The organism is Jiulongibacter sediminis (assembly GCF_001306455.1).
Lineage (GTDB): Bacteria > Bacteroidota > Bacteroidia > Cytophagales > Spirosomataceae > Jiulongibacter > Jiulongibacter sediminis.
Genome location: NZ_LGTQ01000010.1, coordinates 115344 through 230686, shown reverse-complemented (window position 1 = coordinate 230686; position 115343 = coordinate 115344). Strand labels below are relative to the sequence as shown.

Genomic DNA, 115343 nt, shown 5'->3' with positions numbered 1-115343 from the left:
TATTAATTGTTGGATTTTCTAAAGAACCGCTAATAAAGCTAACTAAGTTCTCATTTTCCTTGGTCATGCTTACATGAACAATCTGTTCCGCATTACAAGCAACTGCCAAATTCGGGTTGTGCGTAACAATAATTATTTGTCGCTTTTCTTTGGCTTTTTTAATAAATTGAACAAGTATTTTGAAAACACTTTGATTATCTAGGTTCTCTTCGGGTTGGTCAATAACCAAAGGGATATCATTTTGGTCTAACGTCAAATAGAAAATTAATAGTAAAGCACCTCTTTCTCCTGGTGAGAGTTCGTCTAAATTTTTATCTCCTAATTTCAGTTTATATTCAGGCTCTAAATAGTCTAAATTAAAAAGGTAAGTGTATAAGTCTAACACCGAGTAGCCTTTCTTTAATTGACTTTCTATTTCCCTTTTTGCTTCCTTCTGATCTTCCCTTTGGTCAGTTTGGAGATTTAGGATTATGTCATCCAAAAAGCCAAGTATTCCATCCAAAGAGTCTAATGCATTATTTTCAATTAAATGATTTAATTTTTCAATTCCTGTAGGGTTACCAATGAAACTTCCTTTGCTCCCCAAACTCACATGGTCGAAAAACTTCTCAACCAAACCAATAATCTTTAAATCAACATCTAATTCAATTTTATACTCTGAAAGGAGTGTTCCGTAATTCTGAATAAAGGCAGTTATAGGGTCAAATAATTTTCTATACAATAAAATTATTTCTTCCTTTTTCTTGAATAACTCAATAGTTAAAGCTTTTCGAATTTCTTTTGCTTTGTCCAAATCAATTATCAACTGCTTTTCAATGTATGATATTTGACTTTGTAATGCTGTAATTGACCCTTCTTTATCATCACTACCTATGATAGTTTGTCGCTTTTCTTCCCAAGCTTTCTTGGTATCTAAAAATTTTTGATATGCTCTTGATTGTTCATCAAGCTTTTCCTGAAGCTGTTGTAGCTCTATATTGAAAGCTTCCTTTTTATCTAAGAATCCTGTTTTTCCTTCATTTGTGATGGCTTGATTTAATGCAATAGATTGACCTTGCCTTGTTTTGAGCAAACTCTCAAGAGGCTCTTTATTTATGGTCAGTGAAATACTGTCCGTAAGAATTAATGAATGTTTATAAAATGTTGGTTGTATTTCAGACTTTAGATTGTCAAATTGTCTTTCAAATGAACCTATTGTTTGAATTACTTTTTCAATTTCTGCTATATCTATTTTTGTAGTTGCAAGAGATTTTTGAGTTTTATCAATTTCATTATTTAATGTAGGTAATTGTTCTCTTATCGCAGAGATGCGATTTGTTACTTCTTTATTTTTTTCAATCGCAGTTTCATCTGTTGGTGCTTCAATAGGTGTCGGCTTCGAAGCATCATGTGCCTTTAGCTCATTGTCTTTCTCCTTTATTCTTTCCTCAATGGCTTTTCGATAACTTTCAGAGTTCTTTTTCTCCAGTTCAATTATTCTTTTATTGACACTTTGGAGCTTCCCTTTGATTTCTTCAATATCATCATTAATAATTTCTGACTGGAACTCAATTAGTTCATCTAGATTATTTTTACCTAATTTATCTGAATCTGAAAGGTGAGAAAAAATCACATTTCTGAGTTCTCCTTCAAAATCCTTTAAATCTTCATTACAAAGCTTTTCTATAAAACTTTGCGGTAAATATTTTACTTTTTCAACACTAGTTTCTTCAGGATTATTACTTAATAGGTTAGAATCAACGGAGCCGTCAACCCATTTTAAATTACCTTTAAAACTTTCTGCCCTATTTGGTTTTGGTTTCCTGAATTTTTTCCTTTCCAAGAAAGAGAAATCGTCATAATTAGGTGTGTTGCCTAAAAGTCCTATTATATCAGCAATAGCACTCTTGCCTTGCCCTTTGTTTCCAATTATTGCTACCATTGATGGGTTTAGCTCCAATTGAAAATTCTCGAACCATTTTTCAGTTAACCCGGAATTTTCTACTTTTTCAATGGAAATTGAATCAATAAATTTTGTTGGAGTGTTTTTTCTCCTTTCTAATAATGGGGGAGTATCACCGATAAAAATTCTGCTTTTATCATTGGCAACTTGCTTTAATCCTTCAAAAGTTAAGTCTGCTTTTAGCCACGTAAATGAATTGCCAATTCGGTCTTTCTCTGTAGATTTTTCTGAAAAAGAATGAGCATCACTACAATCGAGCAAGTAATTTCTAACTCCTTGCTCGTTGAACTTTTCACAATGCTTTTCATAAATTGTTGGATTATCAAGGGATACAAATGTGAAAGATGCATTATTAATTATCGTCTTTTTTTCAGCAGCAGATCCATCCCATCTTAATGCCTCCCACTCCGTTTTACCTATAGCAGTTAAGCATTTGCCTTTAAAATATCCATTTACAATTGAATAGACTAAATCATAATCATAATTTAAATTATTGAACCCTACCTCTAAATCGGATTTGTTTATTTCTTTCTTTGCTGTTCTCTTTATATCATGCCCTAGTTTTTCTAAGTTGTTTTTTGAAGCAACACCAACAAAATCAACACCTTCAACATCAGGAGATATTTTTTTACTATGTTGAATTGCACTTAAAAATTGCTCTTCAATTTCTTCGGTTGTTAAGTTATTCGAAAAAATGATGTGTAAGTTAACTCGCTTCCATCCATCATCATTCGATAAGTTGCCAAATCTATTAACTCTTAACTCAATAACAGGCAGAATGAGTTCTATCTTGGGCAATCGACCTTTCTCTTTATATTCTTTTACCTTCTTATAACCATCAAGAAAAATATAGTCGTTTATTCCTAAAACCTTAAACTCTTCCGATAGTGATTCAAGGTCAGTTATATACTTTTCCCAAGCATCATCAGTATCACCTCCATAATGCTGAATTATCGATTTTGGTGTATGGACGTGTAAGTCCCATTTATTCCATTCGGATCCTCTTTTAAAATTAGTCATGAGTCCAGTACCGTTTTTTCAGTTTCAATGTCTTTTCTTGCAATGTTTATATATAGGCTTTGATGTTTGGCAAGTCGTTCTTTAGTAGGTTTGCCACTCTCCAAATCAAGCCTGCCTTCTCTTTAAAATTCTTTATTTATTGTCATTTATTTGTCAAAAACCAAGTATGCTTGGATGTGCGGTTGGCTTTTAGCATGTTGCCTAATGGCTCTGCGATATGGAGCGGATTTGGCGATAGCCAATCTGATCTCATATCGTTGGTTATGGCTATTTTATTCTTAATCAAAATATTCTTTCATTTCCTCAGCAATAATTTCCCAAGTATTTGATGGGTCGGGATTAAAATTTAATTCAAGTAAGTTTTTCTTTATATCTAATAAAGTTTGGCTTTTGTCTTCATCAAATACTTGATTTGAGACCCAAGAAGGGAAAGAGGCAAATGCCCTATTTAGAATTTGTTCAACTTTGTTTTTTATTCCTGGTGGTATTTCAAGTGTGCTTCTTATAATGTTATCTAATTGTGGTTCTGGATTTAATGAGTCAAATTTAAAAGTATCGCAAGAAAATTTTTTAAATCGCCATAACTCTCCAAAAAGAAAATTTTCTGATTCAATTTGTATTATTTCTTTCATGATCTTAAAGGCCCAATTTTGAAAAGCAGGATGTCTAATATCTTGTATTGTCCATTTCATAATAGGGTCTCCAAGATTAAAATCATCGTGCCCATCACCTTCATAAAATTCACCGGTAACACAGAAATTATACTTTGTTAAAATACTAGTAAATATTGGATGATGCCATTGATTAAGCGAATAAACTGAAACTGAATTTTCTTCGACATTAACTGTAATAGGGAAATAAGGAAGCTTTAGGTTTTTTAGCCAGTCAACTCCTTCACCTTCAAAAGAAAAAACAGGTGATGTATTTACTTTAACCTGAGCAATAAATGAATCTTCTGCGGAATATACCCGGCCATTTTTTCTTAATAATGTACCGATAAAGTCAATTCCATAATCTTCTTCTCTTGGAACATTTGCAACCGCACAAAATGGTCTAAATAATTGAATAGCTAAATCTTCACCAAGATTTCCCCTTCTAAAATTTGCTGCAATTCTTCCTCCTTTGTTGTTCATTATATTTTCTCTTAATTAGCCATAGGGAGCGGAGTAATGCATTCCCTTTTTTGTTGGTTTTGTGCAATTGTATTAATCCGCAATATAAAATCTATATAAGTATCTAATTATTAGAGATAAATCCAAGTGTAAGCATTTGTTGTCAGTTAGATTTAACACAAGGATTATCTAAAACTAAAGAATTTTCCACTATGAAGGGTTGTAGAAGGTATTGACTTATTAAGCGGTAGGTGTTTATGGCGATGGGCTTTTGGCTTTGAGTCACCAGCTTTATAGGAAGAAGTTTTTAAGCCGGATTCAGCAGTCTCTTTTAAAGTGAAAGGGTAGTAAAGAAGAAGGTCAATTAAACCTTCCCGTCCCCGTGTCTTTGTCACAGACCCCTCGGGCGGTTCTTAATGCTTAAAAAAAATACCCTACAAAGCCCCCTTCAAATCATCAAAAGAAATTCCGAAATGCGATTCGTTATACACGCTTTCACCGTTTTTGATTAAGAGTACCTGTGGGCTTTCGTGTTCTACGTTGAAGGTCATGGCTACGGCGTTAGAGAGGCCACGGTATCGCAATAAATCAAGATAGTAGAGTTTCAGGTCGCCCACTTCTTCGGGGTTCCAGTTTCGCTGCATACGGTTCATGGCCGTGCTGCTGATGGGGCAGGTGGTGCTGTGCTTAAAAATCAAAACCGGCTGGTTTTCAGATTCCTTCTTAATTTGATCCAATTGGTCTTCAGTAGTCAATTGATTCCAATCCATCTCTTCTTTGTCGTTTCTTGATTTCAGGAAGGAGAACATAAAGGTTGGTTTTAAAAGTTTCAGTTTTAGAAAACTATGTTATCAATTAAGCGAACACCATCCAGATAAGCTGCCGTACAAATGGCTGTTTTGCCTTCGGTATTCATCTTTTCAATGGGCTCCAGATCGTCAAAATCAGCGATTTCAAAGTACTCAAGTCTAAACTCAGGAATGTTTTTGAAGAAGAGGTCAATTTCCTTTTGCGTTTCCTCAGCCGTTTTTCCCTGAATCAATAAGTCTTTGGCTTTTTGCAAGGCGGCATGCAGTTGCGGAGCAATTTTGCGGGCCTCAGCACTCAGTCGGGTATTTCTGGAAGACATGGCCAGTCCGTCTTTTTCTCTCAGGGTAGGGCAGGGGATCAGCTCCAGGTCAAAACTCAGATCATTCACCATTCGGCGAAGCACCGCCACCTGCTGCAAGTCTTTTTGCCCAAAATAAGCTCTGTCAGGGTTCACGATATGAAACAGCTTGGAAACCACGATACCCACACCATTAAAGTGCCCGTCTCTGAATTTGCCCTCCATCACATGTTCCAGGTTACCAAAGTCAAAAGTGAGTTTAGGCAAAGTTGGGTACATTTCTTCAGCAGATGGAGCAAAGACAAAATCGCAGCCGACAGGTTCTAAAAGTTTGCAGTCGGCCTCCAGCGTTCTGGGGTATTTCTTCAGGTCATCCGGGTTATCAAACTGGGTAGGGTTCACAAAAATACTGCAAACCACCACCTCATTTTCAGCCCTGGCTCGATCTATCAAACTGATATGCCCGGGATGCAGAGCCCCCATGGTAGGCACAAAACCAAGGGATTGATCTTTCAGGCGATGAGCCTTTAATGCGGATTTCAGCCCGGCAATGGTATTGATGATCTTCATGCGGCCAAAGTTAGGGAATCAGAGGCATTCTAAAAGCCTTTGGGTACGACTGTTTGAGCATTGAAGAATTAGGTTTATTTTTGCCGCCAGAGGCCAATAAAATCACAGTTTAAATGCTTTTTACCAGTCCGGAGTTCTTTACCTTATTGGCCTGTACTTTTCTCCTGTACTATCTTGTTGGTAAGGCTCAGCTGCAGAAAATCATACTCGTCATTTCCAGCTTTACGTTTTATGCCTGGAATTTCCCAAAACTGCTGGCTCTGCTGTGTGTTTCTATTCTGATCAATATCCTGACGGTCAAAGCCATAAAGCAAAGCAAAGCAGGTCAGCGATACTGGTGGGCTACCTTGGGTGTGGTGATTAATCTGGGTATTCTGGCTTTTTTCAAATACAGTCCATTGCTTGGCAAAACGTTTTTTGAATCGGGTTCTTCCGTCGGGGAGTATCTGATGGGTATTCCACTGCCTATTGGTATTTCTTTTTTTACGTTTCAAGGGCTCAGTTTGGTGGTGGATACTTACCGGGCGAAAGACGGTGACGATAACTTGCCGGAGCATACCGGCTCTCTGGTGGAGTCTATTGCCCTATATATTGCCTTTTTTCCGCAGTTGATTGCCGGACCAATCGTCAAAGCCTACGAATTCCTCCCACAAATCGCCAAAAAGGCCTTTCGCGATATTGACTGGGAGTATTGCATTAAACAACTCATCGTCGGTTATTTTCTCAAAATGGTAATTGCTGATAATCTGAAAGATCATACCTTCTGGATGCAGTATCCGTATTTTATGGAGCTTTCGGGGCTGAATTTGATGGCTTTACTCTTTGGCTACAGCATGCAGATTTTCGCTGATTTTGCGGGGTATTCGTTGATTGCACTAGGACATGCAGGTCTGTTTGGCTACCGACTAAGAGACAATTTTATGTTTCCCTATATCTCGGCTTCGTTCTCAGAATTCTGGAGAAGATGGCATATTTCGCTGTCCACTTTCCTTCGCGAATACCTGTATATCCCGCTTGGAGGCAACAGAAAAGGAAAAGTGAGAACGTATGTCAATCTTATGCTGACCATGGTTTTGGGCGGCTTCTGGCACGGGGCGGCCTGGAGTTATGCGGTTTGGGGAGCGGCTCATGGCATTGCTTTGGCACTGGAGCGGTTTGTCAATGATGCTTTGCCTTTTCAATGGCCAAAGGGGTTTCGCTTCGTCAAAATCATTTTCATTTTTTCAGTGGTGACTTTGCTCTGGTTGCTGTTCAGACTTCCTGCTTTTTCAGAGGTTTTACTGTATCTGAGTCAGATCAAAAATGCACCATTTTTTAAAGGCGTGAACGATTTGAATACTGCTTTTTTCATCAGCATGTATGCCTTGCCGATTATGGCTTATCATGGCTGGTATTTGCTCAAAGAATCGGGCTCAAAGAATTGGGCAATAAAACTCGAGCCACTTTTATACGCCTGCCTATTGTTCATGATTTTGGTGAATAGCGGTTCATCAGGAAGCTTTATTTATTTTCAATTCTGATGCTGAAAAAGATATTTCTCTATACCGCCCTTTTGCTGATTGCCTACACGGTAGTCCTTCGTTTTTTGCCGTCGGATATCGATACAGACCAAAGTCAGTGGGGGACTAATGTGATTAAGGCCAGAGATTATATCCTGAGTGAGGAGGATTTCAAAAACGTAATTGTGGGTACTTCTTTGTCGACCAGGTTGGTTACAGATAGTCTGGGCGATGATTTTGTCAATTTGTCGTTTAGCGGTTCTACCATTTGGGATGGCATTGAGTTGATAGAAGCCAGGGAGCAAAAGCCCAAACGCGTTTTTATAGAAAGCACTTTCGTTTTCAAAAAGACGGATGGTTCGTTGACCGATTACGTCTCGAAGGGTTTCAGCTCAAAACTTAAATCTACTCTTCCGGTTTTCAGGGAGAAAAATCAACCCGTTGGTGTGATCAAAGGTTTAGTTACTAAAGCACTCAAAAGTGGTGGCCCTTTAGCTTCTTACGACAGCGTGGCTGTTGAGATTAATCCTGAAATTCTTGAAATTCAATCCGATTATTTTGTCGAAGAATATACCGATGAAAACTACGAATGGATTTTTACCAAAAAGCTCATCTGGCCACTTGAAAGACTTTTAGATCAGGGGATTGAAGTCGTTTTCTACGAAATGCCTTTGCATCCGTCTTTTTGTGAAAGTGAGGTGATTAAAGACGTCAGATGGCATATTGACGAGTTGACCAAACGAGAAGGCGTCAGCTTTCTGAAAGTGAATAATTGTGAAGCCTACCAAACAAATGATGGTATTCATTTGGTAAGCCACTCCGGTTTAAAATTTACCAATAAGCTGAAGTCTCAGCTTTAATTATTCCACCGTCACCGACTTCGCCAGGTTTCTAGGCTGATCCACATTCCGACCTCTCAATACGGCAATATGGTATGAAAGTAACTGCAAAGGAATAGATGCCAACAATGGCGTAATCATTTCATGAGAGGTTGGTATCTCAATCGCAAAGTCAACCATATTTTTTACCTCCGTATCACCATGATTGATGATGGCAATGACGCGTCCTTTTCTGGCTTTTACCTCCTGAATATTGGACACCACTTTTTCATACGAGCTGTCTTTGGTGGCAATGAAAACCACAGGCATATCCTCGTCAATTAAGGCGATCGGTCCATGTTTCATCTCAGCAGCCGGGTAACCCTCAGCATGGATATAGGAGATTTCTTTCAGTTTTAAAGCACCTTCCAGAGCTACAGGGAAGTTAATTCCTCGCCCCAGGAAAATGAAGTTTGAAGCAAAAGTAAAGAGCTTCGAGATGTCTTTGATATCAGCATCCAGTTTCAGGATTTCCTCTACTTTTTGAGGTACAGCCGCCATTTCAGAAAGCAGTCTTCTGTATTCCCCTTCGTCTATTGTTCCTTTGGCTTTTGCCGTGGCAATCGCAATCATCGCCAAAACAGTCACCTGAGCCGTAAAAGCTTTGGTACTGGCCACTCCAATTTCAGGTCCGGCGTGGGTATAAACCCCGGCGTCGGTTAATCTGGCGATAGAAGAACCAACGACATTGCAGATACCTAAAATTGTGGCTCCTTTTTGCTTTGCCAGTTCCAGAGCGGCAAGCGTATCCGCCGTTTCACCGGATTGCGAAATAGCAATGACAAAATCACCTTCTTTAATGATCGGGTTTCTATATCTGAATTCGGAGGCGTATTCTACTTCTACGTTGATACGAGCCAGTTCCTCAAAAAGGTATTCACCCACCAGTCCTGCATGCCAGCTCGTTCCGCAGGCCACGAAGACAATACGTTTAGCTTTGGCCAACTTCTCTAAATGATTGATCAAACCACCTAGTTGAATATGAGCGGTTTCGGCATTCAGGCGGCCACGCATACAGTCACCAATAGACTTTGGCTGTTCAAAGATTTCTTTGAGCATAAAATGCTCAAAACCACCTTTTTCAATACTTTCCAACTCCATCTCGACCGTCTGAATAAATGGACCTTTTTCCTGATTTTGGAGGTTTTTGATGGCCAGTTTTCCTTTGTTTACTGTGGCAATTTCAAAATCGTCAAGATAAACAACTTCTTTAGTGTACTCGATGATCGGTGTGGCGTCGGAAGCAAAGAAATATTCGTCTTCTCCGATACCAATCACTAACGGACTTCCTTTTCTGGCAGCCACCAGTTGATCTGGATTGTCTTTATCAATGACCACGATGGCATAGGCTCCTACCACTTCAAGAAGTGCCAGGCGAACAGCCTCTTCCAGATCGCAGTTTTTATGTTTTCTTACGTCTTCAATGAAGTTTATCAATACCTCAGTGTCAGTTTCACTTTCGAAGGTATAGCCTTTGTCAATAAGCGATTTTTTAATAGAAGCATAGTTCTCAATGATACCATTATGGATGATGGCGAGGTGCTCGCTTTGAGAATAATGTGGGTGAGCGTTTACGTCATTGGGCTCGCCATGTGTGGCCCAGCGGGTGTGACCAATACCAATTTTAGCTGTAAGAGGCTTACCCTGTAGTTCAAATTCAAGATCAGCAACTTTCCCTTTCTTTTTATAAACCTTAAGGCCGTTGCCATTAAGCAGGGCAATTCCGGCACTGTCATACCCACGATATTCCAGCCTTTTAAGGCCTTTGATAATTAAAGGAGCGGCTTCTCTATGCCCTACATAGGCTACGATTCCACACATGTTGCTGTTGGTTTAGAGTTCAAGTTCAGGCACAAAAATAAGGAACCAGTTCACCAAAAGGTCACCAATTCCTTACTTTTTAATCTTACTTTATTCTTCGGTTATTTTGAGTAATAAAGTTTCAGTTTAAAATCTCTTAGTATTATTCTATTAAGGGCAGAGCCAAAAACCAGACCGTTCGTGCCTGAAGAAGCTGGAATGGCGGCTGCAAGTACCAGACCGTTATCCCTGGCTTTCCCGGAAGCAATATCCTGTATGTAAGGCGTAATGTCAGCGTTAAAAACGTTGAGAGAATCATCATAAGTACTTAAAATACCTGAGGTGGCATTTAGTGAAGTACTTACATAACTGTAATTGCTGTTGTTACGGGCGACACTGCCATCTTCATTCAAAGTAATGAAGGTGATAAAAGGGGCAAGGCCAACCTCTTCACTAAATGTACTGGTGTCAGCCTTAAACTCAAGTTCAGCATAACCTATCTGCTTACTTTGAAGTTGACTTAACTCCGGGAAAGTAATTCTGCCCGCCAAGCCCGAAGCCGCCTGCACAAAAATATTACCTTCAGTTTCTGATGCTGATTTTGAGTCTCCGGCATTTAGAATGTCTGAAATTGCCGTGTTAGAACGGTCAAAATCCAAGTGATTAAATCGACCGGAAGTATAATCGAAGGTATAACCACGAACATCTTCTGAGCCTGATTCGTGATAAAAAAGAACCAAGCTGGAGTTTGTATTATTGGCATTAGCCTGAGAGCCGATATTAAAAGCTGAGACGGCCTCTGCATCATCACTAGCTACGAGAACAAAACCCGGAAACGCACTTTCAAATGTTTCGCGATCGGAAATGGCTCCATTTTTGGAAATATTGATCAGTTCCTGAGCAACTTCATCCGGTAAAATAATGTCAAGGAAAATGACCGTTCCGGTGTCGTTAACCATTGAGCTTCTGTCGATCTCCAAACTTACCAACGGGGTTGGGTCATAGCTCACTTCACTATCGTAATTGTAATTTTTGTTTTCCAGAGCACTATTCAGACGGTGTACATTGAGCGTCATCCTGGAAGTAGAGTCTCCGAAAAACAGCAAGCTTCTGTTTGCCAGTCGTAATGATAGCGAATCATAAACCATGTCAGAAGTAAATTCAAAGGCCGCTGTCTCCAAAGCTCCGGTAAAGGAATTGGTGGACTGAGGTAAAGTAGGCTGAAGGTAGGCAGAGGCTTGAATTCTTCCAAAATAAGGGTCGTCATATCCACCCACCAAAGCGGCCGTCTGGCCAGAAGTGATCAGTGAGTCCAGCTGGTAAGTTTCAATCTCAAGATTCAGGGTGTCTGTGAAATAAGCCTTGTCTCCATTGCCAATTCCGCTAAATCCGATCTCAGTGGGGTCCTCACAGGACAAAAAGAAAGCGGAAAGCAGTACAAAGACTGCATTCCGCATCAAGGTTGTTTTTTTGAACATATACTTATTCGGCCATTTCCGGTTGGTCAGCCAATTCTGTGTATAAATTATAAAATGTGTCAGTGATGTTCTCGTCTTCAATTTGAGCTTCAATTTTTCTTTCTGCTTCTTCTACAATTGATTCGATATCATCTCTAAGTTCTTCGTTTGCTTTTACTACCACATCGGCATACTCACAGCCAATTTTGATAAAGCCCTGGAAGTCTCTTGATCTCAAATTTGCCAGATTTTCATCAGAGATGTCCATCATTTTAGCTTTCGGGATCATATCCTCAGTGAACTTATGATCGAATACATTATTGTAAACGGTAAAGACTGACTTCGTATTTTTGAAGATCGGATCGTTTTTATAAGTTGTTTTCAGATAGAGAGGAACCAAAGAGGTCATCCAGTCGGTGCAATGAACCACATCTGGTGCCCAGCCCAGCTTTTTAACGGTCTCCAATGCTCCTTTACAGAAGAAGATAGCTCTCTCATCATTGTCGTCATAGAAAGTACCCTTCTTATCGGTGAAAACTGTTTTGCGTTGGAAATAGTCTTCGTTATCCAGGAAGTAAACCTGAAGCTTAGCTGCCGGAATAGAAGCGACTTTGATAATTAATGGTTTTTCTTCGTCTCCTACAGTGATATTGATTCCTGAAAGTCTTACAACTTCATGCAGTCTGTTCTTTCTTTCGTTGATAGTACCGAAGCGTGGCATCAGAATTCTGATCTCCATACCTCTCTCCTGCATGTTTTGTGGAAGTTTTCTGATTAAGCTTGCAATTTTTGATAATTCAAGAAACGGGTCGATCTCACTTGTTAAGTAAAGAATTCGAAGATTGCTCATATAGAATATTTTTCGTGAAAAAAGTGGAAGTGCTCCAATTCGAGGTGCAAAGATACTAAAAAAAAACCTATAAATAGCCAAGGAATTCTAAATACGTTTTGCAGGAACCCTAAATAAAACCTTGGTTTTTAGCTATTTGAGGCCTCTTTTAGATTCAGTTGTGTGTAGCCTTCCGGGCTTCGGGTCATTTCAAAGCCCAGAGATCTGATAGCCTCCTGTGTCTGTTCCCAAACCGATTTGTTCCCGGCAATAACGGAGTTAAAATATTCTGCAAGAGAGTGGCCTGTAACTTTCTCACAGACAGTGATATAGTCGTCGAGAGTATAGCCTATAAAAGGCTTGCCATACTGTAGCCATAAGATTTTCATGACGTCGTCAAGTCCTTTCTTTTGATCGGTTGCTTTTTGAATGATATCATGCAGGATTATGGCTGCCACGGCTCCTTTGTGGTATACTGACACTTTTCTTTCAGGAACTCCTTTTTTATAGCCATCAAGCCAGAGGTCAAAAGAGGACTGAAGTAAGGATTCGGTAGCCAGATCTGAAGTATCAAAGTGTCTTCTTAAGGTCGTTTCAAGCTCTTTTTGGAATTGCTCCAGAGTAAATACTCCCGAACGATAAAGCATCCAATCACCGTAGAAAGTAGTAATTCCTTCTGCAACAAAACAGGTTTCAAAGTAGTTTTCCTGAGAATAGTCATAAGGCAAAAGCTCTTTCGGTCGAATGCGTTTGACGTTCCAGGTATGGAAAAGCTCATGAGACGACAAACCCAGAAAGTCAATATAGAACTCATCGAATTCCTGCGAAACTGGTCCGAGGGTCATCATGGTGGAGTTCCGGTGCTCTACTCCGTGGTAGTTCGCCTCAGGCATCATCCAAAGCATAAAGTGGTATTCCTTTTCAGGGAATTCGCCAAAGACCTCAATTTGCTTTCGGGTGAATTTTTCAAAGTCACGGAGTACACGCGGCCAGTCGATCTCGGTCTTTCCTTTAACCCATATGTGAAAAGTAGAGCCCTCGGCCTCATAGGTTTTGTGCTGTATGCTATCTGAGATCATTAACGGGCTATCCACGAGGTCGTGATATGAATCTGCTACGAAATTGACCTTCGAGGCTTCTTTTGTATGAGACATTCCACAAGCCACCTGCTGATTGTTTTTGAAATCAACCTCAAGGCCACACTTTTCATTCTGCCGATCTTCAAGGTACATCAGGCAGTTGATGGGGTTAATGTATAGAAAAGTATCGTCTACATAACTACCACCTGCATTGCCGATATCGGCATTGAATTGATAAGTAATAGTAATGTCTCTTTGATTTTTAGTCTCAATCTCCCAGCTGTCTTTGGTGATTTTTTTGATTTTTAACTCTTTTTGATCAGTACCAAAGGCTTTGACATCTCTGATGTATTGAGCGAAATTCTGAATCTCATATCGGCCCGGACGCCATGAAGGAAGCTTTACCAGGAGTTTTTGGGAGTCAATTTTTGAGAATAAAGCCTTAATGTTCAGGTATTTTGAGTGGATGTTTTCTACGGATATTTTATAATTCATTGTCGGCTTCGTTTTTGATATAAAAAAGAAATGTCTATTTTTGCACTCCCAAATTTAAGAACAGGACAAATTTAAAGATATTACAGGATGAAACGTACATTCCAGCCATCAAACAGAAAGCGTAAAAATAAGCATGGTTTCCGCGAGCGTAACAGCACACCGGGAGGAAAAAGAGTTTTGAAGGCTCGTCGTGCAAGAGGTAGATGGAAACTGACCGTCTCTGACGAAAAGACGCACAAATAAAAATCTGTAAAGGTATTTTTATGGAGCCACCTGTTCTCAGGTGGCTTTTCTGTTATATTTACTTCTGTTATGTCCCAGACTTTCAAAAAATACGAAAGGCTTTGCCACAAAAAAGTCATCGAAAGTTTGTTTGACAGGGGCAACCCACTCAATAAAAGCTTCGCGGTTTATCCCATCCGTGTTATTTATCAAAAGACGGAGAAAGAGCAATTGGCACCTAAAGTTCTTTTCTCGGTTTCAAAAAGATCTTTCAAAAAAGCAGTTGACCGTAACCTTCTAAAAAGAAGACTGAGAGAGGCTTATCGCTTGCATAAATCGTTGGTTTCAAACCCTCAGCTGAATATTGTTTTTCTTTACACGCCCAGAGTAGAGACCAGTTATCAGGAAATTGAGAAAGCAATGGTTAGCATTTTGCAACGCATTCAGTAATTTGCGGTCGCTTCTGAACCATAATGGTTTAAAATTTGCGTTAGTACTGATAAAAGCTCCCTCACTGCAAGCAATGAAGAAAATCTATAAATACTTATTTGGCTTATTTCTGGTTTCTACGCTGGTGTTTACTGGTTTTAAATATGAAGATCGGTATTTCGAGATCGCCAAGAACCTTGACATTTTTGCGACACTTTTTAAGGAGTTAAACTCACTATATGTAGATGAGATTAACCCTACCAAGGCGATGAATACCAGTATTACAGCCATGCTGAAAGAGCTTGACCCGTATACCAATTTCTACCCTGAGGATATGATTGAGGACTACCGTACCATGAATGCCGGCAAATATAACGGTATCGGGGCGACGATAGAGTCACGTTTTGGCGAGCATACGGTAGTGATGGTTTATCAATACTCACCAGCCGATAAATCCGGGATGAAGATTGGTGATGTGGTAACACATATCAATGGCGTTAGTCTGGCAGGCAGAGACAGCGATGAGCTGGGGAGACTCCTGAAAGGTCAGACGGGCACAAGAGCTAAACTCACCGTAGAGCGTTTTGGTGAGAAAAAGCCTTTAGAAATCTCCGTAGAAAGGGATGTAGTGAAAACACCAAATGTACCTCATTATGGAATGATAGACGACGAAGTGGGTTATATTCAGTTGAAAGACTTTAGTGCTACCGCTGCTACGGAAATAAAAGCGGCCTTCGAAGAAATGGAAGGCGAGGGTATGAAAAAGCTCATTCTTGATTTGAGAGGTAACCCGGGTGGTTTGCTGAATCAGGCCATTGAGATTTGTAACTTCTTTATTCCCAAAGGGGAGCTGGTGGTGGAAACCAAAGGTAAAGTGGCCCAGTGGAATAAAAAATACCTGAGTTTGAGGAATCCGGTTGATCTCGAAATTCCAATTGTGGTGATGGTCAATAGTTCCAGTGCCTCTGCTTCAGAGATTGTAAGTGGCACGCTTCAGGACTATGACCGCGGTGTGATTGTTGGGCAAAAATCATTTGGTAAAGGTTTGGTGCAAAGTACAAGACCACTCACTTTCAATACGCAACTGAAAGTAACCACTGCGAAATATTATATTCCTTCAGGTCGCTGTATTCAGGCGATTGACTATAGCCACAGAAATCCTGATGGAAGTGTGGGTAAGGTGCCCGACTCTTTGAAGTCAACATTCTATACCAAAAATGGAAGAGCAGTTTACGATGGAGGCGGGGTAGATCCGGATATTTTTGTTGAGCCCAAAGAGCTTTCAGAATTGACAAATCAGTTGATTTCAGAAGGAGCTATTTTTGATTTTGCTACAAAGTATTATCACGAAAATAAGAACAATGTTCCCGAAGACGGCTTCATAGTGTCTGATCAGCTTTATCAGCAGTTTCTGGCTTTTACAGAGGCTCAGGGCTTCAATTATGTCAATGACGCCGAACAGGCTTTAAGTGATCTGGAGGGTATAGCCGAAACTGAAAAAGGTTACAATGAGTTCGGAACCGAACTCTCAACGCTTCGCCAAAAACTGAATAGCAAAAAGAAAGCTGACTTTCAGACTTTCAAAGAGGAGATCAAAGACGAGCTAGCTCTGGAGATTCTAAGTCGCTATCATTATGATAAGGTGATGAAGTTTGTCTCTTTTGAGAAGGATGCCGAAGTGCAGGAGTCGCTGAAGATTTTGAAAGATACCGATCGCTACCGATCTATTTTGAAGGGGAAATAATGGCCTTAATATTAAGTATAGAAACATCTGTCGAGGGCTGTTCCGTTGCTTTACATGTTGACGGAAAATTACTCAGCAATGTTGAGCTTTTCGCTGAAAGGTCTGCCGCAGAGGTGTTGACAACAGCTATTGGACAAAATCTTCAAATTGCCGGTAAGAGTTTTGATGATCTTGACGCCATAACGATCTGTAAAGGCCCTGGCTCTTACACAGGTTTAAGAATAGGAGTGAGTACCGCAAAAGGCTTATGCTTTGCTAAGGACCTTCCATTGGTTTCTGTCAACTCCTTGGATGTTATGATTGCTGAAATTCAGCCTTTTTATCCGGATTCTTCTCTAGTGCCTATGCTGGACGCCAGAAGAATGGAAGTTTACACCAAAGTAGTCAAAGGTAAATCTGAAGAAATGGGAACTTCAGCCGTTATCATTGAAGATGAAAGTTTTAAAGAGTCTTTAGAAAAAGGAGAAACGATCTTTTTCGGACCGGGAGCAGCTAAGTGCAAAGAGGTTTTTACGCATAAGAATGCTGTCTTTCCTGAAAAGGATATCAGCCCGAAGGCTTCTTCAATGGGTCAGCTGGCTTTAGAGAAATTTGAGGCTGGAGATTTTGAAAATGTAGCGGAGTTTGAGCCTTTCTATCTCAAAGAGTTTATGGGTACCAAGCCAACTAAAAACAAAAAAGTCGTGGCTTCCTGAGAAACCACGACCTGGTATTTAGAACTAAACAAATTAATCTTCTTCGGTTTCAGCCATTTCCACTTCCAACGGAGGTCTTGCATGGCTTTTCTCTGTAATTTTCTGCTTGTGCTTCTTCACTTGTCTGGTTAAAACAGCCACGGCAAGATCAGTTGCTTCTTCAAAAGAGTCTCCTTTCTCCTTCACAAAAATAGAAGAGCCGGGTACGTTAAGTTTAACTTCTACCAGCTTTTTCTGAATTTTTGATTTATCGCCTTTCTCAAGTCTGAGAAAAACTTCCCCATCAGTTATTCGGTCATAAAATTGATCAAGTTTATTGAGTTTTCTTTGAATAAAATCTACTAGTGATTCATCTGCATTAAAGTGTACTGCATTGACTGTAAGCTTCATATCTTATTGGATTTAAAGGTTGAAGAATATGACCAAAAATTGAGATAAAATCGGTGAAACCACCTCGTTTATCTTACATTTTGAAGCTACTGAATAAAGGGATACACTCAAAGAAATTCAAACAAAAAAATGTTAAGATTTTGCTTTTAATCCTGCTCGCCTGAGAAGTCTTTGAAAGTCTTATTGATATTGGCGTTTGTTGCAGTTTTTTTAGATTCCCAGGTGGCATCGAGCTCCAAAGCTACCAAACCTTTGAGGTTCATTGATTCCATAAAACTGTCCATTGATTTTTTGAAGTTGGGCTGTCTTCTTGCCGATTTCAGGGAGAAGTCTCTGGCGAAAATGTCACCTTTGGTCTGAATTTCGTTTTTCTTCTCAATTACATAATTTAACCGGTCTATCAAATCTTTCATTGACCGGCCAATTACTTCCGTGGCTTCCAGTGTACCTATCGTCAAAACTGTGGTGCCACCTACGGTAGAAATAGTTCTCTGTAAGTTCTCTTTGTCTTTCGTGAAAATGGAAGAAAGACCAGTGGTGGCACCCAGTGAGGCATTAATTACAGAGCGGTTTTTCTTGCCTTTTTTAGCTCTGTTATAGGCCTTTTTGAGTTCTTCTTCTTTCTCTTTGAGCTGTTCCATCAACTCCCAGGCACGGGCCATAGTGCCTCGATAGAGGGCAAAGTTTTTCTTATCAATCTCAATTTCATTGATAGCATTATTGACTCTGAAGTTCACCCTTTTTACGGCTCTCAATTGTGATTTGTCAATCACAAAAAAGTCAATGTAGAAAACCACAGAATCTGCCGGGTCCTGAACAAAAGTGTAATCCGGAGACCAGATGAACTCATATTGATTGGGCGTATTTTTGACGAGATCCTGCTTTCTGATATCCGGGTGATTACTTAAAAAGTCGAAAGTTTCAATGTCCTCATCACCATTAGGGTCAGAAAGATAAAAGCCAATGTTGATGGTTTCATTTTCTTTGAGTTCAATCAGGTCAACTTTAGGAACAACGGTGATGGCCGGTGGTAAATCGAGCTGAGTAGGGGATAGTTTGATTCTACCTCTTGTCTGACTTTTAAAAGGTTGATCTTCTACTGAAAAACTCACAAAGATGGGTTCTTCCTGTAGTTTTTTGAACTGAGTGAATGAGGGCGACCAAGTCACTTCTCCGCGGCTACTGATATTCATACCTTCCGGTAATTCTTCAATGGAAGGAATAAAGACAAGCGGGTCGTTATCCTCGTCAAAGACCGCATTAGATTCTATCTGGTAGGTATTATTCGTATTGTACTGAATATAAAACGGTTTTAATTCATTAACTACCGGTGGTCTGTTGGTGTGTTCCACAATCAAATCCATGGTACGTCTTACAAAGTCACCTGAGTCAGATTTGGCTTCTACCAATACCTGAAACATCTTCTTTCTTTCAATTCGGTCTACCAGATTATAGCCAGGCTCCCAGCTGAAATGACCGCTGGAGTCCATCTCCATCCCTATTTGTTTCCCTTGTGTGATAGAGAAATAGAAATCCCTGTCATCTTCAGGGCCACCAACAATGAGGTCAAACTCTTTCACAGAGCCCTCCTTGAGCTGATTCCAGTTCTGATCAATCGGGAAAATTATCTGATAGTAGTTTTGTGCATGCACAAAGGCCGGCAATGCAATCAGCAAAGCCACTGCTAATCTTTTCAAAAGCATTCTTATTTTTCTTTCTTAGGAATTACCACACACGGAAAACCGAAAAGGCAACGGTCTTTGATCATTTTGGCAACTTCAGGTGGCACATGCTCTTCCCAGCCTGCTTCTCCTTTTTTGATCAAATCCAGCATATTGTCTGTCTGCACGTCCAGGTTTTTCGGATTATAGTGGTAAATGTCCTCTATTTTATGATTGGCTATTAAATATCGGTACAGGTCAATCAGCTCCATAGAAGGATTAAACTTCATACAGGTCCAGATTGACTTGGTTTCGCGTCTTGTCGGGTAAACATAGAGCTTGACCTTACGGCTAAATAACTTTGCAAACGACTCCAGAATTCCTCCCGGTAGGTCTTTGTAGTTTTCTTCTTCAAAAATATACTCCAGATTTGGGTATCCGATAATGAGCCCAATTTTATGTGAAGTGATATTAGAAAGGTATGAAACAAGTTTATAGTACTCGTGATAATTGGAAATCATCACCGTTTCGCCCAGTGAGCAAAGAATATCAACACGATCCAGAAAATCTTTTTCGTCAATAATGTCACCTCCCTGATCTTCCTGCAGCGATTGAAGTGTGAGCTCACTGACCACCACCATGTTTTTCTCATTGACATCCGGCTCCCGCAAATACTGCTTGACGCCGTTTTTCAGCATGTCAAGGTGCACATTGATCAATGGCCGGAATCGTCCGCGAAGGACAACTATGTTTTTTTGATAAAGCGAATCAAATGGTTGAAGGTTTTGACCGTCAGGTCCGAAAAGGGCAACATCAGAGAAACCATGTTTCACGAGATGCAAACTCATCAAACGGCTATCCACTTCCTCAAAAACAGGTCCGTCAAAATGGATCATGTCAATCTGAATACGATCAGTTGTCAGATTATCCATTAGAGAAACCAATAGTGTTTCAGGGTTTTTGTAGTAGTTATAACAACCGTAAATGAGGTTAACGCCGATAATTCCTAAAGCCTGATGCTGAAGCAGAATATCATTATCATGCATGGTCAGGTGAATGATAATATTGTGTTCATCACCTCCGGGCTGAAGTTGAAAACGGCAGCCCATCCAGCCGTGAGGGCTATTATTTTTATGGTAATTCAGAGCTACCACCGTATTGGAGAATGAGAAAAAGCGACAGCTATCTCCTCTTTTTTCGGCAAGTCGTTCTTTCATCAGGCCATACTCATGATCAAGCATACTATGTAGCCTTTCCTGACTCACATAACGTTTTGAGCTGGTTTCGCCGTAAATGGCATCAGAGAAAGTCATGTCATAGGCAGACATGGTTTTGGCTACCGTATTGCTGGCTCCTCCGGCCTTAAAAAACTGTGCTGCTACTTCCTGGCCAGCACCAATTTCGGCAAATGAGCCGTAAATGCTTTTGTCCAGATTAATTCTAAGTGCCTTTTGTTTGGTGGAGAGGTCTTTTTCGTGAACTACTTCCATAAATGGTTTTGATCTTTGCTGATAACGAATCCGTTTGCTAAGTATTTGTTGATTTTGAGTGCTTAGCAAAATTACAAATTTTTGCACTTTTCAAAGCTAAATAACTCGTTTTGCTCGATTTTATTGCACTCAAGACTATAAACATGCACTTGAAATTGGAGCAATCGGATGTATTTCGCAAGAATTGGATTTCTATTATTGTATCTTTGATAGGCCTGGTGATTTCAGGAAGAAACATAACCCGAAATAGAAGGTATTTGAAATTATAATACTTTCAGTAAATTTTGAAAAGATGAAAAAAATAGTAATTACGATACTATCAATATGTATAGTTAATATTGTAAGTGCTCAGAACGTTTTCAAAGGTGATGTGAAACGAGAAAAGGGAGAGGCTAAACTCTTGAAAGAATTTAGGCCTGTATCCGGTCGTGAGATGAAGAAAGGATTTACAACAGTTAAGCCGGTTAGTGGGGCGGACTTACATGATCATCCTAAAGTTAACATCATCCGAGACCCGGAGACAAAAGAGATTATTTTCATTGAGAATCTCAAAAAGGAGGCTGAATCGAAAGGGCTGAGAAAGTCCGCAAAAGCACAGGCTTTTGATTTCATGACTTCGGTCAAAAATGACTTTGGTTTGAAAGAGATCGAGCGAGAGCTTGATTTCATAGATACACAATTTGATTCTAAGGGCCTCAGGCACACAAGAATTCAGCAAAAATTCAAGGGTGTTCCTGTTTATGGGGCAGAAATAGTGGTTCATGCCAATGATAACAAAGTACTCAGCATGAGTGGACGAATTGTGTCGACTCCGTCTGATTTGTCAATAAGGCCTTCATTCCCAAATAATACGGCAATAGAAAAGGCTTTGAATTATTTAGCAGATAAAACAATAGCGCTGCCTGTTCAAACTGAAGGAATTCAATTGGCAAGCGGTAAGCAAGTGGCGGAGTTGACCATTTATCGGAGAGATGGAAAGCCGGTTTTAGCGTACGAAATGACCATTAGACCGAATATTCTGGAAAGGTGGGTTATTTTCATGGATGCGAATTCGGGAGAAGTCATAGATGCTTATAATCACACCTGCACCTTTGATGGTATTTTTAAAACTTCTGCTAAAGATTTAAATGGTATTACTAGAGCTTTCAGAATTTATGAAACTCAAAACACCTACTTTTTGATTGACCCTACCAAGGAGATGTTCGATCAAAATAATTCGCAACTACCGAATAGCCCGATTGGTGCGATTTGGACAATTGACGCTAAGAATTCAAGTATTGCCGGCGAAATGCAATTGTCTCATGTCACTTCTGCAGATGGGCAAACCTGGAATGCCACAGCTGTTTCTGCCCATCATAATGCATCGGAATGCTATGAGTACTACCGAAACACTTTTGGCCGAAACTCGCTGAACAATAAAGGGGGGAATATCGTCTCGGTTATCAATATCACCGATGAAGACGGACAGGGAATGGATAATGCCTACTGGAATGGAGAATTCATGGGTTATGGGAATGGGAATCAGGGTTTTAAGCCGCTGGCCGGAGCTCTAGATGTGGCCGGTCATGAAATGACACATGGAGTAATTGAAAATACGGCTCGTCTGGAGTATAGAAATCAATCCGGGGCGTTAAATGAAAGCTTTGCTGATATTTTCGGTGCTATGATTGATCGCGATGACTGGACGCTTGGAGAAGATGTGGTAAGGGCGAGTGCCTTCCCATCCGGTGCTTTGCGAAGCCTGCAAAACCCAAATCAGGGTGGGCAGCGTGACCCGGGCTATCAACCCATGAATATGAGTCAATATGTTTACCTCAGGGATATTCCGAGTGAAGATAATGGAGGTGTACACATTAATTCCGGTATACCAAATCATGCCTACTACCTTTTTGCTACAGGTTCGGGTATGACTAAAAGTAAGGCAGAGAATATTTATTACCATGCTTTAAATAACTATTTGACCAGAACCTCACGCTTTGTGGACCTGCGTTTGGCCGTTATTCAGTCTGCTAAAGACTTATTTGGTGATGGTATTGAGGCCAATGCTGCCCGGGCTGCTTTCGATGCTGTGGGCATCGCTGATCCGGGTACCGGACAGCAAACACCAACTGAGGAGGAGCAGGAAATTGAAGTTAATCCCGGAGCTCAGTTTGTCATCGTTTATGAACCACCGACCGGTAATTTGTACCGCCTTGAACTTGGCGGGTCAGCTTTTGATCTGATCTCTGAGGGAATTGGTTGCAAAAAGAAACCTAGTGTAAATGACAAGGGTACTGAGGTGTATTTTGTAGGTGATGATGATATTATTTATGGAATTGATTTGACCGCTTCGCAGCCTTCTCCTATCAGAATTTCTGATGAGGCGGTTTGGGAAAATGTGGCGATTTCAAAAGATGGGAAATTGCTGGCGGCATTGACAACTTCTCAGGATGCCAAAATCTATGTTTTCAATTTTGAGACCAATCAGCAGGCTGCTTTTGATTTGTATAATCCTACTTATACTCAAGGTATTTCAACTGGTGAAGTACTTTTTGCAGATGCCTTTGAATGGGATTACAGCGGAGAATATTTGGTTTACGATGCTTTCAATCAGGTGAATAGCGTTTTTGGAAGTTATGATTACTGGGATGTCGGTGTTTTACACGCCTGGAACGTTGCCACCAATGACTTTGGCGATGGCCAGATTCAAAAAATCTTTACGGATTTGGAGGAAGGAGATAATATCGGAAACCCTGCCATTTCAAAGACGAACCCTAATGTACTGGCCTTCGATTATCTTGATGGAAATACCAATGAATTTTCAATTCTTGGGCTAAACCTCAATACCGGCGACCTAAATTTGATTACAGACAATAATACCATTGGTTTCCCTGACTATACCATTACTGATAGTCATTTGGCATATACCACTGAAACCAATGTAGGAGAGGTCGTGGCTGCAATTCCACTGAACTCCAACAGAATTTCAGCAGCCGGTCAGGCGGGAAGACTTTTTGAGGGTGGCGAGGATAAGTTCGCCGTTTTCTATGCTCAGGGAACCCGTGAACTTCCGACTAAAAAGGCTCAGGAAATCAGTTTTTCAGCCATTGCAGACCAAAATCCGGGAGCAAGTGTGAACCTTTCGGCCTCCGCAAGTTCTGGTTTGACGGTTCAATACACGGTGGTTTCAGGTGATGCCACTTTACAGGGTAGTACTCTGGTTTTAGGAAATACACCTGGTGTGGTAACTGTTCAGGCTTTTCAGGTGGGAAACAGCGAGTTTGTTTCAGGAAGTTCAGAGCAGTCTTTTTGTATTAATCCTTCTGCTCCGAGTGTAACTACAAATGGTGACGTGGTAAGTGCAGTTGGAGCTTCAATGTATCAATGGTTTGTAAATGGAAATGAGATTGGCGGTGTAACTTCTAACAGTCAAATTACGGCCAATAGAAATGGATCTTACCAGGCAAAAGCGGCGACACAAGACGGCTGTTTCAGTGGTTTCTCTAATAGTGTTCAAATTCAGAAGGTTTTGAGTTCACGAAACTCAAATGCTGCTGAAGTAGCTATCTTCCCCAACCCTTCTGAAGATTTGATTAGAATTTCCATCAAAAGTGGTTTCCGTTTTGAATCAGGCCAATTATTGAGTTTGAAAGGAGATGTTCTGAAAAATATTGATCATCCTTTGGTGCAAATTCAGGATTTGCCAAGTGGCTCATATTTGCTAAAAATCAAAACCGATAAAGGCGAAAGTACTCAGAAGTTTGTGAAGAAATAATCAGTTGAGTTCCATCACCAGTTTGTGGTGAGAGTCCTTAAAGCCTGTGGCAACGTAAAAGCTATGGGCTTTTTGGCGTTTTTTATTGGTTGATACCTCCATTTGATAGATGTAACGCTGGGTACATTGCTTTTTGAGTAGTTCAATAGTCTGCTGCCCATAGCCTTTACCACGGGCTTTTGAAACAATAAAAAACTCTTCCAGTTCTGCGATTCTGGACGCATGATGGAGCGAGTTTTTGAAATGCAGGCTACAGAATCCTATTGAAATTCCCCGGTACTGAATAAGAAAAATGGCCCAGTCAGGGGAACTTATGTTTTCTCTGAAAATCTGGTTAAAACGACCTTGTTTAAGCATTTCGTCTTCCAGAAGACATGTGTAGTCATAAATCAGCGATTCACTTTCAAAAGTAGCAGGCTGAAGGATGATTTGTTCAGAAGAGTTTGACGATACCATAAATGCCAATACCGATAATGCTTATTGAGCTTAAAATCAGGAGAATATCATATGCCAAGGTTGGCTTAAATTCAATGGATGTACGTCGGTATCTAAAATACAAGACAGCACCCACCACTAGGAAAAGAATTACAGAACCAACAATTCCACCGAGTAAAACCATAAATACGGGCTTCTCGATAAACAGGAAAAGTGAAACCCATATTAACGGAAGTACCCAGGAGAGTTTTTTTATGACTTTGATTCGCTCTGAAGTATTGAAAAAATCCACCAGGCCAAGTTGACCAAAAAGGTCAGCGAATTGACGAGTCCAGGCAGCCAGAGAAGCGAAAAGCGTTGAAAAGAGTACCACAAAAGCCCCTGCAAGAAAGAAGAGTCGGGCATTTGGACCCAGTGTTTCAGTGTAGATGGTTGACAATGCGTCTATCATACCATAGCCTTCAGGGATATTACCGCTTTTGTAAAGCACAGCAGCACCGAGCAGGTAAAAGGCAGCGGTTACCGTGGTGTAAATGACCATAGCGATGAGAGCATCAAGGTTCATGACTTTCAGCCATCCTTTCACACGCCGCTGCCACTCTGCGGACTGATCGGGCTTGCCACTGTAAGCCGCGTAACCTTTTTCAAGGCACCAATAGTTATAATGAATGATTTCATCACCGCCGACTCCGGTAATACCGAAGGCACCGAATGCAAAGGCCAGAGAGGCCTTGGGTAATTGAAAGGTGAGTCCACTTTTGATTTCAGTCCATTCCAGTGCATATGGAGTGAATTGTAAAAAGAACAAAGTGGTAAACGTGAACAGCGTGAAGAAGGCAATCATGAATATTGAGAACTTCTCAATAAACCGGTAATAACCCTGTGAAACCAAAAAAGCAACCAGCAAAGCCGAAAAGGCGGCCCAAATAGTAATAGGAAGAAATGGCAAAGCAATGTTCAGAATGATGGCCACTCCACCAATAATACCTCCCATTTGCAGCAGTTTGAGAACCATCATAAGGCTCATCGACCATACGGCCCAATTGGCTCTTTTTGTCCGGATGCCGGGGAGATCATTAAAAGCTTTCATGGCTGTTTCGCCGGTTAGTAGAGTGTGTTTCCCGAAGGCCAGCTGTACCATTACTTTAATCATACAGCCGATTATGATGAGCCAAAAAGTTATAAAGCCGGCCTTAGCTCCTAAGGTTGTTGTAGCTATGAGCTCACCCGAGCCAACAATCGCTGCAGATAGAATAAGACTTGGCCCCAGATGACGAAGTCGATCACTGAGGCTAAGAGGAGGTTCTTTAATACTTTCAGGGCTGGGGCGGTAGGGGTCCATTTCACATGTTTTCTACCAAATTAGATAAAAAATCAATCTGGTTCGCAATCTGCTCTTCTTCGGGTGTCTGTAATGCTCACAATTCTCCATCCTACAGAGTAATGAGCAAGTGTAAAAACATTTACGCCGCAATGTGAGAACTTTTCGTTCAGGTAAAATCGGTATGGAGTCCAGGCAATAGCCATTGGGCCGTCAATTTTAATGTCAAATGAAAGTAGCCTTTCGTCGTAAACTACGCTGTCAGGCTTACTACTGATCGATTTTATGAAATTATTCATTTCCTCTTCAACAAGCTTAGTTTTACCTGATTTGGAGTCGGTGTAGATGCTTTTTAATTCAACGTGATCAGAGAGGGTGTTGCTGATCATTGAGGTGTCTCCCAGTCTCATTCCCTCAAAAAACGTTTCAATTAATTCTTGAATTTCAACTTGTTGCTGAGCTGGTGCCGGTATGGAATTGAAAAAAGAGAGTCCGGTGAGCAGGATTATACCAAAGAGTTTCATTATCAAAAGGAATAGTGTTCTGCAATATATAGACTCTTTACAGCAGTAGATGTTGCAGAAAAGGGAGTTATGGTAAAATGAGATAAATTAGATTAGTTTTTAAAAATTGTACTTAATAAAGATTCTCTACTTTCTATATTAAGAGATTCGTCTTACATAAAAATCATGCCAAGATATGCGTAATTCTAATTTAAATGACGATTTAGGCCTTCTTAGGGCTGTTAAGGGGCTAATTAATATGCGGCTAAATCTGGATATTGTGGCACTGTATTTGTGGAATATTTAAAGAATCTTGATACTATACTACAATGAAAGTAAAAACCTTTATACCTGCTGAATACATACAGGATGTTATAGAAATGAGCAGAGACGTTTTCTCAGAAAAAGAGGAGCTGGAATTTCTGAAGTCTTGTTTGTTCTACCTTCAGGAGGGTTTTAATTCCCAACAAGCCATTGAAATGTCAATGGTTGATTACTTAGTGGATATGTAGGGTTTAAAGTAGAGATTTTCTTCTCAGAATATTCTCCATCAATTTCATATCATGCTCGCTGTTGAAAACATTTTTCGGAAAATGCAGGAATTGCCCACGAGCAATATGCAAAAGAAAATCATTGTTCTCCAGCTTTTCAGCAGACTGAATGGTATCCCATTTTATCACTCCGCCTTCACGCTTATTGACTTTGACTAAAATCTGGCGGCTGTCTATCTCGTATGCGAACTTGTCAAACATTTGAGCATTTTGCTCCATTTGCGTGGCCGCATAAAACTGAATGTACCAGAAAGCTATGTATAGCAAACCACCTACAAAACCCGTGATAAGTATCCACCAGTTTTTGTAAACACCTGTGTAATGAAGAATAGGACCCAGAATCATAACTGCAAGTGGAATTAATAACCAGTACCAACTTTTCTTAATCTGGCGTGTGAAAGCCATGTTGATATACTTTTTCTTATCCAGTGCAAATTTCTTGGTCTTGACAATCATCAATACTTGGTTTACTCGTTAAAACGGGTTGCAAAAATAGAAAAGGCCCGGAACAATACCGAGCCTTCATTTTGATTAATTTGAAAATCACTATTTCTCTCTGACCTGCATTGTTTCGATTTCAAAACGGTTGCCTGAAGTTTTACTAATCAGTAGGTAAATTGAAAACTCTGTATTACTACTTTGATATGAAGCCACTGAGTATTTGACATTTTTTGAGCTGTCTCCTTCAAATTCGTAACCGAAAAATACCGGTGGATATTTCTTAAAGAAATTAGCCATGATGAGCCCGGCGTGCTCTCCTGAGATGGCATTGAAGTTTACTTGTTCAGAATCTATTATGAGTTCCACCTTTTCTGCCATTAGTAGGCTAAGTTCAGCTGAATCTCCTTTTTTAAACGAATACTCAATAGTGCTTGCAACGCTGGCGTAATCGGTGGTGTAATCATTTGCCCTGAGGCCTGTCAAAAGCAAGAATACACTCAAGCAGAATGGTAAAAGGTATTTCATATATAATCTTAAAGGTTTTCCTGACTTGGTTCTTTCTACTTAATTTTACAGAAACTATGCCAAACCAATCACAATGGAAGTAAAAGAAGTAGAAGAGCTTTTAAATGCAGAGGAAACCGCTCAGAAGGTTAGAAGAATGGCTTATCAGATCTTTGAGAATAATTATAAAGAGAAAAATCTGATTGTTGCCGGTGTTAACGGTGAGGGCTATACTTTAGCTTCTGAGATCGTAGATAATTTAAGGCAGATTACAGACAAAGAAATCTACTTGGCGAAAATTGTTCTCGATAAACAGGCTGAGGTTCAGCCCGATATAAAAATAGAGTGTGATGTAGATACTTTCAAAAAGAAAACTGTGGTTCTGGTCGATGATGTGCTAAATACCGGCCGTACGCTGGCCTACAGTCTCCGCCCTTTCTTATCAATTTCCCTGAAGAGTCTTCAGGTGGCCGTGCTGGTGAATCGCGATTTTCTCCAATTTCCGATCAAGGCCGATTACGTAGGCTATGGACTGTCCACCACATTGAATGACCATGTCAAGGTCGTTTTGTCAGATGTTGAAAAGAAGGGAGTTTATTTATTCTGAGCGTGCACAAAATCAAAGGGTTCTTTCTTCTTATTCTGGTGATGGCCATTGGCCAAAGCCAGGGGCAAATGCCTACCGGTCTGGGTTTGCAGTTTCATTATAACTACGCCATTCAGGGAATGGGGGCTGGTCTGCGGTATGAAATTCCGCTGTCCTCGACAATGGCGGTGGTTCCGCAGGCCAAATATCAGCCGGCCGGGTTCAATTCCATTCACGAGGTTTATGCCGGTCTGGCTGTTCATTACAGTCCTCTTCAGTCCAACTCTGCCAAATTTTACCTGCTCGGTGCGGTAGATCTGAACCAATGGTTCAATTATTTCCCATCCTTAAATTCAAGAGCCAGCCGGTTTAATGTTCTGCCCAAACCCGGAGCCGGCCTTGAAATCGGATTCGGTTCTATGGCCTTGTTTAGTGAAGTCAAATACAATATACTCTGGAAAGAAAGTTACACCGACTTTGGGTTGAAATTCAGAGGGTATGTCTCACGAAAAAAGCGTAAAAATCCCCAGCTCCAATGCCCGAAAATCCTCTAAAACCGACCTCTGCATATTCATGAATAAATCCGCCGTTTTTCTTTTATTGCTGCTGTTTAGTGTGCTTCTGGCCTGCTCAGACGCCCGCCTTCGGCCTGCCGATCGTCTTTATGATCCGGAATTGGGAGTGACGTTTACCCGCAATATTTCAGAACTCTTTGACGATTGGGCATCGAAAAGCACTATCAAAACCATCAACAGCTATGCCGATATGCCCCTGGTAGGGCCTTATGGTTCCCGGCTCTATGTAAGCCCCCGGGATCTGATAAGTGAAAGAGGTGGTTCTGTCAGTTATCCGTTTGAGATTGAATTTCTTGAAGTTTTGACACCGAGAGAAATGATACTTCACCGGGCTCCGACCATGGCCGGAGACCGCCTGTTATTTTCGGGTGGTGAGTTTTTTCTGAACATAAGCAAAAATGGGGAAGAGCTTAAATTGGCAGAGGTTTCAAACCTTCGACTTGAGGCCGTGAGTCTCGTTTCCGGTGACCAATTTAACTATTTTCAGGGGCAACGGGGACTCGATGGCATGATCGACTGGCAGGAAGGTCCCGAAATGCGAAGGATTGGTTTCCCCTGTGAGGGTCAGATTCAATCATCGCAGGATTGTTGGGAAACGGATGCGGCGACCCTTCAACAAATGAAAGAAAGGCAGGACTCTCTCGAAAATTTCCGGAATGAATACCTCATTCTCCCAACGGAGTTAGGCTGGATCAATATCGATCACTATGGCTCCTTTGAGGGCGACAAGGTTCAAATCAGTGTGCAGGTCAAAAGTGGGATTCCTGAGGCCTTTTTTGTCTTTTTGTACATACCCTCAACCAATTCCCTCATGGATGTGCCCTTCGGTAAAAAATTTCCGCTGCCCGTAGGGTTGGAGGTTGAAATAGTCGCTTTCGGTCTGACCGTTGAGGATCGGATTTTTACAGGAAACAAAAGAATGAAGGTTGAAAATGAAGGTCAGATAGAAATAGAAGTCTCAAATACCACAAAAGAAGACTGGTTAGCCTATCTTGATACCATAAAGCCGAGCTAACCCTCCGCCTTTCTTCTCAAATAAAAATCAACTAACACTAAGGCCGCCATGGCTTCTACGATAGGCACAGCTCTTGGCAGCACGCATGGGTCATGGCGGCCTTTGCCTGAAACGGTAATTGCGTTTCCGTCTTTATCAACGCTCTCTTGATCAACCATGATCGTAGCTGTGGGCTTAAATGCCACTCTGAAATAGATATCTTCCCCACTACTAATGCCGCCGAGGATACCACCGGCATGGTTTGTCTTGGTTCTTACATTACCCTGGTCATCAGTATAAAACTCATCATTATGCTGAGAACCATATAATTCAGTGCCGTCAAAACCGCTTCCATAATCAAAGCCTTTCACAGCATTTATACTGAGCATAGCTTTGCCGAGTTCGGCATGTAATTTATCAAAAACGGGCTCTCCCCAGCCTGCCGGCACGCCTTTAGCTACACATGAAATCACACCACCAATGGAGTCTCCTTTTTTACGGGTTTTATCAATGTAGTCAAACATCTGCTGAGCCATGTCTTCATCAGGGCAGCGAGCTGCATTTTCGTAGGTTTTTGAAAGGTCTAGTTCCTGATAACTTTTTTCCAGTTTTAAACGACCCACCTGATTGACATAAGCATTAATTTCAATACCTAAACCTTTGAGCACCTGCTGGGCCACCGCACCCGCTGCCACCCTGGCTGCAGTTTCTCTGGCAGAGCTTCTTCCGCCACCACGATAGTCTCTGTTTCCGTATTTGGCGGAGTAGGTATAATCAGCGTGAGAAGGCCTGAAGCTATCTGCAATATGACTATAATCTTTGCTTCGCTGGTCTTCATTGAAAATTACCATTGCAATGGGAGTTCCGGTAGTTTTGCCTTCAAAAACACCTGATAGCACCTGAAAGCTATCTCCTTCTTTCCGTTGAGTGGTTATTCTTGATTGACCTGGTTTTCTACGGTCCAGTTGCTCCTGAATAAAAGCCTCATCAAAATCCAGATTTGACGGACAGCCGTCTATCACAACTCCAATTGCTTTTCCGTGAGATTCGCCAAAAGTGGATATGTTAAAAATCTTACCGTAGGTGCTTCCCATAGGTGGTTTATTCTAGTGTTTGTTACTTCGAAATTCAAAAATAAAGAGCATTCCCACCAACATCAAGAAAAGGACAACATTGGCGACATTTTTTACAATTTTTCTGAAATTGATTTCTCTTTTTTCAACAGACTTCTCTGCCAGGTTTTCATAAATACTTCGCTCTTGTGCAGAAGAAGTGATAATTGTCGGCCCTGTAACATTAACCAATCTGTCAGGTCTTAGAGTGTCGTAAGTACCAGATTGTGTGTCAAAATAGATCCATTCAAAGTAGTTTCCCATCTGATAACTACCTGAGTCTTTCGGGAAAATTTTGAAATTGAAAGTACGGCTCCCAGTCTCTGCACCATCAGATTGATTTAACGAAGATGAAGGAGGGTAGATATCAAATTTTGAATCATTGGCCGGTTTCTCAAAACTCAGGCTATTCGTATTTCCACTACCTGAAATTTGAATTGAGTAATTGAGGATTTTTCCTGTTTGTACATTCTGAGGTAGTGGTTTGTCTGTCAAAGAATATTGCCCAACAGATATCCTGTTTTTCAAAGGATGTTCAGGAAGAGGCGTAACGTTTAGACTGAAGGGGCGGGAGAAAAATGGAATTTTTTCAACTTTTGAGCTGTCGCCGGCAGACTTCTTTTGATCCATTATTAAACCCACTTGAGGTAGAGCGATCGGGCCCTCGGAAAGTGGATAGTAAACGCCCTCAAAGAGTTTATAGCGGATGTAATTTTTGCCTCCAATAGTGGCCTGTTCCGGCCTTATGCTGCTAATTTTTTTACGACTTTCAACACAATTTTTAGGTTTTAAGAGTTCGTATATTTCTGATATTTGACTCGTCAGGTTTCTTGGGAACTCCCATTCAGCGGTATTTTCCTCGGAAACATAAAATGCCAGATGCATTCTGAAACCTTCTCCCACAAAAATGTCTTTCTTATTAACGAATAAAAAAAGCAGGGCATCATCTTTCGTACTCAGACTATCTTGAAGGCTTTCTTCCTCCGAACTCTCAATGCTCAAATGAGCATCAGGAAACTCATATTTTTGACCATTGATTGTGATTTGAAAAGTAGGTAAATCATACTCTCCTGATTTTACAGCAATGTACTTTTGGCTAATTGTATGCTGAAGATGCCTCTTGCCTTCTATAGTCACGTTTGAATGAGAAACTGACCTGCCTTCCTTTCTCAAACCGGGCAATGGGGGCAATTCAGAAACATTACTGTTTTTGGAGTCCCTGATCACAATAGAAATGGTGAATTCATCTCCAATACTCAGGTTGCGGCCACTGGTTGTGATTTGAACCTCATTTTTTTGCGAGAAGCTTTTCAGGGAGACTAAAAACAGTAAGATCAAATGAATCCACCTCATTGGGCAAAATTAGCGAAAGCCTTCCAAAACCATTACTTTAGGTTCTTCTAACTTTGTCGCTATGATGAAATATATTTTTCTTTTTCTCGTCAACTTTTCTGTTCTAGCTCAGTGGAGTATGGTCGATACAGGCTCAAAATCTTCTTTTCGGTCGATGGACGTGCTGAGTAAAAAAGTAATATGGGCCGGAGGCTCTGCCAATACAGTTTTAAGGTCTGTGGATGGTGGCGAAAACTGGAATAGTTTCCGGGTTGGCGAAAGGCCGGGGCTTGATTTTAGGGGAATTAAAGGTTTAAGTAAGAAAGTCGCCATTGCAGTTAGTGCAGGTTTGGCAGAAGAAGGTGCTGCCAAAATCTTCAGAACGAAAGACGGAGGTGAAACCTGGCAGAAGGTTTTTGAAACTGATCAGTCCGGGGTGTTTTTAGATGGCGTTTGTTTTTTAAACGAAAGTCATGGATTTGTATTCGGCGATGCTGTAGGGGATGAAGTCTATCTTTTGGAAACCCAAGATGGTGGCCGAAACTGGAAAAGGGTTAATGCAAACCTATTACCCAAAGTGAAGAAAGGTTCAGCCTCTTTTGCGGCCAGCAACAGTGGAATGGTAACTAATGGAACCAAGATTTGGTACGCATTTCAATCGCAACTATTGGTCTCTGAGAACTCTGGTCAAAACTGGTTTGTGGTAGATACGGGCTTTCCTTCGGGCGATAGTAATGGAATCTTTGGCCTTCATTTTATGAACAATGAACGAGGCTTTATTCTGGGAGGTGACTATCTGGCCGACAAAGAAGAGCAAATTAATATGGCCATGACTTTAGACGGTGGTCAACGTTGGCAGAGTGGAAAGATAGATCCGCCGGGTTTGAAAGAATCGGCAGCCTCCGTTAAGAATACTTTAATCGTGACAGGTCCATCAGGAACATCTGTCTCTGTCAATCAAGGGTTTTACTGGGAAACGGTTGATACGATACCTTTCCATGTGGTCCGTTGTGCCGGTAAAAACTGTTTCGCAATTGGGGCTGAAGGACGATTCGGACGGTTAAAATTATAGTTTTTGTAAACCGTAGATCAAGCAAGGGGTTATAAAAAAAATACTTTAGAGGTTAGGACGAAATGTTAGTTGTGTGGATTTAGAAGCGAGCCTTTTATCAAAGTGTTTGATGAATCTGAGTTTGTTGTGTAAAGTTGTGTTTATGTCTCAGAAACATGTTTAAAATTAGTTAAGTAGGGTGTTCTGGCAATACTTTTTGCGACGAACGGGTTTAGTTTTGCGATAAACGGAAGCCCCATCTGCAATCTGAAGTTTTTTTATCGAGCGGTAAATGACTAGTCCAGTTGTATTCTCAGTTTTACTGAGTATTCCTTCTCAACTTCAGAAATTTGAAGCTCATGTTTTTTGGGGTAGTAATATGAAAGCCTTTTTTTGGTATTTTTTAGTCCGATACCGCTGGTTTCAAAATCTGTAGATTTATTTTCCGCTGATATACTATTCCTACAAATAAAGAATATTTCAGATTTCTCTATAACTATCTTGATGTCTACCCACGCATTTTTATTCGTTTTATTAAGACCATGCTTTATGGAGTTTTCAACAAAAGAAATTAAGATAAGCGGTCTGATTTTTAAATGAACAGGATTCCCAAGAACTTCCAGATTGATTTTCTTTTTTTCATTCAAACGCATTCTGGCAAGAGCAACATATTCCCAAACAAACTCAATCTCTCTCTTCAATTCCACGGCCTCATTTCCTGTTTCGTTAATAGAGTAGGCCATTAAGGACGAGAGTTTTTGGATGCTTTCTTTGGCGTCGGGTTGGTCGGCTGTAACTTCTTCAAGTTCATTAAGGGTTCTAAAGAGAAGTGTGGGGTTAATTTTAGTTCTCAGGAGGTTGAGTTTTAGATTTAATTCTTCTTCGGTAAGCTTTTTATTTTGCTCCTGTTTTTTCCATAACCAATATACTGTTAAGGCGGAGGTGGGCATAAGCATTACTGCAAAATTTGAATCAATTGCTTGGGCAAAGAGAGTCTTGTAAATTTCTAATGGTGAAAAGAAAAATTGTTCAAAAATAGGAGAGAGGGTTTCATCCTTCGGAAAAATAACTCGAATAAAACCGATCGATAAGTTGTAAAGAATGAACCAGAAAAAAGGTAACGACAATAAAACGACAAGACCTCTAATATTTAATGTGGGCCTTCTGAAAATTAAAACATAAAAGAAGATGATATTGCCAATATATAGAAGAAAATAGAACGCCAGAGCGTCAAGCTGGACGTGTTCTCCGTTTAACATTAACATAAAGAATAGTCCCAGGCCGGTGCCCCAGAACAAAATGTGATAAAATATTAAACCAAGTGTTACTATTTTGGCTTTCTCATGATAGTGTTTGAACATTCCAGCAAGAGATAAACCTTTATTTTTTTGAGTTATTTTCACAGCACTAATTTCATCTCTTTTAGATTTACGTCACTTTTATAAACAATATTGATTTTGTCGGGCTCTTCTGTGTAAAAAAGTTGGGCCTTTTCCATGTTAGTAGTCTTTATGAGCCTATATGACACGTCGTTAAAGAGTTTTATAAATTTCCCCGACTTAAACTCGTTTGTTATCCAGATAGAAAAGTCTAAGTGTGCTATGTCCTTCAAGATTTTTATCACCCTGCAACTCTCTTCTGTCTCGTACTTGTAAAATATGAAAAGACAGTCTAGGGGCGTGATAATTTCAAATGAAGGTATAAGCCGATTACTTGTTTGATTTCCAATTATCTCAATTGGTTTATTTCTTTTGAGAAATACATCTAAAAGCGTGCAATACTGTCGAGCAATATCTAACTCTTTGCTAAGAGGAACCAACGATATTTCAGACGTGTGAAAAGAGTACCTGAGAATTTTTGAAAGAGAAATAATCAATAGAGTCGCCTTCTCATTTGAAAGAGCCTGACCGTAAATATTGTTTAATGTATTAAACAGGAAATGCGGATTTACTTGTGAGCGAAGAAAGCTTAGCTCAAGTTCTAAATTTTCTTCAAGTTTTCTTTGGTTCAATTCATTTTGCTCAATGTTAGTCAACAAGAATTTTATAACAAAGAAGATAAATATTACTGCGGCATTATAAGAAAATGCCATACGGTATGACTTAAAGACAGTGAATAGCTCCCAATAACTATTACACCAATAATTCAACCTCCAGATTGAAATATATTGAGATTGTGGATAAAAAGAATGACTTAATTCAAAGAAAAGTTTAGTAGAGACTATATAAACCGGAACTAAAATGAAAGTTAGTATTATGATAAGGGTCCATAGCCCCCTTTTTAATTGAAGGGACAGAAGATAGAATACAATAAGATTTAGAGTGTAGTTTAATTGATAATAGACCCATTCAGCCTGACTTATATTTGGAAAATTCTTGAAGTGAATGAACCAGCCAATATTGAAGCATAAAGCCCAAAACAGAAAATGAAGTCCAACTTTTACCCCAAACCGTTCTTTATTGTCAAAATACCAGTCAAGAATAAGTTCTTTATCAATTTTTTGGCCCTTATATTTCACAGTCAATTGATCGCCAAATCCTTAAATACTTTCTGAACGATTTGTCTGTAGGTTTTGCCTACAGGGATTTCAATGGCCTTTTTAAGGGAAATGGTACTTCCATTGATGGAGTCTATTTGTGATATATTCACGATAGAGGAACGGTGTACTCTAATAAACTCACTCTCAGGCAGTTCTTTTTCTATACTTGAAAGTGTAGAGCGGGCCACAAGAAAACGCTTACTACGGCCAATAAAATGGATTTTTACATAGTCTCCGAGGCTTTCAATAAATGCAATTTCAGCGGGTTTAACTCTTATATTTTCTTTGTTTACTTTCAGGAAAAAACCATCAGTAATATTTGTCTCATTTTTTCCAGCGGGGTCTTCCTTTTGAACCTTTTGAAGAAGTTTTTGTCGATCAATGGCTGTATCTACTGCTGCTTTAAAGTCAGAGTAAGGGATGGGTTTTAGAAGGTAATCGATTACCTCAAACTTATAGCCTTTTATGGCATATTCAGGGTATGCCGAGGTAATAATGACCAATGGCTTATTATCTCCAAGAGTTTTAAGAAGATCAAAACCTGAGACTTCCGGCATATTAATATCCAGAAACAAGAGTTGTGGTTTGAGTTGCTCTATTTCAGATAGAGCCTGGACAGGATCAGTAGAAGAGCCTTTCAGCTCTAACCCTTCAGTTTCGCCTACAAACTTTTCAATTATTGAGACAGCAATTGGCTCATCATCAAGGACGAATACAGAAATATTTTTATCTCTCGAAGACATTTTGTGCTTTGCGAACAATTTTAGTTGGTTTCAGGAAGATTGTCAAATTCCTTTTGTTTCGCTTGAAACCAGTTGTTCATGTCATCAGGAGACTGCATCATTTTTTGCATTTGAGCCATGGCTTCAATGTGTGGTTGATCCCCTTTTTGATACATCTCTATTCCATGTTGCTTACAAAGTTCTGCCATTTCAGCAAAATTTTCTGCGGTAAAAACCTTGTCACAGGCTCCGCCAAGTTGTTTGCAGGTCATTATTTTCATGAAGGATTCATTTTGAATATCAAATGTAAACAAAAAAGTCATCCCAATACTGAGATGACTTTCTGACACATAAAGAGTCTTTATTTATTTAGGAAAGAGCAGCCACACCCGGTAGCACTTTACCCTCCATATATTCAAGCAAAGCTCCTCCGCCGGTAGAAACATAAGATACTCTGTCACCCATACCAGCATTATTTATAGCTGAGGCAGAATCACCACCCCCAATTAAAGAGAAAGCATTGTTCTCTTCTGTAGCCTGAACTACTGCATCGGCCACGGCATTGGTTCCTTTTGCAAATGTTGGGAATTCAAACACTCCCATCGGGCCGTTCCAAAGTACTGTCTTTGATTTTCTTATCGTTTCAGCAAAAAGCTCTGCAGTTTCAGGTCCAATGTCTAGTCCTTCCCATCCATCAGGAATTTCACCTCTTTTCACTACTTGCGTATTAGCATCATTGCTAAAATCATCGGCGATGAGGTTGTCAAGTGGCATGATAATATTTACGCCCTTCTCCTCAGCTTTCTTTAGTATTTCAAGAGCAAGTTCTTGTTTGTCGGCTTCTAAGAGAGAATTTCCAATCTGTCCTCCAAGGGCCTTGGTAAATGTGTAGGTCATCCCGCCACCAATGATCAGGTTATCTACTTTATCAAGAAGCTTCTCAATAATTAAGATTTTGTCAGAGATTTTAGCTCCACCCATGATAGCCGTGAAAGGGCTTTCGGCGTTTTCCAATACTTTTTGAGCATTGTCGATTTCAGCCTGCATCACTTTGCCACAAACTTTATCAGTAAAGAATTTTCCAACAATAGCTGTAGAGGCATGAGCTCGGTGAGCTGTACCGAAGGCATCATTTACCCAAACGTCACCAAGTTTGGCAAGTTTTGAAGCAAACTCTTCGTTGCCTTTTTCTTCTTCTTTATAAAATCTCAGGTTTTCAAGCAAAAGAACTTCGCCGGGTTTCAATGCTGCTGCCATTTTGCCTGCTTCATCACCGATACAATCGTCAGCGAACTTTACAGTTACACCAAGTTTCAGCGAAAGGGCTGGGACGAGGTGCTTTAATGAATATTTTTCGGTTGGGCCATCTTTTGGTCTGCCAAGGTGAGACATCAGAATACAAGAGCCACCATCAGAAAGAATCTTAGTGATCGTCGGTATCGTTGCTTTAATACGAGTGTCATCAGTTATTTCAAACTGATCGTTTAAAGGAACGTTAAAATCAACACGAACAAGAGCTTTCTTGCCCGAAAAATCATAATTGTCTAGTGTTATCATAGTGTACGTTTAGACCTGTGAGTTTTGCTGTTTTAGCTTAAAAAAAGCGAAACAAAACTAATGTTAATGCTCAAAACTGGTAAATATTGAATGGCTTTATTGTGCTTTTGCAGTGATTCTATTTGATTAGTCCAATTTATTGTTTTGAAAATTCTAACGATTTGAAACTATTTCAAAATTTAATTTTGTGACGGAAAACATTATAAATCAGCACATTGTTTTTAAAGATGGTTTTTGTACTTTTGCACCTCATTTTTGAAAACCATATTTATTTAAATCAATTATCATGTTTCAAAACCAGTACGAGACAGTGTTCATTTTAACTCCCGTTTTGTCTGAAGCCCAGATGAAGGACGCTGTCGAAAAATTCAAAAGTGTGCTGACTGATAATGGTGCTGAGCTATTGAACGAAGAACATTGGGGTCTTCGTAAATTGGCATATCCCATCCAGCATAAATCAACGGGCTACTATCAGTTGTTCGAGTTCAAAGCCGAACCATCCCTGATTGCTACTCTAGAGACAGAGTACAAGCGTGACGAACGCATCATGCGTTTTCTAACTACCAAGTTAGATAAGTATGCTGCTGATTATTCTGCGAGAAGAAGAAGCGGAAAAATCGGTAAGAAAAATCAAGATGCACCTAAAGAAACTCAAAACGCTTAAGAATTATGTCATTAGTAAACGAAAGAGTAGAGCGTAAAGACAGAACGCAAAAGAAATACTGTCGCTTCCAGAAAGCCGGTATTAAGTATGTAGATTATAAGGATCCAAACTTCCTTTTGAAGTTCCTTAATGAGCAGGGCAAAATTCTTCCTAGAAGAATCACAGGAAACAGCCTTAAATTTCAAAGAAAAGTAAGTACAGCTATCAAAAGAGCACGTCATTTGGCTTTATTGCCTTACGTGGCTGATGGCTTAAAATAAAGTCAGGCGGGTTTGTTTAAACCTTTCGCATTCACTATTAATCTGGAATTAAGAAAATGGAAATTATATTAAAAACGGATATTGCGGGCCTTGGCTATAAGAACGATGTTCTTGATGTTAAGCCGGGTTACGGTCGCAATTATTTGATCCCTCAGGGATTTGCGGTTCTAGCTACCGATTCTAACAAAAAGGTACTTGCTGAGAATCTAAGACAAGCTGCTCACAAGGCAGAGAAAATTCAGAAAGAAGCTGAGGAATTGGCAGCTGCTATCGGAGAAACAGTCGTTGAAATCTCAATGAAAGCCGGTGAGTCAGGTAAAATCTTCGGTAGAGTAACGAATACTCAGGTGTCTGATATTCTTGCTTCAAAAGGTTTTGCAGTTGATCGTAAAAAAATCGCCCTGAATGATATCAAGAATATTGGTGAGTACACCGCAATTCTTGACCTTCACAAAGAGGTGAAACACGAAGTGAAAGTTAACGTAGTTGCAGAAGCAAAAGCTGAGTAATTATAAAATCACCAATATGAATGAAAGGCGGGCTGAAAAGCTCGCCTTTTTCATTTGGCTATGATCAAAGATAGGAAGGAAACAAAAAAGCCGGGAGCTAAACTCTCGGCTTCATTTTTATCATTCGCTTTTACGTTTTGTTACTTCAAAGAAGCAATCCACTTGGCGATAATCAAAGCTTCATTTTTAGGAACCTGGGCCATAGGGGCCATCGGTGGATAACCAGGCCAGTTCTTTGGGTTTGGCTTATAAATAAGCTCTACAATCTGCTCAGGCTTATATTTCTTTTTCTGCATTACCTCTTTATAGGCTGGGCCTACGAGCTTTTTGTCAGCATTGTGGCAGGCAAGACAGGTGTTCTTTTGCAATAGCTTTTGCACATTCGGAGGTATACGCGTCTGGGCATGAGATAAAGAAGAAATGCCACCGATAAACAAGAGAGTAACGAGTATTTTTTTCATTTTCAATTTATAGGTTTAAAACGTGATGCAAATATGGTTGATAAACAATGGAATCAATAGCTAAATCCATTCTTTTGGTCAAAACTACTATCGTTTAGACGCCAAAAGGGCTCGTAAGGTTGTTAAGGGACTGTTAAGACCTTACTGATGAACAGAATTTATTTCAAAGCCCTGTGGTTTGTTAGCTGCACGCACAATTTTCCTAATTTTGCAGCTGAACCAATTGTAAAGAATGCTTTACCCAAAAAACGTTGAGAACAAGCTTGGTTTTGATACCATTCGTGAGCTTGTGAAAGAGAGATGTGTGAGTCCGCTTGGACAGGCCTTTGTGGAGAAAATCAGGTTTTCAGATAATTATGATCTGGTAAAAAAGTTGATAGGTCAAACGGCCGAGTTTAAACTGATTTTACAACTGCATTCTTCGTTTCCTGAGCAAAACTATATTGACCTCGCCGACGAACTGGGTAGTATTGAAAAGGAAGGTTCATATCTGTCAGAAGAATTGTTCTTCGATCTCAAATTGTCCCTGAATACCATTCTTCAGATTCAGGATTTTTTCAAAGGAAAAGACGAGCGTTATCCATTGCTGGTGGAGATGGTGAATCAAACGGTCTCAGAAGAGCTTGATTTGTATGACATCGTATCGCAAATCGATGGAGTAATTGACGAACGCGGACAGGTCAGGGATAATGCTTCCAGAGAATTATATGATTTAAGAAGGCGTATTCTTGCTGAACAAAATGCTGTTAGAAAGACCCTTGAAAGAATCTATAAAACGGCCCGAAATTCTGGCTGGATAGGAGAGGAAATGACTCTCACTGTCAGAAACGGTCGCCTGGTTATTCCATTGCTGGCCGAACATAAGCGGAAGATGAAGGGTATTGTTCATGATGAGTCCAGTACAGGTCAAATGGCTTTTGTGGAACCAGCTGAAGTGCTGGAGGCCAATAACGAGATCAGGGACCTTGAAATCAAGGAAAGGCGTGAGGTCATCAGAATTCTAAAAGCTCTGACTTCGGAAATCAGGCCGTATCTGTCCGAGTTAAAGAAGTCTTATTTCTTACTTGGGTTGGTGGATTTTATACGAGCGAAAGCAAAACTTGCGATCGATCTGGATGCCACCGCTCCGCTGCTTGTCAATGAAAAAATTATTGAATGGAACCGTGCACGGCATCCGATTTTATATTTGGCTCATCAAAAATTGAAGAAGCCAACCGTCCCTTTGAAAGTTGAGCTTAATGATGAAAACCGCATTTTGATTGTATCAGGGCCCAATGCCGGTGGGAAATCGGTAATGTTGAAGACGATTGGTCTCAATCAATATATGGCTCAATGTGGTTTTTTGGTCACTATGTCACCTGACTCAAAGCTGGGTATTTTTGGTAACCTGTTCATTGATATTGGTGATGAGCAAAGCATTGAGAATGATTTGAGTACTTACAGTTCTCATTTGACCAATATGAACTTCTTTTTGAGTCATATGAACAAGGAGACCTTGTTCTTAATAGATGAGTTTGGTACTGGAACAGAGCCTAATCTCGGTGGTGCAATAGCTGAATCATTGCTTGAAAATTTTGTAAAGTCAAAGGCCAAAGGGGTAATCAATACTCATTATACTAACCTCAAAATTTTTGCTGATAAAAACCGGGGGCTGATCAATGGGGCCATGAAGTTTGATGCAGAGCAACTGGAGCCACTCTATGAGCTTGAATTAGGAAAGCCAGGTAGCTCTTTCGCTATTGAGGTGGCTGGTAAGATCGGTTTGCCTGATTATATCACTAAAAGAGCTCAGATGAAGTTGGGTACTCAGCAGGTGGATTTTGAGAAGATGCTTAAAGAACTGGAGATTGAGAAAAAGGTATATGCCGAGAAAAATGCTCGTTTCAATGAACAAAATCAGCGATTGAAGCAGAAGCTTGATCAATATACGGGACTGAAGGACTTCTTAGATACGGAGCAAAAGAGAATCCTGAATGATGCAAAGGCAGAGGCTAAAAAGCTTCTTCAGGATACCAACAAGCGAATTGAGAATGCCATTCGTGAAATCAAAGAGAATAAGGCAGAAAAGGAGAGGACGAAAGAATTACGAGAAGAGCTTCAGCAGTTTGAAACAAAACAGCTCAAACAGGAAAAGGTAGAAGAAGGGCCAAAGTGGCAAAAAGAGGAGGGAAAGATAGAGGTAGGGTCTTTCGTGAAAGTGAAGGGACAGCAGACTATTGGCGAGGTCTTAAGCATGAAAGGTAAAGATGCGGAAGTAGCCATTGGTCAGCTGAAAACAAACATAAAAATCAATAGACTGGAGAAAGTCAGCAAAAAGGCCTTCAAGGAGGCCACAAAAGAAAGCCCAAAGAAAAAGCTTGGTGGACTTGATATGAATGAGAAGATGTCAAACTTCAATTTCAACGTTGATATCCGAGGAAAAAGAGCTGAAGAAGCTATGCATGCACTTGATAGTTTGATGGATGATGCCATTATGCTCGGGCATCATGAGCTCAGAATTGTTCATGGCAAAGGGGATGGAATTCTCAGAAATCTGGTGAGAACCCATTTGAAGAGCTATAAGCAAGTTAATAAATTTGAGGATGAACATGCCGACCGGGGTGGGCATGGCGTCACTATTGTAAAATTAACTTAAGCAGACTTCAAGCTGGAAAAAATTAAATTTTCAAGAAAGGCCTCAACTTCTTTTGGGTCTTTTCTTTTTGAGAAATCACAAAGATTTGGAAGGTGATTCATGAAATAAAACTGGCAATGGCTTAGCTCTATAACGGAGCTCGCGAGCGTTCTTGAATAAGAGTAGTCAGCGTTATATTCTTCAAAAATGGACGCGATGAGCGAGCAAAGGTCTTTATAAGGTTTGTAGAACATTTCCTTGTTATGCTCGTCTACATCCTTTGAAAGGTATGTTTTGCTGCTCTCAGCTACTGCTATATGATACAGAGCTTTCTGGTCAAGATCAAGGAACGTTTGCTCTGCGTTATCCTCCCAGACCAGTAAGTCTACGATTTTTTTGATTTTGCTCTCTGGGTCACTGAGGTTGTTTATTTGAAAAAGAACCTGGAACTCAATAAAGCCCCAGTATAAATCCATGAGGTAAATAAGAAGCTTGTGTTTGTTCTCAAAGTACCTGTAAACCGTAGCTTCAGTTGACGGAATCTCGTTTGCCAGTTTTTTAAAGGTAAACTTTTCATAACCCATCTCAGCAATGAGGTCAATAGATCGCTTGATGATCTGCTTCCCTACTTCGCTGCTATCCGGGTCTCTGAGAAACAGGCCCGGGTTCATTCTAACCTGAAAACCTAATTGCATTGTCGTAGTATTTGCTGCAAATATAGAAGTTTTATTGTTATATATATAATAAATGTAAATACATGTAATAGTATTGCTATTATAAATAATTGTTTTTTATCTTTGGGTGAATTTATCAGTTATGGCAAATCAAAAACAATCGGAAATTAGCATTGCAATACGAAAAATATTGTCTCTGCTCTGGCTGGATAAGGGAGATATTACTGCGATATATATATATTCAATATTCGCAGGCCTCGTTTCACTTTCTCTACCTTTGGGTATTCAGACCATCATCGGGTTTGTGCAGGCGGGCTCTATCTCCACCTCTATTGTAGTTTTGATTGCACTGGTTCTATTGGGGACTTTCATAGCCGGTTTTTTACAGGTCAGGCAGCTCCAGTTAATTGAGAAAATTGAACAGAAGCTTTTCGTTAGATATTCCATTGAGTATGCTGAGAGGCTACCTCTCTTAGATATTCAAAAGCTGAATAAATATCATTTGCCAGAGCTTGTTAATCGATTTTTTGATGCTCCGGGCCTCCAGAAAAGTTTACATAAACTGCTGGTAGATATTCCATCGGCGATAATCCAGATTCTTTTCGGGGTCTTGTTATTGTCATTTTATCATCCGCTTTTTATTGCTTTTGGTCTTATCTTACTTGCTATAATAGTCTTGATTTTAAGATTTACGTCAAATAAGGGTTTTTCTACCTCTATTGAAACGAGTGATTATAAATTCAAGTCCGCTTCATGGCTTGAAGAAATGGCCAGAGGGGTGAAGACCTTTAAATACGCTCGTCATACCACGCTTCATCTCAAGAAAATGGATGGGCTCCTGTCAAGATATCTCAATGCAAGAACAAGTCACTTTGGCGTTTTGAAGTTTCAGTATTGGTCATTGATCGTCTTTAAAGTAATTATTACAGCAGCCATGCTGATTCTAGGTGTAACATTACTTGTAGATCAGCAGATAAACATCGGTCAGTTCATTGCTTCTGATATCGTAATTCTTCTGATTCTGGGCTCAGTGGAGAAGATGATCGGGAATATGGATCAGGTTTACGAATCATTAACGGCGGTGGAGAAACTGGATAAAGTGGCGAAGGCGGCCCTTGAGGTTTCAGGTACTTTTGAATTACCTGCAAAAGAAGAGGGGATTTCAGTAGAAATGACCGATGTTACTTTCGGTTATGAGGAGAATGAAACCGTTCTTAATAACTTAAATCTCAAAGTAGAACCTGGTGAATGGTTATTGATTCACGGATCCTCGGGTTCAGGTAAAACGTCCGTTTTAAGATTGCTGACAGGGTCTTTCAGGAAGCGTTCAGGTCAGATTTTGATCGATGGCTTGCCTATTGGTAATTACGATAACGTCTCCCTTAGAAAGCAGATGGGCATTCTTCTTGGAAAGCAAAATATTTTTGAGGGAAGCATTCTTGAGAATATTACACTTGGTGATAATCAGCTGGATCTTGCCTTGGTTAAAAAAGTTTGCGGCTTAACAGGCCTAAGTGAATTTATTGGCAAAACTGAGGATGGAATGAATACTATTCTTGAGCCTTTCGGAAGGCAGCTATCCTCAAAAGAAGTCCATCAGATTTTACTTTCCAGGGCTATTTTACTTCAAAACAGACTTACACTGATGGAGGAGCCATTCCGCTATCTAAGTGAGGAACAGATAGAGGGTATTGTAAACTATTTAAAAGAAACTAAAACCACGGTCATTCTGGCATCAGAGTACATGGCTAACGCTAAATGGTGTGATAAAGTAATTGAACTAAAGCAAAATGCATAGGATACTCGATAAAGATATTGATAATTCGCCCGAACTGAGGCAGCATTTGCCTTCCATCAATGATGTCTATCTCATAAGGCAAAAAAACAAAGCCATTATGTGGTTTCTGTGGCTAAGTCTGCTTTTTGTAGTCATCATGTTTTTGCCTTGGACCCAGAACATTAGAGCCAATGGCAAAGTAACGGCCTTAAGGCCAGAGAATCGTCCTCAGGAGTTGAATGCGTTTATTCCGGGACGTATTGTGAAGTGGTATGTCAAAGAGGGGGATTATGTTTATAAAGGTGACACTCTAGTGCAAATGGCGGAAGTGAAAACCGAATACCTTGACCCCAATCTAACTGACCAGGTAGGTAAGCAAATTGTTGCAAAAAATTTATCCGCTGAGGCTTATCGTAATAAGGCAGACGCGGCATTGGTTCAGATGAATGCCATGCGTGAGGCTAGAGACTTAAAGCTGAGTTCCATTGACAACAAAATTGTTCAGCAACGGTTGAAAATTTCGAGCGATAGTGCAGACTTGGCAGCAGCGGAAAATGCGTTATTGGCGTATACCCGTCAAATTGATGCCGCTCAGAAAATGCTGGATGAAGGAGCCATGTCAATGGTGGAGTTTGAAAAAAGAAGAGTTAATTATCAAAACGGAAAGGCCAAGGTCAATAGCCTTGATAACAAACTCAATCAAAGTAAACAAGAACTTCTCAATCTCAAGATCAACCGAAATGAGGTGGTTCAGGATTATTCTGAAAAACTGGCGAAAACGGAAGGAGAACGTTTTGCAAGTATCTCTTCTGCCACCAGTACAGAGGCTGATATCGCTAAACTGGAGAATCAGCTCTCAAACTATGCCGTCAGAAGGGACTTTCTGTATCTTTTGGCTCCACAAAGCGGGCAGGTCACAAAAGCTAAGAAAGCAGGTATCGGTGAGATTATTAAGGAGGGTGATATGATCATCGAGATTGTTCCTGAAATTAATGAGAAAGCCGTAGAATTATACATCAAACCGATGGATTTACCGCTGATCAGTGTCGGGCAGGATATCCGATTTATTTTTGATGGTTTCCCGGCAATTGTCTTCAGTGGTTGGCCTAATTCAAGCTATGGTACTTTTGGTGGGCAGGTTGCGGCCATAGAGAGCAATACTGATGCTAACGGTCTTTTTAAGATTCTGGTCGTTCCGGATCCCGAAGAAGGAGAGTGGCCCGAGATGCTCAAAATAGGGGGCGGTGCACGTGGAATCGCCTTGCTAAAAGACGTGCCGGTTTACTACGAGCTTTGGAGAAATATCAACGGTTTCCCACCTGAATATTACCAATTTAAACCTGATGAGACGAAAGCTAAAAAATAGTCTTCTGTTATTACTGATCAGTCCGGTTATTTGGGCTCAGGATGTTTTGACACCAGATGCTTTCATGAAAATCATCGGTGAAAATCACCCTGTGGCCAAGCAGGCCGATCTGAGAATCGGGCAGTCTGCAGCGGAGGTACTTTCTTCAAAAGGTATTTTTGACCCGGTTCTTGCCTACGATAGGGATGAGAAAAGACTTTCAGGTGATCAGTATTATCGTTATGATCAACCGGAGCTTAGTTTATTCACGCCATTCGGCATTAAAGTAAAAACGGGTATTGAAAGTAGTGGAGGAGAATACCTGAATCCTCAAAGAACTCCAGGTGTTTTAAGCTATGCCGGTGTGGAACTTCCGGTTCTTCGTGGCCTTCTTTTGGATAAGAAGAGGGCAACACTTCAAAAGGCCAGAATATTCCAGCAAAGTGCCGATGTAGAGAAACGTAGTATGATAAACGACCTTTATGTACAGGCTCTTGGCACTTACTGGGACTGGGCCGCGGCATTTAAGCAGTTAACAGTTTTAGAGCAAAACCTTGAGAACGCCAGAGAACGGTTAGAGCTTACTAAAGTTCTTTATGAAAACGGAGACAAAGCATTGGCAGATACCGTTGAAGCGGCGGGCCAAGTTATTGCTCTTGAACTTGACATTACCTCAGTTCGGCAGGAGTTTTTGAAGAAGGGGGTTGGACTTTCAGAGTTTCTATGGGATACTGACGGGGAAGCCTATTTGCCCGCTCCAACCGTCAGACCTGATACCTTGTTTTTTAATAGTCCACCGGAGTTGTTTAATACAGGCGAATTGATCAGCCAGTTAAATTTACATCCTGATCTGATGATTTATGACTTCAAGCTAAAAGGTCTTGAGGTAGAACAGAGGCTTAAAAGGCAGGATATTTTGCCAGAGCTAAACCTGAAAGCAAATCTGCTTAGCAAAGACTACTACAGTTTTGAAGGAGCCTATAATCCTTATTTAACCAATAATTATAAGTTTGGGATCAGCTTTAACATGCCGCTATTTCTACGTGAGGGCCGGGGGCAATACCAAAAGGCCTCCCTAAAGATTGACGAAACACAGTGGGCTCTGAGGTTAAAGAGACAACAGTTGGAAACTAAAATTCGTCAGTACGACACTGAACTGCGTGCTTTGCAACAACAGATTGGTTTATCTCAAAATCTGGTAGCAAATTATCAAAGACTACTTGACCTGGAGGAGCTGAGATTCTCTCAGGGAGAAAGCTCACTTTTTGTGATTAATTCAAGGCAAAATAAATTATTGGATAGCTATACCAAATTAATTCAACTACAAGCAAAGTATCTTCAAAGTTGGTTTAAACAGCAATGGGTGGCTGGTTTATTAATCTCATAGACTTATGTTACACTTACAGGTTTATTGCAAGTCAGACGAATCGACTCATAAAGTACGTGATCTACTGCTTTTTCATCGCTTTGCCAAAACCGTGGAGGTTGATTGGAATCGAAGCCGCTTTGTGAGCTCCGGAGCTAAAATAACTGAAGAAAAAATCAATAAGATCAGTTGTATTACCAAAGCTGCTTTCTTTGACGAAATTCAGGAACTAATTCATCAAAACTACTCAAAAGAGGAGGTTGAAGTATTTTCGGTGCCACTCATTTCGTTCGACTGGAGTTTGTCTGAGGGTCTGCGTGACGATGACAAATTCAGGAAATCAGCCTAACTTGCTGCCTAAAATGCAGGCTCAGTGAACAAAGATATAGTCAAATTTTGGAAATGGTGGGAGAAGAATGATGTGTTGATCAGGAAGGTTTTGGAGCAGGGTTCTGAAACAAAAATGATGGAATTGAAGGAGCATTTTGATCGTAAAATTCTAAGCTTTGGCCATTTTACTTGGGAGATAAACGAAGGTCAGAGCAAATTGTATTCTTTTGTGCTTTCGCCAAACCGTGAGTTTGACAGACTTCAACTTAGTAAAAAGATTATTAAAAACGCCCCCGAATTAGAACATTGGGAGTTTCTTTACGCCAAGTTGCCCAACAAAAATCCAGAGCCTTTTAAACTTTACGACGAAAACCAGGACCCTGTATTTATAGATCCTTCAAACTGGCAAATTGAATTTGATGAGGGCGTAGTAAAAGTTACAGCTGAAGAATTAAATACTTTAGACGAGGAAACTCGCCAGCACGCTATGGATTTGGTAGCTACTGCTTATTTGGGCGAAGAATTTAGGATACTGAAGGTGAAAGAGATCGTTTTAGTCTGATAAAGGAGAGTCATAAAAAATACCCGGAGCTATGACGTTCCGGGTATTTTCGTTCCGATTAACGAGGGCATTGTCCCTCTATAACTCCAGAGAAAACAGAGCCTGACTCAACCGAGAAGCCAGGTTTTAGCTGAATATTTCTTCCGGCCTTAAAGTCGGTTCTTGAGTTGCCTGTAATATCATTTTCTGCTTGAATAGAAACAACTGCACGCTGATCAGTGGTACCGCCATTGATGTCATCAGTGGTGGATACCAATGAGAGGTTTGAACCAATAATTGAAAAGCTCTCTGAAATAGTAGAGTTAACAACCGGAGCTGTTGAAACTACTTTAATTTTGTAGTTGCTTCCAGACTCAGCATCTGAAGGCATTTGGCAACTGATATTTGAAGGATCATTAGAGAATCCGATAAGGCGTGGGGATATGAATTTCCCATTTTTATCAGATAAATATACCTGATAAAGATTACCAGTCACAAAAGTACCCGTACTGTTTACATTAACGATTAGTTCATCACCATTGCAGAAATGAGTTTGATTCACAACAGGTTTAGAAATGGTGTTTTGCCCGGAAACAATGTAAAACTGGATAACTTCCTGGCCGTAGAGGTCATTACCCTGAGCATTATCCTGATCGTAAGCTGTAGCAATAAAGGTGTAAAGGTTAGGTGAGAGAAAATCACCGCCAAATTGTCCTTCTCCTTCGTATAAGGCGTAAATAGGTTCGTTGTCTTCCCGGTATTGAATCTCGGAAGTTCCACTCAATTGAAGTTTCATACTTTCAATCGGGTTTTCTGAACAATTCGGTTGAGCAAAAATGTTCAGAAGACGGCCCGCCTCAGGTTGAAAACTCAAACCATCTGTTAATTCAGTAACTACCTCTGGTGACGGTCCTCCGTAAACTAAATAGTATTTGAATTTAGAAGGCAGACAATTAACCACAACGGTTGTACTTACCGTATCCACACAATTGTTCGCTCCCTTGACAATCACCTCATAGGTGCCTGCACTGGCTTCCTGAGCCGATGATATGGTTGGTGCTTGAGCAAAACTGTAGAAATTATTAGGTCCGGTCCAGCTAAACTCCACTCCGCTAGCCACCATTAACTGGATCTCATCACCTACATTATATGGACCAGTATTGCTGGCGGAAGTTTCGAAAACAGGGCCTTGTAATTCGATCGGACCACTTAGGGTAACTTCGCATTGGCCATAATCCAAGACAAAGTTGCTATAACTGCCAGAGCTAAGGGTTTGAATCTCAAATTCACCCGAATTCAAGATTACCTGAATCGTGCTTGTCGTATTGTTATTATAGTAATAACTCAAAGAGAAGGTACCATCAGGAACATTAGATGTACTGAAAGAAATGGACCCTTCTGAACCGCCACAGGTCGTAGGGTTAAGGTGGCTTGCCTCAGTCAAAATAGGTTGTAATGGTTGTGTCAACTCAACGGTTGCCGTAGCCGAGCATCCATTAGCATCTGTAACAGTTACCGAATAGGTATTTGCCGAAAGGCCCGTTAAGTCTTGGGTTGTTGCAGAATTTGACCAGCTGTATGAATAACTCTCAGTCCCACCGGTAACGGTCAGATCAATTTCCCCGTCTGCTGATTCATAACATGTCAGGTCTTTTGTTGACGTAATGGTAGCCAGTAAGGTGTCAGGTTGAGTAATTTCAACCGAGGCTGTTGCGGTACAACTGTTAGCATCAGTAACGGTCACCGAATAGATGCCCGCCTGTAGTCCGGTGAGATCTTGAGTGGTGGCCGAATTAGACCAGCTGTAAGAATAATTTTCAGTACCTCCTGAAACGGCCAGATCAATTTCTCCATCTCCGGCTTCATCACAGCTGAGTTTTTTGGAGGAGGTGATGGTAGCAATTAAGGTGTCAGGTTGAGTAATCTCAACAGAGGCCGTAGCTGTACAGTTATTATCATCAGTTACAGTGACGGAATACGTTCCAGCTGCCAGACCACTTAAATCTTCTGTAGTCGCAGAATTTGACCAACTGTAATTATAATGGCCTGATCCGCCTGAAACCTCGAGATCAATGGCTCCATCATTTGACTTATAGCAGCTTAGGTTAGTGGATGAAGATATGGTTGCCACCAATAAATCAGGCTGGTAAATCTGAACCGAGGCGGTTGCGGAGCATCCATTGGCATCCGTGACAGTTACTGAATAGGTATTTGCTGCAAGGCCCGTTAAGTCTTGGGTTGTTGCAGAATTTGACCAGCTGTATGAATAACTCTCAGTCCCACCGGTAACGGTCAGATCAATTTCCCCGTCTGCTGATTCATAACATGTCAGGTCTTTTGTTGACGTAATGGTAGCCAGTAAGGTGTCAGGTTGAGTAATTTCAACAGAGGCTGTTGCGGTACAACTATTAGCATCAGTAACGGTCACCGAATAGATGCCCGCCTGCAGTCCCATGAGATCCTGAGTGGTGGCCGAATTCGACCAGCTGTAAGAATAGCTTTCAGTTCCACCAGAAACAGTCAGGTCAATTTCCCCGTCGCCGGCTTCATCACATGAGAGGTTTTCAGAGGAAGTGATGGTTGCAATTAAGGTATCCGGCTGAGTGATTACAACGGAGGCTGTTGCTGTACAATTCCTGCCGTCTGCAACCGTAACGGTGTAAGAACCTGCGGAGAGGTTTGTGCCTGTTGTCAAAACCCCACCTAAAGGGCTCCAGGAGTACGTATAATTACCATCTCCACCTGTTGCAGAAACTACTGCTGATCCGTTGTTAAAACCGAAACAGGAAACGTTGGTTGAACTAGTAATACTTGCAGACATAAGTGCGTAAGTCTGAAAAGGAGTTGGGTCATTTTCTCCGGTTTCATTTGCAATAGAGTTACCGTTAGGGTCAGGGTTTGATCCATTGTCGGACAAGTCCGATATCTGTTTATTGTTACTGTTTGTAGCATAAATTATTGAGCTAATCGAATAAAGTTGGTTCGAAGGATTGTTGAGTTTTATTTTGAGAACTATTCTTTCAATTCCGTTCCCGGAACTTACTGAAGAAGGCAATAAAATGTCTTTTTCTTCAGAACCATCAAATCCTTCATTTAGATCAAGACCTCTTTGTTCGGTTGTTAGTTCAGGTGTTTGCTCAATGGTGTAGGAACCAGAGCCGAATAAATCATCCAGGTCAAGTTGAAGGCTTAGAGAATCGAGCGAGGTGGAGCCCAAATTTTGAATTCCGTAAGTCAATGTTATGACTCCGTCACAATCAACTGACGATTGCATGGCAAGGCCTATTGAGGAATCATCGACTGAAAATAAAGTTGGATCATTTTCTCCCTGACTAAATGGAATACCATTCCCATCAGGATCAGGATCCGTTCCACTATCAGACCAATCTCCAGTAAAGCTATTGTCAGGGGCAGTTCCTTTTAATAACATTTGACAGGAATAATTGCCTGTTCCGGCACCATTATCGACGACAGTTGAGATTTCAATGACCATTCTGATATGGGCCGTGGATATTCCACCTAAAGTAGAACCAGTCTGAATGATAGAAATATCAGCAGAACCATCAAAAGAGGGGTTTAGCGTTATTGTCCCCGGGTCATCTATTAATGCAGGAGCGGTTTTGACGATATAGTTACCTGCCCCGAAAACATCATCCAGATTTTTATTTAACAGTAGATTTGAAATTTGAGAGTTTTCAAAATTTTCTAAATAGATATCCAATGTTACCTCGTTCCCGGAGACCGTCGCATCCAGGGCCATACCGAGAGACTTGCCTGCATTCAGATCGGCGGTAGAGGCATCATTTTCTCCGGCTTCATTGGCATTACCATCTTGATCGGGATCAGTTTCAAGACCTTCGTCTGAAATATCCGTTTGGGTTTGATTATCAGGTGATAATGCAGAGGTATTTGCATTGCTTTTATAAATTCCAAAGCCATTACCTTGATTTGTAACGGTATTTACGGTTAATGCAAATAGTATTTCTGCCTTTTCTTTAGGAAGAAGAGTGCCACCGAAAACTAAAGTTTGAGCAAAGGTGCCATCGAAGGCATTTATCACATTGATAGTTGAAGGACCTGATATTTTGACTGGCTGCTGAAGAACTGAATAGTTTCCAAATCCGAAAACACTGAAAAGGTTATTGGTTACCGAAACATCGGTTAGAGGCAGGTTACCGATGTTTTCTATTGTGTACAGGTAATAAACATTATTTCCTGAAACGGCCGCTATTTTGGCAATACCTATACCTGGCGATCCCAGAGCAATTTGAGTAATGTCATCTTCATTAGCATCTCCTGCACTATTATTATTATTCTGATCAGGTTCAACACCGGAATCTGACAAATCTTTTACTCTAAGGCCAGAAATATTACTTCCTGAAAAAATGGCCTGAGCTTGATGAACTCCCATACCATTTCCAAGATCAGTAAGAGCGTTCACATGCACCGTTAGTTGAATTTGTGCAGTAGCCGTGTTATTTATGGATGAACCCGAAGAAAATAATTCTGTATTCGTTGATCCGTTAAAACTGCCATTAAGCATCATTGTTCCAGGGTCACTGATAAAAGCCGGAGCTGATGAGATAGAGAAATTACCAGCACCGAATGTTTCTTCCAGATCTAATAATAGAGAGAGATTATTAGAAGGGGCAGCCCCAAAGCCCTCGAGATAAAGATCAAGTGTTACGTCTAGTCCGTTGGAGATGGTGGCATTCAGAGCGGTCCCTATTGGGTCAACAGCCAAGTTGATATAATCCGGGTCGTTTTCACCAGCTTCGTTGGCATTGTTGTCACCATCTGGATCTGGGTCTGTTCCAGAGTCAGAAAGGTCTTCAAAGTAACCTGATGAAGCACTTTTAGCGGTCACTGTGTTTTGCAATACATAAGTGCCCAGCCCGTTACCGGTGTTTTCTATATTGTTAAGGTTAATAATTATTCTAATTTGGGCAGTTTCACCTACAGCTAATGAACTGGTTCCCAAATCAAAAAGGGCACTGTTAGCTAACGTTCCATCATAAGCGGGGTTTATTTGTAAAGTGCCGGGGTCATCAACGAATGTTGGAACGCCGGTGATGGTAAAATTGCCGTTACCAAAAAATTGCTCCAGGTTTATCGGAAGCGAAATCTCGGATAAAGAGACATTACCTAAATTCTCAAGGTAATAGTCCAAAATAATTTCATTTCCATTTTCTGTTGAGTTTAAGGCAAGCCCAATGGAAGGTAAAAGGTTGACATCAATTTCGGTTGGAGTCATCTCGTCTGGATTGCCGTTTCCATCGGGGTCAGGATTATTACCTTCTGTTGAGACGTCCGAAACAGGATCAGTTTCAGGGTTTGATCCGTCTACAGTTGCTTGAGCTTGATATATTCCAAGTCCAAAACCCTGATCTGTCATGTTTATTAGGACATGGCCAATTTTAAAAACAACGCTTTCCCCCGGATCAAGATAGCTTCCCGAACTTAGAAGGTTGGTGTTGGTACTTCCGTTATACGCTGCATTGTAACTTATTGTTAAACTTCCGCTGACATGAACGGGGTTTTGAGTGTGGACATAATTTCCTGCACCATAGACTGCATTTAGATCCTGATTTATGGAGATGCCTGATACTCTTCTATTACCAAAGTTCTCGAGGGTATAAAACAGTTCTATGTTAGGTTGGCCAGAATTAGAAACCAGTTTGTATTCAATAGAAAGTCCTAAAAGGTCAATGCTACTCACAGAGAAAGTGGTTGCATCATTCTCCCCTGCTTCATTTGGATTTCCATTTCCATTAGGATCAGGATCAGTGCCGTCATCAGAAAGATCACTGGTGAATGCACCGTTCACCGAATAAGCCTGAGCTGTTGCCTGATTGCTATAATTCCCTTCACCTAGACCTTGGTCGCTCAGGATTATGTTTTCTGCTGTGAAACGAAAAATATTGACTTCTCCGGGAGCCAAAGTGCCTCCTGAAATGAGTTCAGTATCAAAATTGCCATCAAATGAGGTATTCAGGGTTGTTCCCGGAGAAACTGTTAGACTTGTAAGCCCTGTTATGTTAAAATTTCCTGCTCCAAAAACATCTTTCAGATTATCCCGTAACGAAATATTGGTAAGGTTTACATCACCAAGGTTCTCGAGATAAATGTCAAAGGTAACCTCTCCGTTATTCACTGTTGCGGTTTTTGAAACGCCAATCACAGGATTCTCGCCAATAACGAATACGGTCGGATCATTTTCGTCGGGGTCGCCCGGGCTGTTGTTGCCATTGGGGTCTGGGTTAACTCCCTGATCCGAAACATCTGATGTTGTCTTTCCTCCTGAAGATTGCCCGGACGCCGTCGCCTGATTAGAATAAACGCCAAGCCCATTCCCTTGATTAATAACATTATTGACGGTAACGGTCAGCTGCACTTGAGCTGTTATACCAACATTTATGAAACTGGAAGTATTCAAAAGATTGGTGTTAGAACTTCCGTTAAATGATGTATTGGCAGTCAAATTGGGTCCACTAATAATAGATGGGCCTGAAGAAATTGAATAATTTCCAGCTCCAAAAACTGCGTCCAGATCGTCTGTTATGCTGAGATTTTGTATGTTCCGGTTTCCAAAATTTTCTAAAAAGAAATTGAATGTTACATCTTGTCCATTTACAGATGTGGTTTTGGCAATACCTATAATTGGGTTCTGTAGTAAATCAATTATTGTGGGGTCATCTTCTCCTGCATCACCTGGATCCTGATTTCCATTTGGGTCTGGGTTATTACCAAAGTCGGAGAGATCAGAAAAAGGTTGAGAGTTCTTATCCTCAGCAGTAACTGTAACTTGATTTGAATAGAGACCAAAACCTAACCCTTGGTCTGTAACGGATTGAATTGAAATACCAAGGGTTATTTGAGCAGTTTGGCCTGCTTTCAAAAATGAGTTGTTTACGTCTAAAAGGCTTGTTTGAGTAGAGCCATTATAATTTGAATTTGCCACCAGATTTCCGGTGGTGGATGGAGGCGAAGAAACGGTATAGTTACCAGCCCCAAAAACTGCATCAAGGTCATCGATTACCTGAATTTTAAAGAGTGTATCATTTTCAAATGACTCGATGGTAAAAGTTAAAACCTGCTCTCGGCCAAGAGGTTGAACATTTTTGGCAATTCCAATGCCTTGTGAAAAAGCCGATGTGGTGAGAAGGAAGAGGGCTAAAACGGAAAGAAGTAAATGTTTTAACATAAAGTCTTAGGGTTCTGAGTGAAACTCAAAGCGGTTTGATGTGATCTGATGACATAGGGGCATGCAGCCTATTTTTATTTCACGGCTAAAATTCAGCTATCTGAAAGTGGTACTTTTGAAATTATTAGTTAGCGTAAGTCCTTCTGGCATCTATTCCAAAGATATGGCATTTGTACAAGGCGTCAAGCACCAAAGAGGATAAAATGCAGCTCAGAATTTGAAGATTATTGAATTACTTTCTCACTGTTATTTTTTTGAAAATCTTAAGTGTCTGTTAACAAGGGATTTGTATTTTTATTTTGTTAAGATTTCTTCCAAATTGAAAATGTCAGTTCAATGCCTCATTTTTTATTCGGTTTGAAGTTTTCAATGAAAATGTTCGGGCTGAAAACCGAACTTTCTGCAAAAAACTTCGTCTTAAAAGTGAAGTAAAGTTCTTCTGTTTTATATTTACGTCGTAACAGAATTTAAGAAACAAGAAATGTCATCATCCAAAAACGTACTTATCGCTGAAGATTCTTCGGTTATTCAAAACCTTGCAAAAAAGATTCTGGAGTTTCAAAACTTCAAAATCACAGCTGTAAAAAATGGTGAGCAGGTTATTCAATTACTTGAGAAAGAGTCTTTTGATATTGTACTACTTGATATCAATATGCCTGTAATGGATGGCCTGGAGTGTGTAGCAGCCATTCGTGAGAATGATAAAACCGCGGACTTACCCGTAGTAGCGATAACAGGAAATGCCAGAAATTACACTGAAGAAGAATACAAAGACGCTGGCTTCAATGAGGTTCTAATGAAGCCATTGAACTTTGATATGCTGGTTAAGGTAGTAAAAGACCTTACCGAAGCATAATTTCAAAGCGGGCATGAAAATAACAATTTTAGGAACGGGCACTTCATCTGGGGTGCCCGTTCTTACGTGTGAGTGCCCCGTTTGCCTTTCAGAAAACCCTAAAGATAAGCGATTAAGAGTCTCTGTTATCGTTCAACATGAAGACTCAAATGTGCTGATAGATTCCGGTCCTGACCTGCGTCAGCAACTCCTCACAACAGGGATAAAATCCCTTGACGCTGTTGTTTATACGCATGAGCACAAAGACCATACTGCTGGTTTAGATGATGTCAGGCCTTTCAATTATATCCACGGTAAAAAGTATCTCAATCTGTACGGCAGAGAGCAGGTGCTTGATCAACTCAAACGGGAGTTTCATTATGCTTTTCAGGAAGAAGCCTACCCGGGAGTTCCTTTGATTCATACCAATGTTATTGAAAATAAACCCTTTGAAATTGAAGGATTGACTTTTCAGCCTATTGAAGTACTTCATTATAAGCTTCCCGTTTTCGGTTTTAGAATTAAGGATTTTGTGTACATCACTGACGCCAACTATATATCGGAGGAAGAGAAAGAAAAGGTAAAAGGCTGCCGCATTTTGGTTTTGGATGCTTTACAAAAACAAGATCATATCTCACACTTTACTTTATCTCAAGCCATTGAATTAGCTCTTGAGATTGGTGCCGAGAAAACATACTTCACTCATATTTCGCACAAAATGGGGCTTCATAATGAGGTCAATTCCGAGCTCCCCGCTGGTATAGAACTGGCCTATGACGGGCTGAGTTTTGAGATTTGAGGGCAGTGGTGAAATTTTTAGCATAATCAGGAAAGAATTGGGTCGCTTCGGTTCAAATCGAATAAATTGCAGCTATGGCTGAGAATGAGAACGTCGTATTGCCTCCTAAATACTATCTGGATTATTTCAATTATCTGCTTGATTTTGTCAAAGACAAGTACAAGCACATTCTTAATGAAGGCGAGTGGCGATTTTTGAGGAAATACTATGCTCTCTCAGAGGATTCACAATGTCTTTTTATTCGGTTTACCAATCGTCGGGGGGCTTTTTTCAAAACGGAAGGCCTGTATTATGAAGAGCTGGCGGCAATTCCCGAATTGCTTGATGAGCTGTTAGAGAAGGAGTTTGCCGAGCCCCTTTCAGAAATTCATACTGATCGGGTGCCTGAACTTTTACATTTATGTACAAAAGCAGATTTACTCAAAATCGCTCCAGAAAGCGTCAAAAAAAGCTGGTCTAAACAGGAGATTTCATTACTGCTTAGAGAGCAACTGGAGCCTGAGGAAATTATTGAGGGGATTGATCAACTCTTTTCTCTCATAAAGGTCAATTTTGAATACGAGACGGCTTTTTTGAGATTTCTTTTTTTTGGGAATCGTTACATGGATATGACCGAGTTTGTGGTCAGAGACCTCGGCTTTGTTCAATATTTTCAACATGACGACGATAAACTGGTCGCCCGTTTTGATACTCGTAAGGACGCTGAAGACAAATGGATGCTCACTGATCAGGCTGACCTTTTTGAGTCGTTGAAGAAAACGGCTGAGCCTGAAGAAATTTACGACTGGTTTGACACTTTTCATGACTCATTACGGGAATTGAGTGAGGTGGCAAAGCCCTCGCTGGAGCGGTTAAAATTAAAAGTTGGTCGCCATCTTGAGCGAGAGCAAAGACTGGAGCTGGCAGTGGAGGTTTATAAAACTTGTGTTTTGCCTCAGGCGAAAGAACGCCGTGTTCGCTGCCTTACGAAGCTGAAGAATTTTGAAGAGGCTCTTGAGCTTTGTGAAGATATGATTACTAACAGCACCAATGCCGACGAGCACTTTTTTGCTAAAGACTTTGCTGATCGTATGCTGCGGAATAAAAACCGTAGGAAGAAACTCACCACCGAAAAGCTACATGAGGCTGAGAAAATTACGGTTCCTAAGGTGTATCGTGGCCAGGTGGAGCTGGGGACTATTGAGCACTATTTAGCCGAGGGTAAGTTTGCGATGTTCTCCGAGAATCACCTGTGGCGAGGTATTTTCGGACTTATTTTCTGGGATATTATTTTTGATCCGGCCTTGGTTGCTTTTCATCATCCTTTTCAGCGGAGGCCTTCAGATCTCCATCTTCCAGATTTTTATGAAAAAAGAAAGGAGATTATTCATGGCCATTTGGATGGTTTTGAAGATACCGATGATCTGCTTCTGCTCATGCGAAACAATTTTGTGAAGCATGAAGGCATCGCAAACCCTTTTGTGATCTGGATGGAAGGCATTTGGGAGGGTATTTTGTTGGCCACCAAGTTTATAGGACTTGAAAAGCTGAAGCCTATTTTGATTCACATCTCAAAAGATATCGCCGAGAATTCCAGAGGCTTTCCCGATCTTTTTGTTTGGGATCAGGAGGGGTATGAGTTTATTGAAGTCAAATCACCAACGGATAATCTTTCTAATCGGCAGTTATTCTGGCTCGGTTATTTTGAAGAAAATGATATTAATGCCCGGGTATTGAGGGTGTTTTTTGAGGATTAGTTGACTCACTAAAACTGCCCTGTCCCCAACATCACCAGATTACAGGCCTCAAAGGCATCGACACCTTCTTTGATCAGTTTCTCCATCAATTCAGGATTCTCGGTGCCCGGGTTGAAAATGACTCTTTCCGGTTTTAACTGAAGCAAAAAGTCTTCATATGGAGCTTGGTTTCGTTGGCTCAGGTAGAGAGTTACGGTATGAATATCGCTGATGCCCTCTACGGTTGACCGAATTTCAGAACCAGCCACTTCTCCTTTTTTAATACCTACGGGAATAATCTCATGCCCGGCGTTGACCAGTCTGTGTGCGGCCATGAAAGAGTATCTCGCCGGATTATTACTGGCTCCCAGAATTAATGTTCTCATGAAAAAACAAACATTATCACGCTCCTTAAGGTTTCTGTGTTGAAAACAATTCGGTTTTCAAAATTGCGGATTAAATTGGGGCAAAAAATGAGAATATGCCTAAGGGAACGCACGATGCGATAGAAGACCGCCGGAATGAAGATGTCATGATCTATGTCAATGGAGAGTTTTTACCGAGAAATGAGGCAAAAATATCGGTTTTTGATAGCGGTTATCTCGTGGGTGATGGCGTTTGGGAAGGTATTCGGTTGCATCATGGTAAATTAGTTTTTATTGAGAAACATCTTGACAGACTCTGGCAATCGGCCAAGGTGATCGGCATAAATCTTCCCTTTAGTCGGGAAGAACTTCTGGAGACCATTTTTGAGACGTTGAGAAAAAACGACATGTACGATGGCGTGCACCTCAGAGTAATGGTGACTCGCGGGATCAAGAAAACCCCATCTCAGGATCCGAGATTGACCATCTCCGGGCCTAATTTGGTCATCATTGCAGAGCATAAAATTGCTTCGTCAGAGACTAAGAAAAGAGGTATAACTCTCTTTACAAGCTCTTACAGAAGAGGCTCGCCTGATTATCTTGACCCACGACTGAATTGCCATAGCAAATTACATGAGGTTCAGGCCCTAATTCAAGCCATTGAGGCTGGGGCTGATGAAGCCTTGATGCTTGATATTCATGGCTTTGTGGCTACTTGTAATTCCACCAATTTCTTCATGATTAAAGACGGAGAAGTATGGACGTCAACAGGTCAATACTGCATGAATGGCATCACCAGAGGTAATATTATCGCTGTTTGTGAAGCCAATGGAATCGTATGCCGTCAGAAAAACTTCTCACTTTTTGATCTTTACGGAGCTGATGAGGCTTTTGTGACGGGTACTTTTGGTGGTGTAACAGCGGTCATTAAGATTGATGGAAAGTCCGTTGGTGATGGTCAATCAGGTGCTTTGACTCAAAAAATTAGCGATTTATACGAAGCTTTAATTGTTCAGGAAACTAAATGACAAAACGAATTAACCTATGGTCTGGCCCAAGAAATATCTCAACGGCCATCATGTACTCATTTGCCCAAAGGCCAGACACCAAAGTGGAAGATGAGCCGCTCTATGCCTACTATCTCAAAAACTCTGAGGCACGGTCTTACCACCCCGGAGCAGAGGATATTCTGAATTCTATGGATGCCGATGCCGATAAAGTGTTGTCGAGAATAAAGAATGATCATAGTGCTGAGGTCTTTTTTTACAAGAACATGACCCACCACCTGCTCACTATGGATGATGCTTTTTTTGAGGGATTTCACCAAGTGATTTTAACGCGTGACCCGGTGGAAATGCTTCCTTCCTTTGCCGCGGTTATTGAGAATCCGACCATCGACGATGTGGGTTATCAGCGGCATACAGAGCTTATTGAGAAATTACAGCGGGATAGTACGCCTTTTGTGGTCATTGAAGCCGAGAGTTTTTTGAACAATCCAGAGGAGAAACTGAGAAAACTTTGCGAAGCGATTGATATTCCGTTTTACCCTGAAATGCTTTTCTGGTCTGCAGGGGCTAGACCTGAAGATGGCGTTTGGGCACCTTATTGGTATACCAACGTACATAAGTCAACCGGTTTTATGCCTTTCAAAAAGAAGACAGAACCTTTTCCTGAGCATTTGAAACCTCTTTTAGGCGAGTGTATGCGGCATTATTTGAAGTTAAAAGCAATGGCTCTTTGACTGATTGAATCTGGTCTTTACCTTTGGTCGAGATATAAAAAAGAGTGAAACTAAAGCACTACCTCGTAGATTTTTGGGATAAGCTGATTCTGATCAGAAAAAAGCTGGTGAAGAGAATTGACCGGGCTATTCTCCTTGTCTTATTTGTTGGTTTTGCTCTGTCCATTTACCAGATTGCTTTTCCTAAAGAAGGCCAGGTGGCCAGTACGGTTCTGGCTATTTTGAGAAAAATTCCTTGGCTGGCCATGACGCTTTACCTGGTCAAATGGTTTTTACAGCATTTCATTAGGAAATCACCCAAGATGTTTGATCGGCGGCAGCTGCCCGATCTCACCTTTGCCGGGCTGCTGTTTCTTTATGAAAAGCTCAAATATCATGTCGAGTTTTTGTATTCAGACTGGTTTCTTTATGTGCTGCTCAGTGTCTTTTTTGTAGTTAGAATTATCAGGGAGGGCCATATCATCAAAGACAGACGCCTTACGCCCTCCATGCTTTTTGGCTTTAGTTTTGCCATGCTCATTTTTGTGAGTACGGCTTTACTGTTGATTCCTGACGTCACCACTCATCAAATGACTTTTGTGGACGCCCTTTTTACAGCAACCAGTGCGGTTTGTGTAACGGGTCTTGCGGTTGTCGATACTGCTTCGGCGTTTACGCCTTTGGGTAAAGATATGTTGCTGGTTATGATTCAGATTGGTGGGTTAGGGTTGATGACCTTTACCAACTTTTTTGCGGTTCTTTTTAGAGGCGGAATGTCTTTTAGAAACCACCTTATTCTGAATGATATTATTCAGCCTGATCAGCCTAATTCTTTGGTTTCAACTCTCGTGAAAATTGTAGGTTATACCTTAATTATGGAGGCCATTGGCGTTTTTCTGATTCACTATGTCAGCAATGAGAAGTTCTTTACCAATTCTTACGATTCCTGGTTTTTCTCAGTTTTTCATGCAGTTTCGGCCTTTTGTAATGCCGGATTCAGCACGCTCCCTGACGGACTTTTCAATGGAGGTTTTCGGTATAATTATCCTTTTCAGATCATCATTTGCCTGCTGGTGATTTTTGGTGGAATTGGCTTTCCGGTGGTTATTGACTTGTATAATACGGTGAGAAGTCTTTTCAGAAGTTTGTTTCAATGGCTTTTTATGAGACAGCGTTTTGTTTTTCTGGCCAGAAATCTCAATGTACATTCGAGACTGGTTTTGACCTCAACCACCATTTTACTGGTACTGGGTATGATTCTCTATTTTGCCACAGAGTACAATAACACATTGCAGGATCACCCCACCATTTTTGGCAAGTTTACACAATCGCTTTTTGGCAGCGTTACCCCCCGAACAGCGGGTTTCAATACCGTTGACATGGGCGGATTAATGCAGGGAACTATCTTGGTTTATCTCTTACTGATGTGGATTGGAGCCTCGCCGAGTAGTACCGGTGGAGGTATCAAAACCACCACGTTTACGATTGCCATTTCAAACATTGTAGCTCTGGTGCGGGGCAAAGGCCGGGTTGAGCTTTTCAAAAGAGAAATCTCAGAAGACTCCATCAAAAGGGCTTTCGCTGTGATGTTTATCTCTTTTCTGATTATCGGTTTAGCGGTATTTCTGATCAGCATTTTTGAACCGGAGCAACAGTTGACCAAAATTGCTTTTGAGTGCTTCTCGGCCTACAGTACTGTTGGTTTATCTCTGAATTTGACGCCGGAACTGAGCACACCGAGTAAATTCGTGCTTATCGTGACCATGTTTTTGGGTAGGGTAGGTATGTTTACCATACTTTTCGGGCTTTTCAAAAAAGTAGGAAGCAGCTCTCACCGTTACCCGAAAGAGAACGTTTTGATCGTCTGATCAACGAAAAATAAAAAAAGTAAAGACATGAAATACATTGTCATTGGTTTAGGAAATTTTGGTTCAACCCTCGCTACCCGCCTGACTGGAATGGGGCACGAGGTATTTGGTGTGGATAACGGACTTGAGATTGTAGAACAATACAAAGACCGCATTACCCATACCATTTGTCTTGACAGCTCAAAGCCTTCCAGCCTGAATTCGTTGCCGATTAAAGACGCAGATCAGGTCATTGTGGCTATTGGGGAAGATGTGGGAGCTTCCATTCTTACCACAGCTATGCTAAAGCAACATAATGCTAAAAGTATCATTGGCCGTGCCATAAATCCCCTACATCAAACGGTTTTGGAGTCCATCGGTATCGAGACCATTTTCAATCCTGAGAAAATTGCTGCCGAGCAGTTTGCCAAGCAATTGGAAATGAACAATGTTGTCGAGTCTTTTGACCTCTCCGAAGACTGTAGCATTTTGGAAATTGAAGTGCCAAAACGTTATCTTGGAAGAACTGCGGGTAATATCGACTTTATGGGTACCTATCACCTCAAGCTAATTGGTATTAAGCGGTTTGTGACCAAAAAGAATATTTTGGGAATGATGAGTAAATATTCCACCGTAAGTATTGATCTTGATCCTGAACATGAGTTCAATGAGTCAGATATTCTGGTGTTAATGGGTGATATCAAAAACTTCCAGAAAATGATTGGTCGTGACGACGACTAAGTAAGATGCTGAAGCTTAAAAGAGTCCACCATATCGCTATTATTTGCTCTGATTATCAGAAAAGTAAAGCTTTTTACAGCCAAATTTTGGGTTTTGAAGTTCTCAAAGAAACTTTTCGTGAAACCCGACAATCTTACAAATTAGATCTCACCCTTAATGACGAGTATGTGATTGAGCTTTTCTCTTTTCCTGATCCTCCTTCAAGAGTTTCAAGACCCGAAGCCGCAGGTTTACGTCACCTTGCTTTTGAGGTAGAAAACGTTGAAGTTGAGCGTCAGAAATTAATTGATGCAGGAATAACAGCTGAACCCATCCGAATTGACGAAATCACCGGAAAAAAATTCACATTCTTTGCCGATCCGGACGGTCTCCCGCTGGAGCTCTACGAAGGCTGATCTAAGCCTGAGTTTAAAGTTTTTTGTTCAATATTCAGGTTGCCGGATTTCAAATGTACCGTTCTTATCGGGAACGGAATCTCTATACCTTCCTGATCAAAACGCTCGTGCAGTGCTTTAATAAACTCGTGTTTCATGAGGTATTGACTTACAAAATCACCTGCTCTAAGGATGATGTTGAAATTGATACTGCTATCGGCAAATTCATTATAACGAATAAAAGGTTCATGATCAACCACCGCTCCTTCAATGGTTTGTTGAATATGCTTTCCTACTTCAATGGCTACTTTTTCCACTTTTTTTAGATCAGAGTCATAGGCCACACCTACCGGAACCAGAACTGAATTTTGAGAATCAGGCAGGATGAAATTTTTGACTATGCTACCAGCCATTGTACTGTTCGGAACAATTATAATGTGATTACCCAAGGCTCTTATAGTCGTATTTCTCCAGGAAATATCTTCCACGAAACCTTCATCACCCGTATCGAGTTGGACATAATCACCAGGCTTTAACTTTTTTGCCGCCAGCATTTGAAGTCCCGAGAAGAGATTACTCAGTGTATCTTGCAAAGCCAGAGCCACCGCCAGACCTCCAACTCCCAAGGCCGTGAGGGCCGGAGCAATCGGTATATTCAGGTAGTGCATGATAAAAAGCAATCCCAGAATATAAACCCCAATTTTGATAATAACGGTAAAAATGGAGGTTTCCGGTAAGGCTTTTCCGATACTGAAAAGGTACATTTTCGCCAGCTCATTGATCAGAAAACCCAATGCCCATGTTACGCAGGCGATGCTGAACGTAATAATTCCTTTCTTAATATCCGGTTTGTACTCGGGAAAAAGGTCACTGTAATGATAAGCTACCCAAACGCCCACAACCCAGAAAAGAGGAACAATCACTTTCTCCACAGCAGTGATCAAGGCGTCATCTATACTGTTGTTGGTTCTTCGGGCAAACTTATGCAGAGAAGGAAAAACGGCGGCTTTCAATATTTTACCTAAAAGCCAGCCTCCGGGGAGGGCTATCAGCCACAAAACAATATCAATGATTAGTTTTTTATCCATAAAGATTAGAAATGCTTCTGTAGAAATATCAGTCTATTTAACAGTATTGACGCCAACTTTTGTTTCCTGATTTTAGTCAATTATGTCTTCAAAAAATGGAAGCACTTCAGAAATATTAGTGAAGTTATATTTCGCTTCAGAGTTCTCTGTACCCACTTTTATGGTGTAAGCAACCTCATTCAAAGCTCTGAACATATCTTCGTCAGTTCGGTCATCGCCTATGGCCAGTACAAAATCTCCTTTTTCCTGATCGTAAATTTCACGAGCGGCAGACCCTTTATCTACACCTGTCATCCGTACTTCCACTACTTTATTTCCATCAATCACCTGAAGCGGCATATTATTATTGATGACCCGGTAGAGCGAATCAATGAGCTCTCTTGAACGTAGGAAGCCAAGATCTTTGTCGGCATTTCGGTAGTGCCAGGCTACTGCGAAATTTTTCTCCTCAATAAACGATTTGGCACATCGGTGTACATTGAGTTTCATCTGGTGATAAATCTCCTGACGCCATTCTGGTCTGAAAACCTTCTCTGTCAATTTCCAATCTTCTCCCTTCATTTTCTTGGCGGCACCATGCTCTGTTACCAAATTGATGGGTAAATGACCAAGCCATTCATTTAGTGTATCCCGGTCTCTTCCACTTATCACAGTAACTATGTTCTTAGGGTCAGAAGCAAGTTTTTCCAACATATTCAGTACACGCTCATTCGGCTGAGCCAAATGAGGCTGGGACTGAAACGGCATCAGTGTTCCGTCATAATCGAGGAAGAACATACGTTTGTCCGCATTATCATATTGCTTTTTTATATCTCTTTTCACTACGGGTCCGGCTTGTCTTATTTTTTTACTGGCCTGAAGTGCTTTTACATTACTAAGTTCTGTCATAAAATCCTGAGCCCACATGTTTACATCATAAGTTCTGATTCGTTCCTGCATAATTTCAAGATGACGGCTTTGCATCATTAATGGCATATTTAGGGCTCTTTTTATGCCTGTTGCAAGTTCATCCAGGTCGGTAGGGTTAATGAGAATGGCTTCTCCAAGCTCCGCCGCCGAGCCAGCCATCTCACTCAAAACAAGTACTCCTTTCAAGTCTTTTCGGCTGGCGACAAATTCCTTTGAAACCAGATTCATTCCATCGCGTACAGGTGTAATCAAGGCTACATCACACCCGGTATAGCAGGCACAGAGCTCATCAAAATTGAGACTACGATACTGATATACTACCGGTTGCCAGCCCATTTTACCAAAGGCTCCGTTAATCCGGCCAACTAACTCCTCCAGTTTTCGTTTGTTTTCTCCGTATTGCTTGATCACATCACGTGAAGGCACGACTACCAGATTAAATGTTACTTTCTCATGCCACTCAGGGTTTTCTTTTAGAAAATGCTCATAAGCCCGAAGTCGGTTTCCGATACCTTTTGTATAGTCAAGACGGTCTACCGAGAAGATGGTTTTCATATTCGGCATCAGATTGCTCATCTGCCGTTTGATTTTCTTGACCTCAGGCTTGTCAAATGATTTGTTAAACAGATGGTAATCAATACTTATTGGGAAAAGGTCTGATCTGATAGCCCTGTTCTCAGTTTGAATGAGCCTTCTTTTACTTTCATATCCCAAAAGCATTCGAACCGACTTTTGAAAATGAAGCACGTAATCATTGGTATGAAATCCCACCAAATCTGAACCTAGCATTCCTCTTAAAATATTCTCACGCCATTCACGTGGCAGCATTCTGAAAATCTCAAAAGACGGAAAAGGAATATGTAAGAAAAAGCCGATTGTGGCGTCGGGAAGTTTTCTTCTCAGCATCTCAGGCAACAAAAGAAGCTGATAATCATGAACCCAGATAACGTCGTCTTTTTGATAATTCTCAATGATTTTTTTGGCAAACATTTCATTCACCTTGTAGTAAGCCTTATAGTCAGACTGATCATATTTGGTGAAAGTCGGGAAATAATGGAAATGTGGCCATAGAGTAGAATTTGAGAAGCCACTGTAGTGTTTTTCCTTGAGGTTTTTTGGAATAAAAACAGGTTTGATGGCATCCGTTTTTTCGGCCAATTGTTCGCTTGCCTTAGCCCATTCTTTCTCACTAAAGTCCGCGTTACCATACCAATGCATGTCGCTGAAATCCGCGGAAGAGTTTTCCATGTAACTTTTTAATGCAGAGACGAGACCGCCACTACTCATGGTCAGTTTAAATTCGTCATCTTCCTCACTCAGTTGATAAGGAAGTCGGTTTGATACAATAAGAAGTCTTTTTGCCTGGCTCATAGAATAGTTTTGAATAAATGAGAAAAATACAATTCTTGCCTTAAGAAACGTAAGTTGGTTTTGAGCGGTTTAAATTGTTAGAATAATACAATTTAATATTGAAAGCGATTAATAAAGCTCAATTCCTTGCTTTAAGATAGTCCTTTTTAGGGGCAAAAGCAAGGCATGAATATTTAGCCAAAGATTTTTTGGAGTAGAAAAGTACAAAAGGTTGTGATAACGAATTGGCCTTAGCCAAAGAGCTCCATAAAAACTTGTTCGAGCTTTTCTGCAGAGAAAATCTGAATTTTAAACTTCGATTTATCGAGACCTTTGAGGTTATTTTCTGAGATGAAAATTCGTTTAAAACCCAGTTTTTCGGCTTCTGAGATTCGGCCTTCTATTCGGCTGACGGCTCTGATCTCGCCACCGAGCCCTACTTCTGCCGCAAAACAGCTGGATGAAGGCACAGGCAAGTCTTCATAAGAGGAGGCCACCGCAACGCAAACAGCGAGATCAATGGCGGGATCCTCCACTTTCAAGCCTCCTGCCACATTCAGGAAAACATCTTGCGTACCCAGTCTGAAACCTCCTCTTTTCTCTAAAACGGCTAGGAGCATTTGAAGTCTTCGATTATCGAATCCGTTGCTGGTTCTCTGCGGAGTTCCATAGTTGGCGGTGCTAACCAACGATTGAATCTCTACATTCAAAGGCCTGTTACCTTCCATCATGGATGCTATACTGATACCACTGATTTGCTCTGTCCGTTCAGAAATTAATATTTCAGATGGGTTGCTCACTTCTCTCAGACCATCAGCTAACATCTCATAGATGCCCAGTTCTGAGGTACTTCCAAATCGGTTTTTGCTTGTTCTGAGCAATCGATATGCCATGTAGCGGTCGCCTTCAAAAGTCAAAACAGTATCAACCATGTGCTCCAGAACTTTAGGGCCTGCCAGGCTACCTTCTTTTGTAATATGGCCAATCATAAGTACCGGAACGTCAGATTCTTTGGCAAAAGTCATGAATTCGGCAGCACACTCTTTGATTTGAGAAACAGAACCGGCACCTGATTCAATCAATGGCGAAACCATTGTTTGAATAGAATCGACGATAATGACATCCGGCTCCAGCAATTCTATTTGTTTAAAGATGGCGTCAGTAGCAGTTTCGGTCAAAATGTAACATCGGTCATTTTGGTGCTTTAGACGCTGTGCTCTCATTTTAAGCTGTTGTTCACTTTCTTCACCCGATATATAAAGTACATTATAATCTTTCAGGCTCAGGGCTAGTTGAAGCATGAGCGTTGATTTCCCGATTCCAGGCTCGCCACCAATCAAAATTAAAGACCCGGGCACCAGACCACCACCCAGCACACGATCAAACTCTTCATCATTGGTATGAATCCGATATCGCTCAGCCGTTGTGATTTCATTGATGGTTTTAGGCTTGGCTTTAGGCTTCACGTTATTTGACCCAAAACGCCATGAACCTTTGTCCTGCTCATCAGAGGCTATAAGCTCTTCTACCAGCGAGTTCCATTGATTGCACGAAGGACATTTGCCTAACCATTTTGGAGAATTATATCCACAATTTTGACAGAAATATGCTGTTTTTGCTTTAGCCATAAAATGGAAACCTAAGAAATGGGTTCAATGCCCGAAATAAAACATATTAATTTACAATCCTGAAGAAATTCAGACATTTGCATTGCAACCAGCTCATAGAAACGGGCATCTGAGAGATGAACAGAACGTTAATATAGCGTTTCATCATACTAAGATTTTAAAAGGCAGCGTTAGATTGCCAGATTAATTAAAACACCGAAAAAATGAAAAAGTTATTTGCCGCTTTAATAGCTCTGACTCTGTTTAGCGTTTCGGCCTACTCCCAATCAGGTCTTGGAATTAAAGGTGGAGTTAACCTGACGAACATTAGTACAGACGCAGGCTCATTAAAAAATAATATCTCTGAAAGTCTGGACACCAAAACAGGTTTTGCATTTGGGATATGGGGTCGTATTGGTGATAAATTTTATTTACAACCTGAAATAATGGTTGCTACAAAGGGGGGAAAAGTCTCTGTTACCCCATTTGGCGGCGGATCACCTGAGCTGGTGGATGTAAAATACACTAATCTTGATATTCCTGTAATGATTGGGTTTAAGCCGCTGGGCTTTTTAAGAGTTATGGGCGGTCCGGTGGCATCAGTAAAGTTGTCGGAGGATATGAAATTAAGAGATGCTCTTGCAGAGTACACCACTAATACGGGCGAGGCCTTTTCCAATTCTACCTGGGGGTATCAGCTTGGGGCAGGTATTACGCTTTTGGGTTTTGATATTGACCTTAGGAGAGAAGGAGGCCTATCTGATATCAATATTATGAATTTTAATAACGAAGATAAGTTTTCTCAAAGACCTGCCGGCTGGCAGCTGACGCTGGCAAAGAAAATCCTGTAAAAATTACTAAAAACGTTTAAGCATTTACTTAGCCCCTCTGGTTTGCCGGAGGGGCTTTTTATTTTTTAGCATGAAAATTGAGCTTATTTGTTAACAGACCACCGTAACACTTAAAAGTTTGCCTATGAAGCTAATCTTACACAAAAAGATAAAATGTTCATTTATTATACTCTGGCTTCTTCAGCCATGTTCGCTGGCAGAAGCGAAGAATAAGTTATTCACTAAGGTGACTGCTGATACCACGGCGATGAATTACTACTCTTTTAATGATCACAGGGAAATTGAGTACTCCCGTTTTTTGGCACTGGCTCGCAGTCAGGTTATTAATATTTGTGAAAAAGGAGAGGTTTATCTTAAAGCTCCTGATTTGGGAAAAACTGCCGAATACGAATGGAAAGGTCCACACGGTTTCCAGAGTATTGGTAAGGATGTTTTACTTCAAAATCTATTTCCTGAGCATTCCGGCTACTACACCGCACATGTTGCAAAGGCCGGAAAAGAATATAACGCCCGAATAAAACTCAATGTGTTTAGCCTGCCTTTGTATAAAATAGGTAAAACTGAATTCAGGCCCTCAGAAAAAGTATTCGTAGCCACAGAGATTATAGAGCCGGAGACTAATTATAGCTGGCTGGATATGAAAGGTCGTGAGCTTTCCAGACTGCCGAGCCTTGAGCTGGGAGCAAGATTACCGGGAAAGGAGTACTATTACTTCAGGGCTGAAAGAAACGGATGTGCTGTAAAAAGTCTGGTTGAGATTTTGATTTCTGCTTATGAAGCTGCTCCCAAGAAATCTGTAACGGAAATGCTTCGGTCAATTAAATAAAAGTCGGAATTTGCCGGCATGATTATCCTCAAAGGCATCAGCAGGTTGCATGTCAATGGCATGACACTTTTTCCGTTTATCCTCATCCGGGAAAAAGAGCCTAATGATTACCTGATTTTTCATGAGCGGATTCATATCCGTCAACAGCTGGAAATGGGGATTTTCTTATTTTATTTCTGGTACCTGATGGAATGGTTTATCCACTACCTGCAAGTTAAAGATGTTTGGAAGGCCTATTATCTTATTTCTTTTGAGAAGGAAGCATATGCCAACGATAAGAATTTCAACTATTTAAAAAGTCGAAAATCCTGGTCTTTTCTCAAATGGCTTTGAGGTCAGATGGTCTTTGAGAAAAGCGGCTTTTGACTATCCTTTTTCAAATGTTCGTCAAAAAGCATGGCTATATTCCTGACAAACGCCTTTCCGGGTTCTTTGACCCAAAGATCAGATTGGTTGAAAGTCAATATTCCATCTTGTTCCATTGCTCGAAGCTCCCCATAAATTTCTGGATTGTCATCAGCAAAAACATCAAGCCTTTTGGTGTGGAAGTTGCACATAATGTCTTCGATAATCTCCCTGGCAAGCACTTCCTTCTCTGTCAATAGGTGCCCTTTAACCACAGGCCACTTTCCGTTTTGAAGCTTTTCAAGATAAGATTTTAAAACTTTGTCATTTTGAAAATAGGTGGTGGCTGAGTTGCCAATGGCAGAAACACCAAGTCCAATAAGCGTTTGAGCGTTTTCAGTGGTATAGCCCATGAAATTGCGGTGTAAACGACCTTCTTCACGAGCAATAAAGAGTTCGTCACTTGGTTTTGCGAAGTGATCCATTCCTACCTCTTCATATCCGGCCTTTTCAAAAAGTTTTTTACCTAGCTCGTAGAGAGCTCTTTTTTCTGCCCCACCAGGCAGATTCTCTTCAGAAAAGCCACGTTGACCGTTTCCTTTGATCCAAGGTACATGAGCATAACTGTAGAAAGACAAGCGGTCTGGTTTTAGACTGAGCGTTTTCTCTACCGTATTTTTGATGCCATTGATGGTTTGAAATGGTAACCCATAAACCAAATCATGACTAATGGAGGTGTAGCCAATCTCACGGGCTATTTCGGTGACTTCCTTAACTTTTTCAAATGGCTGATGTCGATTTATGGCACGCTGCACTTTAGCGTCATAATCCTGAACCCCAAAGCTTACTCTATTAAATCCCAGGGCATGAAGAACCTCAAGGTGTTTTCTTGTGGTATTCATTGGGTGCCCCTCAAAACCATAAGCAGCGTCTTTCGGTACTGTAACTTCTGAAAGTAAATTTTCAATCAGGTATTTCAGGTTTTCGGGAGAAAAGAAACTTGGCGTACCGCCGCCAAGATGGAGCTCTTTTAATACCGGCTTTTGGTCAAAAAGAGATAGGTACAATTGCCATTCTTTGAGCAAAGCTTCAATGTAGGGTCCTTCGACAGAATGATTGATAGTGATATGCTTATGGCATGCACAGAAAGTGCAAAGGCTCTCGCAGTAAGGTAAATGAATGTAAATGCCGATGTTTTGATCTTTCTGGAAGGTCTTTTTGATGTCAATTTGCCAATCAGGCAAGTTGAAATCCTCAAGATTCCATGCGGGCACAGTAGGGTAGGAGGTGTACCGTGGCCCGGCCACATTATACTTATTAATCAGCTGCTCATTATTCATGGCGTAAAAGTAGAGCTGTCGTAAAGCCCAAAGCATGACCTTTGTCATGTTAAAGAAGGCATGGGCTCAGGATTTTTCATCCTGAGCTTTGACTACCTTTCTCTATATTTCAACTTGGCTATCAATTGTCCGCCAGCCACTCTATCTCTTCAGCTTCAAGCACACGATCATAAATTCTAATTTCATCTATGGTGCCGAGGTACCTCGAAATTAGTTTGTTTTGAGAATGCGTTCCGCCAACGGCGATCTCGGTTTTCCTGTCATATGGATGACTGGTGAAAGGCGTGCTGGACTCCAGTTTACCATTGATGTAGATATTCAGGTTTTTGCCATCATAGGTGGTTAGTATATGATTGAACTTGCCATAGGTGATCTTAGTGTCTGTTTTTCCGGCCCAGGGCCCCACATTACGGTATACCTGAGCTGAAGAATCCGCATTGACTCCAACGTACCAGCCAGCCAAGACGCCACCGTTAAATTTTGAGATCATGATGTTGGTATAATCCACCGCTTCGGGCTTAGCCCAAACGGAAATCGTATAAGGCTCAAAACCACCAAGTGAGAGCATTTCAGGCTTGTTATAAGTAATCACATCATCTACTCCGTCAAAATAATAGGCTCCGGCACTATTTCCGAACCTGTCGTTTACGATGGTCGTACCTTTCACAGTAGCCGTAAGGCCTGTGTCGCTTATATCATCTGCATTGCCGTCAAAAGGCAAATGAGCGATAAGACCTATTTTTAGGGAAGTAGGCTCAGGTTCAGGACCGGCATTGATTTTTGAGCAGGCATAGAAGGTGCAAACGGCGAAGCCGAATACAGAAAGTGTCAGTAATCTTTTCATGATTTTAAAAGTTTTGGTCTGCGATTGATTTTTATTTCTGAACCAAATGTGGTCGGCTTACTGACAGAAGCCATAAAACGAGGATGGACAAAAGGTGGACATCATGAAAAAAGCCGGAAACCCTATGTTCCGGCCAGTTTCTAAAAATAAGAAGATTGAATTAGCTCAGGTGTTTTTCGAAAAACTCAACGGTTCTTTTCCAGGCTAGCTCAGCAGCTTCTTTATCATAACGAGGTGTGGTATCATTATGAAAGCCATGATTCACACCATCATAAATAAATGCCTGATATTCTTTATTGTTTTTTTTCAAAGCCACTTCATAATCAGGCCAGCCGGCGTTTACGCGGGTGTCCAGGCCGGCATATTGTAGCATAAGCGAAGCATTTATTTTCGGAACATCCTCAGCAGCTGGTTGTCCACCGTAAAAAGGAACACAAGCATCAAGATCAGGGAGCCTGACGGCCATCATGTTGGAAATCCAGCCTCCGAAACAGAAGCCCACCACGCCTGTTTTTCCGTTACAGTCTTTGTGTTTTTTGATATATTCATGAGCAGCGATAAAATCCTCAAGCATTTCATTCCGATCACGTTTGCTTTGCAATTGCCTTCCGTCATCATCATTGCCGGGGTAGCCTCCCAACGGAGTAAGGGCATCTGGAGCGATAGAAATAAAGCCAGCCAGAGCAGCTCTTCTGCCTACATCTTCTATATGCGGGTTTAAACCTCTGTTTTCGTGAACCACTACTACACCCCCAAGAGGCTTTTTAGCTCCTGCCGGTTTTGACAGGAGAGCTCTGATCTCACCACCCCCATTTGGTGAATTATAGGTAATAAACTCAGATTCAATTCTGGGGTCGTCGGTCTTTACCTGAATAGCATTAATATAATCAGGCATCATAAAATTACTCAAAGCAGCTACCGTTACCCCACCCACGGCGTAAGTTGATAGCTTCTGCATAAGCTCCCTGCGGTCAATTTTATTATGGGCGTAGGCATCATAAAGGTCAAATACCTCTTGTTTAATATCTTCTTTTCTCAAGTTTTTCATATTTCAAAATCAGGTTTTATTCTTTCAATTTAGCCAATTTTTAATTTCAACCTATAGATTGACCCCAAACAAATAACCCACCAGTGCAGTTAGCCCCATGGCTATAGTACCCCAGAAAGTTACTCTCAAAATAGCTTTGCCAATGGGCGAGCCCCCGGCTTTCGCGGCCATCACGCCTAAAAGAACCAGAAATGCTATACCGAATCCATAGAGTGAGTATTCCAGATTTTTCATGGGCATAAAAAGTACAACTAAAAGAGGAAGTAAACCTCCAAAAGTGAAGGCTGCCCCTGAAGCCAATGCTGCCTGAATCGGTTTGGCCTGACTTACATCATTGATACCCAGTTCGTCTCTTACATGGGCTGCCAGAGCATCATGCTCCGTGAGCTCTTTGGCCACCAGCAAGGCAGTTTCTTTCTTGAGCCCCCGCTCTTCATAAATTTTAGCCAGCATTTGAAGCTCCATATGAGGCATTTCCTGAAGTTCCACCTTTTCTCTTTCGATGTCTGCCTTTTCTACATCTGTTTGCGAGCTGACAGAAACATATTCGCCAGCGGCCATGGAAAGAGCTCCAGCTACCAGACCAGCTACAGTGGCCAGAATAACCGGTTCTCTTGTTGTGCTGGCGGCGGCCACACCAATGGCAATACTCGCTGTTGAGAGTATGCCATCATTAGCTCCTAAAACGGCGGCTCTGAGCCAATTACTTCGGTGGATATAGTGGTCTTCAAGGTATTGATCCAGATTTTGGGTATTATCCATAGAAAGAAAAAGTTCTGTATGTTATTGACGAATTTAGCAATTTGCCACTTAATCCTGAATTTATGACAAGTGATAAATTATCTGAGGTATGGCTTCGGGGACCACTTCCGGAGGTCCCTGAACTTCTTCAGCCTGCTGCTCATTCCTTATTACAGACGGTTGAAGAGTTAAAAGAAATTCTGGTTGATTTTCCGGATGATCTGATGATCAGAGAAGTGGCTGGTCGGGCTACTGTGGCTTTTCATGTCCGCCATATGACGGGTGTCTTGGATCGAATGATGACATATTCAAAAGGCTTACCGCTCTCTGAAGAGCAAATTGATTTTTTAAAAGGAGAGAAGAAGGTGGAGCCATTACCAGATACAGAAAACCTGATTGTGCAATTTGAAGATAAAGTAAAAGAGGCTTTTTTGTATTTCAAGTCCCTTGAAGGTTCTGATTTGACGGAGCAAAGAACCGTTGGTCGCAAGCATTTACCCTCTACTGTAATTGGCTTACTTTTTCATGCCGCAGAACACGCACAGCGACATTTGGGACAACTTTTAGTCACTGTTTCTGTTTTGAGAGCTCAATTAAAGTAAAACGGCCTACGGGCTTAAAGTATCCTGAAGGTTTATTCCGGAACGTGAGGTACCTGCGAACGTTGGGCTTTTTGAGTTCGTGTTTTTAATTAGCTTTGCAAAGCAATCACAAAGTTGAAATCAAAAAATGAAGAAGATACTTGTTCTCAACGGTCCAAACCTCAATTTGCTAGGTAAACGTGAGCCTGAAATCTACGGCCATCAGACGTTTGAGATGTATTTTGAAGAGCTCAAAGCGGCTTTTTCAGAAGCTGAGCTACATTATTTTCAAAGCAATAGCGAAGGAGCTTTGATTGATAAAATTCACGAAATTGGTTTTGATTTTGACGGTATCGTTATCAATGCTGGTGCTTATACGCATACATCGGTCGCTATTGCTGATGCATTATCTGCGGTTACTTCGCCGGCCATTGAAGTACACATTTCTAATATTCACGCACGGGAGAAGTTCAGACATCACTCATACCTCACAAGCCGTTGCCGCGGCATGATTGCTGGCCTTGGCCTGAAAGGTTATGAGCTTGCTGTCAGAAGTTTGTTGTCTTAAAGATTGTCAATGACCTCAATTGCCAGTTTCCGGGCCATTTCTAAGGATTTTTCCTTATCTCCGGCCTTTACGGTCAGAAAGAAAACATCGATGCCTGAAAGCACTGTCAGTTGACTGGTTTTACTGCTCCAGGTGGCGGCTTCGCCGATACCATATACTTCTTCCCATTGGTCATTTTTGTAAGTTAAATTTTCATCAGTCAGGTATTTGTCAGCGGCATCGCCGTCGAGGCCCATTTCTTCCATCTTATCTTTTACCGTTTCCTTGCTGACTTTGATGCCTTCTGTGAGTCTTTGGATGATTCGCTCATAGCCTTGCCTGGCTTCTTCTTTACTTTTTGAGTTTAGAGTGCTGAAGTTCAAACCCACGGAGTAGCTTCCTTTTGAAATTTGTGAAACAGCAGAAGAGATATTCCCTGAGCGAGCTGCTTCCAAAATACTATTGATGCTCTCTTCTTCAGAGGCTTTCTCAGAGGCCACTTCCCAGCTGAAAGAGCAAACACCGTAACTACTGTTTTGGGTAATTTCAATTCCATCCTCAATGTCAAAAGTTTCAATTACCTCTTCTTTACTCAGGAAATCACATGGCTCCTGATCAGATTTTGGGATCATATCCTCTATTTTCTCTTCGAGGGTTTCATTTGAGTTTTCGCCGGATGAACAACTACTCAGAAGAGCAAAAACAGTGAGGGTAAATAATGATTTTTTCATAGATGTAATTGGTTAATGATGTTTACAGAAAGGCAATAGTTTCGCTGTAAACTGAAATTTTTTCAAAATCCTCGTCATAATAGGCAATGAAAGCAAGTGTGCCTTTGCCCGGTAGAATGTACCATTCAGCAGGCGAAATGCTCGTACTTACTCCTTGTGTTGTCTTTTCTTTGATGTAATGCATAAGCCCGTTGTGCTTACCATTAATCATTGTCATTTCAAAGGAGGCATTCGTATCAGCCACCAGCATTTGGTAATCGGTCGTGTTATATGGATTGCCGGATTCGTTATCGAAAGAAGCACCCTGAGAAGATTTGGTAGCGTATCGTTCTCCCTTGGAAGCCGGATATTTATAAATCAGATATTCCTCATTCAGAGGTTTGAAGTAGCCATAAAGACCTTCAGGGCCATTTTTGCTGAACAGCAGTCCTGTGGGAGAGCCGTACCAGGTTTGGTTATTAATGCTTTCCTGATAGTTAAAATAAATTGTATCAGTGGCTGTTCTGACCTCATTGCCCTCATAATCGTAGTAGATAGATCTGGTTACCCTTCCTTTGACCGTATTGAAGTCAATCAGCTCGCTCAGAGGCTCGGGGGAATCACTCTTTTCTCCGCATGCATTGAGCATAAAAGTCCCGGCTAGCAGCAATGATGCTGCCATCAATTTAATAATTTTCATGGCTATGTTTTGAAGTTCTAACTCAGAATTGAGTCTTTTTTAGTTATCGTTTTGTTCCTGCTGTTGCTTTTGAGCATCCTGCATGATCTTATTGAAATCCATCATATTGCCGTAGCCGGCTGTATTGAAAGTGAAACTGTCGCTGCTTTTAATATCAACAACTTCCATTTCGGTTTTCATCCCATCTTCTTCCATGGTCATTCCCAGCAATGCTCTCCCTTCTTTCATCATTTTTAGGATTTCGGGGTTAGAAGAATAGTCAAATTGAAGACCGTTTTTATTAGAGTTCATGGCTTTATTCATCGATGTATAGTAGCTGGAAACCACCGGTACTCTTCCCCGGCTGATCCAGACCAGATACTCTTTACCGTCTTGCTTCATCATATATCCGTCGCATGTGTAGCCCGCAATACTTTTGGTCTGACCCGTTTTTGTGTATGTTGTTTCAGCGATATTTTCGTCGATTTTGGCTTCAGCATGTCCCTCAAGATTTGACATCCCAATGGACATCATTTGTTTCTGTCCGTTCATTTCCATAAAAGTGAACATAGTGCTATTGGCCATATCATAAATCATAAACTGACCTTTCATACTTTGCGGAGCCTGAGTACTCATATTCAGAATTTCTGATCCGAAATATTCTCCGCCATCGGTGAAGCGGTATTTTACTTCAAAATTCTGAGGTCCATCTTTAGAGGTGCTGGTCATTTTCATGACATAGGATGCATCAAAATCATAGCTACCTTGTGGTTCTGCACCACCGCCAATTCCGCCCAAAAGGCCACCAAGCATTCCCATGGCGTCTTCCTGACTCATTTCCTGATTGCTTTCTTCCTTATTTGAGTCTGAAGAGGCTGACTCTTTAACCGCGTCGGTAGCGGCTTTTGCACCCTTGTCTACCGTTCCGAAAAGGCCATCAAGAACTTTATCCACCCCACGATCTACACGGTTGTCCACTTCCTGAGCGGTTCTTTCTTTGGCTCTTTCTTTAATTCTGTTTCTGATTCTGTCCGGACTCAAAATCTGGCTGTAGCCGCTAAGGCCGACTAGGAAAAGTAAGCTGAAAAGCAATGATTTGAAATTCCTGATGTTCATGTTTGAGACTTTTACTGGTTCAAATTTAATTGGTCATTCCAACGTTTTTACAACAGTTTGGTTGTTGGTAGTGGTGAGCTTGTAGTTGGTAAGGTTTTCTACGTAATTCGCATGAGCTACCAACTCCAGAATTGCACAGTCTTAACTTAAAAAATATCTTCTATGTTTCAAAGAACGGCCTATGGCCAATTTCTGATTCTTTATTTTATGACCTTAACGGCAGCCTGTGCACAAGGGTTTACGGCTATCAGGGGAGTGGTCTCAGACGCCGAAACCGGAGAGGTTTTGCCTGAGGTTATTATTAGTATTCAATATTCGGGTTTTAGTGCCGGTGCCAATGAAGAAGGGCATTTTTTATTTAAATATCCCAATATACTAACCGATTCGGCGGTAGTAACAGCTTCGGCTATAGGTTATATGTCGAAGCAAATACCAACGAAGGATTTAGACCATTCTAAACTTCATATGATCCAGTTGGAGCCTGCAGAACCTATTCAGGTAATGCTGGGTGTTTCTAATGCGAGGGGTTTGGTGCAGTCAGCTTTAGACTCAATGAAGAGAAGTCATTTTGAGAAACCCATGCTACAGAATGGGTTTTATCTGGAAACAGCAGAAATTATAAATACAGGAGTGGTGAAAATAAAGGAAGCCGTGCTGAGGGTAGAGCGGTTTCCGGGAGAAGAGTTATTGCCAGACCGTATGAAGGCTCTAAAAAACAGGCAGCTGAACCTCAAAGGCCACTCTGAAAAAGTAGAAGCATGGCAGTTTATCAATGGGCCTGCTATAGCCGCCAGAGCAATAGAAACAGAGCGGCCTGACTTTTTACAGCCGGATGCTCTGAAAAAGTACGATTTTGTGGTGGATTCACTACTGATACCCTTTGATAGTTTAAAGCTGTATGTTGTTCAATTTCAGCCGCGTTCAGCGAATCTCAGAGGAGGCCGAACAGGTAGAATTTACATTGACACCGATTCAAAATCAATCATTGGAGTAGAATATGAGCTGACACCCAAGGCTCTCAAAGAAGTTATTGGTCCAGGCCTTTCAAATGTAAAACTTACGGGTAAGTCTTTGAAATACTCAAGTCAGTATCGAAAATCAGAAGGCAAGTGGCTTCTTCACGAAAACCGGGCTTCCGTGGATCTCACTTATGAAGAAAAGCTTGACCGAAAGTTCAAATCAGATGCTCATTGGGAGTACCGTTTTGTGGCTACTGAGTCTCGTGATTTACGCAGGGGAGGAGTAACTGAAACGGAGCAGCTTATTCACACCCGGGATTTTAAGAAGGCCACTTCTCTGGGTGCAGAATATTGGGATTCCTACGGTTATCTTTTGCCCTCGGAGCGAATGTTAGAAATGCAACGGCGTTTGAGATAAAAAAAAGGCCCGAATTTAACTTTCGGGCTTTTTAATGACTCTAGTCTTATTTACACATTGAATCTGAAGTGCATGATGTCGCCATCTTTCACTATGTATTCTTTGCCTTCAATTCTCAATCGACCGGCCTCTTTACAGGCTTGCTCTGATCCATGACTCACAAAATCGTCATAGCTCATCACCTCGGCTTTGATAAATCCTTTTTCAAAATCAGTGTGAATCACACCTGCTGCCTGAGGGGCTTTCCAGCCGTCTTTGATGGTCCAGGCTCTTACCTCCTGGACACCTGCGGTGAAATACGTATTCAGATTTAAAAGTTTATAAGCTGCACGAAGAAGCACATCCAGACCAGCCTCCTTCATTCCATATTCCTCAAAGAACATGGCTTTATCATCCGGGTCTTCCATTTCGGCAATCTGAGCTTCGATATTATTGTTCAAAACAATCATCTCTGCACCCTCGGCGTCAGCAGCTTTTTGAAGAGCTTCCGAGTATTTATTGCCGGTATGCATGCTGGCTTCATCCACATTGGCCACATAAAGTGTTGGTTTAATGGTCAATAGAAACAGATCAGCAATGGCAGGCAATTCTTCTTTGGTTAACCCGAGCTCTCTTACATTTTTGCCTTGCTCCAGCCATTCTTTGCACTTTTCTACCACTGCAAGTTCGGCTTTCATTTTGGCGTCGCCACCTACACGGGCAGCTTTGGAGATCCGTTGCAGCTTTTTATCAATACTTTCCAGATCTTTCAGTTGAAGCTCTGTGTCTATGATTTCTTTATCGCCTACAGGGTTAATATCTCCCTCGTCACGCATTACATTTTCATCTTCAAAACATCTGATGACGTGAATGATAGCATCAACCTCACGGATATTCCCGAGAAATTTGTTACCCAAACCTTCGCCGCGGCTAGCCCCTTTCACAAGTCCCGCGATATCAACCACTTCAATTTGTGTTGGAATCGTCTTTTTCGGCTGAACCAGCTCTTCCAGTTTTTTCATTCGCTCATCGGGCACATCTACCAGGCCCACATTGGGGTCAATGGTACAGAAACGGTAATTACTCGCCTGAGCTTTTGCAGAAGTGGAAACTGCATTGAAAAGAGTTGATTTTCCTACGTTTGGCAAACCAACTATACCTACTTTAAGAGCCATTCTTTTTTGCTTTTGAATTTCAGGCTGCAAAAATAAGGGATAAAAATGAGCTAACCATCTGCCTGTAGGTTTTTCAGGTCTCTGTTACCTTTTGGGCTCGTTTTCAGTTTTGTTATTTGACTCTCAATCATATCGGGATGTGAGCCCCATCACCTTTGTAGTTGAATGAACATAATACCTTTAACCAACCTTAAAAAGAATTTCAATCATGAAAAAGAACATGGGAAATGCGGACAAACTAATCCGCTTAATTGTAGCCGTTGTACTCGGCTTTCTAATTTATAATGGAACTATCGCTGGCACCTTAGGAACAGTATTAGGTGTAATTGCGGTAATTTTTCTTCTCACCAGTCTGGTGAGTTTTTGTCCGCTTTACACCTTATTCGGAATTAATACCTGCAAGGTTAAGGAGTCCTGATAACATTCTTTTATTTTTGCATATGACCCCGGTTTACCCGGGGTTATTTCAATCAACTCTTCTTATAAGTTCATATGCAAAAAGTTTACCTGAGCGATAGCGGACCGAAAGTTTCAAAGGCAATTTATAGTTTTTGGCGATGGGAGCACGAGAAAATGACAGACGCCAAAAGAGCTGAAGGTATTGTGGAAACCTGTCTGGAACTTGGGATAAACACCTTTGATTATGGCGACACTTCAGCTCAGCTGAAAACGGAGGAGTTGGTACGAAATATCCTCAATACAAAGAGTGTCAAAAGAGAAGACTTAGTGCTTTTTGCTAAATGCGGCATTCGCAATGATCGAAATGGGTTTACCTATTTTGATAACTCTCGTCAATACCTTTTGGACTCGGTGGATAGCTTTTTGAAAGACCTTCAAACAGATTATCTTGATATGTTTTTGCTCAATGGGTTTGACTATACAGCAAATCCGGAAGAGACGGCTGTGGCTCTGCAACATATTGTTCATACGGGCAAAGCAAAGCACATTGGCATTGCCAATTTTACGGGGGATCAGCACAAGTTATTGGCCAAATACCTGCGGATTCCGATCGTAACCAGCCATATTGAGTTAAATCTTCTCAATACCTCGCCAATCAGAGACGGCAGAATTGATTTCATCAAAGAACAATACAGCAAGCCGCTGGTTTGGGCTCCGTTGGCGGGAGGTCAAATTTTGGAAGGAGGCTCCGAGCAGGCCATCAGAATTCGCAAAATTCTCAACCAGGTCGCTGAAAAGCATGATGCCAACCTCGAGCAAATTGCTGTGGCGTGGTTGATGAGTCTTGGCGTATTGCCAATCATCGGTTCACTGAAAAAAGAGCGTATCGCCAACGTAGCTACGGCTACGGATATTCAGCTGAGCAAAGAGGACTGGTATGAGATTTACTATGCTTCACTCAAAAAGTGATCAAAAGACCCACTTCTGATCAGGAGATAGGCTTAATCTATAAACCTTATCTCGATTTAACACCTGATGGTGATTATTTGACGGTGTTGGAGGAGAACACAACTGAAATCGTTGATTTTTTCAGGTCAATTCCTTCCTCAAAACATGATTTCGCCTATGCCGAAGGCAAATGGACGATAAAAGAGGTTCTGCAGCATCTGTGTGATGTGGAGTATATTATGGCGTTCAGAGCTTATGTGGCTGCCAGAACAGAGGGTGAAACAGATTTGCCGGGAATGGATGAAGAGCTCTACTTGTCAAACTCAGGTGCCAGCTCAAAAACCTTTGAAAACCTGCTCAGCGAATTCTTAGCTACAAGAAAAGTTACCCGAACTATTTTAGAAAATCTCACTGAAGAGTCATCCCAAAAAACGGTATTGATTTATGACAAACCCGTAAGTGCCAGAACTTTCGCTTATATGATACCGGGGCATGCCTTGCATCATATGCAGGTGATAAAGGAGCGGTATTTAGGGCTTGTTTGATAGAGTGGATACAGCTTACGCTCTGGTCAGAACCGAAATTAGGGATTGAAAAACTAGCCTTCTAATGGTTAGACTTGAAATTTTTTAAGCTTATCCGGTTAAGAGGTTCGATCCCTAACATTTCAAAATAATTATCGATGTCTTCAAATTCTATTTCTTGAAATTCTAACATACTTTTGTTGATTTCAGGAGACATTATATCAACATTCATTTGAAAATCTAAACCGAGTTTTGCGAGAGCTGTGGAAGTTGGGTAATAATCATATGCATTAGTAAATTTCTTTTCTATTTTATTATTAAGGCTTATTGCAGAATTACAAAGTTCCAAGTCTTTCATTAATATACCTTTTACCATCATAGCTAAAGGTTTAATACCTGCTTCAACTTTTAACTCTATATTTTCTACCCTTTTCTTTGCCTCTTCAAAATTTCCATTTATCAAGTTTAGAAAAGCATAAACTATAGAGGTGCCATCATTTTCTCTTTTGTCATTAAAAACCTTCAAAACATGGGAATAATGAACTTTTATCAATTCAGCATTTCCAGAAAGCAAAAACTTTGGATAATCCATGAAAATGTGTGCTGAGGTTGTATTGGATGATATATTCGTTTTACGTCCTAGGCTCACTAAAAGATTCATATTAAACCACCAAGCTAGTTGAGATGATCTAGCTGCTTTGAAATACATTTTTTTTATTTCAGTGGTTTTTTGATCGGGTTCTAAATTAAGTCTACAGTTCGCTCTTAAATAATATATTTGACCCAACCAGTCATTAACAACTTCCGGGTTATCGGTTTGCCAATTTTCTTCAAGTATTCGCCTTTCCTTAGAGTTAAAACCCTCCAAAAATTTTAATATTCTATCCTTATTCATAGCTGTTTAAATTCTGAACAAATTTCCCCTTTCAGAGTCTCCGTCAGGAACTAAGTGGTTCTTCTATCGCATACTAAACCTCAACGTATCACTCGGCTCATAGCCAATTCGCATGGCCATTGCTTCATAATTACCAGCTTCAAGATCAACAGGTTCTGTGTAAACCTCCCAGCGAGTAGCATTCTCTTTTCGGTAGGCGATGGAGGCTCCGGCGGTCATGCAGTTTAGTTTGACTTCATCCGGTGTTTGGTAAACCTGCAGATTGGCGGTTATCGGTGGGCTGTCACGGCCATTCCACATGGCACTTACCAGCTCTTTTTCCTGGATGCCGCCTTTGTCTTCGGTTTCTTCCTCCCATTTTACGAGGGCATTTCTCAACTCAGCTAACTTATCAGAATAGGCAGGGTCATTGGCGATATTATGAAGTTGGAAAGGATCTTCACGCCAATTATAAAGCTCTTCTTCAGGTTTGGTTTCTTTAAACCAGAAAAGTTGATCTTCATTGAGTTCGCCTTTTTCTTTGAGATCAAGAATCATCTGCATCATGGGCATATTCTTCCGGTAGGCGATGTCCATGTACAGCGGTTTTTCAGGGAAATAGTTTTTGATGTATTGATACTCCCCATCCATCACTGAGCGTACCCGATCATACTCACTGTCAATTCTATCCCGGGCCCCGAAAATATAATCATGACCTTTTTCTGTTTTAAAATCACCCAGAAAAGCCTTTCCCTGCATTTGAGAAGGGGTTTCAATACCGGCAAGCGAAAGCATTGTGGGGCCGAAATCAATGGCATTGATAAATGTATTATCATAGGTGCCGGCATTGACCTTATTCGGAAAACGGGCAATGAATGGGATATGCAGGCCACGGCGATACACTTCTCTTTTGTAAAACGGCAAGCCATCCCCGTGATCACCCCAGAAGAAAACAATAGTGTTTTCCAACAAACCGTCTTCTTCCAGTTTGGCGAGTACCTCGCCTACCTGGTCATCCAGTTCAGAAAGGTTGCTGTATTGCCTCGCCAGATCGGTTCGGCTGATCTCATTATCAGGGTAATAGGGAGGTAACGGCACAATGGCTGGGTCAGCCCGCATTTCATGATCTGCCCGGGCCCAGATCTGCGATTCATGCGTAGTTGTAAAGTTGATAACGCTAAAGAAAGGCTGCCCCTCAGCTCTTCCTCGCCAATCGGCCTTGTCACTGACTTCATCCCAAACCGTCGGTGGGGCCTGAAACTGGTAATCGGTCTTGACATTATTGCTGGTATAATAACCTACAGCCCTCAGGTATTCCGGAAAAAGTCTGACATCAGCCGGTGGAACCGAATTATAGCTCTGTGGCAGTCCGGTTTGCTCGGGGTAAGTATTGTACAGCGTACGCATATTATGACCGCCATTGCTGGTTTGGTACCTACCGGTAATGATGGCATTTCGACTTGGAGAACACACACCGGCAGAGGTATAAACATGATTGAAAATCACTCCTTCACGGGCTAATCTGTCCAGATTCGGCGTCGAAATGGTAGAATCACCGTAAGCGGCCATTCTTGGGCTGAGGTCCTCAGCTGAAATCCAAAGAATATTCGGTTTAACAGAGAGATCATCAATCGTCTGCTTTTTGGTACAACTAAACATAGAGGCCAAAAGAGCAATGCCGATAGCTTTTGAAAGAGCAGTTTTCTTCATTTTCTAGGCAATTTTTACAGCGTTTTTCTGGGCAATAAGTGCTAGTTCCATGGTTAAGAAACAGTGCTCTTGGGTCATGGCCGTACGGGTTCTGTTGAGTACGTCGTCCACCATTTGAGGCCCAAACGGGAGCTCCACAGCATTGCAATCCATGTACACCGTTTCTTTATTATCGGTTAAGTAGAGGTGATTACCACCCTTATGCCCTGAGGCCGGGTCAATATTTTTTCGAATTTCTATGAAACCATCTGTTCCTAAAATGGTCAAACGACCATCGCCCCAGCTTCCGAGGCCGGTAGGGGTAAACCAGTCGACGCGTACATAACCTGAGCCTTTATCGCCTCGTACCATGGCATCACCAAAGTCCTCAAAATTATCGTATTGCTTGTTATTGAAATTACCTATTTGGGAGGCCAGTACTTCGGCGGAGGTGCTACCCGTAAAGTGAAGGAATTGATCAAATTGATGCGAAGCAATATCTGTAATGATACCGCCAACATTCACCATGTCAAAGAACCATTCAGGGCGGGTTTCTCTTCTAATCAGGTGAGGGCCCATTCCGATGGTCTGCACCACTTTCCCGATAGCTCCCTGAGCAACTAATTCACTGGCTTTGATTGTGGCTCTGTTTTCAAACCTTTCGCTGTAAACGATGGCGTAAATTTGATTTGTTTCTTTTTGCACTTTCTTAACCTCAGCGAGTTGTTCCAGCGTTATAATTCCCGGCTTATCAGACATATAATCTTTACCGGCTTTCATCACTCTGATACCTAAGGGAGCCCTGTCAATAGGGATACCGGCACTCAACACTATTTTGATCTCGGGATCATTGAGAATCTCCTCCTCTGATCTGGCCTGAGTGGCATCAGGGTATCTTTTCCCAAATTGCTGATTTAACTCTGGTTCTATGGCGAAATAGCTTTTCAGCTCACCGCCACCACGTTTAATGGCCTCGGTCATGCCGTAAATATGCCCATGGTTCATCCCGATAACAGCAAACTTTAATCTCGGTGACGAATAGGTTTTAAGCGGAGCTGACGCCGCTTTGATAATTCTGTTAACGTCATTTTGAAAAGGTACAGCGGCAAACATGCCCATTCCTGCCGTTCCGGCCACTTTTTTGATAAAATCTCTTCTTTTATTATTCATTTTTATGGGTTGAATTTTCTTCGTGATTAAAATGGAATTCCTCAGAGTACGTGTGCTCACGGTCAATAATGGCCAGAGCTTTTTTAACAATTTCCGGGTTTTCTGAGGCAATATTATTTTGTTCTTTGATATCGGTGCTTAAATCGTACAACTCAACGTTCGTTTCCTCAGGCTTGTTGACATTGAGTCTGATGCATTTGTATTGGTCCATGATGATTCCTTGTTTACCACCCTGCTCGTGAAACTCCCAATACATAAACTCGTGTTTGGGTTGGTTTTCCCCCAGAAGGGTAGGGAGGTATGAAATGCCGTCGGTTTCAGAAGTTTGTTGAGAATGAACCAAATCTGCCATCGTTTCAAAGAAGTCCACAAAGCCAGAGACATGGTCTGAAGCACTTCCCGCTTTTATTTTGCCCGGCCATCGGGCAATAGTCGGTACCCGAATTCCGCCTTCATAAAGATCTCGTTTGATACCTCTCAAAGGACCGTTGCTATTGAAGAAGTCAGGGTCAGAACCGCCTTCTGCATGCGGACCATTATCGCTGGTGAAAATGATCAGAGTGTTATCATCAATGCCGAGTTCTTTGATTTTGGCCATGACAGCCCCCACTGTATTATCAAGTTCGGTAATCATGGCAGCATGTCTTTTTTGGTCCTCCGGCCAGTCTCTGTCATCAAAGGCTGCAAACGAAGGAACTTCCATTCCTGATTGATCAAAACGTCTGGCTTCATTATTGGCATGTGGTACTATTAAAGGCAGGTAAAGGAAGAAAGGCTTGTCTTTGTTCTCCTCAAGAAAGGCCAGCGACTTTTCTTCGAATTTATCATTTGAATAAACCTTTTTATTGGTTGAAATACCCCCATTTCCTCCCTGATAACCTGTTTTTACCTCTTCAACCACATTGCCAAGGCTGTCTTTTCCCTCATTCTCATATAAAAAGGCAGGATAATGATTGTGAGCGTGGACCTGATTCAGATAGCCATAGAAATAATCAAATCCTTGTTTATTGGGCACTCCGGTGCTTCCTTCTTCTCCAAGACCCCACTTTCCGATCAGTGCGGTAGTGTATCCTTCACTTTTAAGAAGTTCGGCCACCGTTTGATCTTCAGGCTCTAATGGTACTCTCAGGTTTCCTCGAATGCGGGCATGGCCGTTATGTTTCCCCGTCATTAATGTACATCGTGACGGAGCACAAACGGTATTTCCGGCATAGTGGCGTGTGAATAGCATCCCCTCAGCAGCTAGTCGGTCAATATTAGGTGTTGGAATATCTTTTTGACCATAAATACCGACATCGCCATAGCCAAGGTCATCGGCCATGATGTAAATAATATTTGGTTTAGCGGGTTTTTCTGGTTGAGAGCAACCAAGCGTAAAAATTGACAGGCAAAGCCCGAGGAGGGTTTTGAATTTCATTTTGTTAGGGTTGATTCCCTAAATTTAAAGAAGAAAATGGGCTTAGAAAGATGATTTTCTGAAAAACCGGGATTTCATCGAAAATTCAAAAGATAGTATCATTTGAGCGACCACCTCAGGCCGAAAAAGCCTCGAATCCCCTGGTTAGGGGCAAAAACATAAGAAGGGTCAAAAGTCAAAGCGTATGGATTGGAGGCCGATGGAATTACAGAACCATCAGCTGCGAAATCAACTTTACGATCAAACGGGTCAAAAGCCCTTGCAATACTATTAGCAGGTGGAGTAAAGTTCAACAGGTTTTTAATGCCGCCGTACAGCTCAAAGGTTTTACCATTTGGTTGCCAGGTCAATTGAATATTTTGAATACTCCACCAGGGAGAATTCTCCGGGCGAGGGTCAGCTTCTCCCAACACCGGAAGTTTCATCGGGCTGTAAAGGTTGCCCGTGTAATCAATTTTCAAATGATATTTTGTTACTGGCAGACTGGCCGACCATACTCCCTGAAAGCGTTCGGTCAGTAAAGGTCTTCGGCTGATGCCATCTTCGGTAATTGTGTTTTCCATCAAAGTGGCTCCGGCTGAGGCCGTAAACCCGGAGGCTGTATTCAGATCAATATTGGCCGAAATTCCTTTAGAAACGGCGAAACCCTCAAGGTTTCGGTAAATAATTTGCTGAGCATTGGTTTCGTAATCTGGTGTTATGCGGTTATTAAAATGTGTGTAGAAAGCCGTGAAGTCAAGACCAATAAAACTCTTATCTGAGGTAATGACTTTCGCCATATAATTCAGATTGATGTTCTGACTTCGCTCAGGATTGAGTTGATTGACAATAATGATATCCCGGGCACCGGTCAATGCCGCATGATCTTCAGTGAAAATGTTGACGACTCTGAAGCCGGTTCCAAAGTTCAGACGCAAGGTTTGCTGTGGGGTAGGGGACATTTTTAAAGCAATTCGAGGTGTATGAATTGCCTTATGATCAGGGTGATAATCAAAACGGTAGCCAGCCAGAAGTTTGACATTCTCAGCCAGAGTTATTTCATCCTGAATAAAGATGCCGGGCAGGAATGTGTTTTGGGGCTGATTCAGATCAGGGTCAGTGGCGGAGGCTGTTGCCGTGGTATTGTCGTCATAAAAGGTGTTTCGAACGGCAAGCCCTGTGGTCAACCGATGCTTTTCCAGTTGATTTTGCCAGAGCAATTGTGAAAACCCAATCCGCTGAGTGGCCATAAATGGCATATCTCCGTAAAAGGAGTTTTGCTCATGGTCATTATACGAAAACGTCAAGGACAAGTTGTCAACTGGTAATTGATATTTGCCCAGAACCTCCCATCGGCGGGTGTAAATGCTTTCTCCGTAAACCTTATCACCGCCTCTGTATTTTGGTTCCCATTGCATTTCGCCTCCCCAGCGATCTTCATAAAAATAACGTCCGGCGAGATTGAGAATACTTTTTCCCTTAGTGTTGAAGTCCAGTTTTTGAAAAAGACTGATGCGGTTTTGCAGAGTAAGATCCGTGAAGTTGTCGCCATTCTTGTCAATCGGGTTACCATAACGAAAGTAGTTGACTCCGCTCAGGGCTTGTATGTTATCGCCTATAGATTTTTTAAAACCGAGATCAACGTTAGTTTCTCCCCAGCTGCTTTGCATTACATCAGCACTTAGTTTGGGTGCTTTTGAAGTAGTTTTTGTGATGATATTGATCAATCCACCCACGGCCTCACTGCCATAAAGCGAAGAGGCGGGACCTTTCACAATTTCAATGCGTTCAATCATCGCATTTGGGATGCCGCTTAATCCGTAAACAGTAGAAAGTCCACTGACAATGGGCATTCCATCAAGCAAAACCATGGTGTACGGGCCTTCGAGTCCATTAATATGAATATCGCCAGTATTGCAAACATTACAATTGACCTGTGGTCTGACCCCGTTTACGTTTTGTAAAGCTTCAAAAACATTGGGAGTGGGATTCCTTTTAAAAAACTGGGGAGTATAAATTTCAACCGGCACGGGAGATTCCATACGACTAACAGCATTCAGCGTACCGCTGACAACTACTTCTTCAAAAGAAGATTCCAGCCTTTTCAGTTCTATAGTTTGAATTTCTTCAGAAAAGTTGATGTGATAAACCAAAGGTTCAAAACCTACGGAAGTAATCTTTAATTGATTTTCATGGGGCAATGCGGCTATTGAAAATTCGCCATTTTCAGAGCTCAAAACACCTTTTGAAGTTCCAGGTATTTGAATTGCAGCAAACGACACGGGGCTGTTACTATCATTAATCACCACCCCTTTGACCAGGTTTTCCTGGCCAAAAGCGATGCTGTAAAGGCATGAAATCAATATGTAAGAGAGAAGTTTTTTCATTTTGTTATACAAATATAAAACAAAATTTAGGTTAATCTAAAAATATATTAAGAGTAATACGGAATGGCCCTTTTGATAATTTTATTTCCCATGCTCGTGAAATGGCATATCGTTTGGGATAGATTTGGAAAAACAAAAGCTTGACTAATATGAAAATCCTTGGAATTGGTACCCGCGTAAAGCATGAAGATTACGGTCAGGGTGTGGTAATTGGTGTTTTCCCCACCTATTACAGCATAACTTTTTACAATCACGGAAATGACAGAATAAAGCTGGATGAGGAGATGGATATTGTAGAATACGTGGAGCCGGAGAATGATCTGGTAAGTATGTATGACGTGGAAATGACTTTCAAAAATCTACTCAATAAATATATAGGCAGCTTTGAAACTGTACCGCTTGGCGACCGCTGGAAAGGCGGAAACATGATTCTGAAACCGGCTAGTGATGATTTGGCCGCCAAAGAAATACCGATTGAGACCTTCTTTCACAAAATTGTGATGATGCGTGATAAGCTCAGAGTCCTTGAGCAAAAGGTAAATTCATCTGATCTTAATGATGAAGCAAAGGTGGATATTCAGCAGTATATCACCCGCTGTTATGGATCAATGACTACGTTTAACGTCCTTTTCAAAAATAAAGAAGATCATTTTAGTACGAAGTGATTGGCAATTAGCAAGTTGCGAATTTTGAGTATCGATGACAGACTCAATGTTTTATCTCAATAAATTTGTGAAGCACTATTGGCATTATAAAAAGATATCACGATATTTGCAGCCCAATTGAGTGGTCGTTTCGTGAAAACGACAAAAATCTAAATAGTAGCGATTATGTCTAAGGTTTGTCAAATCACCGGTAAGAGAACAAGAGTGGGTAACAATGTTTCTCACGCAAACAATAAAACAAAGCGTAAGTTTTATCCGAATCTTCAGAAGAAGAAATTCTTCCTTGAGTCTGAAGGAGTTTGGGTAGAGCTTAAAGTTTCTACTAAGGCAATGCGTACGATCAACAAAAAAGGATTGGACGCTACACTTGTACAAGCAGCCAGAAAAGGAACACTTTCTTTGTAAGAAAAGAAATTCTATATCAGAAGGGTTAAGTCGTAAGGCTTAGCCCTTTTTTAGTTTACACACATCCGGGTACCATTTGAAATCGTATTTTTGTCCAAAACTCAACAGACTATTATGAACCTACTTCAGCGTATTGAAAAAACAGCTGCTTACCTTAATGAAAACACCGCTAACTTTAAACCCCAGTTTGGGATCATATTGGGTACTGGTTTAGGAGGCTTGCTGAAAAATATTGAGGTTGAGCACGAAATCCCCTATGCTGACATCCCGGATTTTGTAGAGGCTACGGTTGAGTTTCACCCTGGTAAATTGGTTTTTGGTACGCTGGAGGGGAAACGTGTGGTTTGCATGAGTGGTCGTTTTCACTATTATGAAGGCCACAGCATGGAGCAGGTAACTTTTCCGGTTAGGGTGATGAAAATGCTTGGAATTGAACGCCTTTTTATTTCAAATGCCAGTGGAGGTATGAATCCTGATTTTCATGAGAGTGACTTGATGATCATTAATGACCACATTTCTCTCTTCTTGCCTGATAACCCTTTGAAAGGGGAGTGTATCATGGGCGATCGTTTTCCGGACATGTCAGAACCTTATGATCTTTCTATGATTGCTCTGGCAAAGGAAATTGCTAAAGAGAGGGGAATAGAAAGGATTCAGGAGGGTGTTTATGCTTCAGTCAGTGGGCCTAATCTTGAGACCAGAGCTGAGTACAGGCTCCTTAGATTGGCTGGGGGAGATGCTGTGGGAATGAGTACAGTTCCTGAGGCTTTAGTCGCTATTCAAATGGGTTTGCCTGTTTTTGCTATTTCGGTAATCACTGATATGGGAATTCCTGAAACGTTGCAAAAAGCTGAGATTGAGAAAATTCTGGCGGCGGCATTCAAAGCTGAACCCTCGATGACACTGATTATCAGAGAAATGATCAAAAGGCTTTAGCCTTCTAGTCTCTCGCCACAGCGATAGCAAAATTTAGCAAAATCAGCATGATTTTCTGCGGAGCAATTAGGGCAGGATTGTGTATTTAACGTCCCTTTTACTGAACCTTGTTTTGCAATTTCAGAGCTAACAATCCCTGTAGGAATGGCGATAATGCCATACCCTAAAATCATCACGATACTTGCTATAAACTGACCGGCTATTGTTTGCGGAGCAATATCTCCGTACCCAACAGTGGTCATGGTGACTATCGCCCAATAGATACTTCTTGGTATGCTGGTAAAACCTGAGCTGCGATCTTCAATCAGGTACATAACGGTACCCAGAATGGTACAGAGTATTAAAATGGCAAAAAGGAAGACAGAAATTTTGGTACGGGAAGCGACCAAAGCTGACATCAGTTTATTTGATTCTCCCACATAAGTACCAAGTTTCAGGATTCTGAACATCCTTAAAAGCCGCAGTGACCTGAGAGCGATCAAAGCGTGAGAGCCGGCAATAAATAACGAAAGGTATTTTGGGATAATGGAAAGGAGATCAATTATGCCGTAGAAGCTAAGAACGTATTTGATTGGCTTTTTTAAAACCAGAATCCGCATAATATACTCAATTGAAAAAAGGATGGTTATGAACCATTCCAGATTATTGAAGAAGAAACCAAAGTGTTGATTGAGGGTATCTACACTTTCCAGCATCACTAATACCACAGAAATCACGATCATCCATAAAAGGATGACGTCAAAAAGTTTACCTTCTTTGGTATCTGCTTCAAAAATGATTTCGTGCCAGTGTGCTTTCCAGTTTTTCATATTTCAATAGCATCTAGTTCATGTAAGAGGCTTAAGATAATGGATTTCTTTAATACCGGAGAACGAGGCAAAAATCAGTTTTGTATTCTGTGTATCTGAAAAAGGTTATTGATATAAATTTCAGTAATTACTGAAAATATAAAATATACAATAATAGGTCGCTTTGTGACATGTTTGAATAAAAAAAACTCTTGTAAAACGGTAATAAAGAGTGAAATATGCCTTAATTTTATCTAATAATTCCATAGTAAAATGAAAAAACAAATTATCCTCTTAGCTCTTCTTTCCTCGTTTTTTCTGTTGGACTCCTGTGCAAACCGTGCCGGATCTATAAAAAATAACGAAAGGAAAACTGAGATAAGTGATGGCTACAGTAGTCAGGATAGTCGAAATTATACCGGTTCAGCTTCAGTTGTAGAAGATTTAAATCAGGCTATTCCTTTGGAGACTTATCTGAGAGGGGTATCCGGAGTCCTTATCAATGGGCAAGGAAGAAATGCTCAGGTTAGAATCCGTGGTTTGGTTAATTCATTCGTTGGTGATTCTGAGCCACTTTTTGTGATCAACGGAAATGCAATTAATGGCGGTTTTAGTACGGTCTATGAGATGGTTCCAACGAACGACATTAAATCTGTTTCAGTCCTTAAAGATGCCGGTAGTACGGGTATTTATGGTTCGCGTGCGGCAAATGGTGTGATCGTTATACAATTGAAAAAAAGAAACGATCTATAGGCATTTATTCAACCCTTCGAAAAGAAAGGCCTCAAAGCAATTTGCTTTGGGGCTTTTACATGTAAGAGGACACCAACTCCTCTGAAACGTCCCAAATCCTTTTTGATAAATCATTATTCACCAGATCGGCTTTTGTGCTTACGGGCTTTTTGTTCTTAAAATAACTGCCGGACACAAAGGCATCACGTTCGGAATCGGCAAGCATTACCGATGTGGAAGCTCCCGCTTGGGTTCCTTTCATGAATGGCTTCATGAGATTGAGTAGAAAGCCCATGCCTCCGGAAAAGTCACTCCCGAAATTGGACCGTATCACTCCGGGATGGAGGGAATAGGCCTGAAGGTTTTGAACTCTGTATTTTTCAGCCAGTTCTTTAGCATGCAAAAGGTTGAAAAGTTTGGAGTTGGCATAGCCAAGCATTGGAGCGTAACCATTCTGAAGTTGTAAATTATCAAAGTCAACTTTGGCTTGTTTGTACAAATCAGAACTGACATTAATAACCCGGCCATCTGATTTCAGAATCAGAGGAAGTAATTTTTCTGTCAGAAGAAAAGGAGCTAAATGGTTTACCCCAAAATGTTTTTCAAACCCTTGAGCCGTCTCCTCTCTTGCCTGAAAGATAGCACCGGCGTTATTGATCAGATTTTCGAGATGATCTGTTTGTTTCAGCACTTCATTGGCTGCCTGGCTTACGGAATCAAGGTTTTCAAAATCACAAGTGATGAATTCAGCTTCTCCCGGTAAACTTGCAATTAAGGCTTTGGCTTTATCAGGGTTGCGGGCAAGAATGATAAGCTTATGTCCTTTTTCAGATAAGGCTTCTGCAGTGGCTTTTCCGATACCTGAAGTAGCTCCGGTGATCAACGTTACATTCTGGGTTTTCATGGCTTCTTTACATTAGGGTTAAAACGAACGGGGATGGCAGAAAAAAACTCCGACCCAAGGGCCGGAGTTAAATTTAAAACAATTTTCTGAATTTGATAGTCTCGGGTATTTCTCTGAGTTCTTCGAGAAACTCGGGGGTATATGAGATGGCTACATCGACAATGACATAACCAACTGTCTCGTTTGTTTTGAGATACTGGCCCCGAACGTTGATATTATGTTTGGCAAAAATGGTATTGATCTTTGCCATAATGCCCGGTACATTTTTGTGAATGTGAAGTAACCTATGGCTATCTGTAAGTAAGGGAAGCTGCACTTCAGGAAGGTTAACACTACCCGTTGTGCTTCCGTTATTAATATACTCCAAAAGTCTCTCAGGTACATAATGGCCAATCATCTCCTGTGCTTCTTCAGTACTACCACCCACATGTGGAGAAAGAATGACGTTTTCCAGACCCATCAATTCACTTTCAAACGGATCGTCATTGGTTCTCGGCTCTTTCGGGAACACATCAACACCGGCACCGGCAAGTTTGCCTGATTTTAAGGCATCAACCAAAGCAGGAATCTCAACCACAAAGCCACGGGCCAGATTAAGGAAGATGACTCCGTCTTTCATCTGATCAAATTCCTTTTTACCAATGAGTTTTTTGTTTTCCGGTCTACCGTCAATATGGAGAGAAACCACGTCAACGGTATTGAAAACCTCCTCCATGCTTTTGCATTTAATGGCGTTTCCAATAGGCATGCGGTCCACGGCATCATAGAAATAAACTTCCATACCCAAAGCTTCTGCCACAACTGAGAGCTGCATACCAATGTGCCCGTAACCGATCAGGCCGAGTTTTTTACCTCTGATTTCGTATGCGTTTTTAGCTGACTTGTTCCAGATTCCCTTGTGCATTCTTTCGCTGTTTGAAGGAATCTTCCTGATGAGCATGATGATCTCTCCAATGGCCAATTCCACGACAGAACGGGTATTACTGTATGGAGCATTGAAAACGGCAATTCCACGTTCGGTACAGCCTTCAAGATCAATCTGGTTTGTGCCAATACAGAAAGCCCCTACAGCAATCAGCTTGTCCGCATTTTCAAGAACTTTTGGAGTTATATTCGTTTTTGATCGGATACCAATGATCGAAACACCCTTGATCATCTCACACAAATCTGCTTCGCCAATGGCTCCTTTGTGGAATTCCACATCAAACCCTTCATCTTCAAAAGCCTTAACAGCCGCCTGATGAACATTTTCAAGAAGAAGAACCTTAATTCTTGATTTTGGATAAGACTGGCTTCTTGGCAGGTGATTCAGCCAAAGGAATTCATCCAGACTTTTTACTACATGATCGGCTTTTTCCATGACACCAGGTCTGGCTACGTTTTCAGTAAACGCATAGAAGAAGTGGCCAAGTCCACTGGCTTTGATCTCATAATCAGTAAAACCGTCTCCTATGACATGAATTTCGGCATCAAGATTCAGTGACTCTACCAGTTTTATTTTACCACCATTGCCAGCCAAAGGATTTGATTGATCGGCTCCGGTGATGTTACCGTCGTTATCAAACTCAAAGGTGTTAGCGTATATGTTTTCTTCTTTAACACCCAGTTCTTTGGCTACGGGAACAATGAAGTCCTTGAAACCGCTGGAAAGTATAATGACATCATCGGCATAATGTTCAAAGAAAACCTCATTACGGGCAAAGGATTTTGAAATTTTACCTTTGAGGAAAGAGATTAGTTCTTCTATGTGCGTTTTGTTGGCACTTAACAAAGCAAGTCTTTTGCTTAAAGCTTCAGAGAAGCTGATTTCGCCACTCATTCCCTGATCTGTCAGGTCTTTGATTGCTTTGACTGTTTCTGTCTGATTTGGGGCCCCTTTGAGGGCAATTCTTGCAAGTTCATCTAAGCCTTCTACCTGAGTAAAAGTACTATCAAAATCGATGATGAATTTTCTTTTCTGTGCTGTTTCGGTCACTTTGAGAAAGTTTTTTTCAGATGTCTTAAACTGTGATTTTGTTTTGAATGCAGGCATTCGTGTCAAAGTTACTCACATTTCCACTCTTGGAGGGTAACAGTTGTTTCAAAAGAACAAAATATTGATTTAGTGAAGAATTTTCTAATTAAAATTCAATATCAATCCGGTACAGGGTCAAAACCGCTTCCACCCCATGGATGACATTTTCGCATACGATTGATCGTCAGATAAAAGCCTTTGAAAAAGCCATGTTTCTGGAATGCCTGAACCGAATAATCAGAACAGGTCGGTGTAAACCGACAAGATGGCGGAAACCACGGAGATAGTGCTGCCTGATAAAGTCGAACCAAAAAAATTGCAATATGACGCATAGAAACAAAAAAGCCCTGATTGACAAACCAAGGCTTCTCTGGAAAAGTTTTCTGCTTATGAGAACATTCCTTCCTTACCGAATTTTACAGCAAGTAAGGCATACACTACTGCTCTGTATTTTGTACGGTTAGAAGTTCCCATTTTCTCCATAACCTCCGCAATTGCAGAATCTAAGGCAGGACCATCAGCAAGACCCAGTTTTTTAATCAGGAAATTGTTTTTTACACGATCAAGTTCTGCTTTATCTGAGCCGGAAACCAACGAAGAGTCTGGGTTGTAAATAGAAGGCCCTAAACCTTTAGCCACACCAGTAAGAAGTGCTTCGCTAAGTCCAAGTCCAAGTTCTGAATTTTGAGCTTTGTAGTGCTCCATGCATTCTGCGAATTTACTCATTGTTTTAATTTTTTGGTTTCAGGAATAAGTACATACAAGTTTACGTTTTTCTCACCTCAAATCCATAAGGATTCTTTGATTTTCTAGGGTTTTTCCGTCGTGTAATGTATACCGTGATGGAAATTCCATCGAAGTGAGAAGCCTAATAGCCAATTCGTAGCGTTCAATAGGAGTTGGCTCTCTTTCGCAGAACCAAGTGTGCTTTCAATAGCGATATTGCTTGAAAGAATTCCTTTCTGGTCAAGCATGATTTTTCCGAAAAGGCCGACTTCAATTGGGTCGGCTACCCTGCCCATTAACTCTAGGCCGACAACACCTGCAATGCTTGGTTTCGTCGAAACAAAATCGGTTTGAATTCTTAAGGTATCCATAAAGCCTTGTCTGCCCGGCAAGGTAGGATAACGGATATTAAATTCCTGGATCGTTTCGTCAGCAGCTAATGGATTTACTTTGATGCCTGCCAAAATGTTGAGTCTGGTTCGTTTTGTGACCCGGTCAATTGTGAAAAGTCGACGCTTATATGTTGCCAGCAATCCGTGATCATTAACACTAGCTGAAAAAAAGAATGGTATAAGCCTGTTTGATCGGTCAAAAGTCCTCCATTCAAGCCTTATTGGGTTTCTCATGTAACCGAGTTCCAACTGCCATTTATCCTGACGGTTCATGCCAATAGCTGCTTCCCAATACATTTTGCCGGGGTCAAGAGATATCAGTTGCCCCTCATAATTATTGGTGAACCTGCTACTTTGTAATTTCATGCCACCCGAGAGGTTCAGATACCAAAAAATATCTTCAGTTTGAAGGTTTGGAAGTGTGATTCGGCCGTCCACCATTTTTCGCTCTTTCGGAAGCTTGTAATAATCCTTTTCCTGTGCCATAAGCAGGCCCGGAAAGAAAAAAAATAGTATAAGGAACAGTTGACGCATCAATTTTACTTACGCTGTAAAACTCCGAATCGTGCTTTGATAGTTTCAAAAATAGCGAAAGATTTCACCTTGAAATATTTCTAAAAACGGATTTTTTGTAGTTTTGCGAAGGTTTAAAATTAATCATCCAAAACTCGTTTAAAATGTCTGAAGCTGTAAAAACAGGTTTGCCGGGCTGGGCTCTTATTCTTATCTACTTCATCATTCTGGCAATACTGGCAATTTTTGGCGATCTATTTATTTTTATCCTTGGGGCTATTCTTGAAACTGTGGTTTTTGCCGCAGGTTATAACGCAGCCAAAGGCGACCACTAATTGGTGAACGTGAAGTTTTCCTGACTTTGCAACTTTTGCTTCAGACTATCCGTACTCTAGTTAATTAGAATGGACGGTCAGAAAACCCTTCCCGATTTTCTCACAACTGTTGAGGAATGTTTAGCGGGTGATCGGGCAGCTCAAAAGAAGCTGTACGAAGATCACTTTGGGTTTGCTATGTCTGTCTGTTTCCGCTATTGTAAGACCAAAGACGAGGCTCTGGAGGTGGTAAATGATGGTTTTTTGAAAGTTTTTCAAAACCTGTCAAAATTTAAACCGACTCACTCCTTTAAGAATTGGTTTAAGAGAATATTGATTAATGCCTCCATTGATTTCTACAGGAGCCAGCAAAAACATTATTATCAGCAAGATATTGACACAGCCTATTCTTTGGCTTCTGCCGAGCAGAATGCTGAAGGTAATCTGGGTCATGCTGAGCTTATGATGTTAGTTCATCAGCTTCCCCAAACTTACAAGACAAACTTCTCCCTTTTTGCAATTGATGGCTATTCGCATGAGGAGATATCCAAGATGCTTGACATTAGTGTGGGAACCTCGAAATCAAATGTGTCAAGGGCCAGAAAAGTATTAAGACAGGAAATTGAGATGATACAGAAGAGAATGAATACGCTATAAGTGAAATGAAAAAAGATAATCACATGTCAGACAAGGAGCTTGATGCTCTCTTTAAGGCCTCTGCTGATCAGGACTTGCCTGATTTTCAGCCTAGTGCCTGGGAGGAGATGGAGAAGCTTCTGGATGAGCATGAAGGCGGAAAAGGCGGAGGAGTCTGGCGTTGGAGTGCTCTGTTTGCGGTGCTTTTACTTCTTTCGGTAACTGCCGGCTATGTTTATTATCAAAACAATAATGAGATCAAAACCAGAGCAGAAATCTCGGAAAACGAAAGTGGACTCATATCAGATGAAGAATCTGGAAAAACGAACGATCTGGTATTAAATAGTAGTATAAGGGAAGAAGAAGAAGAATTGTCAGATTTAAAGACGATTGAAAAAGAAAGTTCTTTAACAAATGAGCTGAATTCTCATGGGGTTTCAAGTAATAATAGTATTGATAAAGGTGGGAGTGAAGCTGACGAAGTCAAATCTATCGTTACGACTTCCGGCTCAAAAAATAAAGCTACTTCCTCTGAGAGCATTAAGAATGCAAGGTCCAGAGAAAATCAAGTTGAAAGAAATTCTTCAACTAATGACCTTTCTCAAAGGAAAACTCCAAAACAGCAGGATAGTGACAAGGTCTTATTTATTGAAAGTGATTTGAGTGGGAAACCAATTGCTCAGGATAAGGATGAAAGTTTTGGAACAAAACAACTTGAAAAATCCCGGGTATCTGGTTATAGTCTGTTAGACAGGTTGCAGTTTTCACCGTTGGATATAAATTTCTCTTTCCCTCAAATACACAAAGTCAGGGAAATAATAAATGAGAAGAAAGCTGGTCTCAAAGAACCAAAGTTAGGTCTGAGGCTTGCCTTTTCGCCTGATTTCTCAACAGTTCACGACAGTCCCTTTATAAAAGTGGGACACAATTATGCAGCTCTCCTTGAATATAGGTTCAATAACCGTTGGTCAGTACAGTCAGGAGTTGTTAAATCGTTGAAGTTCTATCAGGCAGAGGCTTATGACTATGCATGGCCGGCGAATTGGGGTTATAAAACACCAGAGGGATTATTAACTGTAGACGCTCGCTGCAATATGCTGGATATTCCTCTCAATCTGAGATATAACTTTACAACGGGAAGAAACCGTTGGTTTATAACGGGCGGTCTGACCAATTACCTGATGCTGAAAGAGACTTACAACTATAATTACGAGGAAACCGCCCCTGACCAAAGGTTTACCAAATGGGAGGGTAAGACGGGATTTTATGATGCCGGCGATATTAATACTTCAATTGGTTTTGAAAGACAGTTAGTAAATGGTTTAAGCTTTCAGGTAGAACCTTTTCTGAAAGTACCCATTCAAAACATCGGCTTTGGTAAGGTTAAGCTTTTAACCACAGGAGTTTTTATCTCAGCTAAAATTCCTTTGTTAAAATAGTTGCCATTGCAACCGCGGGCTATTCTTGTGCGTACTGTTTGAAATTGACTTATTTAACCCTTGTTAAATCTTAATCCTTTCATGAAGAGAATTTATCTTTTGGTAGGCCTGATGTTCACGCTATACCTGCCTGCCGCTGCACAGGATCTTTCTGCAGACGACCTTTTGGGTGAAATTGATGAAGAGATGGAGGAGGCCCCGCTGTTGCCTGAACGCATGTTATTCACCCAACGTATGCTTTGGGGAGAGCGAGGCCTTTATCGCGGTATAGGTTTCGCCCCTAAAGAACTTACTGCAGAAAGCAGAGAAAAAGAGCTGAAGGCAAGAAGAACGATGTTTAAAATCCATCAGGCCACAGGTTTTCTTGCGGCTGGTGGCATGGTAGCTCAGGCAATCATTGGGCCTAAGTTATATAACGGTAACTTTCAGATTCGCGATTTGCACGAAAAAGTGGCCTTGGGTACCAATATAGCCTATGGTACAACTGCAGTGATGGCTTTGACCTCACCGCCTCCAATGGTAAACAGAAAGAAGTTTGACAATATTAAACTTCACAAAATACTAGCCGTGGTCCATTTGTCGGGAATGGTGGCTACCAATGTTTTGGCTCATCAGGCCAGCGAGGGGAATGTTAACAAAAACTGGCATAGAGCTGCAGCCATTACCACATTTGGTGCTTATGCAGCGGCTATTGCCAGTATTAAATTTGAATTTTAAATATACAGATATGAAAAAAATATTTTTTGCCGTTAGCCTTCTTGGCTTGGGATTAGTGGCCTTTAAAAGTCCGGATAAAAAGAAAATTGTAGCCAATATGGCTTCTTCGTCCTTGATGTATTTTATGGATCATCCGCTCCATAGTTTTGATGCGTCTTCAAAAGATTTCAGAGCAATAGGTGTTCTTGATACGGAAACCCAAAAACTATCTGTGATCGCAGTAAAAGTCGCTGTGAATAGTTTTGATAGTGGTAATTCTAATCGCGATTCTCATGTCATTGAGAATACAGAAGCTTTGACTTATCCCAACGTTACTTTCACATCTGAAGATGTTTCTTACGCCGGTGAGCAAGTTACAGCAAAAGGGAAACTTGTTTTTCACGGTCAAACCAAGCCTTTTACTATTACAGGAACCCAAAAGGTGGCGGGTAAGGTTATGACACTAAGTGGAAGTTTTAAAGTTGATATGACTGATTTTGGAATCGAGCCTCCAAGTCTTATGGGGCTTTCAACGGATAAAACAATCAAACTGGATTATATGTTAACTTTTGAAATTTAGTCTTAGTAATTATCCCAAAGTAATAGAAACAAAAAAGCCCGGCAAATGCCGGGCTTTTTCATTGAAGACAGGATTACCAAATTAGTATTCCCACATATTATGTTCTTTCTCTATAAGATCGTACTCAATTTGCTGAGACTTATTCAAAGCTTCCTGAGCTGAGCCATATTGCTCATCCAGGTATTTGTCGAGAGAGTTAGATTTTTTAACAACTCTGCCGTGGAACAATCTCAGTTCAAACGCATCGGCAAGATTAATATGCTTAGCGGTGTTTTCTTCATTAAACCAAACAGCGTTTGGGTTGTTTCTAAAAAATTGCTCCAAATCTTTATACTTAAATGAAGCGAGCGTTTTCTCCAAACCATCATTTGATGCCTCAGCAGGAATCTTGATGGTTATTGTTTGAATATCAAAGTATTGACGTGAACGCTGTCTGTCAAAAATCCAATCCTCTTTGATTTCAAGAATGTAGAACTCATTAGGAAACATTTCGTAACCATCCTGTGGAGCTGTGGTTGTAGAAGTTGAGGAAGTTGACTTAGCTTCCGGCTCCTGAGTGTTATCTGAGGCATCGCCCCATCCATCATCAGAAGAGCCTGCATCACCCCATCCGTCATCAGAAGCGGTTTCATCACCAAAGCCTGCATCAATTTCAGCCTGAGACAACCCACCACCTTCAAATCGTTTGAACATACGTTCGTTGAATTCTTCAAGAGTTAATCTTTCTTCAAGATCTTCTTCAGAATAGGCATCAAGAATACCTGACTTCACACCCTCTATAAGATGCTTGGTTATTTCATTTTCGTATGAAAAAAGAGGCTGGTTTTGCTTTTCTCTCAAGTCTACACGTCTCCATAATCCAATTTTGTAAGCAATATTGGAATCATGAACCGGACGTAAGGAAAGCGGATTTAAACCATTGTCTGATTTTTCCTGAGCTGTCGCCACCTGTGAGCCACCTACAAACAGGCCTGCTATCAGAGCGATTGAAGTTATTTTATTCATTGTCTTCATAATTTTCACTTTTATCTCAAAGGAATCTCTTTAACTACCGAGCCTACATTGACTTCTTCAGTCTGTCCTTTGAAGTTTCTTCGTAACACTTTATTCACAGTAATTACATAACGATCACCAGCTTGAGCATCGCGTGCAAGACCCGAAATATTTTGATTTCCACTTACATTTTCCAAGCGACCTTTAGGACGTGTACCGCTCGCTAAGAAGATAGAGTAATCAGTTACCCGGTAATTTGCATCGTCTGGATTGTTGTTTTTGAAATCTTCATCTGAGATCGCCACTACATTGATCGTTCTAACTGAAGCAGCCGCAAGACCTCTCTTACTTACATTGTCATCAACTGGTGAGTTATTGGCAAGGACTTCAATGGTCGGTTTCGGTACTCTACGAACCCTGAAAGGGAATGTTTGCAGAGTTACGCCGTCGTTAGCAACGTCCAGAGTTACTTTGGCTGAGTTTGGTACAATAGTTACCGCTCCGCCGCCGCCAGGAATAAATTCTGCTCCAGAACCACCAAAGGTTGGGTTATAAAGAGACCCAAGTCCCGATGAGCTGGTTACAATTTTGTTAGCACAGCTCAAATACAATGGAGGGAATGATGCCGACTGGATTTCAACCGAAGGCTTCAATACAGTATAAGTTTCTTCCTGAGTTACCTGCTCGGTAGTGCCGTCAGGTTTTGGGTAAGAAATACTGGCAGTGTAACTTCTCTTCAACTGACCGTTTTGATCATATTGGCCACCCTGAGCTCTTACTTCATAAGTACCTTTGCCGTCTACGACAGCTAGTGGAGACCCGTTAATGCTGATTTTTGGAGTAATAGCACTGGAATAAGCTCCAATAGCCACATCAGCCTTATAGGTTTGACCAGCTACAACTGTTCTAGAGTCAGGAATTACAACCGCAAAAATCTTGTCAAACTTGATTTCTTTGGCACCCACTAAAGAAGCCAGATAACTCAAAACTTCAGTTTCTTGTCTTTTAATTTCTGATTGTTTTTGACTCAAAGCTGCCAAAGCCGCAGGTACAGGAGTACTGGCAAACATAGCCTCTGCGAAATCTTTATTGATTTCACCGGGATCTTTTACGTTGGCATAAGCCGGATCGTCTTTAGCATCAGGAGCAAGATCAGTTAAGGAAACTTTTCCCTCGGACATCGTTTTTAATGACTCCGTATATGCTCTTAGCTTGTTTTGCAATTCATAACCAATACCACTTTTCTGGTTGGCAGGTCCTATGAAAATGTTTGCAATTTTTTCTTCCTCAGCCAAATTTTTGATTTCACCGGTCTCTTCATCATAACCCTGACCAGCCTCTTCAATAATTCTATTTCTCAGCTCATTGATATAGGCGTTTATTTCTGAAGTTTCAGATTTTACTTTATCAGCTACTTCTAATAAAGTTACATACTCAGGCTTATTTCCAGCATTTTCTACAGCTTCTTCCATTGATCTGATCAGCCTTTCGTTTGATTCAGAGGCGGAGGAATTTGCCGCTATTAAACTTTTATCTATCGTCAAGAATTTTTGAAGGATGGAATTACTTACCTGAAGTGCTAACATGGCTGTTAGTACCAGGTACATCATTCCGATCATCTTCTGACGAGGTGTTTCTTTTCCACCAGCCATAATATCTTTTCTTTATATGGTTTATACTTTATTTAGGAGAGTCGGAATTATCAGTTGCCTTTCATGGCAGAAAGCATGCTTCCGTAAACTGAGTTCAACGAGGTTAGATTGTTCGTCAGTTTATTTAACTCCTCTTTAAAGTGCTGCGTATCTTTTGAAGCCTCAGACATATCGTTCATGGCCGACGACAAATTGCTGTAGAAAGAATTCATGGCTTTCAGGTGTTTGTTAGTATCCTGAAGTTCAAGCTCGTAAACAGCATTAAGAGCTCCCATGTTTTGAGTGATTTTCTGGAACTGATCTCTATATTCCTGAGCATCTTTAGTAGCATCAGCCATGCTATTCATAGCAGATACGGCTACACCATAAGCACTGTTCATTTCACCTACTTTTTGAGAAGCAGCCTGAACATTTGAAGCATATTCTTTGGTAGCGACTGTAGCATCAGAAATTTCACCAAGGTTAGAAACTGTATCAGTCAGTTTATTAAAGCCATCTTTCAGTTTGTCAAAAACTGAAGAATCAACTCCTGCAGAACCCAGCATATCATCCATTTTAGATGTCAAGCCCACATTAGATGTACTTTTAGTAGCGATAGGGCCGCTGTAATCTTCAGAAAGTTCAGGATATACTTTGTCCCATTGATACTCCACCGTTGGTCTTACAAAAGACTGTACGGCGTAAATAGCGAAAATGAGAGCTTCCACACAGAGTGCAACTGGTAGGAGAGTTCCTGCCCAGTCGTAGTGCATGATTTTACCCATAGCCCCGATAATTACGAAGGCTGCACCGATACTGTATACAGAAGGAATGAATTTATCCCAAAAAAAGCTAGGTCCGTGATTTGATGCCATTAGAGTTCTAGTTTAAAAAATGATTTGTGATTTAAATTAGTGTTGTAAAAAACGGAGAACTCTCATTCTCCGTGTGTTATGTCTTGTTATTCGAATTATTCTCTTCCAGGAACAGAACCAAGTCTGTCAAGTACATTTCTGAAACCGATATAAGAACGGGTGGCTGTACGGTACTCGAAAGCTACCGTTCCGGTTTCAAGGTAGTAGGCCACATCTTTCCATGATCCGCCTTTGATTACTTTTCTAGGCTCATCATCATCTTTATAAGATGGGTTTAAGTCCCATGTCAAAGGAATATAAGATTCTGAATAAGCGTCAATAGTCCATTCAGCAACGTTTCCTGCCATATTATATAGACCGTAATCATTAGGATTGAATGCGTTTGCAGGGCTGGTGTAAGGATAACCGTCTGCACGGTAGTTTCCTCTATAAGGTTTAAAGTTAGCCAGGAAACATCCTTTACCATTGGCTACATATGGGTTACCCCATGGATATTTGGCACCTTCTTTTCCACCTCGGGCAGCCCATTCCCATTCAGCTTCAGATGGTAGTCTGAATGATGGAGACTTAAACTGACCGTTTTCCTCTCTATATGTATTATATTGTTCTGTTCGCCATTGCGAATAGTAGTTTGCGGCATCCCAGCTAACCCCTACAACAGGGTACATATCAAATGCCGGGCTGGCAAAGTAGTATTCTGTCATCTGATCGCCGTTATGGTAAGAGAAGTCTCTACTCCATACTGTGCTATCAGGATATAATTTTGTCATAATGAACTCCTCACCGAGAACAGAGACAGAGTCGGCAAGCATGTAGTTTACAAACGTTCTATACTCATGGTTAGTGATTTCGGTGTCATCCATGTAGAACGGATTGATGGTCACTCTTTTGTTCATGGCTACTCTTGACGAAAGAATATCCTGATCAGCCTGGCCCATTAAAAATGAACCTGAAGGAATAAGGACCATTCCGGTAGGTGCGGTTTGTTTCCATCCTTTTCGGGCTGTGGCTACTACTTCACCATTTACCAGTCCGTCAAGTGGATCTCCGGCTCCCCCACCTTTTTTGCCTAACCCCACTTTCTCCATGGTCTTATTCAGGAAACCACAACTCTGCAGCATAACTAGTGGAGCTGCTACCAGCAAAGCTTTTGCAAGAGTCTTCATTTGTCGCTTGTTCATAAAACAAGTAGATTAATTTTATTTAACAATTGTCTCTATTCTTTGAGAACAGACTAAAAACGTAGGCTGTTTCTCGATTATTGTGAATACGAATAAAGTTCTGAGAATCTTCAATTTTAGGAAGAGCACCTTCAGAAATTCTTTAACTCACAGGTTATTTTGCACAAATCATGCCAATAAGAGCCTATCAGACCTCACCTTTATCAAATGAGCATTTTAAACCCTGAAAATCAAATACTACTACTTAATCAGTATCGGTATCTCGGGGTTCGTATGATTGATTTCTTTCCGGATCGGGGGGGATTTAAATAATAGGTAAGCAGAATTTCATGTGAAGTTGGGGCTTTGGCTGATGAACCAAAAACCACGTAGTCCATGGCATATCCTGCTCGAAGTTTATTATTCAGGAAATTACCACCTATTAGGAAAGAAGCCGCGTCTTGCCACCTGTAATTAACTCCTGCCCAAAGCGAAGAGTTATAGGTGACTAATGCACCCATTTCAGGTGCAATTGTTTTAAAATCACTTTTTATTACAAACATCGGACTCACATCCAATGTATAAGTTACACCGATAAGTAAACTGCCATTGAGATACATTGTTCTCGGCAGAGGACTTTGTGCTGTTTCTGTTGAGAAACCATAAAGAGGTTGATTAATATGTTTCATTGACAAGCCTAACTGGTAAGTAGGATTGTATAAAAACACCCCTGCACTAAAATCCGGTTGAGTTTGAGCTACTCTTGAAGAAGGAATAGAAGGATCATTGTCTTCCCGAGGTCTGAACTCGCCACCATCCAGAATTCTTGAGTACAAACCTGCTCCCACGCCCAACCCTAAAATATTAGTGCCAATACGCTTATGAAAAGCATAAGATGCTGAAATTTCCCTGTTTGTGCTGCCGCCGCCTAGCTGGTCGTTGGATGCATACAGTCCAAGTCCACCTTTGAGAGCATTAAAAGGCAATGAGGCCGAAACCTGCTGTGTTACTGGTGCACCTCCTGCATCAAATGTTCCTGTGTACCCTGTCCATTGGGTTCTGTAAATTGCTGAAATAGCAGTTCGCCCCCCCATGCCCGTGGCACCTGGGTTTAGGTACATACTATTAAAAACATACTGAGTAAACTGTGGATCATTCTGAGCATATACAGAAACACTTACCATTACCAATAGTAAGTGAACTGTTTGCTTTAAATAATGTGTCAGTCTTCCCAAAAGTTTGCCTTTGTATTTAACAACGATCTAATCTTCTGTCAATTATTTCGGAAGTAACGAAAATTACCTCTCAAAAGACCATTGAGTCAGAAAAGTAACACAAATTACTTATAAATTGTTTGCCTCTTTGATATAAACTTCGAGTGCACCGGTCATTGAAGGGGCATTTGGCAGTGGAGCCTGAATATCAAGAATCCAACCTTTGTCAAGAATAGCCTGAGCAGTAGTAGGTCCAAAAGCCGCCAGACGCGTATTTTTTTGCTGCCAGTCCGGGAAGTTCTGATCAAGTGCTTCAACACCAGATGGACTAAAGAAACAGATAACATCATAAAAAACGTCTGTCAGATCAGAAAGGTCAGCCGGTCCGGTTTCGTAAATAATGGCTTCAGTCAAAGGCACATTATTTTTTTCAAACATATTAGGAATGCTGTCAATCCGGATATTAGAACACGGGTAAAGGAATTTCTCTTTTTTGTGTTTCACAATTAACGGCTCCAGGTCAGCAGCTGTGCGTGTTCCTGTGAATATTTTTCGCTTACGGATGGTGATGTACTTCTGAAGGTAGTTTGCGGTTTGTTCAGAAATACAGAAGTATTTCATCTCGGGTGGCATTTCGATCCGCAATCCCTCACAAAGTCTGAAGAAGTGGTCTACGGCATTTCTGCTGGTGAAAACGATGGCCGTGTGTTCCAGAATATCAATTTTCTGCTTTCTGAACTCTTTGTGGGTTAGCCCATCAACTGCAATGAAATTTCTGAAATCTACTTTCACTCCGTAACGGTCTTTCAGCCTGTCGTAAGGAGTACTTTTTTTGCCGTCTTTGAGCGGGTTTGATAGGGTTACTAATATACTTTCTACTTTTTTCTGTCTGGACTTCAAAATGTCCTGATCTGTCTTTTCACTCATCCTTGAGTAGTGTATTTAGAATTGTACAGTAAATTGTTTTGTCAAAAAGCGAGCCTGAGACCAAGAACGATCGGCAGGATTTCGACGACGCAAAGATAAGCAATTAAATAAAGACTTTGTATGCCGCTACTTTTTAATATGCTAAAATACGATAGTACACTCCGGAGCATATAACAGCCTAAAAGAATGTAATATATGAGCGTTGAATCAAAAGTTTCACCGGGTGGAATTTGTACATACCAGATATATAAAACCATGACCAAAACCAGGAAGGTTATCAGCATAAACTGTATGTTTTTGAAGTAGTGAATATTGAGTGATTTTTTGATTCCAAACAATTGGGACATCACCATCAAAAAGATGTATTTCAGGATGTACAAAACATAGGACCCGAGGGAAACAAGCACAAAAGCGAACAGGAATTTCCCGCTGCCCGAGTCCGTATTTAATCCAAAGGGATTATTAAACAGGTAAAGCCCCTTACCGGCTAAAATCACAAAGAGCAAACCGGTAGTAATACTCAAAAGCACCACAAAAGCTTGATTAATACGATTCAAAGGCTTACTTATCAGAAATTTAGTGTCCCTTATTTTTGTAACGAAGAGATCGTTGACAGAAAAGTACTCACCAAAGGCCTTGGGGTTAGTACCACTAAGCACGGTGGCATATAAAAACAACAGAGTTATAATAATGACGAAGCTGTTGCCAAACGGTAAGGAGATCCGATGTTTCATTGAGATGAGATTATCTCGTGCAATCCCTTCTGAAACTATTCCTTCATTGGCTTTAGAACCAATAAAAAGATGTTTTTTCTGAATATTCCCGGATCCAAGAAAAGAAACCTGAATTTCCTCTCCTGTAAAATTTTTGAGAGCAATTACCTGCCACTCATTAGCTTTCAAGGTTGAATACATTTGGCCGTTGACGAACAAATAGCCTTTTGTGCCCTCTGATTTGACCAATAGGTCAAAGGGTTTGTATTGCTGTAAATCAATAAAAACGGTATGAGCTTCTGTGCGAGATTGTAACTTATCAATAAAAGGCTCATAACGGTCTGCATTCTCATTATAAATTAACCAGTCTTTATCAAAGCTTTTTATAATATGGTAAGCGTCATCAGGCCCTCCATTGATTGCAAAGGAGGTTGAAGGGCTTATTACTAAACCTATTGAAAATAGAAGACTTAAAAGGTACTTATACATTCCTGTTCAAATAGCTTTTATAATCTGGCATGATGACCTCAAAAGGCTCATTCATGAGTGGAGAGGTAAGAATGAAGTCGGCCGAAGTTCTGTCACAGGCGATAGGGATGTTCCACACCACTCCAAGTCTGAGTAAAGCCTTAATGTCAGGGTCATGTGGCTGAGCAGACATGGGGTCCCAGAAGAAAATAAGGACGTCAATTTTGCCCTCAGAAATCAGAGCACCAATTTGCTGATCGCCACCTAAGGGGCCGCTCATTAGTTTGGTAATGTGCATGTCAAGGGTATCCTCTAACAGGCGGCCCGTGGTACCTGTGGCAAAAAGCTGATGCTTTTGAAGGGTCGCTTTATTAAACTCTGCCCATTCAATAAGCTCCTTCTTTTTATTGTCGTGTGCCACCAGGGCAATTCTCTTACGAGCCAGTAAGGTTCTGTTTTCCATGCAGAAATTTTTGGCAAAATTAAGGAATTTGAAATTGCTTTCAGTTTTACAAACCATTTAGTTTTCTGTCGTGTTATGCTTTGAAAATTAGAACGACTTATGCCCGAAACTTCCGATTTGTTAAAAATCAAAACTTTAGGTGAACTCAAAAAAAGCAAGTATGTCTCCAAAACTATTAAGGAGGAGTTGCGTGACAATCTGATTGAGAAACTGAAGAAAAAAGAATCGGTTTTTGAAGGTATCTGGGGTTATGAGGATACTGTAATTCCTGATGTTGAAAGAGCGATTCTCTCCATGCATCACATCAACCTTTTGGGTCTAAGGGGACAAGCTAAAACAAGAATTGCCCGGCTGATGGTCAATCTGCTGGACGAGTACATTCCCGTTGTGGAAGGCTCTGATCTTAACGATGATCCTCTGAATCCGTTATCGAGATATGCAAAAGACTTAATAGCCGAAAAGGGTGATAAGACTCCGGTGAGTTGGCTTCATAGAGAGGAGCGATATAATGAGAAACTAGCGACACCAGATGTTTCGGTGGCTGATTTGATTGGTGATGTAGACCCCATCAAAGCGGCGACGTTAAAATTGCCATATTCAGACGAGCGGGTGATTCATTTTGGTCTGATTCCGCGTTCGCATCGTTGTATTTTTGTAATCAACGAATTGCCCGATTTGCAGGCCAGAATTCAGGTTTCTCTATTTAATATTCTGCAGGAAGGCGATATTCAAATCAGAGGCTTTAAATTAAGGTTACCACTTGATATACAATTTGTTTTCACGGCAAATCCAGAAGACTATACTAACAGAGGAAGTATTGTTACACCGCTGAAAGACCGTATTGACTCTCAAATTGTAACTCACTATCCTAAATCGATTGAGATTGGTCGTAAGATTACGCTTCAGGAGGCCAAAGTGAAGAAGGGTCAGGAGGCTGTTCAGGTAGGGGAGTTATTGAAAGATTTGGTTGAGCAAATTGCCGTGGTGGCCCGTGAAAGCGAGTACGTAGATGCCAAATCGGGTGTTTCGGCACGTATGACGATTTCGGCCTATGAAAATTTGCTCAGCACTGCTGAAAGGCGTTCTATCCTGAATGGTGAAAAGAAAGCCAATGCTCGAATAGCTGATATCTATGGAGCCATACCAGCCATCAATGGGAAGATAGAGTTGGTATATGAAGGTGAGGTTGAAGGACCTGTTTATGTGGCTCAAAGCCTTATTGGAAAGGCTATCAGAGCCGAGTTTCTGAAGTATTTTCCTGATCCGGAGAAAGAGAAAAAGAAGAAGGAAGGAAAGAATCCTTACGTTCAAATAACGTCCTGGTTCGCAGCAGGAAATCAAATGGATCTGTTGAACGATCTTACATCGAAGGAATATGCGGCTCGTTTAAATACTATTGACGGGCTTTCTGAGTTGGTTGAGAAATTACATCCGGAATTAAAAGGCGATGAAAAGCTATTCATGATGGAATTTGCCCTTCATGGCCTTGCTGAGTTTTCATTGATAAGCAAGCAGGCTCTTGATCATGGCTTACATTTTAAGGATTTACTTGATAACCTCTTTGATCCCAAGAAATATCTTTCCGGTGAAGAAGACGATGAGAATTACTATTAATCATTCAATAATTTAAGGACGTCATAGCGACCTTGAAAGTCGGCATGAGTAGCGGCATTTTTGCCGCTAATGTCTTTTAAAGACTTATCCGCACCGGCATCCAGCAGTAACTTCACAAGGTCTGTATGACCAAAACCTGCGGCGTAAATCAGGGCTGTAGCTCCATCATTATTTTGCATGTTGACAGCTGCATTATTTTGAATCAAAAGTTCAGCAATTTCAAGATTGCCTTTGAAAGAAACTCCCATTAGGGCTGTGTTCCCCGCTTTATCTTTCTGGTCAATTTCCGCACCATAATTGATCAATAATTCCGCTACCTGTTTCTGATTGGAGTAGGTGGCCATCACCAGAGGTGGAAAACCTCTTTCATCTGTTCGATGTACGAGGGAGGGGTCATTAGAAATCAAATTTGCAATCTCTTGTACTTTACCTTGTTTGATTAATTCGAAAAAACTCATGATGAAGGGTTTTGTTGCGACGGTCACATTGTCAAAATCATGGGACAAAGCTAGACGGAATATTCTGATAATTCAAAATGATATATTCTTCATATTGATAGATGGTATCTATATTTGTTGTGTCTTTTAAAACTCAGATCTATGAATCTTCATCAGTTAGAATACGTACTGGCCGTAAATCAACATCGGCATTTTGCCCGGGCAGCAGAAGCCTGCCATGTGACCCAGCCTACACTTAGCATGATGATTCAGAAGCTGGAGGAGGAGCTGGAGATCAAGATTTTTGACCGAAGCCGCCAACCTGTTTGCCCCACTGATGCCGGGGAGAAGTTGATTTTGCAGTGCAAAGCAGTATTGGTAGAGGCTGAACGCCTCAAGGAAATGGCCAAAGAGGAGAGGGAGTATATTGGGGGGCGGCTGAGAATAGGAGTGATCCCCACAATTGCACCCTATTTATTGCCTTTATTCATTCAATCTTTTCATCAGAAATATCCAGAGGTGGAGTTAAAAATCTCCGAGATGATTACTCCCCGGATTCTGGAAAAACTGGAATCTGGTGAGCTGGATGCCGGAATTCTGGTGCCACCTGAGAATGAAAAAGGTGTAAAAACGATTCCTCTTTATACAGAGGCCTTTGTGGTTTATTCTCCTCGTGAATTTGAAAAGGAATACTTGCTGGCAGACGATATCAATGCTGATGAACTTCTTTTGCTTGAAGAAGGGCATTGTTTCAGGTCGCAGATCATTCAGTTTTGTGAATTGCGAAAACAATCTGGTAATGCCATTGAGTACACCTCGGGTAGCCTTGAAACCCTCAGAAACTTAGCGGATAAACATTTGGGCATTACAATTTTACCTGAACTGGCGACCCTAAACTTCACACCTGAGCAGCTAAAGAAAACTAAACAATTTGCTAGTCCTCAACCTGTCCGGGAAGTGGGCCTGATCATGAGCCGGGGCTATGTAAAAAAGAAATTGATTGACCTTTTGGCTGAAGAGATAAGAACCAGCTTACCTACAGAGTCAATCAAAAATGACTCTCAGCTTATTCCATTTACGGGTTAATAAATATTGCCCAACTTTAAAGCCCTTCTTTAATCGTCCTTAAAATCTGATTGCCCACTTCAGTTCTGATATTCAGGCTGCTGATTTTGTTATTTGCTCGAGTCGGATAAACACGGTTGGATAGAAAAACGTAAACCATATCATACATCGGGTCTATCCATGTAAAAGTACCGGTATAACCGCTGTGTCCATAACTGAGATCAGAGGCCTCCTGGGGGCCGTTCGCTATATTTTTGTCAGGATGTAGCTTATCAAAGGCAATGGCCCTTCTGTTTACTACCGGGTCAAACTGATATCGGGTACATTCTGAAACCACTTCAGGTTTGATAAACTCCTGACCGCCGTATGAACCGTTTTGAAGGTACATTTGCATTAACTTCATCAGGTCATTGGCATTTCCAAAAAGACCAGCGTGGCCGGAGATACCATTGAGCATACCGGCTCCTTCATCGTGAACTCGCCCGTGAATCTGCGTTTTTCTGAAAAGCGTATCCTGCTCGGTGGGCACAATTTGGTGAAGCGGATAAAACCTTCTCGGATTATAGGTCAGGGAATTCGCCCCGATGGCTTTATACGTGTCTTTGAGATATTCTTCCCAAGGTTTTCCTGTGATTTGTGGTACAAAATCAGGGTAGAAATAATAATGCATGTCACTGTAAACATAGCCCTGCTCCGGCTTTACAGGAGATTCAATGATCTGATTAAATATGGTGGATTTATAGTCCTTATTGATCCAAAGTGAATCAGCAACCTGAACAGAAAATTGTTCTGTTGGTGTTGTTGAGAAAATGCCCGGTTTCCAGGTAAGAGTTTCAGGGTGCAGCAGCTCAAGCCACAGATCATTATTTCGTCTTACCGAGCCCAGATAATCAATTTTCTTGTCTGGTCTTTTTCTAAAAATGCGTTGAAAGAAACTAAGTTTTGGCTGTGGGAAGTACTCAAATTCTTCCAGTAAATAAGGTTTTTCAATAAGGCCCTTGTTAA

108 protein-coding genes (2 of these 108 cut by a window edge) are annotated in these 115343 nt (G+C 41.1%); 49 read left to right on the top strand and 59 right to left on the bottom strand.

Annotation, left to right across the window (positions count from 1 at the left end; translation table 11 throughout):
- The 4 genes from AFM12_RS14040 to panC form a co-directional block, all read right to left on the bottom strand.
- Positions 1-2962 carry the 5' portion of a TrlF family AAA-like ATPase gene (locus AFM12_RS14040; protein WP_055149307.1) on the bottom strand. Its footprint begins 101 nt before the window's first position, so only the first 2962 of its 3063 coding nucleotides appear in the window; the start codon lies at positions 2960-2962; its stop codon lies off the left edge, out of view.
- Positions 2963-3240: 278 nt separating this feature from the next.
- Positions 3241-4095, bottom strand: a complete 855-nt coding sequence (locus tag AFM12_RS14035) for a hypothetical protein (RefSeq protein WP_055149305.1) — start codon at positions 4093-4095, stop codon at positions 3241-3243.
- Positions 4096-4508: 413 nt separating this feature from the next.
- Positions 4509-4844: a bacillithiol system redox-active protein YtxJ gene (gene ytxJ, locus AFM12_RS14030; protein WP_055149534.1), complete on the bottom strand. Its 336-nt coding sequence runs from the start codon at positions 4842-4844 to the stop codon at positions 4509-4511.
- Between the two features lie 65 nt (positions 4845-4909).
- Entirely contained in the window at positions 4910-5752 is an 843-nt protein-coding gene (gene panC, locus AFM12_RS14025; protein ID WP_055149303.1) for a pantoate--beta-alanine ligase, read from the bottom strand.
- A gap of 113 nt (positions 5753-5865) precedes the next feature.
- On the opposite strand from panC, the gene AFM12_RS14020 reads away from it, so the two are divergent.
- Together AFM12_RS14020 and AFM12_RS14015 are read left to right on the top strand one after the other, a co-directional pair.
- Positions 5866-7272, top strand: a complete 1407-nt coding sequence (locus AFM12_RS14020) for an MBOAT family O-acyltransferase (RefSeq protein ID WP_055149301.1) — start codon at positions 5866-5868, stop codon at positions 7270-7272.
- Positions 7272-8111, top strand: a complete 840-nt coding sequence (locus AFM12_RS14015) for a hypothetical protein (RefSeq protein WP_055149299.1) — start codon at positions 7272-7274, stop codon at positions 8109-8111. The genes AFM12_RS14020 and AFM12_RS14015 overlap by 1 nt, the downstream gene beginning before the upstream one ends.
- Here AFM12_RS14015 and glmS read toward each other — a convergent pair whose 3' ends face one another.
- From glmS to AFM12_RS13995, 4 genes are all read right to left on the bottom strand, one after another.
- Entirely contained in the window at positions 8112-9950 is a 1839-nt protein-coding gene (gene glmS, locus AFM12_RS14010) for a glutamine--fructose-6-phosphate transaminase (isomerizing) (protein ID WP_055149297.1), read from the bottom strand.
- A gap of 101 nt (positions 9951-10051) precedes the next feature.
- Complete coding sequence (locus AFM12_RS14005; RefSeq protein WP_055149294.1) at positions 10052-11407, bottom strand: DUF4270 family protein; 1356 nt, start codon at positions 11405-11407, stop codon at positions 10052-10054.
- A gap of 4 nt (positions 11408-11411) precedes the next feature.
- Positions 11412-12236, bottom strand: coding sequence for a glycogen/starch synthase (locus AFM12_RS14000; RefSeq protein WP_055149292.1), 825 nt, complete (start codon positions 12234-12236; stop codon positions 11412-11414).
- 128 nt (positions 12237-12364) lie between these two features.
- Positions 12365-13789 carry a M61 family metallopeptidase gene (locus AFM12_RS13995; RefSeq protein ID WP_055149290.1) on the bottom strand — a complete coding sequence of 475 codons (1425 nt, stop codon included), beginning with the start codon at positions 13787-13789 and terminating at the stop codon, positions 12365-12367.
- A gap of 87 nt (positions 13790-13876) precedes the next feature.
- Between AFM12_RS13995 and rpmH the strand changes: the two genes are divergently transcribed.
- The 4 genes from rpmH to tsaB all read left to right on the top strand — a co-directional run bounded on the left by rpmH (position 13877) and on the right by tsaB (position 16879).
- Positions 13877-14032, top strand: coding sequence for a 50S ribosomal protein L34 (gene rpmH / locus AFM12_RS19515; RefSeq protein WP_082391346.1), 156 nt, complete (start codon positions 13877-13879; stop codon positions 14030-14032).
- Positions 14033-14101: 69 nt separating this feature from the next.
- Positions 14102-14461 carry a ribonuclease P protein component gene (rnpA, locus tag AFM12_RS13990; RefSeq protein ID WP_055149288.1) on the top strand — a complete coding sequence of 120 codons (360 nt, stop codon included), beginning with the start codon at positions 14102-14104 and terminating at the stop codon, positions 14459-14461.
- A gap of 73 nt (positions 14462-14534) precedes the next feature.
- The gene (locus tag AFM12_RS13985; RefSeq protein WP_095533230.1) at positions 14535-16184 is read left to right on the top strand and encodes a S41 family peptidase; all 1650 of its coding nucleotides are present in this window, start codon (positions 14535-14537) and stop codon (positions 16182-16184) included.
- Entirely contained in the window at positions 16184-16879 is a 696-nt protein-coding gene (tsaB, locus tag AFM12_RS13980) for a tRNA (adenosine(37)-N6)-threonylcarbamoyltransferase complex dimerization subunit type 1 TsaB (protein WP_055149286.1), read from the top strand. Before AFM12_RS13985 ends, tsaB begins: the two co-directional genes overlap by 1 nt.
- 33 nt (positions 16880-16912) lie before the next feature.
- On the opposite strand, the gene hpf is transcribed toward tsaB, so the two are convergent.
- From hpf to AFM12_RS13965, 3 genes are all read right to left on the bottom strand, one after another.
- The gene (gene hpf / locus AFM12_RS13975; protein WP_055149284.1) at positions 16913-17269 is read right to left on the bottom strand and encodes a ribosome hibernation-promoting factor, HPF/YfiA family; all 357 of its coding nucleotides are present in this window, start codon (positions 17267-17269) and stop codon (positions 16913-16915) included.
- A gap of 146 nt (positions 17270-17415) precedes the next feature.
- On the bottom strand, positions 17416-18972 hold the full coding sequence (locus AFM12_RS13970) for a hypothetical protein (protein ID WP_055149282.1): 1557 nt from the start codon (positions 18970-18972) through the stop codon (positions 17416-17418).
- A 2-nt stretch (positions 18973-18974) separates the two neighbouring features.
- The gene (locus AFM12_RS13965; RefSeq protein ID WP_055149530.1) at positions 18975-20420 is read right to left on the bottom strand and encodes a hypothetical protein; all 1446 of its coding nucleotides are present in this window, start codon (positions 20418-20420) and stop codon (positions 18975-18977) included.
- Positions 20421-20712: 292 nt separating this feature from the next.
- On the opposite strand from AFM12_RS13965, the gene AFM12_RS13960 reads away from it, so the two are divergent.
- Entirely contained in the window at positions 20713-24174 is a 3462-nt protein-coding gene (locus AFM12_RS13960) for a M4 family metallopeptidase (protein WP_055149280.1), read from the top strand.
- On the opposite strand, the gene AFM12_RS13955 is transcribed toward AFM12_RS13960, so the two are convergent.
- From AFM12_RS13955 to AFM12_RS13945, 3 genes are read right to left on the bottom strand one after another with little or no spacing between them, the layout of a single operon-like run.
- Complete coding sequence (locus tag AFM12_RS13955; RefSeq protein WP_055149278.1) at positions 24175-24630, bottom strand: GNAT family N-acetyltransferase; 456 nt, start codon at positions 24628-24630, stop codon at positions 24175-24177.
- A complete protein-coding gene (locus tag AFM12_RS13950; RefSeq protein ID WP_055149276.1) occupies positions 24608-25951 on the bottom strand; it encodes an Nramp family divalent metal transporter in 1344 nt (447 codons plus the stop codon). The genes AFM12_RS13955 and AFM12_RS13950 overlap by 23 nt, the downstream gene beginning before the upstream one ends.
- Positions 25952-25983: 32 nt before the next feature.
- Entirely contained in the window at positions 25984-26454 is a 471-nt protein-coding gene (locus tag AFM12_RS13945) for a nuclear transport factor 2 family protein (protein ID WP_229308510.1), read from the bottom strand.
- A 308-nt stretch (positions 26455-26762) separates the two neighbouring features.
- On the opposite strand from AFM12_RS13945, the gene AFM12_RS13940 reads away from it, so the two are divergent.
- Positions 26763-26945, top strand: a complete 183-nt coding sequence (locus AFM12_RS13940) for a hypothetical protein (protein WP_055149274.1) — start codon at positions 26763-26765, stop codon at positions 26943-26945.
- A gap of 3 nt (positions 26946-26948) precedes the next feature.
- On the opposite strand, the gene AFM12_RS13935 is transcribed toward AFM12_RS13940, so the two are convergent.
- Positions 26949-27440 carry a hypothetical protein gene (locus AFM12_RS13935; RefSeq protein WP_055149272.1) on the bottom strand — a complete coding sequence of 164 codons (492 nt, stop codon included), beginning with the start codon at positions 27438-27440 and terminating at the stop codon, positions 26949-26951.
- A 90-nt stretch (positions 27441-27530) separates the two neighbouring features.
- The gene (locus tag AFM12_RS13930; RefSeq protein WP_082391345.1) at positions 27531-27950 is read right to left on the bottom strand and encodes a DUF4783 domain-containing protein; all 420 of its coding nucleotides are present in this window, start codon (positions 27948-27950) and stop codon (positions 27531-27533) included.
- Positions 27951-28023: 73 nt separating this feature from the next.
- Here AFM12_RS13930 and AFM12_RS13925 point away from each other — a divergent pair, with 73 nt between their 5' ends.
- The 3 genes from AFM12_RS13925 to AFM12_RS13915 are packed head-to-tail and all read left to right on the top strand — an operon-like array spanning position 28024 to position 30105.
- Positions 28024-28536 carry a phosphoribosyltransferase family protein gene (locus tag AFM12_RS13925; protein WP_055149268.1) on the top strand — a complete coding sequence of 171 codons (513 nt, stop codon included), beginning with the start codon at positions 28024-28026 and terminating at the stop codon, positions 28534-28536.
- A gap of 2 nt (positions 28537-28538) precedes the next feature.
- Positions 28539-29069 (top strand): hypothetical protein, encoded by a 531-nt coding sequence (locus tag AFM12_RS13920; RefSeq protein ID WP_055149266.1) that lies wholly within the window; start codon positions 28539-28541, stop codon positions 29067-29069.
- A 19-nt stretch (positions 29070-29088) separates the two neighbouring features.
- Positions 29089-30105 carry a hypothetical protein gene (locus AFM12_RS13915; protein WP_055149264.1) on the top strand — a complete coding sequence of 339 codons (1017 nt, stop codon included), beginning with the start codon at positions 29089-29091 and terminating at the stop codon, positions 30103-30105.
- Here the strand turns inward: AFM12_RS13915 and aroC are convergent.
- Together aroC and AFM12_RS13905 are read right to left on the bottom strand one after the other, a co-directional pair.
- Positions 30102-31178: a chorismate synthase gene (aroC, locus tag AFM12_RS13910; protein ID WP_055149262.1), complete on the bottom strand. Its 1077-nt coding sequence runs from the start codon at positions 31176-31178 to the stop codon at positions 30102-30104. The two genes, AFM12_RS13915 and aroC, sit on opposite strands and share 4 nt — an antisense overlap.
- Positions 31179-31190: 12 nt before the next feature.
- Positions 31191-32549 (bottom strand): BatD family protein, encoded by a 1359-nt coding sequence (locus AFM12_RS13905; protein ID WP_055149260.1) that lies wholly within the window; start codon positions 32547-32549, stop codon positions 31191-31193.
- A 61-nt stretch (positions 32550-32610) separates the two neighbouring features.
- Between AFM12_RS13905 and AFM12_RS13900 the strand changes: the two genes are divergently transcribed.
- Entirely contained in the window at positions 32611-33600 is a 990-nt protein-coding gene (locus tag AFM12_RS13900; protein WP_055149258.1) for a WD40/YVTN/BNR-like repeat-containing protein, read from the top strand.
- A gap of 275 nt (positions 33601-33875) precedes the next feature.
- On the opposite strand, the gene AFM12_RS19715 is transcribed toward AFM12_RS13900, so the two are convergent.
- The 5 genes from AFM12_RS19715 to AFM12_RS13875 form a co-directional block, all read right to left on the bottom strand.
- Positions 33876-34529, bottom strand: a complete 654-nt coding sequence (locus AFM12_RS19715; RefSeq protein ID WP_157687412.1) for a sensor histidine kinase — start codon at positions 34527-34529, stop codon at positions 33876-33878.
- Between the two features lie 449 nt (positions 34530-34978).
- Complete coding sequence (locus tag AFM12_RS20055; protein ID WP_165492350.1) at positions 34979-35671, bottom strand: histidine kinase; 693 nt, start codon at positions 35669-35671, stop codon at positions 34979-34981.
- 428 nt (positions 35672-36099) lie between these two features.
- Positions 36100-36861 (bottom strand): LytR/AlgR family response regulator transcription factor, encoded by a 762-nt coding sequence (locus tag AFM12_RS13885; RefSeq protein WP_131458368.1) that lies wholly within the window; start codon positions 36859-36861, stop codon positions 36100-36102.
- A gap of 20 nt (positions 36862-36881) precedes the next feature.
- Positions 36882-37121, bottom strand: a complete 240-nt coding sequence (locus AFM12_RS13880) for a hypothetical protein (protein WP_055149526.1) — start codon at positions 37119-37121, stop codon at positions 36882-36884.
- Positions 37122-37209: 88 nt separating this feature from the next.
- Positions 37210-38397, bottom strand: a complete 1188-nt coding sequence (locus AFM12_RS13875; RefSeq protein ID WP_055149250.1) for a phosphoglycerate kinase — start codon at positions 38395-38397, stop codon at positions 37210-37212.
- 286 nt (positions 38398-38683) lie between these two features.
- Between AFM12_RS13875 and rpsF the strand changes: the two genes are divergently transcribed.
- Genes rpsF through rplI form a run of 3 tightly spaced genes read left to right on the top strand, consistent with a single transcriptional unit; the run spans position 38684 to position 39830 of the window.
- A complete protein-coding gene (gene rpsF / locus AFM12_RS13870) occupies positions 38684-39061 on the top strand; it encodes a 30S ribosomal protein S6 (RefSeq protein ID WP_055149248.1) in 378 nt (125 codons plus the stop codon).
- 5 nt (positions 39062-39066) lie between these two features.
- Positions 39067-39321 carry a 30S ribosomal protein S18 gene (gene rpsR / locus AFM12_RS13865; protein WP_055149246.1) on the top strand — a complete coding sequence of 85 codons (255 nt, stop codon included), beginning with the start codon at positions 39067-39069 and terminating at the stop codon, positions 39319-39321.
- Between the two features lie 56 nt (positions 39322-39377).
- Positions 39378-39830 (top strand): 50S ribosomal protein L9, encoded by a 453-nt coding sequence (gene rplI, locus AFM12_RS13860; protein WP_055149244.1) that lies wholly within the window; start codon positions 39378-39380, stop codon positions 39828-39830.
- Positions 39831-39970: 140 nt separating this feature from the next.
- Here the strand turns inward: rplI and AFM12_RS13855 are convergent, their stop codons facing one another.
- Positions 39971-40291 carry a c-type cytochrome gene (locus AFM12_RS13855; protein WP_055149242.1) on the bottom strand — a complete coding sequence of 107 codons (321 nt, stop codon included), beginning with the start codon at positions 40289-40291 and terminating at the stop codon, positions 39971-39973.
- Positions 40292-40523: 232 nt separating this feature from the next.
- Here AFM12_RS13855 and AFM12_RS13850 point away from each other — a divergent pair, with 232 nt between their 5' ends.
- Positions 40524-42926, top strand: a complete 2403-nt coding sequence (locus AFM12_RS13850) for an endonuclease MutS2 (protein ID WP_055149241.1) — start codon at positions 40524-40526, stop codon at positions 42924-42926.
- On the opposite strand, the gene AFM12_RS13845 is transcribed toward AFM12_RS13850, so the two are convergent.
- Positions 42923-43600 carry a TetR/AcrR family transcriptional regulator gene (locus AFM12_RS13845; protein ID WP_055149239.1) on the bottom strand — a complete coding sequence of 226 codons (678 nt, stop codon included), beginning with the start codon at positions 43598-43600 and terminating at the stop codon, positions 42923-42925. The genes AFM12_RS13850 and AFM12_RS13845 overlap by 4 nt on opposite strands.
- A gap of 121 nt (positions 43601-43721) precedes the next feature.
- Between AFM12_RS13845 and AFM12_RS13840 the strand changes: the two genes are divergently transcribed.
- From AFM12_RS13840 to AFM12_RS13820, 5 genes are read left to right on the top strand one after another with little or no spacing between them, the layout of a single operon-like run.
- Entirely contained in the window at positions 43722-45377 is a 1656-nt protein-coding gene (locus AFM12_RS13840) for a peptidase domain-containing ABC transporter (protein WP_055149237.1), read from the top strand.
- Positions 45370-46722: an HlyD family secretion protein gene (locus AFM12_RS13835; RefSeq protein ID WP_055149235.1), complete on the top strand. Its 1353-nt coding sequence runs from the start codon at positions 45370-45372 to the stop codon at positions 46720-46722. The genes AFM12_RS13840 and AFM12_RS13835 overlap by 8 nt, the downstream gene beginning before the upstream one ends.
- Positions 46700-48088: a TolC family protein gene (locus tag AFM12_RS13830; RefSeq protein ID WP_055149233.1), complete on the top strand. Its 1389-nt coding sequence runs from the start codon at positions 46700-46702 to the stop codon at positions 48086-48088. The genes AFM12_RS13835 and AFM12_RS13830 overlap by 23 nt, the downstream gene beginning before the upstream one ends.
- A 4-nt stretch (positions 48089-48092) precedes the next feature.
- Positions 48093-48416, top strand: coding sequence for a hypothetical protein (locus tag AFM12_RS13825; protein WP_131458366.1), 324 nt, complete (start codon positions 48093-48095; stop codon positions 48414-48416).
- Between the two features lie 24 nt (positions 48417-48440).
- A complete protein-coding gene (locus AFM12_RS13820; RefSeq protein ID WP_055149229.1) occupies positions 48441-48959 on the top strand; it encodes a hypothetical protein in 519 nt (172 codons plus the stop codon).
- Between the two features lie 58 nt (positions 48960-49017).
- Here the strand turns inward: AFM12_RS13820 and AFM12_RS13815 are convergent, their stop codons facing one another.
- A complete protein-coding gene (locus AFM12_RS13815) occupies positions 49018-56142 on the bottom strand; it encodes a SprB repeat-containing protein (protein ID WP_055149226.1) in 7125 nt (2374 codons plus the stop codon).
- 481 nt (positions 56143-56623) lie between these two features.
- Between AFM12_RS13815 and AFM12_RS13810 the strand changes: the two genes are divergently transcribed.
- The 3 genes from AFM12_RS13810 to AFM12_RS13800 all read left to right on the top strand — a co-directional run bounded on the left by AFM12_RS13810 (position 56624) and on the right by AFM12_RS13800 (position 59512).
- Positions 56624-56998: a response regulator gene (locus AFM12_RS13810; RefSeq protein WP_055149224.1), complete on the top strand. Its 375-nt coding sequence runs from the start codon at positions 56624-56626 to the stop codon at positions 56996-56998.
- A gap of 13 nt (positions 56999-57011) precedes the next feature.
- Positions 57012-57776: an MBL fold metallo-hydrolase gene (locus AFM12_RS13805; RefSeq protein ID WP_055149222.1), complete on the top strand. Its 765-nt coding sequence runs from the start codon at positions 57012-57014 to the stop codon at positions 57774-57776.
- Positions 57777-57850: 74 nt separating this feature from the next.
- Positions 57851-59512 (top strand): VRR-NUC domain-containing protein, encoded by a 1662-nt coding sequence (locus AFM12_RS13800; protein WP_055149220.1) that lies wholly within the window; start codon positions 57851-57853, stop codon positions 59510-59512.
- Positions 59513-59520: 8 nt separating this feature from the next.
- Here AFM12_RS13800 and AFM12_RS13795 read toward each other — a convergent pair whose 3' ends face one another.
- Positions 59521-59877, bottom strand: coding sequence for a CoA-binding protein (locus AFM12_RS13795; protein ID WP_055149218.1), 357 nt, complete (start codon positions 59875-59877; stop codon positions 59521-59523).
- A gap of 95 nt (positions 59878-59972) precedes the next feature.
- Between AFM12_RS13795 and AFM12_RS13790 the strand changes: the two genes are divergently transcribed.
- The 5 genes from AFM12_RS13790 to gloA2 are packed head-to-tail and all read left to right on the top strand — an operon-like array spanning position 59973 to position 64559.
- On the top strand, positions 59973-60884 hold the full coding sequence (locus tag AFM12_RS13790; RefSeq protein ID WP_055149216.1) for an aminotransferase class IV: 912 nt from the start codon (positions 59973-59975) through the stop codon (positions 60882-60884).
- Complete coding sequence (locus AFM12_RS13785) at positions 60881-61597, top strand: sulfotransferase-like domain-containing protein (protein ID WP_055149215.1); 717 nt, start codon at positions 60881-60883, stop codon at positions 61595-61597. The genes AFM12_RS13790 and AFM12_RS13785 overlap by 4 nt, the downstream gene beginning before the upstream one ends.
- A gap of 44 nt (positions 61598-61641) precedes the next feature.
- Positions 61642-63444: a TrkH family potassium uptake protein gene (locus tag AFM12_RS13780; RefSeq protein ID WP_055149213.1), complete on the top strand. Its 1803-nt coding sequence runs from the start codon at positions 61642-61644 to the stop codon at positions 63442-63444.
- A 27-nt stretch (positions 63445-63471) separates the two neighbouring features.
- Positions 63472-64164, top strand: a complete 693-nt coding sequence (locus AFM12_RS13775; protein WP_055149211.1) for a potassium channel family protein — start codon at positions 63472-63474, stop codon at positions 64162-64164.
- Between the two features lie 5 nt (positions 64165-64169).
- Positions 64170-64559 (top strand): SMU1112c/YaeR family gloxylase I-like metalloprotein, encoded by a 390-nt coding sequence (gloA2, locus tag AFM12_RS13770; RefSeq protein WP_055149209.1) that lies wholly within the window; start codon positions 64170-64172, stop codon positions 64557-64559.
- On the opposite strand, the gene AFM12_RS13765 is transcribed toward gloA2, so the two are convergent.
- The 3 genes from AFM12_RS13765 to radA form a co-directional block, all read right to left on the bottom strand.
- A complete protein-coding gene (locus AFM12_RS13765; RefSeq protein WP_055149207.1) occupies positions 64547-65626 on the bottom strand; it encodes a mechanosensitive ion channel family protein in 1080 nt (359 codons plus the stop codon). The two genes, gloA2 and AFM12_RS13765, sit on opposite strands and share 13 nt — an antisense overlap.
- 72 nt (positions 65627-65698) lie before the next feature.
- Positions 65699-67906 carry a bifunctional alpha,alpha-trehalose-phosphate synthase (UDP-forming)/trehalose-phosphatase gene (locus AFM12_RS13760; protein ID WP_055149205.1) on the bottom strand — a complete coding sequence of 736 codons (2208 nt, stop codon included), beginning with the start codon at positions 67904-67906 and terminating at the stop codon, positions 65699-65701.
- Between the two features lie 230 nt (positions 67907-68136).
- Entirely contained in the window at positions 68137-69513 is a 1377-nt protein-coding gene (gene radA, locus AFM12_RS13755; RefSeq protein WP_055149203.1) for a DNA repair protein RadA, read from the bottom strand.
- A 203-nt stretch (positions 69514-69716) separates the two neighbouring features.
- Here radA and AFM12_RS13750 point away from each other — a divergent pair, with 203 nt between their 5' ends.
- The 3 genes from AFM12_RS13750 (at position 69717) to AFM12_RS13740 (ending at position 71502) form a co-directional block, all read left to right on the top strand.
- Positions 69717-70343: a porin family protein gene (locus tag AFM12_RS13750; RefSeq protein WP_055149201.1), complete on the top strand. Its 627-nt coding sequence runs from the start codon at positions 69717-69719 to the stop codon at positions 70341-70343.
- Between the two features lie 124 nt (positions 70344-70467).
- A complete protein-coding gene (locus tag AFM12_RS13745; RefSeq protein WP_055149199.1) occupies positions 70468-71169 on the top strand; it encodes a hypothetical protein in 702 nt (233 codons plus the stop codon).
- Positions 71170-71187: 18 nt separating this feature from the next.
- Positions 71188-71502, top strand: a complete 315-nt coding sequence (locus tag AFM12_RS13740) for a hypothetical protein (RefSeq protein WP_055149197.1) — start codon at positions 71188-71190, stop codon at positions 71500-71502.
- Positions 71503-71504: 2 nt separating this feature from the next.
- Here the strand turns inward: AFM12_RS13740 and hemN are convergent, their stop codons facing one another.
- From hemN to AFM12_RS13720, 4 genes are all read right to left on the bottom strand, one after another.
- On the bottom strand, positions 71505-72902 hold the full coding sequence (hemN, locus tag AFM12_RS13735) for an oxygen-independent coproporphyrinogen III oxidase (RefSeq protein WP_229308509.1): 1398 nt from the start codon (positions 72900-72902) through the stop codon (positions 71505-71507).
- 73 nt (positions 72903-72975) lie between these two features.
- Positions 72976-73698, bottom strand: a complete 723-nt coding sequence (locus AFM12_RS13730) for a LamG domain-containing protein (RefSeq protein WP_055149193.1) — start codon at positions 73696-73698, stop codon at positions 72976-72978.
- A gap of 160 nt (positions 73699-73858) precedes the next feature.
- Positions 73859-74746, bottom strand: coding sequence for a dienelactone hydrolase family protein (locus AFM12_RS13725; protein WP_055149191.1), 888 nt, complete (start codon positions 74744-74746; stop codon positions 73859-73861).
- A gap of 51 nt (positions 74747-74797) precedes the next feature.
- Positions 74798-75508, bottom strand: a complete 711-nt coding sequence (locus tag AFM12_RS13720) for a VIT1/CCC1 transporter family protein (RefSeq protein ID WP_055149189.1) — start codon at positions 75506-75508, stop codon at positions 74798-74800.
- 62 nt (positions 75509-75570) lie between these two features.
- Here AFM12_RS13720 and AFM12_RS13715 point away from each other — a divergent pair, with 62 nt between their 5' ends.
- Positions 75571-76089, top strand: a complete 519-nt coding sequence (locus AFM12_RS13715; RefSeq protein WP_055149187.1) for a DinB family protein — start codon at positions 75571-75573, stop codon at positions 76087-76089.
- Between the two features lie 127 nt (positions 76090-76216).
- On the top strand, positions 76217-76636 hold the full coding sequence (aroQ, locus tag AFM12_RS13710) for a type II 3-dehydroquinate dehydratase (protein ID WP_055149185.1): 420 nt from the start codon (positions 76217-76219) through the stop codon (positions 76634-76636).
- Here aroQ and AFM12_RS13705 read toward each other — a convergent pair.
- From AFM12_RS13705 to AFM12_RS13695, 3 genes are read right to left on the bottom strand one after another with little or no spacing between them, the layout of a single operon-like run.
- On the bottom strand, positions 76633-77346 hold the full coding sequence (locus AFM12_RS13705; protein ID WP_055149183.1) for a hypothetical protein: 714 nt from the start codon (positions 77344-77346) through the stop codon (positions 76633-76635). The genes aroQ and AFM12_RS13705 overlap by 4 nt on opposite strands.
- A gap of 22 nt (positions 77347-77368) precedes the next feature.
- The gene (locus AFM12_RS13700) at positions 77369-78025 is read right to left on the bottom strand and encodes a hypothetical protein (RefSeq protein ID WP_055149181.1); all 657 of its coding nucleotides are present in this window, start codon (positions 78023-78025) and stop codon (positions 77369-77371) included.
- Positions 78026-78064: 39 nt separating this feature from the next.
- On the bottom strand, positions 78065-79120 hold the full coding sequence (locus AFM12_RS13695) for a DUF4412 domain-containing protein (protein ID WP_055149179.1): 1056 nt from the start codon (positions 79118-79120) through the stop codon (positions 78065-78067).
- Between the two features lie 162 nt (positions 79121-79282).
- On the opposite strand from AFM12_RS13695, the gene AFM12_RS13690 reads away from it, so the two are divergent.
- Entirely contained in the window at positions 79283-80497 is a 1215-nt protein-coding gene (locus tag AFM12_RS13690) for a peptidase associated/transthyretin-like domain-containing protein (RefSeq protein ID WP_055149177.1), read from the top strand.
- 50 nt (positions 80498-80547) lie between these two features.
- Here the strand turns inward: AFM12_RS13690 and ychF are convergent, their stop codons facing one another.
- Positions 80548-81651 (bottom strand): redox-regulated ATPase YchF, encoded by a 1104-nt coding sequence (gene ychF, locus AFM12_RS13685; RefSeq protein WP_055149524.1) that lies wholly within the window; start codon positions 81649-81651, stop codon positions 80548-80550.
- 208 nt (positions 81652-81859) lie between these two features.
- Here ychF and AFM12_RS13680 point away from each other — a divergent pair, with 208 nt between their 5' ends.
- The 3 genes from AFM12_RS13680 (at position 81860) to AFM12_RS13670 (ending at position 83543) form a co-directional block, all read left to right on the top strand.
- Positions 81860-82069 carry a YgaP family membrane protein gene (locus AFM12_RS13680; RefSeq protein WP_055149175.1) on the top strand — a complete coding sequence of 70 codons (210 nt, stop codon included), beginning with the start codon at positions 81860-81862 and terminating at the stop codon, positions 82067-82069.
- Positions 82070-82143: 74 nt separating this feature from the next.
- Complete coding sequence (locus AFM12_RS13675) at positions 82144-83019, top strand: aldo/keto reductase (RefSeq protein WP_055149173.1); 876 nt, start codon at positions 82144-82146, stop codon at positions 83017-83019.
- Positions 83016-83543, top strand: a complete 528-nt coding sequence (locus AFM12_RS13670; RefSeq protein ID WP_055149171.1) for a DinB family protein — start codon at positions 83016-83018, stop codon at positions 83541-83543. Before AFM12_RS13675 ends, AFM12_RS13670 begins: the two co-directional genes overlap by 4 nt.
- Positions 83544-83604: 61 nt before the next feature.
- Here the strand turns inward: AFM12_RS13670 and AFM12_RS13665 are convergent, their stop codons facing one another.
- From AFM12_RS13665 to AFM12_RS19995, 5 genes are all read right to left on the bottom strand, one after another.
- Complete coding sequence (locus AFM12_RS13665) at positions 83605-84417, bottom strand: hypothetical protein (protein ID WP_055149169.1); 813 nt, start codon at positions 84415-84417, stop codon at positions 83605-83607.
- Positions 84418-84480: 63 nt separating this feature from the next.
- A complete protein-coding gene (locus tag AFM12_RS13660; RefSeq protein ID WP_055149167.1) occupies positions 84481-86106 on the bottom strand; it encodes a sulfatase family protein in 1626 nt (541 codons plus the stop codon).
- A 3-nt stretch (positions 86107-86109) separates the two neighbouring features.
- On the bottom strand, positions 86110-87255 hold the full coding sequence (locus tag AFM12_RS13655) for a Gfo/Idh/MocA family protein (RefSeq protein ID WP_055149165.1): 1146 nt from the start codon (positions 87253-87255) through the stop codon (positions 86110-86112).
- On the bottom strand, positions 87248-88672 hold the full coding sequence (locus AFM12_RS13650; RefSeq protein WP_055149163.1) for an arylsulfatase: 1425 nt from the start codon (positions 88670-88672) through the stop codon (positions 87248-87250). The genes AFM12_RS13655 and AFM12_RS13650 overlap by 8 nt, the downstream gene beginning before the upstream one ends.
- Positions 88673-88770: 98 nt before the next feature.
- Positions 88771-91038 carry a TonB-dependent receptor gene (locus AFM12_RS19995; RefSeq protein WP_055149161.1) on the bottom strand — a complete coding sequence of 756 codons (2268 nt, stop codon included), beginning with the start codon at positions 91036-91038 and terminating at the stop codon, positions 88771-88773.
- Positions 91039-91187: 149 nt separating this feature from the next.
- Here AFM12_RS19995 and AFM12_RS13640 point away from each other — a divergent pair, with 149 nt between their 5' ends.
- From AFM12_RS13640 to AFM12_RS13630, 3 genes are all read left to right on the top strand, one after another.
- Positions 91188-91703: a DUF8685 domain-containing protein gene (locus AFM12_RS13640; protein ID WP_055149159.1), complete on the top strand. Its 516-nt coding sequence runs from the start codon at positions 91188-91190 to the stop codon at positions 91701-91703.
- Between the two features lie 165 nt (positions 91704-91868).
- Positions 91869-92108 (top strand): 50S ribosomal protein L28, encoded by a 240-nt coding sequence (rpmB, locus tag AFM12_RS13635; protein ID WP_055149157.1) that lies wholly within the window; start codon positions 91869-91871, stop codon positions 92106-92108.
- Positions 92109-92222: 114 nt separating this feature from the next.
- A complete protein-coding gene (locus tag AFM12_RS13630; protein ID WP_055149155.1) occupies positions 92223-93044 on the top strand; it encodes a purine-nucleoside phosphorylase in 822 nt (273 codons plus the stop codon).
- Here the strand turns inward: AFM12_RS13630 and AFM12_RS13625 are convergent.
- Entirely contained in the window at positions 93041-93853 is an 813-nt protein-coding gene (locus tag AFM12_RS13625) for an ion transporter (protein ID WP_055149153.1), read from the bottom strand. The genes AFM12_RS13630 and AFM12_RS13625 overlap by 4 nt on opposite strands.
- Positions 93854-94105: 252 nt before the next feature.
- Between AFM12_RS13625 and AFM12_RS13620 the strand changes: the two genes are divergently transcribed.
- The gene (locus AFM12_RS13620) at positions 94106-94585 is read left to right on the top strand and encodes a TonB-dependent receptor plug domain-containing protein (protein ID WP_055149151.1); all 480 of its coding nucleotides are present in this window, start codon (positions 94106-94108) and stop codon (positions 94583-94585) included.
- 55 nt (positions 94586-94640) lie between these two features.
- Here the strand turns inward: AFM12_RS13620 and AFM12_RS13615 are convergent, their stop codons facing one another.
- The 5 genes from AFM12_RS13615 to AFM12_RS13595 all read right to left on the bottom strand — a co-directional run bounded on the left by AFM12_RS13615 (position 94641) and on the right by AFM12_RS13595 (position 99086).
- Positions 94641-95468, bottom strand: a complete 828-nt coding sequence (locus AFM12_RS13615) for an SDR family NAD(P)-dependent oxidoreductase (protein ID WP_055149149.1) — start codon at positions 95466-95468, stop codon at positions 94641-94643.
- A gap of 73 nt (positions 95469-95541) precedes the next feature.
- Positions 95542-97500 (bottom strand): phosphoglycerate dehydrogenase, encoded by a 1959-nt coding sequence (serA, locus tag AFM12_RS13610; RefSeq protein WP_055149147.1) that lies wholly within the window; start codon positions 97498-97500, stop codon positions 95542-95544.
- A gap of 101 nt (positions 97501-97601) precedes the next feature.
- Complete coding sequence (gene yidD / locus AFM12_RS13605) at positions 97602-97814, bottom strand: membrane protein insertion efficiency factor YidD (RefSeq protein WP_055149145.1); 213 nt, start codon at positions 97812-97814, stop codon at positions 97602-97604.
- A gap of 55 nt (positions 97815-97869) precedes the next feature.
- Positions 97870-98208 (bottom strand): DUF2853 family protein, encoded by a 339-nt coding sequence (locus AFM12_RS13600; RefSeq protein ID WP_055149143.1) that lies wholly within the window; start codon positions 98206-98208, stop codon positions 97870-97872.
- An 83-nt stretch (positions 98209-98291) separates the two neighbouring features.
- Positions 98292-99086, bottom strand: coding sequence for a hypothetical protein (locus AFM12_RS13595; protein ID WP_157687410.1), 795 nt, complete (start codon positions 99084-99086; stop codon positions 98292-98294).
- Between the two features lie 191 nt (positions 99087-99277).
- Here AFM12_RS13595 and AFM12_RS19845 point away from each other — a divergent pair, with 191 nt between their 5' ends.
- From AFM12_RS19845 to AFM12_RS13575, 5 genes are all read left to right on the top strand, one after another.
- The gene (locus AFM12_RS19845; protein ID WP_165492349.1) at positions 99278-99448 is read left to right on the top strand and encodes a hypothetical protein; all 171 of its coding nucleotides are present in this window, start codon (positions 99278-99280) and stop codon (positions 99446-99448) included.
- A gap of 69 nt (positions 99449-99517) precedes the next feature.
- A complete protein-coding gene (locus tag AFM12_RS13590) occupies positions 99518-100084 on the top strand; it encodes an RNA polymerase sigma factor (protein WP_055149139.1) in 567 nt (188 codons plus the stop codon).
- A 5-nt stretch (positions 100085-100089) separates the two neighbouring features.
- Positions 100090-101502 carry an outer membrane beta-barrel protein gene (locus AFM12_RS13585; protein ID WP_055149137.1) on the top strand — a complete coding sequence of 471 codons (1413 nt, stop codon included), beginning with the start codon at positions 100090-100092 and terminating at the stop codon, positions 101500-101502.
- A gap of 81 nt (positions 101503-101583) precedes the next feature.
- A complete protein-coding gene (locus AFM12_RS13580) occupies positions 101584-102219 on the top strand; it encodes a hypothetical protein (protein WP_055149135.1) in 636 nt (211 codons plus the stop codon).
- A gap of 10 nt (positions 102220-102229) precedes the next feature.
- Positions 102230-102778, top strand: a complete 549-nt coding sequence (locus AFM12_RS13575) for a YceI family protein (protein ID WP_157687404.1) — start codon at positions 102230-102232, stop codon at positions 102776-102778.
- Between the two features lie 81 nt (positions 102779-102859).
- Here the strand turns inward: AFM12_RS13575 and porN are convergent, their stop codons facing one another.
- The 8 genes from porN to AFM12_RS13535 all read right to left on the bottom strand — a co-directional run bounded on the left by porN (position 102860) and on the right by AFM12_RS13535 (position 111222).
- Complete coding sequence (gene porN, locus AFM12_RS13570; RefSeq protein ID WP_055149131.1) at positions 102860-103783, bottom strand: type IX secretion system ring subunit PorN/GldN; 924 nt, start codon at positions 103781-103783, stop codon at positions 102860-102862.
- A 20-nt stretch (positions 103784-103803) separates the two neighbouring features.
- Complete coding sequence (gene porM, locus AFM12_RS13565; RefSeq protein ID WP_055149129.1) at positions 103804-105423, bottom strand: type IX secretion system motor protein PorM/GldM; 1620 nt, start codon at positions 105421-105423, stop codon at positions 103804-103806.
- Between the two features lie 50 nt (positions 105424-105473).
- Positions 105474-106277 (bottom strand): type IX secretion system motor protein PorL/GldL, encoded by an 804-nt coding sequence (gene porL / locus AFM12_RS13560; RefSeq protein WP_055149127.1) that lies wholly within the window; start codon positions 106275-106277, stop codon positions 105474-105476.
- A gap of 95 nt (positions 106278-106372) precedes the next feature.
- Entirely contained in the window at positions 106373-107458 is a 1086-nt protein-coding gene (porK, locus tag AFM12_RS13555; RefSeq protein WP_055149125.1) for a T9SS ring complex lipoprotein PorK/GldK, read from the bottom strand.
- A gap of 248 nt (positions 107459-107706) precedes the next feature.
- Positions 107707-108672, bottom strand: a complete 966-nt coding sequence (locus AFM12_RS13550) for a PorP/SprF family type IX secretion system membrane protein (protein WP_131458362.1) — start codon at positions 108670-108672, stop codon at positions 107707-107709.
- Between the two features lie 108 nt (positions 108673-108780).
- Positions 108781-109578, bottom strand: a complete 798-nt coding sequence (locus tag AFM12_RS13545) for a uroporphyrinogen-III synthase (RefSeq protein WP_055149121.1) — start codon at positions 109576-109578, stop codon at positions 108781-108783.
- Between the two features lie 41 nt (positions 109579-109619).
- Positions 109620-110780, bottom strand: a complete 1161-nt coding sequence (locus tag AFM12_RS13540) for a DUF4271 domain-containing protein (protein ID WP_055149119.1) — start codon at positions 110778-110780, stop codon at positions 109620-109622.
- Positions 110773-111222, bottom strand: coding sequence for a methylglyoxal synthase (locus tag AFM12_RS13535; protein ID WP_055149522.1), 450 nt, complete (start codon positions 111220-111222; stop codon positions 110773-110775). Before AFM12_RS13535 ends, AFM12_RS13540 begins: the two co-directional genes overlap by 8 nt.
- A 99-nt stretch (positions 111223-111321) precedes the next feature.
- Here AFM12_RS13535 and AFM12_RS13530 point away from each other — a divergent pair, with 99 nt between their 5' ends.
- Positions 111322-112836, top strand: a complete 1515-nt coding sequence (locus AFM12_RS13530) for a P-loop NTPase family protein (protein WP_055149117.1) — start codon at positions 111322-111324, stop codon at positions 112834-112836.
- Here the strand turns inward: AFM12_RS13530 and AFM12_RS13525 are convergent.
- Positions 112833-113294 carry an ankyrin repeat domain-containing protein gene (locus AFM12_RS13525; protein ID WP_055149115.1) on the bottom strand — a complete coding sequence of 154 codons (462 nt, stop codon included), beginning with the start codon at positions 113292-113294 and terminating at the stop codon, positions 112833-112835. The two genes, AFM12_RS13530 and AFM12_RS13525, sit on opposite strands and share 4 nt — an antisense overlap.
- 141 nt (positions 113295-113435) lie before the next feature.
- On the opposite strand from AFM12_RS13525, the gene AFM12_RS13520 reads away from it, so the two are divergent.
- Positions 113436-114359 carry a hydrogen peroxide-inducible genes activator gene (locus AFM12_RS13520; protein WP_055149113.1) on the top strand — a complete coding sequence of 308 codons (924 nt, stop codon included), beginning with the start codon at positions 113436-113438 and terminating at the stop codon, positions 114357-114359.
- A gap of 16 nt (positions 114360-114375) precedes the next feature.
- On the opposite strand, the gene AFM12_RS13515 is transcribed toward AFM12_RS13520, so the two are convergent.
- Positions 114376-115343, bottom strand: partial view of a serine hydrolase domain-containing protein gene (locus AFM12_RS13515; RefSeq protein ID WP_055149111.1) — the end only. Its footprint extends 2293 nt past the window's final position; the window shows 968 of its 3261 coding nt (coding positions 2294-3261); the start codon falls outside the window, past its right edge; its stop codon occupies positions 114376-114378.

Coding starts and splice junctions, on each gene's coding strand:
- AFM12_RS13835 (WP_055149235.1), top strand. CDS start 45,370: ATGCATAGGATACTCGATAAAGATATTGATAATTCGCCCGAACTGAGG.
- AFM12_RS13580 (WP_055149135.1), top strand. CDS start 101,584: ATGAAGAGAATTTATCTTTTGGTAGGCCTGATGTTCACGCTATACCTG.
- AFM12_RS13545 (WP_055149121.1), bottom strand. CDS start 109,578: ATGAGTGAAAAGACAGATCAGGACATTTTGAAGTCCAGACAGAAAAAA.
- AFM12_RS13745 (WP_055149199.1), top strand. CDS start 70,468: ATGAAGCTAATCTTACACAAAAAGATAAAATGTTCATTTATTATACTC.
- AFM12_RS13600 (WP_055149143.1), bottom strand. CDS start 98,208: ATGAGTAAATTCGCAGAATGCATGGAGCACTACAAAGCTCAAAATTCA.
- AFM12_RS13525 (WP_055149115.1), bottom strand. CDS start 113,294: ATGAGTTTTTTCGAATTAATCAAACAAGGTAAAGTACAAGAGATTGCA.
- rpsF (WP_055149248.1), top strand. CDS start 38,684: ATGTTTCAAAACCAGTACGAGACAGTGTTCATTTTAACTCCCGTTTTG.
- glmS (WP_055149297.1), bottom strand. CDS start 9,950: ATGTGTGGAATCGTAGCCTATGTAGGGCATAGAGAAGCCGCTCCTTTA.
- AFM12_RS13800 (WP_055149220.1), top strand. CDS start 57,851: ATGGCTGAGAATGAGAACGTCGTATTGCCTCCTAAATACTATCTGGAT.
- AFM12_RS14035 (WP_055149305.1), bottom strand. CDS start 4,095: ATGAACAACAAAGGAGGAAGAATTGCAGCAAATTTTAGAAGGGGAAAT.
- AFM12_RS13540 (WP_055149119.1), bottom strand. CDS start 110,780: ATGTATAAGTACCTTTTAAGTCTTCTATTTTCAATAGGTTTAGTAATA.
- AFM12_RS14000 (WP_055149292.1), bottom strand. CDS start 12,236: ATGAGCAATCTTCGAATTCTTTACTTAACAAGTGAGATCGACCCGTTT.
- AFM12_RS19715 (WP_157687412.1), bottom strand. CDS start 34,529: ATGCCCACCTCCGCCTTAACAGTATATTGGTTATGGAAAAAACAGGAG.
- AFM12_RS13595 (WP_157687410.1), bottom strand. CDS start 99,086: ATGGCACAGGAAAAGGATTATTACAAGCTTCCGAAAGAGCGAAAAATG.
- AFM12_RS13930 (WP_082391345.1), bottom strand. CDS start 27,950: ATGAAATACCTTTTACCATTCTGCTTGAGTGTATTCTTGCTTTTGACA.
- AFM12_RS13625 (WP_055149153.1), bottom strand. CDS start 93,853: ATGAAAAACTGGAAAGCACACTGGCACGAAATCATTTTTGAAGCAGAT.
- AFM12_RS14015 (WP_055149299.1), top strand. CDS start 7,272: ATGCTGAAAAAGATATTTCTCTATACCGCCCTTTTGCTGATTGCCTAC.
- ychF (WP_055149524.1), bottom strand. CDS start 81,651: ATGGCTCTTAAAGTAGGTATAGTTGGTTTGCCAAACGTAGGAAAATCA.
- AFM12_RS13715 (WP_055149187.1), top strand. CDS start 75,571: ATGACAAGTGATAAATTATCTGAGGTATGGCTTCGGGGACCACTTCCG.
- AFM12_RS20055 (WP_165492350.1), bottom strand. CDS start 35,671: ATGGCATTTTCTTATAATGCCGCAGTAATATTTATCTTCTTTGTTATA.
- AFM12_RS13840 (WP_055149237.1), top strand. CDS start 43,722: ATGGCAAATCAAAAACAATCGGAAATTAGCATTGCAATACGAAAAATA.
- rpsR (WP_055149246.1), top strand. CDS start 39,067: ATGTCATTAGTAAACGAAAGAGTAGAGCGTAAAGACAGAACGCAAAAG.
- AFM12_RS13705 (WP_055149183.1), bottom strand. CDS start 77,346: ATGAAAAAATCATTATTTACCCTCACTGTTTTTGCTCTTCTGAGTAGT.
- AFM12_RS13660 (WP_055149167.1), bottom strand. CDS start 86,106: ATGAAGAAAACTGCTCTTTCAAAAGCTATCGGCATTGCTCTTTTGGCC.
- AFM12_RS13690 (WP_055149177.1), top strand. CDS start 79,283: ATGTTTCAAAGAACGGCCTATGGCCAATTTCTGATTCTTTATTTTATG.
- AFM12_RS13965 (WP_055149530.1), bottom strand. CDS start 20,420: ATGGAAGTAGTTCACGAAAAAGACCTCTCCACCAAACAAAAGGCACTT.
- AFM12_RS13900 (WP_055149258.1), top strand. CDS start 32,611: ATGATGAAATATATTTTTCTTTTTCTCGTCAACTTTTCTGTTCTAGCT.
- AFM12_RS13535 (WP_055149522.1), bottom strand. CDS start 111,222: ATGGAAAACAGAACCTTACTGGCTCGTAAGAGAATTGCCCTGGTGGCA.
- AFM12_RS13765 (WP_055149207.1), bottom strand. CDS start 65,626: ATGGATAAAAAACTAATCATTGATATTGTTTTGTGGCTGATAGCCCTC.
- AFM12_RS13810 (WP_055149224.1), top strand. CDS start 56,624: ATGTCATCATCCAAAAACGTACTTATCGCTGAAGATTCTTCGGTTATT.
- AFM12_RS13925 (WP_055149268.1), top strand. CDS start 28,024: ATGGAAGTAAAAGAAGTAGAAGAGCTTTTAAATGCAGAGGAAACCGCT.
- ytxJ (WP_055149534.1), bottom strand. CDS start 4,844: ATGGATTGGAATCAATTGACTACTGAAGACCAATTGGATCAAATTAAG.
- AFM12_RS13915 (WP_055149264.1), top strand. CDS start 29,089: ATGAATAAATCCGCCGTTTTTCTTTTATTGCTGCTGTTTAGTGTGCTT.
- porL (WP_055149127.1), bottom strand. CDS start 106,277: ATGGCATCAAATCACGGACCTAGCTTTTTTTGGGATAAATTCATTCCT.
- AFM12_RS13855 (WP_055149242.1), bottom strand. CDS start 40,291: ATGAAAAAAATACTCGTTACTCTCTTGTTTATCGGTGGCATTTCTTCT.
- tsaB (WP_055149286.1), top strand. CDS start 16,184: ATGGCCTTAATATTAAGTATAGAAACATCTGTCGAGGGCTGTTCCGTT.
- hemN (WP_229308509.1), bottom strand. CDS start 72,902: ATGACAAAGGTCATGCTTTGGGCTTTACGACAGCTCTACTTTTACGCC.
- porN (WP_055149131.1), bottom strand. CDS start 103,783: ATGAATAAAATAACTTCAATCGCTCTGATAGCAGGCCTGTTTGTAGGT.
- AFM12_RS13905 (WP_055149260.1), bottom strand. CDS start 32,549: ATGAGGTGGATTCATTTGATCTTACTGTTTTTAGTCTCCCTGAAAAGC.
- AFM12_RS13665 (WP_055149169.1), bottom strand. CDS start 84,417: ATGAATAAGGATAGAATATTAAAATTTTTGGAGGGTTTTAACTCTAAG.
- AFM12_RS13940 (WP_055149274.1), top strand. CDS start 26,763: ATGAAAGTAAAAACCTTTATACCTGCTGAATACATACAGGATGTTATA.
- yidD (WP_055149145.1), bottom strand. CDS start 97,814: ATGCGTCATATTGCAATTTTTTTGGTTCGACTTTATCAGGCAGCACTA.
- AFM12_RS13700 (WP_055149181.1), bottom strand. CDS start 78,025: ATGAAAATTATTAAATTGATGGCAGCATCATTGCTGCTAGCCGGGACT.
- AFM12_RS13720 (WP_055149189.1), bottom strand. CDS start 75,508: ATGGATAATACCCAAAATCTGGATCAATACCTTGAAGACCACTATATC.
- gloA2 (WP_055149209.1), top strand. CDS start 64,170: ATGCTGAAGCTTAAAAGAGTCCACCATATCGCTATTATTTGCTCTGAT.
- AFM12_RS13675 (WP_055149173.1), top strand. CDS start 82,144: ATGCAAAAAGTTTACCTGAGCGATAGCGGACCGAAAGTTTCAAAGGCA.
- AFM12_RS13985 (WP_095533230.1), top strand. CDS start 14,535: ATGAAGAAAATCTATAAATACTTATTTGGCTTATTTCTGGTTTCTACG.
- porK (WP_055149125.1), bottom strand. CDS start 107,458: ATGAACAAGCGACAAATGAAGACTCTTGCAAAAGCTTTGCTGGTAGCA.
- AFM12_RS13850 (WP_055149241.1), top strand. CDS start 40,524: ATGCTTTACCCAAAAAACGTTGAGAACAAGCTTGGTTTTGATACCATT.
- AFM12_RS13960 (WP_055149280.1), top strand. CDS start 20,713: ATGAAAAAAATAGTAATTACGATACTATCAATATGTATAGTTAATATT.
- AFM12_RS13875 (WP_055149250.1), bottom strand. CDS start 38,397: ATGATAACACTAGACAATTATGATTTTTCGGGCAAGAAAGCTCTTGTT.
- AFM12_RS13790 (WP_055149216.1), top strand. CDS start 59,973: ATGCCTAAGGGAACGCACGATGCGATAGAAGACCGCCGGAATGAAGAT.
- AFM12_RS13590 (WP_055149139.1), top strand. CDS start 99,518: ATGGACGGTCAGAAAACCCTTCCCGATTTTCTCACAACTGTTGAGGAA.
- AFM12_RS13575 (WP_157687404.1), top strand. CDS start 102,230: ATGAAAAAAATATTTTTTGCCGTTAGCCTTCTTGGCTTGGGATTAGTG.
- AFM12_RS13885 (WP_131458368.1), bottom strand. CDS start 36,861: ATGTCTTCGAGAGATAAAAATATTTCTGTATTCGTCCTTGATGATGAG.
- rnpA (WP_055149288.1), top strand. CDS start 14,102: ATGTCCCAGACTTTCAAAAAATACGAAAGGCTTTGCCACAAAAAAGTC.
- serA (WP_055149147.1), bottom strand. CDS start 97,500: ATGCCTGCATTCAAAACAAAATCACAGTTTAAGACATCTGAAAAAAAC.
- AFM12_RS13520 (WP_055149113.1), top strand. CDS start 113,436: ATGAATCTTCATCAGTTAGAATACGTACTGGCCGTAAATCAACATCGG.
- rpmB (WP_055149157.1), top strand. CDS start 91,869: ATGTCTAAGGTTTGTCAAATCACCGGTAAGAGAACAAGAGTGGGTAAC.
- AFM12_RS13845 (WP_055149239.1), bottom strand. CDS start 43,600: ATGCAATTAGGTTTTCAGGTTAGAATGAACCCGGGCCTGTTTCTCAGA.
- AFM12_RS13585 (WP_055149137.1), top strand. CDS start 100,090: ATGAAAAAAGATAATCACATGTCAGACAAGGAGCTTGATGCTCTCTTT.
- AFM12_RS13725 (WP_055149191.1), bottom strand. CDS start 74,746: ATGAAAAACTTGAGAAAAGAAGATATTAAACAAGAGGTATTTGACCTT.
- porM (WP_055149129.1), bottom strand. CDS start 105,423: ATGGCTGGTGGAAAAGAAACACCTCGTCAGAAGATGATCGGAATGATG.
- AFM12_RS13805 (WP_055149222.1), top strand. CDS start 57,012: ATGAAAATAACAATTTTAGGAACGGGCACTTCATCTGGGGTGCCCGTT.
- panC (WP_055149303.1), bottom strand. CDS start 5,752: ATGAAGATCATCAATACCATTGCCGGGCTGAAATCCGCATTAAAGGCT.
- AFM12_RS13880 (WP_055149526.1), bottom strand. CDS start 37,121: ATGAAAATAATGACCTGCAAACAACTTGGCGGAGCCTGTGACAAGGTT.
- AFM12_RS13655 (WP_055149165.1), bottom strand. CDS start 87,255: ATGAATAATAAAAGAAGAGATTTTATCAAAAAAGTGGCCGGAACGGCA.
- AFM12_RS13950 (WP_055149276.1), bottom strand. CDS start 25,951: ATGGACCCCTACCGCCCCAGCCCTGAAAGTATTAAAGAACCTCCTCTT.
- AFM12_RS13775 (WP_055149211.1), top strand. CDS start 63,472: ATGAAATACATTGTCATTGGTTTAGGAAATTTTGGTTCAACCCTCGCT.
- AFM12_RS13795 (WP_055149218.1), bottom strand. CDS start 59,877: ATGAGAACATTAATTCTGGGAGCCAGTAATAATCCGGCGAGATACTCT.
- AFM12_RS13680 (WP_055149175.1), top strand. CDS start 81,860: ATGAAAAAGAACATGGGAAATGCGGACAAACTAATCCGCTTAATTGTA.
- AFM12_RS13995 (WP_055149290.1), bottom strand. CDS start 13,789: ATGAATTATAAAATATCCGTAGAAAACATCCACTCAAAATACCTGAAC.
- AFM12_RS13750 (WP_055149201.1), top strand. CDS start 69,717: ATGAAAAAGTTATTTGCCGCTTTAATAGCTCTGACTCTGTTTAGCGTT.
- AFM12_RS19995 (WP_055149161.1), bottom strand. CDS start 91,038: ATGAAAAAACTTCTCTCTTACATATTGATTTCATGCCTTTACAGCATC.
- AFM12_RS13815 (WP_055149226.1), bottom strand. CDS start 56,142: ATGTTAAAACATTTACTTCTTTCCGTTTTAGCCCTCTTCCTTCTCACC.
- aroQ (WP_055149185.1), top strand. CDS start 76,217: ATGAAGAAGATACTTGTTCTCAACGGTCCAAACCTCAATTTGCTAGGT.
- AFM12_RS13935 (WP_055149272.1), bottom strand. CDS start 27,440: ATGATTGTCAAGACCAAGAAATTTGCACTGGATAAGAAAAAGTATATC.
- radA (WP_055149203.1), bottom strand. CDS start 69,513: ATGGCTAAAGCAAAAACAGCATATTTCTGTCAAAATTGTGGATATAAT.
- AFM12_RS13830 (WP_055149233.1), top strand. CDS start 46,700: ATGAGACGAAAGCTAAAAAATAGTCTTCTGTTATTACTGATCAGTCCG.
- AFM12_RS13620 (WP_055149151.1), top strand. CDS start 94,106: ATGAAAAAACAAATTATCCTCTTAGCTCTTCTTTCCTCGTTTTTTCTG.
- AFM12_RS13825 (WP_131458366.1), top strand. CDS start 48,093: ATGTTACACTTACAGGTTTATTGCAAGTCAGACGAATCGACTCATAAA.
- AFM12_RS13785 (WP_055149215.1), top strand. CDS start 60,881: ATGACAAAACGAATTAACCTATGGTCTGGCCCAAGAAATATCTCAACG.
- aroC (WP_055149262.1), bottom strand. CDS start 31,178: ATGGGAAGCACCTACGGTAAGATTTTTAACATATCCACTTTTGGCGAA.
- AFM12_RS13650 (WP_055149163.1), bottom strand. CDS start 88,672: ATGAAATTCAAAACCCTCCTCGGGCTTTGCCTGTCAATTTTTACGCTT.
- AFM12_RS13630 (WP_055149155.1), top strand. CDS start 92,223: ATGAACCTACTTCAGCGTATTGAAAAAACAGCTGCTTACCTTAATGAA.
- AFM12_RS13640 (WP_055149159.1), top strand. CDS start 91,188: ATGAAAATCCTTGGAATTGGTACCCGCGTAAAGCATGAAGATTACGGT.
- AFM12_RS13615 (WP_055149149.1), bottom strand. CDS start 95,468: ATGAAAACCCAGAATGTAACGTTGATCACCGGAGCTACTTCAGGTATC.
- AFM12_RS19845 (WP_165492349.1), top strand. CDS start 99,278: ATGTCTGAAGCTGTAAAAACAGGTTTGCCGGGCTGGGCTCTTATTCTT.
- rpmH (WP_082391346.1), top strand. CDS start 13,877: ATGAAACGTACATTCCAGCCATCAAACAGAAAGCGTAAAAATAAGCAT.
- hpf (WP_055149284.1), bottom strand. CDS start 17,269: ATGAAGCTTACAGTCAATGCAGTACACTTTAATGCAGATGAATCACTA.
- AFM12_RS13760 (WP_055149205.1), bottom strand. CDS start 67,906: ATGAGCCAGGCAAAAAGACTTCTTATTGTATCAAACCGACTTCCTTAT.
- AFM12_RS13970 (WP_055149282.1), bottom strand. CDS start 18,972: ATGCTTTTGAAAAGATTAGCAGTGGCTTTGCTGATTGCATTGCCGGCC.
- AFM12_RS13730 (WP_055149193.1), bottom strand. CDS start 73,698: ATGAAAAGATTACTGACACTTTCTGTATTCGGCTTCGCCGTTTGCACC.
- AFM12_RS13945 (WP_229308510.1), bottom strand. CDS start 26,454: ATGAAACTCTTTGGTATAATCCTGCTCACCGGACTCTCTTTTTTCAAT.
- AFM12_RS13740 (WP_055149197.1), top strand. CDS start 71,188: ATGATTATCCTCAAAGGCATCAGCAGGTTGCATGTCAATGGCATGACA.
- AFM12_RS14005 (WP_055149294.1), bottom strand. CDS start 11,407: ATGTTCAAAAAAACAACCTTGATGCGGAATGCAGTCTTTGTACTGCTT.
- AFM12_RS13955 (WP_055149278.1), bottom strand. CDS start 24,630: ATGGTATCGTCAAACTCTTCTGAACAAATCATCCTTCAGCCTGCTACT.
- rplI (WP_055149244.1), top strand. CDS start 39,378: ATGGAAATTATATTAAAAACGGATATTGCGGGCCTTGGCTATAAGAAC.
- AFM12_RS13695 (WP_055149179.1), bottom strand. CDS start 79,120: ATGAACATCAGGAATTTCAAATCATTGCTTTTCAGCTTACTTTTCCTA.
- AFM12_RS13530 (WP_055149117.1), top strand. CDS start 111,322: ATGCCCGAAACTTCCGATTTGTTAAAAATCAAAACTTTAGGTGAACTC.
- AFM12_RS14020 (WP_055149301.1), top strand. CDS start 5,866: ATGCTTTTTACCAGTCCGGAGTTCTTTACCTTATTGGCCTGTACTTTT.